General features: G+C 71.1%; 99 protein-coding genes (1 of these 99 cut by a window edge). 53 read left to right on the plus strand and 46 right to left on the minus strand.

All coding sequences use genetic code 11. The annotated features are described in order from the left end of the window. A protein-coding gene (locus tag ACFHPP_RS04100; protein ID WP_437161984.1) for a recombinase crosses the window boundary here: on the plus strand, positions 1 to 1,350 show its 3' portion. It extends 1,074 nt beyond the left edge of the window; the window shows 1,350 of its 2,424 coding nt (coding positions 1,075–2,424); its start codon lies beyond the left edge, outside the window; it ends in the stop codon at positions 1,348 to 1,350. Between the two features lie 4 nt (positions 1,351 to 1,354). On the opposite strand, the gene ACFHPP_RS04105 is transcribed toward ACFHPP_RS04100, so the two are convergent. The 5 genes from ACFHPP_RS04105 to ACFHPP_RS04125 all read right to left on the minus strand — a co-directional run bounded on the left by ACFHPP_RS04105 (position 1,355) and on the right by ACFHPP_RS04125 (position 5,046). Next, positions 1,355 to 1,606: a hypothetical protein gene (locus ACFHPP_RS04105; protein WP_437161985.1), complete on the minus strand. Its 252-nt coding sequence runs from the start codon at positions 1,604 to 1,606 to the stop codon at positions 1,355 to 1,357. 101 nt (positions 1,607 to 1,707) lie between these two features. Next, positions 1,708 to 2,676: a Bug family tripartite tricarboxylate transporter substrate binding protein gene (locus ACFHPP_RS04110; protein ID WP_437161986.1), complete on the minus strand. Its 969-nt coding sequence runs from the start codon at positions 2,674 to 2,676 to the stop codon at positions 1,708 to 1,710. 23 nt (positions 2,677 to 2,699) lie between these two features. Further along, entirely contained in the window at positions 2,700 to 3,737 is a 1,038-nt protein-coding gene (locus tag ACFHPP_RS04115) for an amidohydrolase family protein (RefSeq protein ID WP_437161987.1), read from the minus strand. Continuing rightward, positions 3,734 to 4,291 (minus strand): carboxymuconolactone decarboxylase family protein, encoded by a 558-nt coding sequence (locus ACFHPP_RS04120; RefSeq protein ID WP_437161988.1) that lies wholly within the window; start codon positions 4,289 to 4,291, stop codon positions 3,734 to 3,736. Before ACFHPP_RS04120 ends, ACFHPP_RS04115 begins: the two co-directional genes overlap by 4 nt. After that, positions 4,291 to 5,046, minus strand: coding sequence for an IclR family transcriptional regulator (locus ACFHPP_RS04125; protein ID WP_437161989.1), 756 nt, complete (start codon positions 5,044 to 5,046; stop codon positions 4,291 to 4,293). Before ACFHPP_RS04125 ends, ACFHPP_RS04120 begins: the two co-directional genes overlap by 1 nt. A gap of 85 nt (positions 5,047 to 5,131) precedes the next feature. On the opposite strand from ACFHPP_RS04125, the gene ACFHPP_RS04130 reads away from it, so the two are divergent. After that, complete coding sequence (locus tag ACFHPP_RS04130; protein ID WP_437161990.1) at positions 5,132 to 5,920, plus strand: SDR family NAD(P)-dependent oxidoreductase; 789 nt, start codon at positions 5,132 to 5,134, stop codon at positions 5,918 to 5,920. Here the strand turns inward: ACFHPP_RS04130 and ACFHPP_RS04135 are convergent. From ACFHPP_RS04135 to ACFHPP_RS04145, 3 genes are read right to left on the minus strand one after another with little or no spacing between them, the layout of a single operon-like run. After that, positions 5,917 to 6,387 carry a MaoC family dehydratase gene (locus ACFHPP_RS04135; RefSeq protein ID WP_437161991.1) on the minus strand — a complete coding sequence of 157 codons (471 nt, stop codon included), beginning with the start codon at positions 6,385 to 6,387 and terminating at the stop codon, positions 5,917 to 5,919. The two genes, ACFHPP_RS04130 and ACFHPP_RS04135, sit on opposite strands and share 4 nt — an antisense overlap. Then, positions 6,384 to 8,033, minus strand: a complete 1,650-nt coding sequence (locus ACFHPP_RS04140) for a hydantoinase B/oxoprolinase family protein (protein ID WP_437161992.1) — start codon at positions 8,031 to 8,033, stop codon at positions 6,384 to 6,386. Before ACFHPP_RS04140 ends, ACFHPP_RS04135 begins: the two co-directional genes overlap by 4 nt. Further along, complete coding sequence (locus ACFHPP_RS04145) at positions 8,030 to 10,081, minus strand: hydantoinase/oxoprolinase family protein (protein WP_437161993.1); 2,052 nt, start codon at positions 10,079 to 10,081, stop codon at positions 8,030 to 8,032. The genes ACFHPP_RS04140 and ACFHPP_RS04145 overlap by 4 nt, the downstream gene beginning before the upstream one ends. Before the next feature lie 106 nt (positions 10,082 to 10,187). Between ACFHPP_RS04145 and ACFHPP_RS04150 the strand changes: the two genes are divergently transcribed. From ACFHPP_RS04150 to ACFHPP_RS04195, 10 genes are all read left to right on the plus strand, one after another. Beyond that, a complete protein-coding gene (locus tag ACFHPP_RS04150; RefSeq protein ID WP_437161994.1) occupies positions 10,188 to 11,252 on the plus strand; it encodes a ketopantoate reductase family protein in 1,065 nt (354 codons plus the stop codon). Positions 11,253 to 11,302: 50 nt separating this feature from the next. Next, positions 11,303 to 11,485: a hypothetical protein gene (locus tag ACFHPP_RS04155; RefSeq protein ID WP_437161995.1), complete on the plus strand. Its 183-nt coding sequence runs from the start codon at positions 11,303 to 11,305 to the stop codon at positions 11,483 to 11,485. Between the two features lie 50 nt (positions 11,486 to 11,535). Beyond that, positions 11,536 to 12,453, plus strand: a complete 918-nt coding sequence (locus ACFHPP_RS04160; RefSeq protein WP_437161996.1) for a LysR family transcriptional regulator — start codon at positions 11,536 to 11,538, stop codon at positions 12,451 to 12,453. Between the two features lie 78 nt (positions 12,454 to 12,531). After that, complete coding sequence (locus tag ACFHPP_RS04165; RefSeq protein WP_437161997.1) at positions 12,532 to 13,248, plus strand: PIG-L deacetylase family protein; 717 nt, start codon at positions 12,532 to 12,534, stop codon at positions 13,246 to 13,248. Positions 13,249 to 13,270: 22 nt separating this feature from the next. After that, positions 13,271 to 14,119 carry an FAS1-like dehydratase domain-containing protein gene (locus tag ACFHPP_RS04170; protein WP_437161998.1) on the plus strand — a complete coding sequence of 283 codons (849 nt, stop codon included), beginning with the start codon at positions 13,271 to 13,273 and terminating at the stop codon, positions 14,117 to 14,119. Continuing rightward, positions 14,119 to 15,318, plus strand: coding sequence for a CaiB/BaiF CoA transferase family protein (locus tag ACFHPP_RS04175; protein WP_437161999.1), 1,200 nt, complete (start codon positions 14,119 to 14,121; stop codon positions 15,316 to 15,318). Before ACFHPP_RS04170 ends, ACFHPP_RS04175 begins: the two co-directional genes overlap by 1 nt. Then, complete coding sequence (locus ACFHPP_RS04180) at positions 15,315 to 16,304, plus strand: Bug family tripartite tricarboxylate transporter substrate binding protein (RefSeq protein WP_437162000.1); 990 nt, start codon at positions 15,315 to 15,317, stop codon at positions 16,302 to 16,304. Before ACFHPP_RS04175 ends, ACFHPP_RS04180 begins: the two co-directional genes overlap by 4 nt. Positions 16,305 to 16,320: 16 nt before the next feature. Next, complete coding sequence (locus ACFHPP_RS04185) at positions 16,321 to 17,298, plus strand: Bug family tripartite tricarboxylate transporter substrate binding protein (RefSeq protein ID WP_437162001.1); 978 nt, start codon at positions 16,321 to 16,323, stop codon at positions 17,296 to 17,298. Then, a complete protein-coding gene (locus ACFHPP_RS04190) occupies positions 17,295 to 18,164 on the plus strand; it encodes an amidohydrolase family protein (protein ID WP_437162002.1) in 870 nt (289 codons plus the stop codon). Before ACFHPP_RS04185 ends, ACFHPP_RS04190 begins: the two co-directional genes overlap by 4 nt. A 63-nt stretch (positions 18,165 to 18,227) precedes the next feature. Beyond that, positions 18,228 to 18,683 (plus strand): septal ring lytic transglycosylase RlpA family protein, encoded by a 456-nt coding sequence (locus ACFHPP_RS04195; RefSeq protein ID WP_437162003.1) that lies wholly within the window; start codon positions 18,228 to 18,230, stop codon positions 18,681 to 18,683. Between the two features lie 23 nt (positions 18,684 to 18,706). On the opposite strand, the gene ACFHPP_RS04200 is transcribed toward ACFHPP_RS04195, so the two are convergent. From ACFHPP_RS04200 to ACFHPP_RS04225, 6 genes are all read right to left on the minus strand, one after another. Then, positions 18,707 to 19,153, minus strand: a complete 447-nt coding sequence (locus tag ACFHPP_RS04200; protein ID WP_437162004.1) for a DUF805 domain-containing protein — start codon at positions 19,151 to 19,153, stop codon at positions 18,707 to 18,709. A 10-nt stretch (positions 19,154 to 19,163) separates the two neighbouring features. Beyond that, the gene (locus tag ACFHPP_RS04205; RefSeq protein ID WP_437162005.1) at positions 19,164 to 20,072 is read right to left on the minus strand and encodes an EamA family transporter; all 909 of its coding nucleotides are present in this window, start codon (positions 20,070 to 20,072) and stop codon (positions 19,164 to 19,166) included. 10 nt (positions 20,073 to 20,082) lie between these two features. Further along, positions 20,083 to 21,228, minus strand: a complete 1,146-nt coding sequence (locus ACFHPP_RS04210; protein WP_437162006.1) for a mandelate racemase/muconate lactonizing enzyme family protein — start codon at positions 21,226 to 21,228, stop codon at positions 20,083 to 20,085. Beyond that, a complete protein-coding gene (locus tag ACFHPP_RS04215) occupies positions 21,225 to 22,202 on the minus strand; it encodes a Bug family tripartite tricarboxylate transporter substrate binding protein (RefSeq protein ID WP_437162007.1) in 978 nt (325 codons plus the stop codon). The genes ACFHPP_RS04210 and ACFHPP_RS04215 overlap by 4 nt, the downstream gene beginning before the upstream one ends. Positions 22,203 to 22,283: 81 nt before the next feature. Beyond that, positions 22,284 to 23,699, minus strand: coding sequence for an amidohydrolase family protein (locus ACFHPP_RS04220; protein ID WP_437162008.1), 1,416 nt, complete (start codon positions 23,697 to 23,699; stop codon positions 22,284 to 22,286). Between the two features lie 129 nt (positions 23,700 to 23,828). Further along, positions 23,829 to 25,412 carry an ABC transporter substrate-binding protein gene (locus ACFHPP_RS04225; RefSeq protein WP_437162009.1) on the minus strand — a complete coding sequence of 528 codons (1,584 nt, stop codon included), beginning with the start codon at positions 25,410 to 25,412 and terminating at the stop codon, positions 23,829 to 23,831. A gap of 131 nt (positions 25,413 to 25,543) precedes the next feature. On the opposite strand from ACFHPP_RS04225, the gene ACFHPP_RS04230 reads away from it, so the two are divergent. The 3 genes from ACFHPP_RS04230 (at position 25,544) to ACFHPP_RS04240 (ending at position 27,597) form a co-directional block, all read left to right on the plus strand. Then, on the plus strand, positions 25,544 to 26,221 hold the full coding sequence (locus ACFHPP_RS04230) for an SIMPL domain-containing protein (RefSeq protein WP_437162010.1): 678 nt from the start codon (positions 25,544 to 25,546) through the stop codon (positions 26,219 to 26,221). Between the two features lie 255 nt (positions 26,222 to 26,476). Next, positions 26,477 to 26,788 (plus strand): hypothetical protein, encoded by a 312-nt coding sequence (locus tag ACFHPP_RS04235; protein WP_437162011.1) that lies wholly within the window; start codon positions 26,477 to 26,479, stop codon positions 26,786 to 26,788. A 56-nt stretch (positions 26,789 to 26,844) separates the two neighbouring features. Continuing rightward, positions 26,845 to 27,597, plus strand: coding sequence for a GntR family transcriptional regulator (locus tag ACFHPP_RS04240; protein ID WP_437162012.1), 753 nt, complete (start codon positions 26,845 to 26,847; stop codon positions 27,595 to 27,597). Between the two features lie 12 nt (positions 27,598 to 27,609). Here ACFHPP_RS04240 and ACFHPP_RS04245 read toward each other — a convergent pair whose 3' ends face one another. From ACFHPP_RS04245 to ACFHPP_RS04255, 3 genes are read right to left on the minus strand one after another with little or no spacing between them, the layout of a single operon-like run. After that, the gene (locus tag ACFHPP_RS04245; RefSeq protein ID WP_437162013.1) at positions 27,610 to 28,602 is read right to left on the minus strand and encodes an enoyl-CoA hydratase/isomerase family protein; all 993 of its coding nucleotides are present in this window, start codon (positions 28,600 to 28,602) and stop codon (positions 27,610 to 27,612) included. Further along, a complete protein-coding gene (locus tag ACFHPP_RS04250) occupies positions 28,602 to 29,231 on the minus strand; it encodes an MlaC/ttg2D family ABC transporter substrate-binding protein (protein ID WP_437162014.1) in 630 nt (209 codons plus the stop codon). Before ACFHPP_RS04250 ends, ACFHPP_RS04245 begins: the two co-directional genes overlap by 1 nt. A 28-nt stretch (positions 29,232 to 29,259) precedes the next feature. Further along, positions 29,260 to 30,114, minus strand: a complete 855-nt coding sequence (locus ACFHPP_RS04255; RefSeq protein WP_437162015.1) for an MlaA family lipoprotein — start codon at positions 30,112 to 30,114, stop codon at positions 29,260 to 29,262. Between the two features lie 209 nt (positions 30,115 to 30,323). On the opposite strand from ACFHPP_RS04255, the gene metF reads away from it, so the two are divergent. Then, positions 30,324 to 31,268 carry a methylenetetrahydrofolate reductase [NAD(P)H] gene (gene metF, locus ACFHPP_RS04260; protein ID WP_437162016.1) on the plus strand — a complete coding sequence of 315 codons (945 nt, stop codon included), beginning with the start codon at positions 30,324 to 30,326 and terminating at the stop codon, positions 31,266 to 31,268. A 63-nt stretch (positions 31,269 to 31,331) separates the two neighbouring features. Here metF and ACFHPP_RS04265 read toward each other — a convergent pair whose 3' ends face one another. From ACFHPP_RS04265 to ACFHPP_RS04275, 3 genes are all read right to left on the minus strand, one after another. After that, a complete protein-coding gene (locus ACFHPP_RS04265; RefSeq protein ID WP_437162017.1) occupies positions 31,332 to 31,763 on the minus strand; it encodes a hypothetical protein in 432 nt (143 codons plus the stop codon). A gap of 74 nt (positions 31,764 to 31,837) precedes the next feature. Then, positions 31,838 to 32,515 carry a hypothetical protein gene (locus tag ACFHPP_RS04270; protein ID WP_437162018.1) on the minus strand — a complete coding sequence of 226 codons (678 nt, stop codon included), beginning with the start codon at positions 32,513 to 32,515 and terminating at the stop codon, positions 31,838 to 31,840. Between the two features lie 61 nt (positions 32,516 to 32,576). After that, a complete protein-coding gene (locus ACFHPP_RS04275) occupies positions 32,577 to 33,515 on the minus strand; it encodes a bile acid:sodium symporter family protein (RefSeq protein WP_437162019.1) in 939 nt (312 codons plus the stop codon). 37 nt (positions 33,516 to 33,552) lie between these two features. On the opposite strand from ACFHPP_RS04275, the gene ACFHPP_RS04280 reads away from it, so the two are divergent. The 4 genes from ACFHPP_RS04280 to ACFHPP_RS04295 all read left to right on the plus strand — a co-directional run bounded on the left by ACFHPP_RS04280 (position 33,553) and on the right by ACFHPP_RS04295 (position 38,279). Beyond that, positions 33,553 to 34,083: a pentapeptide repeat-containing protein gene (locus ACFHPP_RS04280; RefSeq protein ID WP_437162020.1), complete on the plus strand. Its 531-nt coding sequence runs from the start codon at positions 33,553 to 33,555 to the stop codon at positions 34,081 to 34,083. Then, a complete protein-coding gene (locus ACFHPP_RS04285) occupies positions 34,080 to 36,314 on the plus strand; it encodes an ATP-dependent helicase (RefSeq protein ID WP_437162021.1) in 2,235 nt (744 codons plus the stop codon). Before ACFHPP_RS04280 ends, ACFHPP_RS04285 begins: the two co-directional genes overlap by 4 nt. Positions 36,315 to 36,398: 84 nt before the next feature. Next, positions 36,399 to 37,343, plus strand: coding sequence for a 50S ribosomal protein L11 methyltransferase (locus ACFHPP_RS04290; RefSeq protein ID WP_437162022.1), 945 nt, complete (start codon positions 36,399 to 36,401; stop codon positions 37,341 to 37,343). Between the two features lie 255 nt (positions 37,344 to 37,598). Then, the gene (locus ACFHPP_RS04295; protein WP_437162023.1) at positions 37,599 to 38,279 is read left to right on the plus strand and encodes a PEP-CTERM sorting domain-containing protein; all 681 of its coding nucleotides are present in this window, start codon (positions 37,599 to 37,601) and stop codon (positions 38,277 to 38,279) included. A gap of 238 nt (positions 38,280 to 38,517) precedes the next feature. On the opposite strand, the gene ACFHPP_RS04300 is transcribed toward ACFHPP_RS04295, so the two are convergent. After that, positions 38,518 to 39,273: an HpcH/HpaI aldolase family protein gene (locus tag ACFHPP_RS04300; protein WP_430670267.1), complete on the minus strand. Its 756-nt coding sequence runs from the start codon at positions 39,271 to 39,273 to the stop codon at positions 38,518 to 38,520. Positions 39,274 to 39,398: 125 nt separating this feature from the next. Here ACFHPP_RS04300 and ACFHPP_RS04305 point away from each other — a divergent pair, with 125 nt between their 5' ends. The 4 genes from ACFHPP_RS04305 (at position 39,399) to ACFHPP_RS04320 (ending at position 43,327) form a co-directional block, all read left to right on the plus strand. Then, positions 39,399 to 40,793, plus strand: coding sequence for an FAD-binding oxidoreductase (locus tag ACFHPP_RS04305; protein WP_437162024.1), 1,395 nt, complete (start codon positions 39,399 to 39,401; stop codon positions 40,791 to 40,793). 175 nt (positions 40,794 to 40,968) lie between these two features. After that, positions 40,969 to 42,198: an MFS transporter gene (locus ACFHPP_RS04310; RefSeq protein ID WP_437162025.1), complete on the plus strand. Its 1,230-nt coding sequence runs from the start codon at positions 40,969 to 40,971 to the stop codon at positions 42,196 to 42,198. A gap of 78 nt (positions 42,199 to 42,276) precedes the next feature. Continuing rightward, positions 42,277 to 42,411, plus strand: coding sequence for a hypothetical protein (locus tag ACFHPP_RS04315; protein WP_437162026.1), 135 nt, complete (start codon positions 42,277 to 42,279; stop codon positions 42,409 to 42,411). 67 nt (positions 42,412 to 42,478) lie between these two features. Next, positions 42,479 to 43,327 carry a universal stress protein gene (locus ACFHPP_RS04320; protein ID WP_437162027.1) on the plus strand — a complete coding sequence of 283 codons (849 nt, stop codon included), beginning with the start codon at positions 42,479 to 42,481 and terminating at the stop codon, positions 43,325 to 43,327. A gap of 27 nt (positions 43,328 to 43,354) precedes the next feature. Here ACFHPP_RS04320 and ACFHPP_RS04325 read toward each other — a convergent pair whose 3' ends face one another. The 7 genes from ACFHPP_RS04325 to ACFHPP_RS04355 all read right to left on the minus strand — a co-directional run bounded on the left by ACFHPP_RS04325 (position 43,355) and on the right by ACFHPP_RS04355 (position 51,371). After that, positions 43,355 to 44,107, minus strand: a complete 753-nt coding sequence (locus ACFHPP_RS04325) for a class I SAM-dependent methyltransferase (RefSeq protein ID WP_437162028.1) — start codon at positions 44,105 to 44,107, stop codon at positions 43,355 to 43,357. A gap of 451 nt (positions 44,108 to 44,558) precedes the next feature. Then, positions 44,559 to 46,922: a calcium-binding protein gene (locus ACFHPP_RS04330; RefSeq protein ID WP_437162029.1), complete on the minus strand. Its 2,364-nt coding sequence runs from the start codon at positions 46,920 to 46,922 to the stop codon at positions 44,559 to 44,561. A 99-nt stretch (positions 46,923 to 47,021) separates the two neighbouring features. Beyond that, a complete protein-coding gene (locus ACFHPP_RS04335; protein WP_437162030.1) occupies positions 47,022 to 48,206 on the minus strand; it encodes a CaiB/BaiF CoA transferase family protein in 1,185 nt (394 codons plus the stop codon). 20 nt (positions 48,207 to 48,226) lie between these two features. Beyond that, a complete protein-coding gene (locus ACFHPP_RS04340; protein WP_437162031.1) occupies positions 48,227 to 48,910 on the minus strand; it encodes an IclR family transcriptional regulator in 684 nt (227 codons plus the stop codon). Beyond that, a complete protein-coding gene (locus tag ACFHPP_RS04345; RefSeq protein ID WP_437162032.1) occupies positions 48,910 to 49,881 on the minus strand; it encodes a Bug family tripartite tricarboxylate transporter substrate binding protein in 972 nt (323 codons plus the stop codon). The genes ACFHPP_RS04340 and ACFHPP_RS04345 overlap by 1 nt, the downstream gene beginning before the upstream one ends. A gap of 81 nt (positions 49,882 to 49,962) precedes the next feature. Beyond that, the gene (locus tag ACFHPP_RS04350; RefSeq protein WP_437162033.1) at positions 49,963 to 50,487 is read right to left on the minus strand and encodes a dihydrofolate reductase family protein; all 525 of its coding nucleotides are present in this window, start codon (positions 50,485 to 50,487) and stop codon (positions 49,963 to 49,965) included. Continuing rightward, positions 50,484 to 51,371: an SMP-30/gluconolactonase/LRE family protein gene (locus ACFHPP_RS04355; RefSeq protein ID WP_437162034.1), complete on the minus strand. Its 888-nt coding sequence runs from the start codon at positions 51,369 to 51,371 to the stop codon at positions 50,484 to 50,486. The genes ACFHPP_RS04350 and ACFHPP_RS04355 overlap by 4 nt, the downstream gene beginning before the upstream one ends. Before the next feature lie 57 nt (positions 51,372 to 51,428). Between ACFHPP_RS04355 and leuC the strand changes: the two genes are divergently transcribed. From leuC to ACFHPP_RS04380, 5 genes are all read left to right on the plus strand, one after another. Further along, entirely contained in the window at positions 51,429 to 52,799 is a 1,371-nt protein-coding gene (leuC, locus tag ACFHPP_RS04360) for a 3-isopropylmalate dehydratase large subunit (protein WP_437162035.1), read from the plus strand. Next, positions 52,799 to 53,395, plus strand: coding sequence for a 3-isopropylmalate dehydratase small subunit (gene leuD / locus ACFHPP_RS04365; protein ID WP_437162036.1), 597 nt, complete (start codon positions 52,799 to 52,801; stop codon positions 53,393 to 53,395). Before leuC ends, leuD begins: the two co-directional genes overlap by 1 nt. A 127-nt stretch (positions 53,396 to 53,522) precedes the next feature. Then, positions 53,523 to 54,665 carry an efflux RND transporter periplasmic adaptor subunit gene (locus ACFHPP_RS04370; RefSeq protein WP_437162037.1) on the plus strand — a complete coding sequence of 381 codons (1,143 nt, stop codon included), beginning with the start codon at positions 53,523 to 53,525 and terminating at the stop codon, positions 54,663 to 54,665. A 6-nt stretch (positions 54,666 to 54,671) separates the two neighbouring features. After that, positions 54,672 to 57,836, plus strand: coding sequence for an efflux RND transporter permease subunit (locus ACFHPP_RS04375; protein ID WP_437162038.1), 3,165 nt, complete (start codon positions 54,672 to 54,674; stop codon positions 57,834 to 57,836). Between the two features lie 78 nt (positions 57,837 to 57,914). Continuing rightward, on the plus strand, positions 57,915 to 60,242 hold the full coding sequence (locus tag ACFHPP_RS04380; protein ID WP_437162039.1) for a xanthine dehydrogenase family protein molybdopterin-binding subunit: 2,328 nt from the start codon (positions 57,915 to 57,917) through the stop codon (positions 60,240 to 60,242). A 69-nt stretch (positions 60,243 to 60,311) separates the two neighbouring features. On the opposite strand, the gene ACFHPP_RS04385 is transcribed toward ACFHPP_RS04380, so the two are convergent. Then, positions 60,312 to 61,181 carry a branched-chain amino acid aminotransferase gene (locus tag ACFHPP_RS04385; RefSeq protein ID WP_437162040.1) on the minus strand — a complete coding sequence of 290 codons (870 nt, stop codon included), beginning with the start codon at positions 61,179 to 61,181 and terminating at the stop codon, positions 60,312 to 60,314. A gap of 111 nt (positions 61,182 to 61,292) precedes the next feature. Between ACFHPP_RS04385 and ACFHPP_RS04390 the strand changes: the two genes are divergently transcribed. Further along, positions 61,293 to 61,577, plus strand: a complete 285-nt coding sequence (locus ACFHPP_RS04390) for a UxaA family hydrolase (protein ID WP_437162041.1) — start codon at positions 61,293 to 61,295, stop codon at positions 61,575 to 61,577. 13 nt (positions 61,578 to 61,590) lie between these two features. Next, positions 61,591 to 62,766 (plus strand): UxaA family hydrolase, encoded by a 1,176-nt coding sequence (locus tag ACFHPP_RS04395; protein ID WP_437162042.1) that lies wholly within the window; start codon positions 61,591 to 61,593, stop codon positions 62,764 to 62,766. Here ACFHPP_RS04395 and ACFHPP_RS04400 read toward each other — a convergent pair. Beyond that, a complete protein-coding gene (locus tag ACFHPP_RS04400; RefSeq protein ID WP_437162043.1) occupies positions 62,751 to 64,664 on the minus strand; it encodes an AI-2E family transporter in 1,914 nt (637 codons plus the stop codon). The genes ACFHPP_RS04395 and ACFHPP_RS04400 overlap by 16 nt on opposite strands. 182 nt (positions 64,665 to 64,846) lie before the next feature. Here ACFHPP_RS04400 and ACFHPP_RS04405 point away from each other — a divergent pair, with 182 nt between their 5' ends. After that, positions 64,847 to 65,758, plus strand: a complete 912-nt coding sequence (locus tag ACFHPP_RS04405) for a class I SAM-dependent methyltransferase (protein WP_437162044.1) — start codon at positions 64,847 to 64,849, stop codon at positions 65,756 to 65,758. A gap of 25 nt (positions 65,759 to 65,783) precedes the next feature. Here the strand turns inward: ACFHPP_RS04405 and ACFHPP_RS04410 are convergent, their stop codons facing one another. The 3 genes from ACFHPP_RS04410 to ACFHPP_RS04420 form a co-directional block, all read right to left on the minus strand. After that, positions 65,784 to 66,500: a hypothetical protein gene (locus ACFHPP_RS04410; RefSeq protein ID WP_437162045.1), complete on the minus strand. Its 717-nt coding sequence runs from the start codon at positions 66,498 to 66,500 to the stop codon at positions 65,784 to 65,786. Between the two features lie 140 nt (positions 66,501 to 66,640). Next, a complete protein-coding gene (locus ACFHPP_RS04415) occupies positions 66,641 to 67,438 on the minus strand; it encodes a dienelactone hydrolase family protein (protein WP_437162046.1) in 798 nt (265 codons plus the stop codon). Positions 67,439 to 67,497: 59 nt separating this feature from the next. Then, on the minus strand, positions 67,498 to 67,797 hold the full coding sequence (locus tag ACFHPP_RS04420) for a hypothetical protein (protein ID WP_437162047.1): 300 nt from the start codon (positions 67,795 to 67,797) through the stop codon (positions 67,498 to 67,500). 794 nt (positions 67,798 to 68,591) lie between these two features. Here ACFHPP_RS04420 and ACFHPP_RS04425 point away from each other — a divergent pair. The 11 genes from ACFHPP_RS04425 to ACFHPP_RS04475 all read left to right on the plus strand — a co-directional run bounded on the left by ACFHPP_RS04425 (position 68,592) and on the right by ACFHPP_RS04475 (position 78,759). After that, positions 68,592 to 68,891: a helix-turn-helix transcriptional regulator gene (locus ACFHPP_RS04425; RefSeq protein WP_437162048.1), complete on the plus strand. Its 300-nt coding sequence runs from the start codon at positions 68,592 to 68,594 to the stop codon at positions 68,889 to 68,891. Positions 68,892 to 68,981: 90 nt separating this feature from the next. Next, the gene (locus ACFHPP_RS04430; protein ID WP_437162049.1) at positions 68,982 to 69,968 is read left to right on the plus strand and encodes a Bug family tripartite tricarboxylate transporter substrate binding protein; all 987 of its coding nucleotides are present in this window, start codon (positions 68,982 to 68,984) and stop codon (positions 69,966 to 69,968) included. Between the two features lie 20 nt (positions 69,969 to 69,988). Continuing rightward, positions 69,989 to 70,996 carry an Ldh family oxidoreductase gene (locus ACFHPP_RS04435; protein WP_437162050.1) on the plus strand — a complete coding sequence of 336 codons (1,008 nt, stop codon included), beginning with the start codon at positions 69,989 to 69,991 and terminating at the stop codon, positions 70,994 to 70,996. A 5-nt stretch (positions 70,997 to 71,001) separates the two neighbouring features. After that, a complete protein-coding gene (locus tag ACFHPP_RS04440; protein ID WP_437162051.1) occupies positions 71,002 to 72,165 on the plus strand; it encodes a 2OG-Fe(II) oxygenase in 1,164 nt (387 codons plus the stop codon). A 14-nt stretch (positions 72,166 to 72,179) separates the two neighbouring features. Then, positions 72,180 to 72,977 (plus strand): TrmH family RNA methyltransferase, encoded by a 798-nt coding sequence (locus tag ACFHPP_RS04445; RefSeq protein ID WP_437162052.1) that lies wholly within the window; start codon positions 72,180 to 72,182, stop codon positions 72,975 to 72,977. After that, positions 72,974 to 74,248, plus strand: a complete 1,275-nt coding sequence (locus tag ACFHPP_RS04450; RefSeq protein WP_437162053.1) for a flavin monoamine oxidase family protein — start codon at positions 72,974 to 72,976, stop codon at positions 74,246 to 74,248. The genes ACFHPP_RS04445 and ACFHPP_RS04450 overlap by 4 nt, the downstream gene beginning before the upstream one ends. Before the next feature lie 43 nt (positions 74,249 to 74,291). Beyond that, complete coding sequence (locus ACFHPP_RS04455) at positions 74,292 to 75,380, plus strand: ABC transporter permease (RefSeq protein WP_437162054.1); 1,089 nt, start codon at positions 74,292 to 74,294, stop codon at positions 75,378 to 75,380. Then, positions 75,377 to 76,150 (plus strand): ABC transporter ATP-binding protein, encoded by a 774-nt coding sequence (locus ACFHPP_RS04460; RefSeq protein ID WP_437162055.1) that lies wholly within the window; start codon positions 75,377 to 75,379, stop codon positions 76,148 to 76,150. The genes ACFHPP_RS04455 and ACFHPP_RS04460 overlap by 4 nt, the downstream gene beginning before the upstream one ends. Next, positions 76,150 to 77,166, plus strand: coding sequence for an MlaD family protein (locus tag ACFHPP_RS04465; RefSeq protein ID WP_437162056.1), 1,017 nt, complete (start codon positions 76,150 to 76,152; stop codon positions 77,164 to 77,166). Before ACFHPP_RS04460 ends, ACFHPP_RS04465 begins: the two co-directional genes overlap by 1 nt. A gap of 8 nt (positions 77,167 to 77,174) precedes the next feature. Then, complete coding sequence (locus ACFHPP_RS04470; RefSeq protein WP_437162057.1) at positions 77,175 to 77,771, plus strand: ABC-type transport auxiliary lipoprotein family protein; 597 nt, start codon at positions 77,175 to 77,177, stop codon at positions 77,769 to 77,771. A gap of 343 nt (positions 77,772 to 78,114) precedes the next feature. After that, positions 78,115 to 78,759 (plus strand): DUF2939 domain-containing protein, encoded by a 645-nt coding sequence (locus ACFHPP_RS04475; RefSeq protein WP_437162058.1) that lies wholly within the window; start codon positions 78,115 to 78,117, stop codon positions 78,757 to 78,759. A gap of 8 nt (positions 78,760 to 78,767) precedes the next feature. Here ACFHPP_RS04475 and ACFHPP_RS04480 read toward each other — a convergent pair whose 3' ends face one another. Genes ACFHPP_RS04480 through ACFHPP_RS04490 form a run of 3 tightly spaced genes read right to left on the minus strand, consistent with a single transcriptional unit; the run spans position 78,768 to position 81,569 of the window. Beyond that, complete coding sequence (locus tag ACFHPP_RS04480; RefSeq protein ID WP_437162059.1) at positions 78,768 to 78,959, minus strand: DUF2783 domain-containing protein; 192 nt, start codon at positions 78,957 to 78,959, stop codon at positions 78,768 to 78,770. Beyond that, on the minus strand, positions 78,956 to 80,560 hold the full coding sequence (locus ACFHPP_RS04485) for an FAD-dependent oxidoreductase (protein ID WP_437162060.1): 1,605 nt from the start codon (positions 80,558 to 80,560) through the stop codon (positions 78,956 to 78,958). The genes ACFHPP_RS04480 and ACFHPP_RS04485 overlap by 4 nt, the downstream gene beginning before the upstream one ends. A 4-nt stretch (positions 80,561 to 80,564) precedes the next feature. Further along, on the minus strand, positions 80,565 to 81,569 hold the full coding sequence (locus ACFHPP_RS04490; protein ID WP_437162061.1) for an MBL fold metallo-hydrolase: 1,005 nt from the start codon (positions 81,567 to 81,569) through the stop codon (positions 80,565 to 80,567). 204 nt (positions 81,570 to 81,773) lie between these two features. On the opposite strand from ACFHPP_RS04490, the gene ACFHPP_RS04495 reads away from it, so the two are divergent. The 3 genes from ACFHPP_RS04495 (at position 81,774) to ACFHPP_RS04505 (ending at position 83,997) form a co-directional block, all read left to right on the plus strand. Further along, a complete protein-coding gene (locus tag ACFHPP_RS04495; protein ID WP_437162062.1) occupies positions 81,774 to 82,511 on the plus strand; it encodes a Crp/Fnr family transcriptional regulator in 738 nt (245 codons plus the stop codon). A 77-nt stretch (positions 82,512 to 82,588) separates the two neighbouring features. Continuing rightward, complete coding sequence (locus ACFHPP_RS04500; protein ID WP_437162063.1) at positions 82,589 to 83,224, plus strand: hypothetical protein; 636 nt, start codon at positions 82,589 to 82,591, stop codon at positions 83,222 to 83,224. Then, positions 83,221 to 83,997, plus strand: coding sequence for an FkbM family methyltransferase (locus ACFHPP_RS04505; RefSeq protein ID WP_437162064.1), 777 nt, complete (start codon positions 83,221 to 83,223; stop codon positions 83,995 to 83,997). Before ACFHPP_RS04500 ends, ACFHPP_RS04505 begins: the two co-directional genes overlap by 4 nt. Positions 83,998 to 84,017: 20 nt before the next feature. On the opposite strand, the gene ACFHPP_RS04510 is transcribed toward ACFHPP_RS04505, so the two are convergent. After that, positions 84,018 to 85,376, minus strand: coding sequence for a sensor histidine kinase (locus ACFHPP_RS04510; RefSeq protein ID WP_437162065.1), 1,359 nt, complete (start codon positions 85,374 to 85,376; stop codon positions 84,018 to 84,020). Continuing rightward, positions 85,369 to 86,040 carry a winged helix-turn-helix domain-containing protein gene (locus ACFHPP_RS04515; RefSeq protein WP_437162066.1) on the minus strand — a complete coding sequence of 224 codons (672 nt, stop codon included), beginning with the start codon at positions 86,038 to 86,040 and terminating at the stop codon, positions 85,369 to 85,371. Before ACFHPP_RS04515 ends, ACFHPP_RS04510 begins: the two co-directional genes overlap by 8 nt. Before the next feature lie 117 nt (positions 86,041 to 86,157). On the opposite strand from ACFHPP_RS04515, the gene ACFHPP_RS04520 reads away from it, so the two are divergent. The 4 genes from ACFHPP_RS04520 to ACFHPP_RS04535 all read left to right on the plus strand — a co-directional run bounded on the left by ACFHPP_RS04520 (position 86,158) and on the right by ACFHPP_RS04535 (position 91,179). Then, complete coding sequence (locus ACFHPP_RS04520; protein ID WP_437162067.1) at positions 86,158 to 87,666, plus strand: Do family serine endopeptidase; 1,509 nt, start codon at positions 86,158 to 86,160, stop codon at positions 87,664 to 87,666. Positions 87,667 to 87,748: 82 nt separating this feature from the next. After that, positions 87,749 to 88,609, plus strand: a complete 861-nt coding sequence (locus ACFHPP_RS04525; protein WP_437162068.1) for an isocitrate lyase/PEP mutase family protein — start codon at positions 87,749 to 87,751, stop codon at positions 88,607 to 88,609. Between the two features lie 124 nt (positions 88,610 to 88,733). Continuing rightward, positions 88,734 to 90,011: an MFS transporter gene (locus ACFHPP_RS04530; RefSeq protein ID WP_437162069.1), complete on the plus strand. Its 1,278-nt coding sequence runs from the start codon at positions 88,734 to 88,736 to the stop codon at positions 90,009 to 90,011. A 52-nt stretch (positions 90,012 to 90,063) separates the two neighbouring features. After that, positions 90,064 to 91,179, plus strand: a complete 1,116-nt coding sequence (locus ACFHPP_RS04535; RefSeq protein WP_437162070.1) for an NAD(P)/FAD-dependent oxidoreductase — start codon at positions 90,064 to 90,066, stop codon at positions 91,177 to 91,179. Here ACFHPP_RS04535 and ACFHPP_RS04540 read toward each other — a convergent pair. The 4 genes from ACFHPP_RS04540 to ACFHPP_RS04555 are packed head-to-tail and all read right to left on the minus strand — an operon-like array spanning position 91,169 to position 92,940. Then, a complete protein-coding gene (locus ACFHPP_RS04540; RefSeq protein ID WP_437162071.1) occupies positions 91,169 to 91,879 on the minus strand; it encodes a metal-dependent hydrolase in 711 nt (236 codons plus the stop codon). The genes ACFHPP_RS04535 and ACFHPP_RS04540 overlap by 11 nt on opposite strands. A gap of 32 nt (positions 91,880 to 91,911) precedes the next feature. Further along, complete coding sequence (locus ACFHPP_RS04545) at positions 91,912 to 92,316, minus strand: PaaI family thioesterase (RefSeq protein ID WP_437162072.1); 405 nt, start codon at positions 92,314 to 92,316, stop codon at positions 91,912 to 91,914. Between the two features lie 57 nt (positions 92,317 to 92,373). Beyond that, complete coding sequence (locus ACFHPP_RS04550) at positions 92,374 to 92,751, minus strand: lipocalin-like domain-containing protein (RefSeq protein ID WP_437162073.1); 378 nt, start codon at positions 92,749 to 92,751, stop codon at positions 92,374 to 92,376. Positions 92,752 to 92,760: 9 nt separating this feature from the next. Continuing rightward, positions 92,761 to 92,940 (minus strand): DUF4169 family protein, encoded by a 180-nt coding sequence (locus ACFHPP_RS04555; RefSeq protein ID WP_437162074.1) that lies wholly within the window; start codon positions 92,938 to 92,940, stop codon positions 92,761 to 92,763. A gap of 39 nt (positions 92,941 to 92,979) precedes the next feature. Between ACFHPP_RS04555 and ACFHPP_RS04560 the strand changes: the two genes are divergently transcribed. Continuing rightward, positions 92,980 to 93,645 carry a dienelactone hydrolase family protein gene (locus ACFHPP_RS04560; RefSeq protein WP_437162075.1) on the plus strand — a complete coding sequence of 222 codons (666 nt, stop codon included), beginning with the start codon at positions 92,980 to 92,982 and terminating at the stop codon, positions 93,643 to 93,645. A gap of 4 nt (positions 93,646 to 93,649) precedes the next feature. Next, the gene (locus ACFHPP_RS04565; RefSeq protein WP_437162076.1) at positions 93,650 to 93,868 is read left to right on the plus strand and encodes a hypothetical protein; all 219 of its coding nucleotides are present in this window, start codon (positions 93,650 to 93,652) and stop codon (positions 93,866 to 93,868) included. Positions 93,869 to 93,875: 7 nt separating this feature from the next. Here the strand turns inward: ACFHPP_RS04565 and ACFHPP_RS04570 are convergent, their stop codons facing one another. From ACFHPP_RS04570 to petA, 4 genes are all read right to left on the minus strand, one after another. Beyond that, the gene (locus ACFHPP_RS04570) at positions 93,876 to 94,766 is read right to left on the minus strand and encodes an S-methyl-5'-thioadenosine phosphorylase (protein ID WP_437162077.1); all 891 of its coding nucleotides are present in this window, start codon (positions 94,764 to 94,766) and stop codon (positions 93,876 to 93,878) included. Positions 94,767 to 94,847: 81 nt separating this feature from the next. Next, positions 94,848 to 95,669, minus strand: a complete 822-nt coding sequence (locus ACFHPP_RS04575) for a cytochrome c1 (protein WP_437162078.1) — start codon at positions 95,667 to 95,669, stop codon at positions 94,848 to 94,850. Beyond that, complete coding sequence (locus ACFHPP_RS04580; protein ID WP_437162079.1) at positions 95,669 to 96,940, minus strand: cytochrome b; 1,272 nt, start codon at positions 96,938 to 96,940, stop codon at positions 95,669 to 95,671. Before ACFHPP_RS04580 ends, ACFHPP_RS04575 begins: the two co-directional genes overlap by 1 nt. Before the next feature lie 61 nt (positions 96,941 to 97,001). Further along, on the minus strand, positions 97,002 to 97,691 hold the full coding sequence (gene petA / locus ACFHPP_RS04585) for a ubiquinol-cytochrome c reductase iron-sulfur subunit (RefSeq protein ID WP_437162080.1): 690 nt from the start codon (positions 97,689 to 97,691) through the stop codon (positions 97,002 to 97,004). Between the two features lie 277 nt (positions 97,692 to 97,968). Here petA and hemF point away from each other — a divergent pair, with 277 nt between their 5' ends. Beyond that, the gene (hemF, locus tag ACFHPP_RS04590; RefSeq protein ID WP_437162081.1) at positions 97,969 to 98,862 is read left to right on the plus strand and encodes an oxygen-dependent coproporphyrinogen oxidase; all 894 of its coding nucleotides are present in this window, start codon (positions 97,969 to 97,971) and stop codon (positions 98,860 to 98,862) included. Positions 98,863 to 98,906 lie beyond the last annotated feature (44 nt).

A 98,906-nucleotide genomic window follows, 5' to 3' on the forward strand; every position in this document is an offset into this window, starting at 1 on the left:
ATGGCCGATGCGGAGTTCTGGCAGGGCGTTCGCGCCGCGCAGGCGGGCAGCGACGCGCCGCTGCACCGCCACGCCCTGACGGTGTTCGAGGAAGCCACGCGCTGCGGCTTCATCAACGGCGAGCCCGGCTTCATCAACGGCGACAAGCTGGAGGATCACCGCACCGGCAGCGCCTGGCGCAAGCCGGTGCACGCGGATGGCCGCGACGTGCGCTCCGCCCGCTACCAGGCGAACCATGCGGTGTCGCTGCTGGCCGAGATCTCGCGCCGCGCCAATGCCAGCAGCTTCCCCGTCACCACCAACCCGTGCGGCGAGATCACGCTGCACGTCACCGGCGGCTACTGCGTCATCGCCGATTTCGCGCCGCTGCTGGCCTGCCCGGTGGACCGCACGACGCTGACGCCCGGCGACCTGCCGGACGACCTGGCGCGCGAATGGGATGCGCGGGTGGAGGACAGCGTGCGGCTCGGCGTGCGCTTCCTGATGCGCGCCAACCTGATGGACGCGCTGTACGGCGAGGAAGTGCGCCGCACCAACCGCATCGGCATCGGCCCGACCGGGCTGCATGAATGGGCCTGGATGCGCTTCGGCCTCGGTTTCGATGACCTGCTCGAGGAACGCGACTCGGCCGGGTTCTGGGCGCTGCTTTCGCGGCTGTCCGCGGCCGCGCAGGATGAGGCGGTGGATTACGCGGCGGAGTTGGGCGTCGCCGTGCCGGTTACCGTCACCACGGTGAAGCCCGCCGGCACCACCAGCAAGCTGTTCGGGCTGACCGAGGGCGCGCATCTGCCGGCGCGGCGGCAATACCTGCGCTGGGTGCAGTTCAAGGGTTTCCGAAATGAGGCTGGCGGCTGGAGCGCCGAAAGCGACCGGCTGCTGGCCGACTACGAGGCGCGCGGCTACCCGGTGCGTGAATTGCAGTCCTTCCCCGGCATGGCGATCGTCGGCTTCCCGACGCTGTCGCTGATCCAGCGGCTGGGGCTGGGGGACCGGCTCGTGACGGCGTCCCAGGCCTCGCCGGAATCGCAGTATCGCTGGCTGTCGCTGCTGGAACGCCACTGGATCGGCGCCGAGCGCGGCAACCAGGTGTCCTACACGTTGAAGATCATGACCGACCGCCACGACCTGGCGGCGTTCCGCGAGATGGTGCTGGAACACCAGCCGCGCATCCGCTGCTGCGCCATCCTGCCGAGCCGGCCGGACCACGAGCTCGGCTATGAATACCTGCCGGAGGAGGAGGTCTCCTCCGACCGTTTCCTGGAACTGGTCGCCGGAATCAGCGACCCGGCGCTGCACGAGGCGGTGGACTATGCCCACCTGCAATGCGCATCGGGCGCGTGCCCGATCTGATCCGTCAGGCCGGGCAGCGCATCGTCACGCCGTAGGACACCCCACCGGGGGCGTTGACGCTGGTGTTTCGCTGGACCCCCGTGATCGGGCGAAGAACGTTGGCCGCCGTCACGCAGAACAGGCTTCCTTCGGAGTTCGGCAACACGCCGGCGATCGCCGAGTTCAGCATCGTGATGCGGGCCTGCGCGACGCCGCCGAGCACGATGCCGCCGGCGACGAAGCCGGCGACGAAGATCGCGATGGGAGAGGCCTTCATGGTGGGTTCTTTCCTTCTGCGAAAGCATATTGCGCTTCGCGTGCGGGAGCCGTCCATGGGGCGCTGCCTATCGGCCCGACAGGGAGATTGAATGGCAGGGTTCAGTCCGCGCGGATGTTGTTGGCGCGGATCACCTCGGCCCATTTCTCGTTCTCCCGCCGCAGGAAGGCGCCGAATTCCGCGCGGCTGTTGCCGCCGGGAATGGCGCCCTGCGCGTCCAGCAGGCGCCGCACCTCGGCATCCTGGAAGGCACCGGCGGCGGCGGCGTGCAGCCGCACCAGGATGGGCTCCGGCAATTGCGCCGCGGCGATCAGACCGTGCCAGTTGCTGGCATCGACGCTCGGCATGCCGACTTCCGTCATGGTCGGCACATCCGGAATCCAGGACAGGCGCTCCGGCGTGCCGACGGCCAGCGCGCGCATCGACCCGGCGCGGATGTGGGAGAGCAGCACCGGCAGGTCGGCAAAGCCCATCTGCACCTCGTTCGTCAGGATCGCCGTCGCGAGCGCGCCGCCGCTGCGGTAGGAGATGTGGACGATGTCGATGCCCGACGCCGCGCGCAGCTGTTCCGCCGCCAGATGCGGCATGCTGCCGGAGCCGGTGGAGCCGAAGTTCAGGCTGCCGGGCCGCGCGCGCGCCGCCGTCAGCAGATCCTGCATGGTCTGGAAGCCGGTCGCGGCCGGCACCACCAGCGGTTCCGCCACCAGCACGCCGAGGGTGATCGGCGCCAGGTCGCGCAACGGGTTGTAGGGCGTGCCGCGGTCCAGGTTCGGCGAGATCGCCAGCGCCCCGGCGCTGCCGATGCCGAAGGTGTAGCCATCCGGCGCCGCCTTCGCCACGACATCGACTCCGGTGACGCCACCGGCGCCGGCGCGGTTGTCCACCACGATGGGCTGGCCGAGCGTGGCCGACATCTTCGGCGCGACGATGCGGGCGACGATGTCGCTCGGCCCGCCGGCCGCGAAGGGCACGACGAAGCGGATCGGCCGGTTCGGCCAGTTGTCCTGCGCCAGCGCCGGCAGCACGGTGAGTGCTGCGAGCAGCGCTCCGAGGGTTGTCCTGCGGATCATGTTGTTCCTCCCTTTGATTTCGTTCAGCCGATGTCCGGCAGGCGGTAGAAGCGCGTCGCGCTGCGCCAGAACAGATCGGCCTTCTCCTCGGCCGAGGCCGACTGCGCCAGGCGCTTGAAGGCGTTCCAGCCGGCGGCGTAGCCGTAGCCGCCCTTGTCGACCGGGAAGTTGCTCTCGAACATGCAGCGGCTGGTGCCGAACATCTCGAGGCAGGGCTCCATCCAGGGCCGCCAGGCCTGCACCAGCATTTCGCTGGAGGGTGCAATGTCCGCTTCATCGAGCCCGAAGCCCGGCAGCCGCATGCCGAGCCCGCCGACCTTCACCATCACGTTCGGGCAGGTGGCCAATTCGCGCATCGATGCGGACCAGGCGGCAAACACCTCGTCGCGCCGGCCGGCGTAGCGGCCAATGCCCAGGATGCCGCCGCAATGGTCCAGCACGATCTGCGTATCCGGGAAGGCGCGGGCGAGGCGGATCAGGCGCGGGAGTTGATGAAAATACAGCCAGGCGTCGAAGCTGAGGCCGAGCGGCGCGAGCTGCGCGAAGCCCTCGTGGAAGGCCGGGCTGTCCAGCATGTCCTCGGCCGGGTTGTAGGCCGGGTTCAGCATCGCCGGATCGGGGTCCCAGGTGGCGCTGTGGCGGATGCCGCGGAAACGGTCGCCGCCCGCGCGGATATGCGCCTCCAGCACCGGGCGCACGGCGGCGCCCAAAGTCAGGTCGGCCATGCCGACGATGCCGGCGCAGACGCGCACATCACCATGGATGCCGCTGGCGCAGATGGCGGCGACGCCGTTGGCGAATTCGGTCTCGCCGACCGGCTTCATCGCCTCCGGCCCCGACGCGCGGTGCATGGCGCGGGCCTGCACCATCACGGTGGCGCGGACGTCGTGGCCGGCGCGGATATCGGCCAGCATCTCGTCCAGCAGGTAGCGCCAGTTTGGCCGGTCCCACAGGTGGTGGTGCGGGTCGACGATGAGCTGGCCGGGGTCGAGAATTGCCTCCTGCCTTGCGGCAAGCCAGGCCTCGCGAACCGGCAGGTAGTGCTGGATGGTGCCGCTCATGACTCGTCTCCCAGTTCCGGCGCGCGGGCATCGGGCAGCCCGATCTCGAACGCGTTCAGCGTCAGCGCCACCATGCTGTAGTAGCCAACGAGGGCCACCAGCTCGACCATGCCGCGCTCGCCGAGCGCCGCGGTGCCGGTGGCGTGCAGGGCTTCCGGCAGGCGCGCGGTGCCGACCAGGGTGCGGGCGACGTCGTACACCGCCTGTTCGCGCGCATCGCGCAGCGTGGGCTCCGCGCGCGCCGCGATGGCGGCCACCACTTCCGGGTCCATGCCGGCCTTCAGGCCCTCCCGCTTGTGCACCGTCCACTCATAGTGCGAGGTCCAGTGCCGCGCGGTGACCAGGATGGCGAGTTCTGACAGCCGCGGCTCCAGGCTGGTCTGGTAGCGCAGCAGCTCGCCCAGCTTCTGCGCGCGGCTGGCGAGTTCCGGGTTGCGCAGCCAGGCGATCATCGGCGCGGGGACGCGGCCGCGGATGCCGGCCGTGACCTCCGCAATGGCCGCCTGCTGTTCCGGCGTTCGCTCGGCTTCGGGGGGCAGGTCGAGGCGGGCCATCAGCGTTCTCCGTTCAAGGGCGTGGGGTCGCCGCCGAGGGCCGTGGTCACCGCCACCGCCTCCCGCATCACCAGCGCCACGCAGAGGCACTCCGCGGCGGCGTCGAAGCGGTACAGCGGCATGGTGATGCCGATGGAGCCCGCCAGCACGCCACCGGCGCCCAGCACTGGCGCGGCGATGGCGGCGACATCGGCCAGGCGTTCGCCGCGGCTGATGATGGGCAGGCGCGGCCGCAGTTCCGGCACCGGATCCAGCGCCAGAAGCGCACGGCCATGCGCGCCGATGCCGAGCGGCTGCACTTCGCCGACCCGCGCGTGGTGGCGCACCGGATGCGGGCTGTCGAGGCGGAACAGGCAGCGGCGGCGATCGGCCTCGCGCACGAAGAAGGTGGCGCTTTCCCGGCTTTCCAGCCGCAGCCGTTCCAGCGCCGGCCGCACATGGTCATCGAGTCGCAGCGTGCGCCGGAAGCGTTCGCCCAGCAGCAGCAGCGTGGCGCCGAGCACGTAGCCGCCGCCGGGCAGGCGCTTGACGAAGCCGTGGCTTTCCAGCGTGCCGAGCAGGCGCAGCGCCGTGGTCAGGTGCAGCCCGCTGCGGCGCGCGAGATCCGCCAGCGCCAGCGGCCCGTCTTCCTCCCCGAACACGTCGAGCAGCGCCAGCGCACGGTCCACGGCGCGGACGTTGCCGTCCAGGCCAGGCTCGCTGGCGGGCACATCGGGCAGGGCTGCCGGTGCCGTTCTGGCCTTGGGGTTCCTCACGCCGTGACGCTAGACGAGGTTTCCGCAGGATGGAAGGGGCGTTCATCCTGTGGTAGCGGTGCGGCGTCATCCAGGAGCCAGCCTCATGTCCACGCGCTTCGCCGGCAAATGCGTCCTCGTCACCGGCGCCGGGTCGGTCGGCCCCGGCTGGGGCAATGGCCGCGCCATCGCGGTGGGTTTCGCGCGGGAGGGTGCGCGGGTGGTGGGCGCGGACCGCGAGATGGCGGCGATGGCGGAGACGGCGGAGCGCATCGCGGAATTCGGCGGCAGCTTCGAGGCTGTGGAGTGCGACGTCACCGATGGCGCCGCCATTGCGGCGATGGTGGCGCGCATCGGCCGCATCGACGTGCTGGTGAACAATGTCGGCGGATCCGCCGCCGGCGGGCCGGTGGAGATGGCGGAGGAGGTCTGGGACGCGCAGATCGACCGCAACCTGAAAAGCGTTTTCCTGACCTGCAAGCATGTGATCCCGGTGATGGAAGCGGCCGGTGGCGGCGCCATCGTGAACCTGGCCTCGACCAGCGGCATCCGCTGGACCGGCGCGGCGCAGGTCGCCTATGCGGCGTCGAAGGCGGGTGTCATCCAGTTCTCCCGCGTCGTCGCCGTGCAGTACGCGCCGAAGGGAATCCGCGTGAACACCGTGGTGCCGGGGCAGATGCACACGCCGATGGTGGAGGTGCGGCTCGCCGGCCAGCGCGCCGGCGGTGACGTGGACGCGCTGCTGCGCCAGCGCCTGGCGCGCATCCCGCTGGGCTTTGCGGGCGATGGGCGCGACACCGCGAATGCCGTGCTGTTCCTGGCCTCGGAGGAAGCGCGCTTCATCACCGGCACGGAGCTGGTGGTGGATGGCGGCATGTCCGTCCGCTGCGGCTAGGCTCGCTTGCGCAGCAGGTAGCGCTGCTTGCCCTCCATCACCAGCACGCCGTCCTGGTTGTGGACGGTGCTGTCCATGCCGAGGATGCCGGTGCTGCGCTGCGGCTCCAGCGTGGCGACGCGCAGCGACGGGTACAGCGTGTCGCCGGCGAAGACCGGTGCCAGGAACCGGCTGGACTGGTCGAGGAACGCCTTCAGGCTGTCCTCCACCATGAAGGGAAACAGCCCGGCGCCGGCGGCAGTCTGGATCGCCACCTGGTAGCCATGCGCCAGCATCTGCGGCATGCCGCGGGCGCGGCAGAATTCGACGTCGTAGTGGATCGGGTGGTTGTCGCCCGACGCCGCCTGGAAGGCGAGGAAGATCGCCTCCGTCATGGTGCGGCTGGGCAGGTTGAAGACCTCGCCGAGCGCGAAATCCTCGAACCAGCGTTGTGGCGCCAGGCGGTGCGCGCGCGGGTCGAAGCTCACGGCGCGTAGCCCAGGCGGCGGTCATCCTCCCGCCTCGCCGCTGGCCGCTGCGCAGCCGGCCCGAAGCCGCCGCCGCCGGAGGTCTCCAGCCGCACGATATCGCCCGCCACCAGCGGAACGTTGTCGGATTTCGGCGGGATCGGCGTGGTGATGCCGCCCCTGAAAAACTCCAGCCGGCCGACGCTGGCAGGCGCGCCGCCGGCCAGGCCGTAGGGCTGGCTGAAGAAGCGGTCCATGTTGGCGGTGAAGAAGCAGCGCTCCGAATCGATCCGCCATTCCCGCACCAGGCCGAGCCCGCCGCGCTGCATGCCGCCGCCACCCGTACCCGGCAGCAGCGCATAGCGCAGGATGGTCAGCGGCATCTGCGCCTCGATCATCTCGACCGGGATGTTGCTGTTGTTGTGCATGCCGCTGGAATAGGCGTTGACGCCATCCTTGCCCGGCGTGGCGCCGGACCCGCCGATCTCGATCTCCACCAGCACGTCGCGCTTCGCATCAAGGCCAATTGTCTGGAAAGTGGTGACGTAGGAACAGCCGTAATAGGCGGCGGGAATGCGGTCCGGCACCGCCTGGTGCAGCGCGCCGAACATCGCGTTCAGCAGGCGGTGCGTCACCGCGATACGATGCGCGACCGGCGCTGGCGCGCGCGCATTCACCACCAGCCCCTCCGGCGCGATCACCGTGATGGGGCGGTAGCAGCCGGCATTCATCGCGAAGCTGCCGCCGCGCTGGCCGCCCAGCGCCGCGCTCATCAGCGCGAACATCACGGCAGAGTTGCTGCTGGCCAGCGTCGCATTGGTCGGCCCCTGCACCTGCGGCGAACAGCCGGACAGGTCCACGATGGCCGCGTCTCCGGCGATCTCCAGCTTCACATGCAGGATGATCGGCGTGCCGATGTCGATGCCGTCATCATCGAGCTGGTCGGTGAATTCATAAATGCCATCCGGCATGTCGTGCAGCGCCGCGCGCATCGCCGCCTCGCTCATGTCGAGGATACGGCGCCCGGCCTCCAGCATCGCCGCCGCGCCGAAGCGCGCGGCCAGCCGGGCCAGCGCCAGGCGGCCGACTTCCAGCGAGGCGACCTGGCTTTGCAGATCGCCCAGCAGCAAATCCGGCTTGCGGATGTTCTGCCGGATGATCGCCCACACCGCCTCGTTGCGCACGCCCTTGTCGATCAGCTTGACGGGCGGGATTCGCAGGCCTTCCTGGAAGATCTCGGTCGCCTTTGAAGGATAGCTGCCGGCGACCAGCCCGCCGACATCGATGTGGTGGCACAGCGTGCCGACATAGGCGATGCGCGTGCCCTCATGGAACACCGGGCGGAAGGCGATGATGTCGGGCAAATGCTGGCCGCCGCAATACGGGTCGTTGGTGATGACGACGTCGTCCGGCCCCCAATCCTCCGCCCGCACGAAGTCGCTGAGCAGGGTGCGCAGCGCGGCGCTCATGCTGTTCAGGTGGCTCGGGATGCGGGCGGATTGCGCCAGGTTCCAGCCTTCCGCGTCGAACACGGCGGTGGAATAGTCCAGCAGCTCCCGCACGATGGTGCTGCGGCTGGTGCGCCAGACCGTCACATCCATCTCCGCCGCGGCGGCGGTCAGCGCGTTGCGGATGACCTCGATGTCGATCGGGTTGAGCAGGGTCATGCCGCCGCATCCTTCGTCGCGATGATGGCGCCGGCCGCGCCGGGCCGCGCGGTCCAGCCGCGCGCGAGATAATGCGTGGCGAAGGCTTCCTCGATGATGGCGGGGCCTTCGAGGATATCGTCCGGCCGCAACGCCTCACGGTCCCACACCACCGCCTGGTGCCAGCCGCCATGTGCGAAGATGCGCCGCGTGCCCTTCACCGATGGCCGGTCCACCGGCTGCGGCACCGCCGGCCTCGGGCGCGGCAGGCGACCGGTCGCGGTGACGCGCAACGTGACGATTTCCACCGCCTCGGCTTCCGAGGCATAGGAGAAGCGCTGGCGATGCGTCGCGTGGAAGCGTGCCGCGAGCCCGGCCAGGCTTTCGGCATCGGGTTGCGTGACGTCGCCCCAGGGCACCAGCAATTCGAAGGCTTGCCCGTGGTAGCGCATGTCGGCCGCGACATGCAGGGCGCGATCCGCCGCCGCCACGCCATCCCGCGCCAGCCGCGCATCGGCCTCCGCCCGCAATTCCTCGATCAGCGCGCCGAGGCCGGGCAGTGCATCCGCACCCAGCGTGAACAGGCGCGACCGTGCAAGGTCCTGCACCAGGTCGGAGAACAGGATGCCGTAGGCGGACAGCGTGCCGGGGTCGCGCGGGAAGATCACCTCCGTCATGCCCATCTCCTCCGCCACCTCCGTCGCGTGCAGCCCGCCGGCGCCGCCGAAGCTGAGCAGCGCGAAGTCGCGCGGGTGCAGGCCCTTCTCGAACAGCGACAGCCGCACCGCGGCGGCGAGCGAGGCGTTGGTCAGCGCCATGATCCCCTCCGCCGTCGCTTCCTCCCCGAGGCCAAGCGTCGCGCCGAGCCGCGCGAGTGCCGCATGCGCCGCCGGCATGTCCAGCGTCATCGTGCCGCCGAGAAAGAAATCCGCATCCAGCCTGCCGAGTGCCAGGTTCGCATCCGTCACCGTGGGCTCCGTGCCGCCGCGGCCATAGGCCACCGGACCCGGCCGCGCCCCGGCGCTGCGCGGCCCGACGGTAAGGCGGCCGCCGGCTTCCACCGTGGCGATGGAGCCGCCGCCGGCGCCGATCGTACGCATCTCCACCATCGGCAGCCGCACCGGCAGGCCATCGACCTCGCCCTGCGTCACCAGCGAGACGCGGCCCTGCTGCACGACGGAGACATCGTAGCTGGTGCCGCCCATGTCGACCGCGACCAGGTTCGGTCGCGCCAGTTCCTGCGCGATGCGGGACGCCGCCAGCGCGCCGCCGGAGGGGCCGCTGAGCAGCAGCCGCGCCGGCTGTTCGGCCGCCGTCTCCAGGCTGAACACGCCGCCATTCGACTGCACCAGGAAGATGCGCGGCGCGAAGCCATCCTGCCCCAGCCGCGCCGCGAGCCGCCGCAGGTAGTCCCGCACCACCGGCACCAGCAGCGCGTTCAGCACCGTGGTGCTGCTGCGCTCATATTCGCGGATTTCCGGCGAGATGTCGGAGGAGATCGAGACCGGCAGGCCGGGATGCGCGGCCAGGATGGCATCGCGCAACGCGCGTTCGTGCATCGGGTTGGCGTAGGCGTGCAGCAGGCACACCGCCACCGCCTCGGGTTGCAGCGCCGCCAGCCGCGCCGGCAGGTCGCCCAGCGCCAGTGGCGTCTCCACGCTGCCATCCGCGCGCAGGCGCTCCGCCACGCCCAGGCGCCGGTCGCGCGGGATCAGGCAGGGGAAGGGGTCCGGCGCCAGGCCGTAGATGTCGCGGCGGACGTGGCGGGTGATCTCCAGCACATCCTCGAACCCCGCCGTGGTCAGCAGCACACCGCGCGCCAGCCGGCGCTCCAGCACCGCATTGGTGGCGATGGTGGTGCCGTGCAGCAGCAGGCCCACATCCGCCAGCGCGAAGCCGAAGCGCGTGGCGGCCTCCCGCACCCCGAGCAGCAGGCCCTCCGACGGGTCCTGCGGCGTGGTCGGCGTCTTCCAGGCCCGGATTTGGCCGTGCCGCGCATCGAGGATCTGGAGGTCGGTGAAGGTGCCGCCGATATCGACGGCGATCCGGACGGGACGGTCTTGCTGCATGGCCGCGACCATAGCAGCGGCCAAGGTCGCGTGAAGGGCAGGGCGGCGCGTCTGGTGCGCCCGGCCCCGCCGCGTTAGCCTCGGGCCAACATCGAGGGGACGAACCATGGGCCATCGCATCGCCATCATCGGCGCCGGCGCCGTCGGCGGCTACGCCGGCGCACACATGGCGCAGGCCGGGGAGGATGTGACCTTCGTCGACATGTGGCCCGAGAATGTCGAGGCGATGCGGGCCCGCGGCCTGCGCATCAGCCACCTCAAGGACGTGCCGGAATTCACCGTGCCGGTCCGCGCGCTGCACCTGACCGAACTGCAATCGGTGGCGCGGGAGAAGCCCTTCGACATCGCCTTCGTCTGCGTGAAGTCCTACGACACGGCCTGGGCCACCATGATGATCCGGCAGTATCTGGCGCCGGAGGGTTTCGTCGTCAGCCTGCAGAACTGCATGAACGAGGAGACCATCGCCGGCATCGTCGGCTGGGGCCGCACCCTGGGTGCCATCGCCTCCTCCATCACCGTGGATCTGTGCGAGCCCGGCCATGTCCGCCGCGCCTCCGGCAAGGGTGGCGCCGCGCACACCGTGTACCGGGTGGGGGAGGTGCATGGCCGCATCACCGACCGGGCGCGGGAGGTCGGGCGGCTGACCGCGCTGTCCGACAGCACCACCGTCACCAGCAATCTGTGGGGTGAGCGCTGGTCCAAGCTGGTCGCCAATGTCATGGGCAACGGGCTCTGCGCCTGCACCGGCCTGATCAGCCGCGACACGCTGCTGGACGACCGGCTGCGCGATTTCGGCGCCCGGCTGGGCAGCGAGGCGATCCGCCTCGGCCAGGCGCTCGGCTATGCGCTGGAGGAGATCCACCATCTGGACCCGGAGGTGATCGCCCGCGCCGGGGAGGGCGATGCCGCGGCCCGTGCGCAGTACGACGCGCATCGGCTGGCGGAAGCGAGGAAGCCCGGCGGCGGCGCGCACCGGCCCTCCATGGGGCAGGACATGGTGAAGGGGCGGCGGACGGAGATCGGCTTCCTCAACGGCTTCATCGTGGACCAGGCACAGCCGCTCGGCCTGCCGACGCCGGCCAATGCTGCGCTGACCAGCCTGGTGCAGCGCGTGGAGCGCGGCGAGATCACGGCCGACCCGCGCCACATCCACGACCTGCGGCTGAACTGAGCGGGAACCCGCCCCGACCTGCGGCGTTGCGCGGGCCGGAGGAGACCGCCATGCAGACCGACCTCGAACGCCGCATCATCTGGGCGCGCCGCGGGGCGCCGACGCGCGAAAGCCTCGCCGCCCTGTGGCGCCGGCAGCAGCCACCCGCCAACACCGCGGCAGATTGCCTGAAGGTGGGCCAGGAACCGCTGCGGCGGCTGGAGCCGTTGCGCCGCCGCACCGCCAAAGCTTGACGCCAGCCCGCCCGTAGCGTTCACGCAACGCAGGGGCGGGAGGTGCAGGCATGGCGGTGGATTTCCTCGGCCTGGAAGCCTTCCTGTCGATCGCGGAGCGCGGGTCGTTCCGCAAGGCGGCGGCGCACCTCAACCTGTCGCAGACCGGCCTGTCGCACCGCATCCGCAAGTTCGAGGACGCGCTGGGCGCGAAGCTGCTGGCGCGCACCACCCGGCAGGTGACGCTGACCCCGGCCGGGCTGGAACTCGCCGGCCGGGCGCGCGGGCCGGTGGAGGCGCTGGTCGCCGTGCTGGCGGAGCTGCGCGCGGGGGCCAGCCAGGGCGGCCAGACGGTGGCCATCGGCTGCCTGCCGACCATCGCCGTGCACCACATCCCGCGCCTGCTGGTGGAATTCGCCGGCACCCATCCGGGCGTCACCGTGAAGGTCTTCGACAATTCGGCCAGCGAGATCGCGGAGCGCGTGGCGCGCGGGGAGGCCGAGTTCGGCATCACCATCGTCTCCGCCAACCGCTGGGACCTGGATATCGTCCCGCTGCTGACGGAGGTGTTCGTCGTCGCCTGCCCCGCCGCGCACGCCTTCGCCACGCGCCCGCATCTGTCCTGGGCCGATCTGGAGGGCCACCCGCTGGTCCGCGTGGCGCCGCACACCGGCAACCGGGCCCTGCTGGACGAGGCATTGGGCGCGCGGCGCGATGCGATGGACTGGCGGTATGAGGTGCAGCACCTGGCGACGGCCATCAGCATGGTCGAATCCGGCCTGGCGCTGGCGGTGGTGCCACGGCTGGCGGTGGAGGCGGCGGGCTCGGCCGGGGTGGTGGCGGTGGCGCTGCGCGACCCGGGGGTGCTGCGGCGGCTCGGCGTGGTGTCCCGGCGCGGGGTGCCGCTGAGCCCGGCGGCGGAGGCGCTGCTCGGCCTGCTGCGACGGCGCTTCCGGCCCCAGGGCAGGAAGATGCAGAAAACGGCATAGTCTCGCCGTTCTTTCCATTTGTGACGGAGGCGCGCCACCGGCATAGCTGCTTGGTACCGGCTATCCAGGGGGAATCGCATGTCCAAGACGGGTCTCGTCGTCACCGCCCATCCCGGCGACTTCGTCTGGCGTGCGGGTGGCGCCATCGCCCTGCATGCGAAGCGCGGCTATCGCATGAAGATCCTCTGCCTGTCCTATGGCGAGCGCGGCGAGAGCCAGTTCGCCTGGAAGGAGAAGGGCGCGACCCTGGAAGGCGTGAAGGAAGGCCGCCGCGCGGAGGCCGAGGCGGCGGCCGCGGTGCTCGGCGCCGAGATCGAGTTCTTGGATGCCGGCGACTACCCGCTGGTGACGACGGAGGCGATGCTGGACCGCGCCATCGACATCTTCCGCGACCTGAACCCCAGCTTCGTGCTCAGCCACGCGCTGCACGACCCCTACAATTTCGACCATCCCGAGGCCGCGCATTTCGCCCAGAAGGCGCGCGTCATCGCCCAGGCGATGGGCCACAAGCCGCAGGCGGACTACACCTACAGCGCGCCGGCGATGTTCCTGTTCGAGCCGCACCAGCCCGAGCAATGCGGCTTCAAGCCGGACGTGCTGCTGAACATCTCCGAGGTGTGGGAGACGAAGTTCAAGGCGTTCCAGTGCCTGCCGGCGCAGAAGCACCTGTGGGCGTATTACGAGCGCGTGGCGCTGAACCGCGGCATGCAGGGCGGCCGCAATTCCGGCAAGCCGATGGTGCATGGCGAGGCGTATCAGCGGCTGTTCCCGCAGGCGCTGGAAGAACTTGCTTGAGACCGCGCGGCGGACCCGAAGCGTGAACGACAACCTCGCCGACTGGGTAGGCCGCTGGCGCGAGGTCGAGGACCAGATGACGGCGCCGGCCGCCCGCCGCCTGGCCGCGATGCTGGACCGTGCGCCGCCGCCGCTCGCCATCGGCGCGTCGGTGCCGCCGCACTGGCTCGCCATCCTGTTCGACGACGCCCAGCCGCAATCGCAGCTCGGCCCGGACGGGCATCCGGCGAAGGGCGATTTCCTGCCGCCGGTGGACCTGCCGCGCCGCATGCTGGCCGGCCGCCGTACCACCTATAGCGCCGCGCTGCGCATCGGCGATGCGGTGGTGCGGCGTTCGGAAATCGCGGCGATCACGCCGAAGCAGGGCCGCAGCGGCCGCCTGGTCTTCGTGACGGTCCGCCACACCGTGACGGGCCCGGCCGGGATGGTGGCGGTGGAGGAACAGGACATCGCCTACCGGGAAGCCGCCTCCGGATCGCCCGACGCGGCGCCACCTGCCGATCCGCTGCCGGAAGCGGCGTGGCGGGAGCCGTTCCAGCCCGACACGGTGCTGCTGTTCCGCTACTCCGCCCTGACCTTCAACGGCCACCGTATCCACTACGACGCCGACTATGCGCGGGATGAGGAAGGCTATCCCGGCCTGGTGGTGAATGGCGGGCTCACCACCATGATGCTGCTGGAGGCCGCGCTGCGCCACGCCGACCCGGACGCGACAATCCGCGCCACGGACACCCGCACGCTGCGCCCGCTGACCGTGGGCCGCCCGGCCTTCCTCGCGGGCACCGCGCCGGACGAGGAAGGAAGGCAATGGCTGTGGGCCGAGGACGAGGCGGGCCGGATGGCCTTGCGCATCCAGGCGAGGATCGGCTGATGCCGGGACCCTTGGATGGGCTGCGCGTCCTCGACCTGTCCTCCGTCGTCGTCGGCCCGGTCTGCACCGGCGTGCTGGCGGAACAGGGGGCGGAGGTCATCAAGCTGGAAAGCCCGGAGGGCGACCTGCTGCGCAAGCTCGGCGGCAAGGGCCGCTCGCCGGGCATGGCGGGGAAGTTCCTGAACTTCAACCGCGGCAAGCGCTCCCTCTGCCTGGACCTGAAGCACCCGCGCGCCAAGGCCGTGCTGGCGCGCATCGCCGCGCGCTGCGACATCCTGGTGACCAATATCCGTCCCGACGCGCAGAAGCGCCTCGGCGTCGATGCCGCGACCATGGCCGAGACACTGCCGCGGCTGATCCATTGTTCGATCGTCGGCTTCGGCACCACCGGCCCCTATGCCGGCAAGCCGGCCTACGACACGGTGATCCAGGGCGTCTCCGGCGTCGCCGGCTGCTTCGAGGCCTCGACCGGCGAGCCGCGCTACGTGCCGATGCTGATCGCGGACCATGTCTGCGGCCTGATCGCCGCCCAGCAGATCGGCTTCGCGCTCTATCGGCGGGAGAAGACCGGGCGCGGCGAAAGCCTCGAAATCCCGATGTTCGAGAACATGGCGGCCTTCGTGCTGCAGGAACATCTGGGCCCGATGTCCTTCCGCCCCGCTCTCGGCCCGCCAGGCGACCAGCGCGTGCTGAGCCCGGAGGCGCGGCCGCTGAAGACCGCCGATGGCTTCATCGCCGTCTCCGCCAACACCGACGCGCAGGCGCATGGCTTCTTCCGCGCCATCGGCCGACCGGAGCTGGTCGAGGATCCGCGTTTTTCCCGCGTTGCCGCGCGCACCCAGCACACGAAGGACTACTTCGCGATCCGCGCCACCGCGCTGGTCGGTCGCCCCACCGCGGAGTGGCTGGAGATCTTCGGCCAGCACGACGTGCCGGCGATGCCCTACAACACCATCGAGAGCCTGCTGACCGACCCGCACCTGCTTGCCACAGGCCTGGTGCGGGAGGAGGAGCACCCGACCGAGGGCCCCACCTTCGCCATCGCCGCGCCGAACCGCCTCTCGGGCGGCATGGCGCCTGCCCTGCCGGCGGCGCAGCGCCTCGGCGCCAATGGCCGCGACGTGCTGGCGGAGGCCGGGCTCGACCCGGACGAGATCGAAGAACTGGCGCGAACCGGCGCCTTGGGAGAAACGACATGAATGATTTCCGCACCCCCCGCCGCGCCCTGCTCGGTGCCGGCGCGGCCCTGCTGGCAACGCCTGGCCTGCTGCGCGCCCAAGGGACATGGCCCACGCGCCCGGTGCGCCTGGTGGTGCCCTTCACCCCCGGCGGCAGCACGGACATCCTGGCCCGCGCGCTCGGTGCCGAATTGCAGGAAGCCCTGGGCCAGCCCTTTGTGGTGGAGAACCGCCCGGGCGCCGGCGGCACGTTGGGCAGCGAGTTGGTCGCGCGCGCCGCGCCGGATGGCTACACGCTGATGATGGGCCATATCGGCACGCTGGCGGTGAACCCCTCGCTCTACCGCAACCTCAGCTTCGACACGGTGACCAGCTTCGAGCCGATCGTGCTGGTGGCGAACGTCGCCAACATCCTGGTGGTGAACCCGCGCAAGCTGCCGATCACCACGGCGCAGGAGCTGATCGCCCGCGCCAAGGCGAACCCCGGCGCCATCACCTACGGCTCCGGCGGCAACGGCTCCGCCGCGCATACCGCCGTGGTGGCCTTCTGCCTGGCGACGGGGATCGAGCTGCTGCACGTGCCCTATCGCGGTACCGGCCCGATGATGAACGACCTGGTCGGCGGCCAGCTCGACATGACGATGACGGGCGGCCCGCCGATCCTGCCGCCGGTGCGGGCCGGGCTGCTGCGCGCCATCGGTGTGTCCTCGCTGACCCGGCTGTCCAGCGAGCCCACCATTCCGACGCTGGACGAACAGGGCGTGAAGGGCTTCGACGCGGTGCAATGGTACGGGCTGGTGGCGCCTGCCGGCACGCCGCGCGCCATCATCGACCGCGTCAACGCCGCCAGCGCCACCGCGCTGCGTGGCGACAAGCTGAAGCCGCGGCTCGAGGCCGAGGGCGCCGACGCCGCGCCCGGCACGCCGGAGCAGTTTCGCGAGATGATCATCTCGGAGCGCACCCGCTGGGGCGAGGTGATCCGGCGCGCCAACGTGACGAACGATTGAGCGGGAGCTTGCAGCCATGAACCCGACAACACGCCGCGCCGTCCTCGGCGCCGGCCTCGCCCTGCCGTTCCTGTCCACGGCCCGCGCGCAATCCGGCTGGCAGCCGTCCCGCCCGATCCGCATCGTCGTGCCCTTCGGGCCGGGCGGCGTCGCGGACCTCACGGCCCGCGCGGTGGCGCAGCGCATCTCCGAACGGCTCGGCCAGCCGGCGGTGATCGACAACCGCCCCGGCGCCGGCGGCATCGTCGCCGGGCAGCAATTGATGGCGGCGCCGGCGGATGGGCACACGCTGCTCGTCGCCTCCAACGGCACCGCGATCAGCAAGGCGCTGTTCCGGCAGCTGCCCTTCGATCCGCTGACGGATTTCGCCCCCGTGGTGACGATGGGCGCCTTCCCGATCGCGGTGGTGGTGGCGCCCAATTCGCCGGATCGCGACATCGCCGGGCTGCTGGCGCGACTGCGGGAGAACCCGGGCAAGCTCAACATCGGCAGCATCACCGCCGGCAGCACGCAGAACCTCTCGGCGGAGCTGTTCAAGATCCGCTCCGCCACGCGGTTCGAGACCATCGCCTTCCCGGCGACCCCGGCGCTGACCACGGCGCTGATCCGCGGCGACGTGGATGCGGCCTTCGAGATCACCGGCCCGATCTGGGGCCAGATCCAGTCCGGCGCGCTGCGCGTCCTGGCCGTGACCTCCGCCACGCGGGCGCAGAACCTGCCCGACGTGCCGACGCTGGCGGAGGCCGGGGTCGCCGATTACGACGTCGCCTCCTGGAACGCGCTGGTCGCCCGCGCCGGCACGCCGCCGGAGGCCATCGCGGCCTATAATGCCGCGGTGAACGAGGCGCTCCGCACGCCGGAACTGCGCGCCACGCTGACCCAGGTCGGCGTCGAGCCGCGCGGCGGCACGGCGGCCGAGATGGGCCGGTTGCTGGCCGCCGATACGGCGCGCTGGACCGAAGTGATCGAGAAGGCAGGAATCCCGCGCCAATGATCCCGACCTGCAAGGGACCCGACCCCGACACCCGCAAGCCGCGCCTGGTGCTGCCGGAAGGCGCCTGCGACGCGCATTGCCACGTCTTCGGCCCCGGCGACGTGTTCCCCTATGCCGAGGACCGCGCCTACACGCCGCCCGACAGCCCCTATGAGGGGCTGGTGAAGCTGCACGGCATCCTCGGCATTTCGCGCGCCGTCATCGTGCATGCCTCCTGCCACGGCAGCGACATGACGGTGACGCTGGACGGTATCGCCCGCAGCGAGGGCCGCATGCGCGGCGTCGCCGTGGTGGAACAGGGCGTCACCGATGCCGGACTGGCGCGGCTGCATGCGGGCGGCATCCGCGGCGTGCGCTTCAACTTCGTGAAGCACCTGGGCGGCATGCCGGACATGGCGCATTTCCGCCGCGTGCTGGCGCAGGCGGAGGCGCTGGGCTGGCACGTGGTGCTGCACCTGGATGCGCAGGACATCGTGCCATTGGCGGACACCATCTCCGCCATCCGCATCCCCTTCATCATCGACCACATGGCCCGCGTGAAGGCCAAGGACGGCACCGGCCAGCCGGCCTTCCGGCAGTTGCAGGAGCTGATGCGCAACCCGCTGGCCTGGGTGAAGATCTCGGGGCCGGAGCGCGTCTCCTCGGCGGGTGCGCCGTTCCGGGACGCCGTGCCCTTTGCCCAGGCGCTGCTGGCGGCGGCGCCGGATCGCTGCCTGTGGGGCACGGACTGGCCGCACCCCAACATCGCCGGCGACATGCCGAACGATGGCGACCTGGTGGACCTGCTGGGCGAGATGGTCCAGGGCGACGAGGCCCTGCTTCGCCAGGTGGTGGTGGCGAACCCGGACCGGCTCTACTGGCCCTGACGGGAGGGAACCCTCGGGCCCGCCGCGCGTCTCATGCCGCGAAACAACGGGCGGGAGGGCGAGATGGCCCGGTATCGGATGATGGTGGTGGCGCTGGCCTCCCTGGCGCTCAGCGGCCAGGTCCTGGCGCAGGACCGCAATGCGCGGGAGGAACGGGCAAGGCCGGGCGATGACACCAGCGGCCGGGTGCAGCGGGGCGAGGCCTCCTTCTACCACCCCCGCCTGCACGGCCGGCCGATGGCGAATGGCGAGCCCTTCGATGCGCAGTCGGATTCCGCCGCCAGCCGCACCCTGCCGCTCGGCACCACCGCGCGCGTGACCAACACGGAAACCGGCCGCACCGCCACCGTCGAGATCGAGGATCGCGGCCCCTATGCCCGCGGCCGCATCCTGGATGTCAGCCCGCGCACGGCGGATCGCCTCGGGATGCGGGAGGATGGCACGGCGCCGGTGGTGATCGAGCCGATCGAGGTGCCGCAGCGCGACGGCAGCACCCGCCCCGGCGCCGGCGGGCGCTGAACCCAGGCGGGCGGGCGCTGACCTCAGCCGGTCGGCGGCACGCTGCCGCCATCGCGCCTTGGCGCGGCTTCCGTGCCGCGCCGTAGCGGGACAGAGGGCGGCCCCCAGGGCGGCGCGATGCCGCCGGTCTCGCGCGGGTCCGGCCCGAAGCGGTTTGGGCCGGTGTTGCCGGGCATCGCCCCCACCGCGATCAGGTTCCACAGCCAGCCGACCAGCGGGATCAGCACCACCAACTGCCACCAGCCGCTGCAATCCCGGTCGTGCCAGCGCTTCGCGCCGCCGCAGATCGCCGCCGGGACCAGCAGCAGCGACACCAGCCCGAGCAGCGCCTCCAGCAGCGACGGCATGCCGTGCCCGCGCTGCACCAGGCCGTTCAGCAGGCCGAAGCCCAGGAAGACGAAGCCGTACCAGCGCCACCAGATGGTCCGCGTGATGCGCCCGCGCGCGCTCAGCCATTGTGAAAAATTCATCGCCCACCCCTCAGCTTCCGGCCAGCACCAGCACCACGCCCGCCACCACGACCAGCGCGCCGATGATGTCGGACGGGGTCGCCTTCTCGCGCAGGTAGAAGCGGCTGAAGCCCAGGGTGAACAGGATCTCCACCTGCCCCACCGCGCGCACCAGCGCCACCGGCGCCAGCGCGAAGGCAGTGAACCAGCAGGCCGAGCCCATGGCCGACAGCGCCCCCACCTTCGCGCTGTCGCGCCATGTGGTGAAGACGGCGCGGAACTGCGAGGGCTCCTTCCAGGCCAGGTAGGCGCCCTGCATCAGCGTCTGCAGGCTGTTGGTGATGACCAGGATCAGCAGCGCCTTGAACACCACGTCAGGCCCCGGCATCGCCTGGTTCGCCGCCTTGATCAGCACGCCGGTGATGCCGAAGCACAGCCCCGCGCCGATGCCGCACAGCGCCGCCGGCTGCGTCACGCCGCGCAGCAATTCGGCCGGCGAGGTGCCGCGCCCGGCCAGCGACAGGTACAGCACGCCGCCGACCCCGACCGCGATGCCGACCCAGGACAGCAGCGAGAGATGTTCGTTCAGCAGCAGCGTGGCGACGAAGGCCGCCTGCATCGCCTCGGTCTTGGCGTATGCGGTGCCGACCGCGAAGTTGCGGTAGCCGAAGGCCATGATCAGCAGGTTGGTGCCGAGGATCTGCAGGAACCCACCCAGCGCACACAGCGCCAGCACGGCGAGACCCAGCGGCGGCAGGCTGCCGCCGAACGCCGCGACATACAGCCCCAGCAGCAGCAGGCCCACGGGCACGCCGTACAGGTAGCGCACCACGCCCGCGCCATTCACCGAAAGCTGCCCACGTAGCCGCTGCTGCATGGCGGTGCGCCAGCACTGGAACAGTGCCGCGGTGACGGTAACGCCGATCCAGCCGGAAATCATCCGGTGCTTATCAGCCCAGCCGCGGGTCCAGCCAAGGGCGGTCCATGCGTTTCCAGGCCGGCGTGTCGCCCGGCGCCAGGCTGATCCCGAGGCCCGGTGACTGCGGCAGCCGCGCCGTGCCGCGCTCGAAGCGCAGGCTTTCGCCCTGCACGATGTCGAAGAACGCCTCCGTCTCCCCGTACTGGACTTCCAGCACCAGGAAATTCGGGATGGCGGCACACAGGTGGACGGAATGCGCGTGGCACACCGGGCCCGTCGGGTTGTGCGGCGCGATCTCAATCCCCGCGGTCTGCGCCAGGGCTGCGATGCGCAGGATTTCCTGCAACCCGCCGGCATGCTTGGCATCGGGCATCAGCACGTCGTAGCAGCCGGCCTCGACCAGCGGCCGATAGGCGGCAAGGCCGGACAGGCTCTCGGCCCCGGCCAGCCGCATGCCGCGCGCGTTGCACAGGCCGCGCAGCCGGGCGATCTCCCGGTGGTTCGCCTCCGCCACCGGGCATTCCAGCCAGAACAGGTTTTCCTGGGATACATCGCGGATCAGCGCCGCTGCGGAGCCGGGGGAGAAGCGCCAATGCGCGTCCACCATCAGGTCGATCTCCGGGCCGATGGCCTCACGCACGGCGGCAACTCGGGAAAGCCCCTCCGCATAGGCGGCGCGGTTCTCCGGCGTCGCGCCATCCTCCCACATCAGCGGCTCGAACGGCGCCAGCTTGATGCCCGTGAAACCATCGGCCAGCGCGCGCCGTGCTGCGGCGGCGAAGCCCTCCGGCGTGCGCGGGTTGGCGCCGCGGTTGATGTTGGCATAGAGCCGCACGCTGTCGCGGAACGCGCCGCCCAGCAGGCGAAAGATCGGCTCCCCGTTCCACTGCGCCGCGAGGTCGCACAGCGCCTGGTCCAGCGCCGACAAAGCGGTGGCCGCCACCAGCCCGCCCGGTGCGTGCGGCAGGAAGCGGGCGATGCGGTTGCGGTCACGCGCATCCTGGCCGACCAGGTTCGCCGCCAGCCTGTCCACCTCCGCCGCTATCAGCGGCTCCTGGTTCCCCAGCGTGCATTCGCCGAGCCCGGTGCGACCATCCTCCGTCCGCACCTCCACGAAGCCCCAATTGGTCTTCGGCGTGACGTTCAGGCCGCGATAGGCAATGGCGGAAATCTTCATGACAGGCGGATGTTGGCGCTCTCGGCCAGCGCCTTCCACTTGGCGATGTCAGCGCGCACACGGGCGATCAGCACATCCGGGTCGCTGGTGACGATGCGGCCGCCGAGCAGGTTGATGCGGTCGATCACCTCCGGCAGGCGGCCGATGCGGCGCAATTCCGGCACCAGGCGCGTGACGACCTCCTGCGGCAGGCCAGGCGGGCCGAACAAGCCGTTCCAGGCGATGGTCTCGAAGCCCGGCAGGCCGCTTTCGTGCAGGGTCGGGATGTCCGGCGCGTCCGGCCAGCGCTCCAGGCTGGTGACGGCCAGCATCTTCACCTCGCCGCGCCGTGCGAAGGGCATCACGTTGACCATGTTGGCGATCAGGAAGGGCGCGTCGCCCGCGATCACCGCCTGCACCATGCCGGCCGCGCCGCGATACGGCACATGCACCATGTCCGTGCCGGTCATGGACTTGAACAGCTCGCAGGAAAAATGCGCCGAGGACCCGGCGCCGGCCGTCGCGTAGTTGTAGTGCCCGGGCGGCTTGGCGCGGATCATCGCCAGCAGCTCCGCCACCGTGTTCACCGGAAACACGCGGCTGTTTACAACCAGCGCGTTCGGCCCGGTCACCAGCAGGGAGATCGGCACGAAGCTGGTCTCGAGGTCGTAGGGCAGGTCGCGGTACAGCGCCGCGTTGATGCCGTTCGACCCGGCATTGCCGAGCAGCAGCGTGGTGCCGTCGCCCGGGGAGCGGAAGGCGTGCTCCACGCCGATGCGCCCACCGGCGCCGGCGCGGTTCTCGACCGGCACCGGCTGGCCGAGGGCCGCTTCCAGGTGATGCGCGAAGACCCGCGCGGTGCTGTCGTTGCCGCCGCCTGGCGCATCCGGCACCACCAGCCGCACCGGGCGGGTGGGCCAGCCTTGCCCGAAGGCAAGGCGGGGGGCGGCCAGCCCCGCAATAGCGGCGGCCATCAGCGTGCGACGTTGCGGCATGTGCCGTTCTCCCGGGCGTTTCCCGGCCGCATCATGACGCGGCCGGTATCGCGCATCAACGCCGCGCCGGAGGCGCGCCGTTCAGCGACGCGTCAGGCCCCACCCCGGGTCCTCGACCGCCATGTGCGACAGGCCGGACCGCTGCAGCATCGCCGCGGTCTCCCGGTTCGCCGCCTCGGCGATCTCCGCCGCGTCGAGATGCCCGCAGGCGCGATCCCGCATCAGCACCTTTCCGTCCACCACCACGTCCAGCACGTCCTGGCCGTTCGCGAAATACACCACGCGCGCCACCGGCATGTTCGCCGGCACCATGTGCGGCGCGGTCAGGTCCACGGTAATGACATCCGCCTTCTTGCCGACCTCCAGGCTGCCGATCTCATCGGCCAGGCCGAGGCCACGCGCGGCGTCGATGGTCACCATCTCCAGCGCCTTGCCGGGCGGCATCATGGTCTCGTCACGGAAATGCCGCTGGTGGTAGCGGATGCACTGGAACATGTGGCGGAACATGTCGCCGGAGCGGTCGGGCGCGGTGGCATCCGAGCCGATCATAACCGTGACGCCGGCGTCCATCATCCGCGGCGCCGGGCAGTAGCCGCGCACGGCGGCGATGGCGGAGGGGTTGTGCACCACGCTGGTGCCGGTGCGGACCAGCGTCTCGATGTCGCCATCGGTCAGCTCGGTGCAGTGGCTGAGCCAGGCATCGGGGCCGAGCAGGCCGAACATGCGGTCCGCCATCTCGATGCTGCCGTCGCGGTGGCCATCCTGGTGGAACGTCGCGCCGCGTGATTGGCCGGCCTCGCGGATGAGGCGTCCCTGGCGCTCGATTTCCTTCACCTTGGCCGGGTCGTGCGTCGCCTCGCGGTACACCGGCATCAGCGTCGCGACCTTCACGCGGCCGCGGCCGTGCCATTTTTCGACGCCGGCGGTGATGACCTCCAGCTGCTGTTCGAAGCTCACCGGCCGCTCCACGCCGTCCGGCCCGACATAGGGGCGCGGGAAGGGCGGCCGCGTCGGGCCGAGCACCAGCACGCTGCGGATGCCCACTTCCTCCGTCGCCTCGGCATGCGCATCGGTGAAGGCCGTGTCGTCTACGCGCCCGATGCTGTCGCCGCCGCCCAGTAGCGAGACGCCGGTGGTGACGCCGAAGCGCAGCCGCTCATGCGCCGCCAGCTTCGCCTCGGCGCGCCAGAAGGCGGGCGGGGAGGCGAGGGTGTAGATGATGCGGCAGGCCTCCATCCAGGCCTTGCTGTCGTTGTTGCCGAGCGTCTTCACCAGCCCATGCCCGGCATGCGCGTGGCCGTCGATCAGCCCCGGCAGGATGGCGCGACCCTTGGCCTCGATCGTCTGCGCGGCCTGCGGATGCGCGGCCTCGACTTCGGCGGTGGTGCCCACGGCCTGGATGCGGCCATCCTTGATGGCGAGGGCGCCATCCGGAATCACGCGGCGCGTGGCGTCCATGGTGATGACGACGCCGCCGCGGATGAGAAGATCGGTCATGGAAATCCTTCAGTCAGAAAGCCCTCTCCCCCGCTTGGGGGGGAGGGTTGGGTGGGGGGACGTGGAGGACCGGGACCGCCGATGCCCCCACCCCGACCCTCCCCCGCAGGGCGGGGGAGGGAGAAATCGTCAGTCCACCTTCACCAGCCACAGCCGCAGCCGGTTGTCCGGTGCCTGCCGCAGGTCGATCCCGCGCCGCGAGGCCCAGGCGATCGGCTGCTGGAACAGCGGGATATGCGCGATCTCGGCCCGCTCGATCTCCAGCGCCTGGCGGATCAGCCCGCGCCGCGTCGGCTCATCCGCCGCCTCCGCCACCTGCGCCACCAGCGCGTCGAACTGTGCGTTGGACCAGCGGCCATAGTTCAGCCCGCCCGTCGTCGGCCCGTTGGTGCGCAGCACCTCGTTCAGCGTCGAATAGGCATCCGCCAGCGGCAGCCCGGCATGGCCCAGCATGTACAGCGAGAAATCGCGCGTCGCCGTGCGGCGCGACCAGATGTTGGTCGGCTCCGACTGCAACTGCAGCCGGATGCCAACCCGGGAGAACATCGCGGCGACGGCCTGGCAGATGCGCTCGTCATTCACGTAGCGGTCGTTCGGGCAGACGATGCCGACGGAGAACCCGTTCGGGTAGCCGGCCTCCGCCAGCAGCCGGCGGGACGCCTCCGGGTCGTAGGACAGGCGGTCGTTCAGGTCCTGCGGCGCGCCGGTCAGGAAGGGGCTGACCATCATGCCGGCGATCCACGCCTTGTCGCGCATCACGGTGCGGCGCAGGGCGGCGACGTCGATGGCGCGGTACATCGCCTCCCGCACCCGGCGGTCCTTCAGCGGGTTGGCGCCGCGCACGTCGGAGTACAGCAGCTCGTCGCGCTCATGGTCGAAGCCGAGGTAGATGGTGCGCAGCTCCGGCCCCTCCACCATCTTCACGCGCTGGTCCTGCAGCAGGCGGGGCACGTCCTGCAACGGCACCTCGACGCTGGCGTCGATGGCGCCCGAGAGCAGGCTCGCCGTGCGGGTCGCCGCACTGCGGATCGGCTGGAAGTTCACCCGCGTCAGGTTGTGCACCGGGCGGTCCCACCAGCCGGCATGCGGCTCCAGCACGGTGCGCTCATCCGGGCGGCGTTCCGTGATGCGGAAGGGCCCGGTGCCGTTGGCGGTGCGCGTCGCCCCCGATTCCACCTGCTGCGACAAATTCGCCGCCTGCTGCGCGTTGTTCGCCCGCGACCAGCCCTCATCCATCATGAAGAACTGCGTGATGGAGGCGAGCAGGATCGGGAAGGGACGGTGCGTCTCGATCTCGATCGTGTGGCTGTCGAGCTTGCGGATCTCCTTGATCGCGCCGAGCAGCCCGCGCGCCAGGGAGCCCGGGCCGTTGACGCGCCCCCAGGTGAACAGCACGTCGTCGGCATCGAAGGTCTCACCGCCATGGAACACCACGCCGCGGCGCAGGTTGAAGCGCCACACGGTCGGCGAGGTGCGTTCCCAGCTTTCCGCCAGCGCCGGCTCCAGCTCGATCCGGTCGTTGTGACGCACCAGGGATTCGTAGACGTTCCCCAGGAAGGTGTTGGTGAAGGTGTTGTTGGAGGAATGCGGGTCCAGCGTCAGCACATCCGCGTTGTAGGACCAGGTGAAGGTCTTGGCGGCGGCCGGCTGCGCGGCGGCCAGTCCCGCGGCAAGCAGGGCGGCGCACAGGGCCAGGGGGGCGAGGGGACGCATGGGGAGGTCTCCGGGTTCGGCGAGAGGCCAGCGTCGATCCACCCCGCCGGCGCGTCAATCGTCTTGCGATCGCGTATCGGACATCGCGGGCGTCCTGGTAAGCTGCGGCGACACCCGAGGAGACCCCGCGCATGACCCGCCGCGCCCTGGCCCTGCTGGCTGGCCTCATCCTGGCCCACCCGGCCATGGCCCAACCCGCCGGCCTGTCCGAGACCATCCTGCGCCTGTCGGAAACCGCCGAGGTCACCCGCCCGCCCGACGAGGTCGTCGCCACCCTGCGCGCGGAGGCCCGCGCCGGCACCGCCGCCGCGGCGCAGGAGGCGGTGAACCGCAGCATCGCCGCCGCCGTCGCGCTGGCCCAGGCGACGCCCGGCATCCAGGTCTCGACCGGCGGCTACTGGACCGCGCGGGTGGATGAGGCACGCGCCTGGCAGGCCAGCCAGTCCCTCACGCTGCGCGCCGCCGCCGGCCCGGCCCTGCTGGAACTCGCCGGGACGCTGCAGGGCCAGGGCCTCGCCATGGCCTCGCTCGACTGGACCCTGCGGCGGGAGACGACGCGGGTGGCACGCCAGGACGCCGCCCGCCTGGCGATCGAGGCCGTGCAGGCCCGCGCCGCGGAGATCGCCGGCCAGCTCGGCCTCCAGGTCGCCGGGCTGCGGGAGGTGACGGTCCATGCCGGCGAGGCGACGCCGCGCCCGATGGCCATGGCCGCGCGCAGCGCCGCATCCGGCAGCCCGCCGGTGGCCGTCGCGCAGGATGCGGTGGTCTCGGCGACGGTGGAGGCGGTGGCGGTCCTGCGTCCGCGCTGACCCCTTGCCGAAAGTTGCCGGATGGCCGGTGCTCCCTGACGTTTAAGTATACGTAACAACCGCCGGGTCGCACAAAACGCAGGGCGGCCCTGCCCAACGAATGGCTGCACACCGGCTGCTTATGCGCTAGACCACACCGAAGGTGGCAACTCCATGACGGAAACTATTCGAATGGGCGTGGTAATCGGGGAGGTGGCACGTAAGCTGGGCTACCGCCCGGGTATGGCGTGCGCGGTATTGGGCAATCCTCCGGGGATGACGTTCGGGCTGCCGAATGGCGCGACCGCGGCGGCCGACCTCATCCTCGCCTTCGCGGCGGACAAGATCGCGCTGCGCAGCGTCGCACCGCGGGCGCTGAACCTCTACGGCATCGGCGCCCGGCTGTGGTTCGCCTATCCCAAGAAAACCGGCCCGGTGCGCTCCGACCTCGACCGCGACCATGGCTGGGACCCGCTGACCACGGAGGGCCTGCTGCCGGTCACCCAGGTGGCGCTGGACGACACCTGGTCCGCGTTGCGCTTCCGCTTCCGCGAGGAAATCCCGAAGGTCATGCGCGCCGGCGCTTGATGCTGGCGTGCGGCGTGGCGGGGCCTTAACCTCCGCCACCCACAGCGGAAGCCCGCATGACCCATAGCCGCCGCCCGGCTGGCCCGACGCCCGACCTGAACCGAAGCGCCGTCGCGCGGTACCTGCAGCTGGCCACGCTGTTCCGCCACCGCGTCGAATCCGGCGTCTGGGCGCCCGGCACCCGCATCCCGACCGTCGATGAACTCGCCGCCGAATGCGGCGTCGCCCGCGCCACCATCCGCCAGGCGCTGGACCAATTGGCAGAGGACGGGCTGATTGCGCGTTTTCGCGCCCGCGGCACCTTCGTCTCCACCACCCCGCCGCCGCGCCTGTGGTGCGATGTGGAAACCGACTGGAACGGCCTGCTGCGATCCCGTGAGGGCGCCCGCATCGAGATCCTGTCGGATACGCCGGACCAGGATGGCGAAGCGATTCCCGCCAGCCCGGGCCGCCGCGCGCCGGCCTACCGCCACCTGCGCCGCCGCCACTGGCGCGACGAGAAGCCATTCCTGCTGGCCGATGTCTGGCTCGACCAGCGGCTGTCGCCCCTGGTCACGCCGGAGGACCTGCTGACCAAGACGGCGCTGCGCCTGGTCGCCAGCCTGCCCGGCATCCGCATCGCCGCCGCACACCAGACCCTGACCATCGGCGCGGCCGATGTGGAAACCGCGGCCGCGCTGCACCTGCCGCTGAATGCCCCCGTCGCGCATGTCTACCGCACCGCGATCGACCCTGGCGGCACGCTGCTGCTGGCGGCCAAGGGCATCTACCGCGGCGATACCGTCCGCATCGACGTGAAGCTGCGGTAGCGGCGTCCCGCGCTACCCCGCGAAAAAAGCCCCGACGTCGGCGGGCGGCGGCGCCCAGCGGGGCTGGTTGTCCTTGTCGACCAATACGGCGCGGACGCCCTCGGCGAAGTCCGGGTGGCGGGTGACGTGGCGGGTCAGGGCGAGCTCCATCGCCAGGCAGTCGCCGAGCGAAAGCTCCGCGCCGCGTCGCAGCAACTCCAGCGTCACCGCCAGGCTGGTGGGCGACATCCGGGCCAGGATGGCCGCCTGGGCCTGCGCCCATTGGGTCCCCTCGGCGGCCAGCGCCGCCTGGATGGCGGGCAGCGTGTCGGCGGCGAAGCAGCGGTCGATGGCCGGGCGCTGCGCCGCGATGGCACCGGGCGGCACGGCCTCCGCGAAGTCCGCCAGGGCCGAGGTCTCGCCGGCAAGCAGCGCCTGGCGCAGGGCGGGCAGCCTTTCGCGCGGCACGAAATGCGTGGCCAGCCCGGCCTCCACCGCCTCCGCCCCACGCAGCCGGGCCCCGGTCAGCGCCAGGAACCTGCCCATCGCGCCGGGCAGCCGCGGCAGGACGTAGGATGTGCCGACATCCGGGAACAGCGCGATCGCGGTCTCCGGCATTGCCAGCATCGCATGCTCCGTCACCACGCGGATGTCGCCGTGGACGGACAGGCCGATGCCGCCGCCCATGCAGACGCCGTCGATCAGGCTGATCCAGGGCTTCGGGAAGCCGGCGATCGCGGCGTTGACGGCGTATTCCCCGGCGAAGAACGCCTCGACGCCCGCCGCGTCGCCGGCCAGCGCCAAGTCGCGGATGCGCCGCACGTCGCCGCCGGCGCAGAAGGCGCGGCCGCCGGCGCCTTCCAGGATCACCAGCTTCACCGCCGGGTCGTCACGCAGCGCGACGATGGCGGCATCGAGCGCCGCGATCATGCCCTGGTCGAGGGCGTTCAAGGCTCGCGGCCGGTTCAGCAGCAGGGTGCCGGCGGCACCCGCCCGCCCCTGGACGACGGTCGGTTCCTCGGACATCAGCCGCCTTCGCGCGAAGCCATCTGGGAGATCTGGCGCCGCATCGCCGTCAGCAGCGCGCCCACGTCGCTGCCGCCGCGGGAGACGACGCTGCTGTATTCGCTGCGGGTGGTCAGCCGCAGGCTGGTGCCCTCGGCGATCACGTCCACCACCTTCGGCTGGCCGCCCACCTCGGCCACGCGCCAGTCCAGCCCGAAGGCAGGGGTGTTGGCACGCTCGATGATGGTGCTGACCAGCACGTCCTCCTCGGTCCGCGCCTGGCTGCGGCCCATGGTGAAGGTCAGGCCCTGGTACTCGCCGAAGCGGGAGGACAGGTTGCGGATCAGCACCTCCTCGAACAGCTGCAGGTATTCCGCCTGCTGCGCCGGGGTCGCGGTGCGCCACCAGCGGCCGAGGATGAAGCGACCAACCCCTTCCACATCCACGGCACGGCGCAGGATGGCACCGACGCGGTCGCGCCGCTGCGGCACCGGGCCGTCGGCATTGATGGCGGCGACCAGGTCCTGGCCGGTGGCCTGGATGAAGCTGGTGGCGCGGGCTGGGTCGATCTGCTGCGCGGCGGCGGGGCGGGCCAGGCCGGCCAGCCCGAGGGCGGCCAGCAGCAGGGGGCGGCGGGTCGGGTTTGTCATGCGGTGATGTCCTTTGGCAGGCCGCGCGTCAGCGCCGCAGGCCCTGGAAGCCGAGCCCGAGGCCGGGGTCGGAGGTCGCCGGCCGGGCGCTGGCTTCGTTGCGGATCTCCGTCACGCGGCGCTGCCGGTAGGCGCTGCGCAGCGTGGCGTAGGGGTCGAGCGAGGTGGCCCGGACCTGGTCCAGGGTGTCGATCAGGCCTTCCCGCGTGTCCAGCGCGCCCGTGGCCGTGCGCGTGACCGTGATGGCATCCATCGTCTCGCCGCCGCCGACATAGGTCAGCGGGTTCATGGCGATGTCGCCGGCGAAGCCGGTCACGTCACGCGGGCTGGAGGGGCCGAGGACGGGGATGAACAGGTAGGGCCCTTCCGGCGCGCCCCAGACGGCGAGGGTCTGGCCGAAATCCTCGGTATGGCCGATCAGGCCGAAATCCGTCGCGCGGTCGAAGATGCCACCGATGCCAACCGTGGTGTTCACCACGAAGCGGCCCGCGGTGGTGGCGGCGCGCTGGGTCTCGCCCTGCAGCACGTCGTTCACCAGGATCACCGGCGTGCGCAGGTTGGCGAGGACGTTGCGGATGGCGGTGCGGACCTCCGGCGGCAGGAAGATGCGGTAGATCTCGGCTGCCGGGCGCAGCACCAGCGTGTCGATGCCGTCATGCACGAAGTAGGCACCGCGGTTCAGCGGCTCCAGCGGGTCGTTGTTCGCGCGGAATTCCGCCACCGCGGCGGCATCCGCCGGGTCCGGCCGCGCGGCGCAGGCGCCGAGGCCGAGCACCACCGCGAGGGCCAGGGCCGGCCGCAGCGCGGCGAAGCGTCCGGGAAGCCGGGACACGATGCGACGTGCCTGGTTGTCGGCGGGCGTCGAGGGGGCGCGGATCAACATGCGATCTCCGGGTTCAGGCGGCCGGGCGCGAAGGGCCCTTCGCGGCCCAGGCCTTCCTGGGACGCGCAGATACACTTATATGCACTGCAAGGCAGCCCTGAAACGGTGGTGCCGCCGACGTTACGACCGATGTTACGATACGAGACATCCTCCGCCACTTCCTGCCCAATCCTGGCGTGCAGGCCGCCACACCCGCGAGGGAACCGCCCATGGATATCGCTCCCCCCCCTGGCGTCGGCACGCTGCAGCGCTGGCTGACCGGCCCCCGGATCGCCGGCCTGCCGGTGCCCACCGAAATGCCGCCGCCGCAACTGTCCTTCGAGTTCTTCCCGCCGAAGAACGAGGCGCTGGAGCAATCCCTGTGGGCCGCGATCCGGCGGCTGGAGCCGCTCGGGCCGCGCTTCGTCTCCGTGACCTACGGCGCCGGCGGCACCACCCGCACCCGCACGCATGAGACGGTGGCCCGCCTGGCGCGGGAGACCAGCCTGACCCCCGCCGCGCACCTGACCTGCGTGGGTGCGACGCGCGGGGAGGTGGACGAGGTGGCCCGTGGCTACCTGGAGGCCGGGGTCCGCCACATCGTGGCACTCCGCGGCGACCCGCCGGCGGGCGCCAGCCAGTACACCCCGCATGAGGGCGGCTACGCCCAGGCCGAGGACCTGGTGCGCGGCCTGCGCCGCATCGGTGACTTCGAGGTCAGCGTCGGCGCCTATCCGGAGGGCCATCCGGCCGCGACTTCGCAATCCGCCGACCTGGACTTCCTGAAGCGCAAGATCGATGCCGGGGCGACGCGGGCGATCACGCAGTACTTCTTCGATACCGATGTCTACCTCCGCTTCCTCGACCGTTGCGGCGCGGCCGGCATCACCGTGCCGATCGTCCCCGGCATCCTGCCGGTCTCGAACTTCGCGCAGGTGAAGAAATTCTCCGCCATGTGCGGGACCTCGGTGCCGGCCTGGATGGGCCGGCTGTTCGAGGGGCTGGACGAGGATGCCGACAGCCGCCGCATGGTCGCCGCCGTGGTGGCGGCCGAACAGGCCCGGCTGCTGCAGGCGAACGGGGTGGATGAACTGCACTTCTACACCCTGAACCGCGCCGACCTGACCTACGCCATCGCCCACCTGCTCGGCGCCCGGCCGAAGGCAGCCGCCTGAAACCCGCTCCCCCACTTCGGGGGGGTCAACGCATGCGTTGAACGGTTGGGTGAGGGGACCGCCTCACCAGCGCACGATCTTCTCCGCCAGGAACAGCGTCCCGAACAGCGTCCCCGCGAAGATCAGGACGTGGTTCCGGATGGCGTCCTTGCGGAACACCATGGCCGGCGGCGGCGGCGGGGTGGCGGAAGCCGCCAGCGCCGCAAGTCCCCGCGGCTCCTCGGGTTCGGAGGGTGCCGGCGGCGGCGCGGCGCGTGCCTTGGCCAGTGCCGCCTCGGCCTCCGCCGGTGTCAGGCACGGGCCGAGATAGGTGAAGCGCCGCGCCGCCTCCGGCGCCGTCACCGCGCTGCCATCCCAGACCATCCATTGCCGCAGCGCGCCGTTCCAGCCGATCGGCAGCGGGGCGCGGCTGGTGTCCTCGCTGCGCGCCACCCAATGCCAGGGGCGGGATGCGTCGGCGGGTTCGCCTGGGCGGGCGGGGTCGGGCCATGCCATGGCGGGGTCCTTCTGGCGGGTTGCGCAGGCACCATACCAAGGCCGGAGTGCCGCCGCCGCAAGGGGGCGGGTGTTCAGATGCCGTCCGGGCCAGGGCGCAGGGATTCCGTGATGGGCGCCTGCCGGGTGCCCTGCGGCCGACGGTCGAAGGCGATGATGCTGTCATAGGCCGACATGGCGAAGGTGGCTGCGGTGAAGGGCGTGACGGCCACGGCGCCCCGGCTGTGCACGGCGTTCAACTCGTCCAGCAACCCCTTGGCGTATTCCATGAAGGTCCCGGGCCGCCGCAACCCACCGCCATACTCATTCCAGTAGCAGGTGTGCAGATCCTCGACCATGTAGACGCCATGCGCGCTGATGCGGTGATACAGCAGCTCGAAGCTCGCGATCTGGTGGTGCATCATGTGGCTGCCATCGTCGAGCACGATGTCGATGTCGGGGTAGGCCGCGAGGATCCTCGACATCAGCGCCGGGTCGTCCTGGCTGCCGATGAAGACCTCGATCCCGTCCGCCTCATGCGCCTTGCAGTCCGGGTTGATGTCGACGCCGATCAGGCGTGATCCGGGACCGAGGTAGTCCTTCCACATGGCGAGCGACCCGCCGCCGAAGACGCCGATCTCCAGCATGGTGGCCTGCCTGTTGCGGAAGCGGGCGAAGTGGCGTTCGTAGATGTCGAAGTAGTGCATCCATTTGTGCAGCCGCTTGTGCCCGTTGTTCAGGAAGTAGCGGTGCAGGAACCCGTCGCTGTCCATCGGCCTCGATTCTCCCTCAATGGGCCTCTCCGCGGCGGAGCCGCCGGCCCGTGGCGGCCGCTCAGGTGACGCCGCGCGATCGCAGCCGGTCATAGACCGGGCGCAGCAGCACCGGGGACAGGAACAGCGGGAACTGGCAAAGCGCGAAGAAGATCAGGATTCGCGGGTCGGTCGCCGCCGGCAGCACCGCCAGGTACAGCGCCATGTTGCGGTTGCCGGACAGCAGCCCGCCGGACAACGCGATGCGCGCGCCCGCCACCCGCAGGAAGACCAGCGCCGTCAGGATGTTCAGCCCGAAATTGCCGGCGAATGCCAGCGCCACGCCACCCGCGACCCACAGCGGCTCCGCCAGGATCTTCGCCTGCAGCCCATCCATCACGCCAAACCCGTAAAGCACCACCAGCAGCACCACGGCGCCATCGACGCTGCGCCCGTAGCGTTCCAGCCGCACCGGCCCGGCCAGCCGCCGGATCACCAGCGAGACGACCAGCGGCAGCCCCACCACCAGCGCCAGCCGCCCCATCAGCCCCGTCAGCGAGATCGCCAGGTCGATCCCCAGCAGGCCGAGCGCCAGCGGCGGCGCCGTGAAGGGGATCAGCAGCGTCGACAGCACGGCCACCACCAGCGAGATCTCGCCGTCCAGCCCCACCATCCGCGCAAAGGCCGGGGAGGAGGTGGCGGCGCAGCCGGTCGCCATGATGACCACCGCAGCCCCCAGCGGACCATCCAGCCCGAGCAGCCGGACGATGGCGAAGACCACCAGCGGGCAGGCCAGCAGCACCCAGCCCAGCAGCGCCGCCACCAGCAGCGGCCGTCGCAGATAGCCAAGCACCTGGATGAAATCCACCCGCAACAACACAAGTGTCATCAGGCAGGCGACGACGGGCGTCACCACATCCCGCGTTGCGGCCGCCAGCGGCGGAATGAGGACACCCGCGAAGACGCCGAAGCCGAGCAGGGCTCCGCCGCGGCGGGCCGACCATTCGAGGAATTGGACCAAGGGGGACCAGATGGCTGAGGTTGGAGTTGTTCGACCTGTGTTCTATATCTTCCGCGTGCCCAGACGTCATCTCACCCTGCTTTCGCTCGCCCTGGTTGCGTTGATGGCCGCCTTCGGCGCCTCATCCGCCCATGCCGCCTGCACCGATCCGCCAGGACCCGGGGTGGATTGGCGCCGGTGCAGCCTGGATGGCCAGGACCTGACCGGCGCCAACCTGTCCGGCATGCATCTGCGCGACGCCTCGCTGCAGCGGGCCCGGCTGGCGAATGCGCAGCTGGTCGGGGCGGAGGCCGACCGGGCGCGATTCGTCTCCGCACAGGTCGATGGCGCCGACTTCACCGAGGCCCGGCTGCGGGAGGCCGATTTCACCCGCGCCTCCCTGCGCGGCGCCAAGTTCCTGCGCGCCGACCTGCGCCGCGCCAGGCTGTTCGGCGCCGACATGACGGATGCGGACCTGACCGGCGCCATGCTGCTCGGCACCGACTTCACCAACGTGATCCTGGCCGGTGTCACCTGGACCGATGGCGCGCGAATCTGTGCCGCCGGTTCCGTCGGGTCCTGCCAATGAATGTGCCGCTCCCCCAGCCGGACTACCTTGCCCGGCTGAACCCGGAGCAGCGCCAGGCGGTGGAGACGCTGGAGGGGCCGCTGCTGGTCCTCGCCGGCGCCGGCACCGGCAAGACCAGCGTGCTGACCACCCGCTTCGCCCACCTGCTGATGACCGGCCGCGCCAAGCCCTGGCAGGTGCTGGCGGTGACCTTCACCAACAAGGCGGCGCGGGAGATGCGGGAACGCGTCGCCGCCATCCTCGGCCAGCCGGCGGAGGGGCTCTGGCTCGGCACCTTCCATGCGCTGTGCGCCCGCATGCTGCGCCGGCACGCGGAGGTGGTCGGGCTGAAATCCAACTTCACCATCCTCGACGCGGATGACCAGCTCCGCCTGCTGAAGCAGATCATGGAGGCCGCCGGCGGCATCGACACCAAGCGATGGCCGGCGCCGGGGCTGATGGCGGTGATCCAGCGCTGGAAGGATCGCGGCCTGACGCCGCCGCGCATCACGCCCTCCGAGGATTCGGACTACGCCAACAATCGCGCGCGCAGCCTGTACGAGGCCTACCAGCGCCGCCTCGTGGAACTGAACGCCGCCGATTTTGGCGACCTGCTGATGCACGTCACGGAAATCCTGCGCACCCGGCCGGACATCCTGGCGGACTACCACCGCAGCTTCCGCTACATCCTGGTCGACGAATACCAGGACACCAACACGGTGCAGTACCTGTGGCTGCGGCTGCTGGCGCAGCGGGAAGACCCGGCGCAACGGAACATCTGCTGCGTCGGCGACGATGACCAGTCGATCTATTCCTGGCGCGGCGCCGAGATCGAGAACATTTTACGATTTGAGAAGGACTTTCCGGGCGCCCGCACCGTTCGCCTGGAATCCAACTACCGTTCGACGAAACCCATCCTTGCCGCCGCCGCCGGCCTGATCGCGAAGAACGCCGGCCGCCTCGGCAAGACGCTGCGCGCCGGCCGCAAGGACGCGGAGGGCGAGAAGGTCCGCGTCGTCTCGCTGTGGGACAGCGAGGAGGAGGCGCGCATGGTGGGGGAGCGCATCGAGGCCGCGCGGCGATCCGGACACCCGCTGTCCGAATTCGCCATCCTGGTGCGCGCCGGCTTCCAGACCCGCAGCTTCGAGGAACGCCTCATCACCCTCGGCCTGCCCTACCGCGTCGTCGGCGGCCTGAAATTCTACGAGCGCGCGGAAATCCGCGACGCCATGGCCTATCTCCGCATCCTGCACCAGCCGGCCGACGACCTCGCCTTCGAGCGTATCGTCAACACGCCGAAGCGCGGCCTCGGCGACCAGGGCCTGCGCGCGCTGCACATGGCCGCCCGCGCCGAACAGGTGCCGCTGGCCCTCGCCGCGGAGCGTATCGCGGAGACCGAGACGCTGAAGCCGAAGCCGCGCGGTGCGCTGCGCGAGTTGATGCGTGGCTTCGTGCGCTGGCGCGGCATCAACGAGAAGGAAGGCCACGTCGTCGCCGCCGCGACGCTGCTGGAGGAATCCGGCTACGTCGAGATGTGGAAGCAGGATCGCAGCCCGGAGGCGCCGGGGCGGCTCGAGAACCTGAAGGAACTGCTGCGCGCGCTGGGCGACTACCAGACGCTGGCCGGCTTCCTCGACCACGTCGCGCTGGTGATGGAGACGGATGAGAACGCGGAGGCCGAGCGCGTCCAGCTGATGACGTTGCACGCCGCCAAGGGCCTCGAATTCGACACGGTGTTCCTGCCCGGCTGGGAGGAGGGGCTGTTCCCCTCGCAGCGCAGCCTGGACGAGGGCGGCGACAAGGCGCTGGAGGAGGAGCGCCGGCTGGCCTACGTCGGCATCACCCGCGCGCGCCGGGCCGCCATCATCAGCCACGCCGCCAACCGACGCATCTACGGCAACTGGACCTCCTCCCTGCCGTCCCGCTTCCTCGACGAATTGCCGGAGGAGGCGGTGCTGCGCGAAGGACAGGCCGCGATCCGCGCCAACCGCATGGCCGACGCGCCCAGCGTTTTTCTCGGACAGCAGGGCCTGATGGCGCGCCGCCCGCGGATGCTGGAAGCCAATCCCTGGGACGTGCGCGAACGCCCGGCGCGCGAGAGCGCCATGGCGATCGGCGACCGCGTCTTCCACCAGAAATTCGGCACCGGCACGATCACCGACATCGAGGAAGACCGCCTCGACATCACCTTCGACCATGCGGGGGAAAAGCGCGTGCTGGACCGCTTCGTGCAGAAGGCCGGCGAGGGCTGAAGGCCGGACCTTCCCTGCCGAGACGGCTGGCCGTGCCGCGCCGGACCTGCCACATGCACCGACCTGAGACCGAAGGCCCCGCCCATGCCGCGTGACACCTATGCCCAGCGCCAGGCGCGGCGGGCCGACCCGCTGGAGACCATCTGGCTCGACGCCCTGCCGGAGGAGGCGGTGCCGGCCTTCGAGGCGGCGCTGCAACGCGTCTGCCCCTCCGTCGCGATCTTCCGGGACGAGGCGACGGACACCTGGCGGGTGGAAGGCGTGCGGCCCTGCGGCCAGGGTGACGAGGAACTGGCCGGCGCGCTGGCCATCGCCGCCCTGGTCTCCGGCATCGCACCGCCCGAATTGCAGGCGGCGCCGGTGGAATCCGATGGCTGGCTGGCCCGCACGGTGGAGGCCTTCGGCGAACAGGAAATCGGCGCCGGCTTCCTGGTGCGCCCGACCCATGTGCCGGACCGCCGCGAATACGGCCGCATGGTGCTGAAGCTGGATGCTGGCATCGCCTTCGGCTCCGGCGAGCATGGCTCCACGCGCGGCTGCCTGCTGGCCTTCCACCGCGTGGCGCAGGACCGCCGGCCGTTGCGCCGGGTGCTGGACCTCGGCACCGGGTCGGGCATCCTGGCCATGGCCGCGGCCAAGCGGCTGCACCGCCCGGTGCTGGCGACGGACATCGAGCCCTGGAGCGTCCGCGTCGCCGCCGACAATGCGAAGATGAACGGCGTCGGCCGGCTGTTCCGGGCGCGGCTGGCGGATGGCTGGCGCGACCGGCATGTGAGGGCCGGGCGGCCCTACGACCTGGTCTTCGCCAACATCCTGGCCCGGCCCTTGTGCGCCATGGCGCGCGACCTGGCGGTCGGGCTGGCGCCCGGCGGCACGGCGATCCTGGCCGGGCTGCTGGGCACCCAGGTCCGGATGGTGCTGGCGGCGCATCGCCGGCACGGCCTGGTGCTGGAACGCCGCCTGCCGCAGGGCGCCTGGGCGACGTTGGTGCTGCGGCGACGGAATGATGCCGGCGCCCGAAAAGACTGACCTGCGGCTGCTGAAAGCACCCGGAGGCCGCGCCTGGCGCATGAGAGCATGAACAGCCTGCCAACGGTCGATGAACCGGGCGTTTGGTGTGGCTGCCGGTCGCCTCAACCCGGCTGTCAGATTCTCTTACATGCGATGACGGCGACTTGAATCGTCCCTTGAAACTGTTCGGTTTTCGAAGTGGCATTGATTTTGCCAACTCTCGTGGCGGGAGCGTTATTGATCCCGGACCGTCGGAACCCAGGAGGATTGGACATGTCGTTCAGGACAAAGCTCGCCGTCGCGGGCATGATCTCGTGCATTGCCGTGTCAGCGCACGCGGCGCCAATTACCTATCTGGCGGCCGACGACGGTGTCAGTTCGCTGGCTCAGATGGTGAACTCGACCGCAGCCAACGCAAGCTTCCTGGCTGCCGCCGGCAACTTGAACACCGTCGATTTCGAATCGGCCCTACCCGCCAATCTGACCATCACGGGTGGCACCACGACAAACAATTCGGGGTGCGGCGCCCTGTGCGGGTTCAACACCACGCCGGGCGGCGGATTTTTCCGCAACGTGTCCGGCGGCTCGGTGACCTTCAGCTTCACCACCCTGGTCGATGCGTTCGGGTTCTACGTCAATGGGCTCCAGACGAATCTCGTCCCCCAGCAGACCATCGTCTACCAGGACGGCTCGTCGGTGACCCAGACGATCAATTTCCCCTCGGCGATCAACGGGGGCGGGGCGTTCGTCGGCTTCATCGACTTCGGACAGCTGATTTCCAGTGTGACGTTCAACGCGACGAATGACATCCTTGGATTTGACGACCTGCGCTTCGGCCGGTCGGCAACCAACCCCGGCGATCCGACGCCGGTTCCGGAACCCGCCTCGCTTGCACTCTTCGGCCTCGGCCTGTTCGGCCTCGCGGCCGCGCGCCGGCGCAAGCGGCTCGCGTAGGTCTGATCGCGGCTGCCGCCGGGCGGGGCCCTCGACACGTGCAACGGCGTTCGGCCCGCGGTCGTCGGGCCGGCGCCTGCCTCACGAACCTAGGGCCGTTTCACCTGCGCCATGCACAGGTGAAACGGCCCTAGCTGTTGATTTGGCGCATTTTCCGAGCCGTCAGGCGTATCCGCCTGACTTGAAAATGCTCGAGCGTCCGCTGGGACGGGGCTCGAACCCCGTCCCCTCGGGAAACTCAGCCCCTGGCGATGGCGACCTGGGCCTTCGCCGCCGTCAGCATCAACCCGCTGTCGTTCATGATGGTCGCCAGGTTGAAGCCGCGCTCGAACATCTGCTTGGTGTAGGCGCCGGTCATGGTGTGGATGCCGACCTTCACGCCCGCCGCCTGGGCGGTGTTGCGGATGCGGTCCAGCACGGCCAGGAACTCCGGCTCCTGCCGGTCCTGCAGCGGCGCCATGCCGAGCGACAGGCTGAGGTCGGACGGGCCGATATAGATCGCGTCCACGCCGGGCACCGCGACGATGGCTTCCAGATTGTCGAGCGCCGTCTTGGTCTCGATCATCGGGATGACCAGGATGTCGTCATTCGCCGCGTTGGTGTCGGCGGCGGCGCCGTAGATGCCGGACCGGATCGGGCCGAAGCTGCGCGTGCCCTTCGGCGGGTAGCGGCAGTAGGACACCAGGGCGCGGGCCTCGGATTCGGTGTTCACCATCGGGCAGATCACGCCCTTGGCCCCGCCATCCAGCACCTTGCCGATGATGCCCGGCTCGTTCCACGGCACGCGGACCATCGGCGTGACGCCGTGCGGCTGCATGCCCTGGAAGCAGGCGACCATGGACATGTAGTCCTGCACGCCATGCTGGATGTCGACCGTCAGGCTGTCCCAGCCGGCCTGGGCCATCACCTCGGCCGTGAAGCCGTGCGGGATGGCAAGCCATCCGTTGACCACCGGCTTGCCTGCCGCCCAGGCTGCCTTGACGCCGTTTGCCATCTTCGTCCGTCCCCAGTTGTACGATGACCGGACGCTAGGCCGGGGGGCGAGGGGCGTCAATTCGCCGCCCCCGGCTTTGCCCGGGCCGCCCGCGCATGGCATCCTGCCGGCACCAGGAGCGCCGCATGAACACGATCTCCCCCCGCCCGGTCGACGCCGTCATCGCCGCCGCCAGCGCCTTCCTCGGCGAGCGCATCACCACCAATGCGGCGCTGCGCGAACAGCACAGCCATGGCGAGGACAGCTCCACCCCGACGCTGCCGGACGCCGTCGCCTTCGTGCAGACGACGGAGGAAGTCAGCCGCCTGCTTGCCCTGTGCCATCAGCATGCGGTGCCCGTGGTGCCCTTCGGCGCCGGCACCAGCCTGGAGGGGCATGTGAACCCGGTCCGCGCCGGCATCAGCCTCGACCTGTCGCGGATGACCGCGGTGCTGGAGGTCAACGAGGCCGACATGGACTGCCTGGTGGAACCCGGCGTCACCCGCCAGCAACTGAACGAGCATCTGCGCGACAAGGGCATGTTCTTCCCGGTCGACCCCGGCAGCCACTGCACGCTCGGCGGCATGGTCGCGACCCGGGCTTCCGGCACCAACGCCGTGCGCTACGGCACGATGCGGGAGAACACGCTGGGGCTGGAGGTGGTGCTGGCCGATGGCCGCGTGATCACCACCGGCGGCCGCACCCGCAAGGCCGCCAACGGCTACGACCTGACGCGGCTGTTCATCGGCAGCGAGGGCACGCTCGGCGTGGTCACGAAGATCCGCCTGCGCCTGACCGGCATCCCGGAGGCGATGAGCAGCGCCGTGGTGCAGTTCCCGACCCTGGCCGCGGCGGTCGAGAGCACCATCCAGGTCATGCAGCTCGGCATCCCGGTGGCGAGGATCGAGCTGCTGGACGACGACATGATGGCCGCCGCCATCGCCTTCTCGAAGCTCGATGGCTTCCAGCCGGTCACCACGCTGTTCCTGGAATTCCACGGCACCGAGGCCGGCGTTGCCGAACAGGCGGCGCTGGTCGAGGCGATCACGACCGAGAACGGCGGCTCCGGCTTCCGCTGGGAAACCGACCCCGCCGCGCGCGCGAAACTGTGGAAGGCGCGGCATGACAGCTACTGGGCCGGCGTCGCCTGGATCCCCGGCCGCCGCGCGCTGACCACCGATGTCTGCGTGCCGATCTCCCGCCTGGCGGAGGCGCTGGTCGGCGCCAAGGAGGAAGCCAGGTCGCTCGGCCACACCACCTGCATCGTAGGCCACGTCGGCGACGGCAACTTCCACCAGATGATACTGTACGACCCGGCCGACCCGAAGGGCCTGGAAGGCGCCTGGGACATGGACCAGCGCGTGGTGGCGCGCGGCCTGTCGCTCGGCGGCACCTGTTCCGGCGAACACGGCATCGGCCTTGGCAAGCGCGACTTCCTGGAAGCCGAGCACGGCGCCGGCGCGCTCGACGTGATGCGCAGCCTGAAAGTGGCGCTCGATCCGCACGGCATCATGAATCCGGGGAAGATGTTCCGGAACTGACGGGCTGCGGAAGAAGTCCTCTCCCCCTCTTATGGGGGAGAGGGTTGGGTGAGGGGGACGTGCAGGTGGCGGTCGGTTTGATGCATCTTGCTGTGCCCCCCTCACCCACCGTCGGACGCATGCCTCCAACCCCCCCAAAAGGGGAGAGGGCTCTTTCGGCGATCTAATGAACGAGATGTCCGCCCCCACGCGCATCGGCGCCGTGACCCCCGTGGCGATCCTGGTGCTGTGCCTCGGCCACATCTTCTCCAACGCGGTCCGCACCATCCCGGCGGTCGCGGTGGATGTGCTGACGCGCGACCTCGGCATCTCGGCGGAGGCGCTGGCGCAGATCACCGGCGCCTTCCCGCTGGCCTTCGCCATGGTGATGATCCCGGTCGGCATCGCGCTGGACCGCCACGGCGTGAAGCGGGTGGCGCTTGGACTTCTTTCGGTCGCCGGCGTCGGCGCGGTGCTGGGCGCGCTGGCGACAGGGCCGTGGTCCATGCTGGCGGCGCAGGTGGTGCTGGGGGCCGGCTGTTCCGGCATGTTGATGTGCCCGATCACCTTCGCCGCCCGCGGCCTGTCCACCGCCCGTTTCGCCGTCTGGTCCGGCCTGATCCAGGCCGTGGGCAACACCGGCATGCTGCTGTCCGCCAGCCCGCTGGCGCTGCTGGTGGAGGCGGTGGACTGGCGCGCCGGCTTCTGGGCCTGTTCCGGCATCGCGCTGCTGGCGATCCCGATGGTGGCGCTGCTGGTGCCGTCGGATCGGCCCGCCGCCACCGCGCCGCGCAGCCTCGGCACCGATGTGCGGGAGGTGGCGCGGATGGCGGCCCAGCCCGCCCTTCGCGGTGTCATGGTGTTCACCTTCGCCTCCTTCGCCGCCGTGCTCGGCCTGCGCGGGTTGTGGGGCGGGCCGTGGCTGATGGATGTGAAGGGGCTCGACCGGGTGGCCGCCGGCAACGTGCTGCTGGCCTGCACCGTGGCGCTGACGGCCGGGCCGCTGCTGGCCGGCCTGGTGCTGCGCCGCATCGGCCGCGCGCCCGCGCTGCTGGCCGGCAGCCACCTGGCTTGCGCCGGGATGATCCTGCTGCTGGTCGCCGGCAGGCCGGGCGGCTGGTTGTCCGAAGCAGCGGGCCTGCCGATGCTGCCGGTATCCTGGGACCTGGCGCTGCTGGTGCTGTTCGGCCTGGTGATCTCGTTCCAGGTGCTGGCGTTCTCCATCGTGCGCTCGGCGGTGCCGCCGGACCAGGCGGGGCGGGCGCTGTCGGCCGCCAACCTGTTCTTCTTTGCGGGGGCCGCGGTGCTGCAAGGCGCCTCGGGCGCCATGGCCGGCTGGGGCGGCCCGGCGGCGGCGCTGTCCACCTTCGCGGTGGCGCTGGTGGTGTGCTCGCTCGGCTTCCTGGCGCTGCGGCCGCGCCGCTGAGACCGATCCGGCTTCCCGTTGTTGCAACTGTCGCTTCGGGAAGGCGCGCTGCTACCGTCCGGGCGGGAGGATGGCTGCATGCTCAGGCTCATCGGGTTGCTGGTGGTGCTGGCGGGGCTGGCCCTTGGCGGGCATTGGGTGCTGGTGCGGGGCGCGACCGCGCAGGGCGAGATCGGGCGGATCGCCGCAGGCACCTGCGCCGCCTGCCACTGAACCGCGACAGGGGTGGGTGCCGCGCCGGCTGGTCCTGCGGTATCCTCCGGCTTCAGGAGGATCGCCCATGCTGCGCAGCATTCTGGTCGCCTTGGACGACACGCCCGGCGCGAAGGCCGCACGCGACGCCGCCTTTGCCCTGTCCCGCCGCAGTGGCGCCGTGCTGACCGCGGCGGTGGTGCTGGACCGCCCGCATACCCAAAGCGAGCATGAGTTCGTCCCGATCGGTGGCGCCGCCTTCAAGGCGCGCCGCGACGCCGCCCTGGCGAAGCGCGCGGCGGAGGATGCGACGGTGGCGCTGGCCGAATGCGCGCAGGCCGCAGCCGGGCACCCCTATACGGAACTGCAACTGGACGACGCGCCGGAGCCCGCCTTGCTGCGCGCCGGCGCCACGCACGACCTGCTGGTGATCGGCCGCGACAGCACGCTGGGCCTGGAGGCGACCGAGGATGGCGTCGCCCCGGTGATCGAGCGGCTGCTGATGGACGGCGCCCGCCCGCTGCTGGTCATTCCACCCGGCAGCGTGCCGGTGGACAGTGTGCCGGCGGAGGGCCCGGTGCTGGTGGGCTATGACGCCTCGATTCCCGCCATGGCCGCCCTGCAACTGTTCGCCCTGCTCGGGATGGGGGAGGGCGCGCCGGTCCGCGTCGCTTCCGCGGCGGAGACGCGGGAGGCGGCGCTCGCCATGGCCGAGGAGGCCTGCACCTACCTGCGTCGCCACGGGCTGGATGCGACGCCGATGGCGCTGGTCGGCGACCGCCCTGCGGACCTGCTGCTGGCCGAGGCGGAGGGCCTGCGCGCCCGACTTCTGGTGGTGGGATCGTACGAGGAGAGCGGCCTGCGCCGGCTGTTCACCGGCAGCGCCACCCACGTCTTGCTGCAACGCGCCACCTGCCCCGTCTTCATCCACCACTGACGCAATCGGCACGCGAGCGGGTTCGGTTCAGCCCGGCGCCCTGTCGAAGCGGATCAGCACCGGGTTGCCGACGACCTGCGTGGCGCCGATCGCCCGCAGCATCCGTTCGGTCCAGCGCAGCACGCCGAGCCGCCCGAGCACCCGGTGCGCCACCATGGGCAGCACGAACTGCTTGTAGGTCGCCACCACTGCGAAGCCGTTCGCCGCGAAAGCCTCCCGCACCTCGGAATCGCGGAAGGTCCGGTAGGTGCGGGTGTGGTGTTCGACCGCCCGCTTCAGCGGGAAAGCCACGAGGGACAGCGCGTTGAGGCTGGCGAAGGTGGGGTAGTCGATCACCACGCTCTGCCGCGCCACCCGGCACATCTCCCGCACCAGGCCACGCCAATCCTGCATGTGCGCCATCAGGCGGATGCTGACCACCGCGTCGAAGTGCCCGTCGCCGAAGGGCATCTCCAGCAGGTCGCCGGCTTCGAAGCGCACCTGGTTGGCCAGGGGGCCGGCGTTCCAGCGCTCGCCACAGCGCGTGTCGCTGCCGAAGATCGTCACCTCGCAGCCGTGCCGCGCCAAGGGCGCCACCGTCTGCAGGTGGCCACCGCCCACATCCAGCACGGTGCGGCCCAGTGCCGAGGGCGCGTGGCCCAGCAGGCTGACGACCCCATCCTCCTGCACGCCGAGCATGTAGTGGCCGGCCGGTCCTGCGAAGCGCAGGGCGTAGCGTTCGGAGGAGGTCTCGAGGTCCGGCGTCTCGCGGACCCTGGACATGGCGGTGGCGGAACACATTGCGGCGGCATCTCCAGGCCAGGGCAACGGTGCAATTTGCCTTGATGTCGCCTTCTTTCACACCACAAGCCTACGTTATACCTTACTGATTCATTATCAACTGCTTCACGATTGGCGTGACCGGCGGCACGGCGCCTGCCGACCACGCGGGCACGCCTGCCCCGACGGGACCTGCGCCAACTCAATTGTTGGCTGCGATGACCCGAAACGACCGGATCGTGGCCGGTCACGCCGGGTCCTGCCTTGCAGGATCTTCATGTGGATCTGCGGCGCGAAGGCCCGCTTGTCCCGGCAGCCCCGAGGCGATGAAGGTCCGGGACCGGAGCAACCGATCCACAGGTCCCGCCATCTCGATGAGCTGGATCGCGATGCAGGACGTAACAAATATTGTTACGTAATTTGGGCGATGCCAGCCTGGTCGGCCGTCAATCCGCGCGCCGCGTGACGCGGCTCAGGTAAACCAGAGCAGGCCGTCGAACTGCAACGGCGTGGGCAGGTCCGCCTGCGTCCTGCCGGCCCAGGTCACGCTGGTGTCGATGGTGCCATCGCCGTTCAGGTCGGCATGCAGGGTAATGCCGCGATAACCCGCCGTGCCGTCCTCGGCCGCCCAGTTCAGCACGCTGAGACCGGGCCGGAAGCCCCAGATGGAGAGCTGCTCGCGCTCCTGCATCCAGAAGGGCTGCTGCCAGTCGGTGATGGTGGACCAGGTGGTGGTGCCGCCACGGCCATCCAGGAAGAAGACGTCGCGGCCCTGGTTGCCGGTCAGGAAGTTGGACCCGGTGCCGCCATCGATCACGTCGTGGCCGCCGCCGCCATCCACGGCATCGTCACCGCCCAGCGCATTGATGAAGTCATGGCCATCGGTGCCGCCGAAGATCTCGTCGGCGCCGCTGCCGAGCAACTGCCAGTCGAGGCCGTCGACCGGGCCGGCATAGGCCTGCCCGATCCTGAGCATGCTGGCGCCGTCCTGCCGGCTCGTGGCGGCGAACAGCCCGTCGAATCCTGTCCCGAGGTCAAGCAGCCTGTCGCGGGTCTCGATGCGTTCGATGCCGATCAGCGTGTCCGCGCCCAGGACGCTTCCCCCCGGGCTGTCGAGGCGCGTCACGATCAGGCCCGCACGGCTGCCATAGCTATCGAGATAGGGTGCCAGGACAAGTTGGTCGAAGGAGAAGCCGCGGTAGGCGGCGATGTCGAAATAGTCGATCCGGTACTGGTCGCCCCGTCCATAGGTCTGGGCGCCGCCGCCATCCAGCAGGTTGTTGCCGTCACCGCCATCCAGCGTATCGTGGCCCCACCCGCCAATCAGCGTGTCGTTTCCGGCCTGACCGTTCAGCCAGTCACTGCCGGCATTGCCGTAGCCTCCGATGCTGTCGTCGCCGGCGCCGCCGAAGACGGAGTTCTGGCCGGACCCGAGATCGATGGTGTCGGCGCCCGCGCCACCGAAGATGACGCTGTAGGCGTCCCAATGGCCGACGATCCGGCGGCCCTCTGCGGCTGGTGGAGAGAAGACGAACTGGTCCGGACCCAGCCCGGCCAGCGCCGTGTGGCGCAGGACCAGACCCGTATCGCCGAGGTCGATCACGACATCCGCCCCGTCCTGCCGCGCGAACAGCAGCAGGCTTGCCAGGTCCGGAACCAGGGTACCCGACAGATCGACCACGTCGCCCGGTGACAAATCCCAGATGTCGGCGAAGCCGGCGTAGCCCGTGAACCGGACCTCACCCTCCTCCGTCAGATGGCTGCTGCCCGGAAAGAGGATGAACAGGTCGTCGCCTGGCCCGCCTCCCATGACAGGGGTGCCGCCCGATGCAATGAGCGTGTCGGCCCCGGCGCCGCCGAGCATCAGGTCGTTTCCCCAGCCTCCGACCAGACGGTCATCGCCACCGCCACCGACCAAGGTGTCCAAGTTGCCGCCGCCTTTCAGCGTGTCGTTGCCGGCACCGCCGAACAGCACATCCACCTGGGCGGTGCCCGTCAGGTCGCGCGGTGCAGGATCGGTCGCGAAGACGAAGCTGGCGTCCGTCAACGCAGCCATCGGCGTCGCCTGGACCACCACCCGCACGCTGGCGCCCTGGACGGTGAGATGGATGCCGACATCGGTGCCGCCCGGGCCGGAGCCGGATTGCACCTGCATCACCGTGGCCAGATCCTCCAGCCCGGTCACGCCGAAGGCGGACAGGTCGATGAGGTCGCCGGCGGTGAAGTCCGTGATGGTGTGGGTCCTGCTGGCGCCGGCCAGCGCCTCGATGATGAAGCGGTCGTCGCCGGCGCCGCCCGTCAGCGTGGCATTGCCGGCGCCGCCGGCCAGCGTGTCCGCGCCGGCGCCGCCGAACAGCGTGTCCGCGCCCCCGCTGCCGGACAGGCGGTCATCCCCCAGCCCGCCGAACAGCACGTCCGCGGCGGCCGTGCCGCCGACCTCCCGTCCCGCCAGGCTGGTATCGAGCAGGAAGGCGGACGCGGTGAGATCGGCGGGCCCGAAGTCCAGGATCGTCAACCGGTCCGTCAACCCGCCAAAGGTCAGGCTGAGCGTCGCGTCGCCGAACACTGATCGCCCGAGGAAAGGCGCCAGATGGGCGAGATCGGAAATGCCGAGCCTTGAAAGGTCGATGACGTCGCCGCCGCCGAAATCCTGGATGACATCGCTGCCGAAGCCGCGGCCATGCAGGACGAAACGGTCATCACCGGCGCCGCCGACCAGCACGTCGTTGCCGGCGCCGCCGTCCAACGTGTCATTGCCGCCGAGCCCCTCCAGCGTATCGGCGCCTGCCGTTCCCTCCAGGACCTCCGCATCGGAGGTTCCCGCCAACTTCGGCATGTACCGACTCCAAAATCTCTCGCGTATATTCCTTAAACCGATGATGGTCGCGACGAGACTCTTTCGGGAGCATTTCGTCTTGGTGGCGTTGCGCCAGGGCTATCCGGCGAGGATGCCGGTGGCGCGCAGCGCGGCAATCTCCGCCGCCGAGTAGCCGAGTTCCGCCGCGATCTCCGGCCCATCCTCCCCCGGCCGCCGCAAATCGCCGGTGCCGCCGGGGCGGGCGCCGTCGATGGAAACCGGCAGCGCCGGCAGGTCGATGGGGCTGCCATCCGGCAGGGTCAGCGGCACCAGGCCGCCGGAGCCGAGCAGATGCGGGTCCTCGAACAGGTCGGCCGGCTTGCCGATCGGCGCGAAGGGCAGGCCGAGCGCCTCGCACTTCGCCATGAGTTCGGGCTTGGTGTAGGCGGCGAGCGCGGCGGCGATGCGGGGGATGGTCCGATCCCGCTCCCCCACGCGCTGCTGCTTGGTGGCCAGGCTCGGGTCGGCGCCCAGATCCTCAAGGCCGAAGGCGGCGCAGAAGGCCGGCCATTGCGTGTCCGTCACCACGCCGACGAAGACCTGCCCGCCATCGGACGTCGCGAAGATGTCGTAGACCGGCCAGGCCGGGCGGCGGACCGACATCGGCGGCGGGGCGCTGCCGGTGATCTTTGTCTGCGCCATGTGCTGCGCCATCAGCAGCGCCACCGTCTCGAACAGCCCGGCCTGGATCTCGCCGCCCTGGCCGGTGCGCTGGCGTTCCGACAGCGCGGCCAGGATGCCGACGACGGCGGAAAGCCCGCCCATGATGTCGATGACGGAGGATCCGGCGCGCAGCGGGCGGCCCTCCAGCCCGGTCATGTAGGCGAGCCCGCCCATCATCTGCACCACCTCGTCCAGCGCCGTGCGGTGCTCATAGGGGCCGGGCAGGAAGCCCTTGCAGGAACAATAGACGAGGCCCGGGTTCAGCGCCGACAGCTCGGCGAAGCCCAGGCCGAGCTTCGCCATGGCGCCGGGGCGGAAATTCTCCACCAGCACGTCGGTCTTCACAGCCAGCCGGCGGACCAGCGCCAGCCCTTCCGGCGCCTTGATGTCGATGCACAGGCTGCGGCGGCTGCGCTGGAAGGCGGCGTAGAAGCCGGTGCCGGACCCGGTCAGGCGCCGCGTCGAATCCCCCTCCGGCGCCGGTTCCACCTTGATGACCTCCGCACCCAGATCGGCCAGCGTCATCCCGGCGGTCGGGCCCATCACCATGTGGGTGAATTCAAGGACGCGGATCCCCTTCAGCGGGGTCGGGCTGGTCATGCGTGTCGCTCCGGTCGCGGCTACAGGTCGCCGCCGAGTCTTCGGCTGAGATCGGACGCGGCTTCCGCCACCGCCGCAAGATGCGCCTCCGCCCTTTCCTGCATCCGCGCCTTGGGGCCGGACAGGCCGAGCGCCCCGGCCAGCCCGCCACCCGGCCCGAAGACGGCGGCGGCGATGGCGGCGGTGTCCGGGTTGCGCTCGCCGAAGGTGGCGACGGCGCCGAGGCTGCGCGGGTCGGCCGCCGCCAGCACCCGGCCGCCGGCACCGGCCGGCAACGGCACCAGGTCGCCCACCGAAAGGTCGTCGCGGATGCGGTTGGGGCTGCGCACGCGCGCCAGGCAGAGCCGGTGCCCGGCATGGCGCACCCAGAAGGAGGCGGTCTCGCCGGAGCGTTCCGCCAGCGCCGCCAGCAGGGTCGGCAGATGCCGTTCCACCGGCTGCGCACGGGCATACAGCGTGCCCCAGCGGAACAGCATCGGCCCCAGCGCCCAGCGCCCGTCCGGCAGCCGCGCGGCGCAGCGGCCACGCTCCAGCGAGGCGAGCAGCCGCAGGATGGTGCTTTTGTACAACCCGGTGCGGGCGGCGAGTTCCGCCAGCGTCAGCGCCGCATCGCCATCCCGGAAGGCGCCGAGGATGGCCAACGCGCGATCGACGGCGGCGACGCCGTCTTTCTCCTCGGCCGCTGGGCTGGGCAACGCGTCCATCAGCCGGCCCGCACGCCGGCCTCGCGCAGGATGACGGCCCATTTGGCCATCTCCGCCGTGACGAAGGCCTGTGCCTCTGCCGGGCTGTTGCCGACAAGGCGCTCCGCGCCGAGTTCGGACAGGCGGGTACGGGTGGCGGGCTCCGCCAGTACGGCGGCGACCTCCTGCTGCAGGCGGTCGATGATGGGGGCGGGGGTGGTGGCCGGGGCGAAGACCGCCTGCCAGACCATGAAGGTGGCGTCCCGAAAACCGGATTCCGCCATGGTCGGCACTTCCGGCATCACCGGGCTGCGGCTGGGGCCGGAGATGGCGAGCGCGCGGGCGCGGCCGCCCTGCGCCAGCCCGAAGGCGGTCAGCCCGGCGTCGTACAGCATGTCCAGCGTGCCGGAGGCGAGGTCGAGCGCCGCCGGGGCGCCGCCGCGATAGGGCACCTCCGTCATGCGGATGCCGGCGGCGCGCAGGAACAGCAGGCTGACCAATTGCAGGGCGCCACCACCGCCGGTGCTGCCATAGGACAGCTTCTCCGGATTGGCGCGCGCGAAGGCGACGAAATCCGCCAGCGTCCGGTGCGGCGAATTGGGCGGCACCAGCAGCACCATCGGGCTTTCCGCCACGATGGTGACGGGCTTGAGGTCGGCGGCCGGGTCATAGTCCAGCTGCGGGTACAGCGCCCTGGTCACGGCGTGGCCTATGTTGTGGAACAGCAGCGTGTGGCCATCGGCGGGCGCCTTGGCGACGAAGGAACTGCCGATGGCGCCGCCCGCGCCCGTGCGGTTTTCCATCACCACGCGCTGCGGCAGGCGCTGCGACAGCCGGTCCGCCACCAGGCGCCCGATGACATCCGTGGCGCCGCCGGCGGCATAGGGCAGCACCATGCGGATCGGCCGGCTCGGCCAGGGTTCCTGCGCGTGGGCGGGCAGGCCAACGAGAAGGGCGGGTGCGGCGAGCAGCGCGCGGCGATGGATGGTCATGGACGGTGCCTCCCTTGTGTTCTGTCCAGCAGAACATCGTTCTATTCTCCAGGAATGATTGCGCCGTGGCCGCCCGAGCGGTCAAGCATTTCGTTGGTAGACCAGGTGCAGCGACCCGCCCGCCACCGTCGCGCAATGCACGAGTTTCAGCCGCAATTCGGGCGTGCCGGGCGGGAACAGTGGGATGCCGTCGCCCAGGATGATGGGCAGCACCGCCATCTCCAGCCGGTCCAGCCGGCCGATCTCCATCATGCCGCGGATCAACTCCCCGCCGCCTACAACCCAGACCCGCGCGCAGCTTTCCAGTTCCGCCGCGATCGCCGGCAGGTCGCCTTGCCGTGCCTCGACGCCGGGCGGTGCATCCGGCAGCGCCCGGCTGGTGACGACCAGCACCCGCTTGCCGGGGTAGGGCCATTCGCCCATGCCGCGCACCGCCTCGTAGGTGCCGCGACCCATCAGGATGGCGTCCACGGACTCGTAGAAGGCGTCGAAGCCACCGGCCTCCGGCGGCGGCCCACCCTCCACCAGCCAATCCTGTACCGAGCCATCCGGGCGGGCGATGCGGCCATCGAGCGACGTGGCGATGTGGCAGTGGAACAGCGTCACGGCGCCGGGATCTCCGCCGCCAGCAGGCTGCCGGACTGGCTTTCGGTGATGACCAGGGTGCGGCCATCCGGCGCGAAGGCGCAGTTGGTCGGCATGCGGCCGAAGCCGGTGCAATCCACCCGGTGCGTCGCCACGCCATGCGGGTCCACCACCCAGACCTGGCCATGCCCGGGATTCGCCACGAACAGCCGCCCCGCCGCATCCACCGCCAGGCCATCGGGGCCCGATGTGCCGGCCGGCACGCGGAAGAACAGGTTCGCCTTCGCCACCACCGCATCCGGCCGCAGCGCGAAGCGCCAGACCTCGCAGGATCGGGTCATGGCGACCAGTAGGTGCGTGCCCTCGCGGTTCAGCACCAGGCCGTTCGGGCTCGGGCCGTTGCCGATCAGCTTGTCGAGCCGCCCATCCGGGTGCCGCCGCCAGACCCGGCCCGTCGGGTCCTGCAAGCCGGTCTGGCCCTGGTCGGTGAACAGGATGCTGCCATCGGGGTGCAGGATCAGGTCGTTGATGCCGCGCAGACCCTCGCTGAGGATCGTCTCCAGCAGCGGCGCCATGGCGCCCGTGCGGGGGTCCAGGCTCAGCACGCCGTGGCGGTAATCCGCGACCAGCAGATCCTCCTCCCGCGCCGCCAGGCCGTTCGGCCAACCCTCATACTCCGCCACCACATGCCAATGGCTGCCGGAGACCTGGAAGATGCGGCCATGCGGGATGTCGGTGCAGAACAGGTTGCCGCCGCCGTCGAAGCAGGGGCCTTCCAGGAAGCTGTCCACCGCGGCGCCAGCGCGGTTCGCCTCCGCCCAGGCGCTGGGCCGCATCCGGCGCAGCGCCTCCGGCAGGCGAGAGAGCAGGGTGGGGGCGATGACGGCCGGCGCGGTGTTCCACATTTTCACGAGATTGCCCGGCCCTTGCCGCTGCGGCTAGGCAGGGCCAATCTGCCGCGCATGGGAAGAACGCTGTTTCAGAAGATCTGGGACCGGCATGTCGTGCAGGCGCGCGACGATGGCCTGGCGCTGCTGTATGTCGACCGCCACTATTTCCACGAGGGCAGTTTCCACGCCTTCAACATCCTGCGCGCGCGCGGCCTGAAGGTGCGCCGGCCGGACCTCAGCTTCGGCTTCGGCGACCACTACGCGCCCACCACTGGCCGCAGCACCGAGGCCATCGCCGATCCCGAGATTCGCGGCATCATCGAGACCTTCGAGCAGAATGCCCGCGCGCATGGCATCCGCGCCTTCGAACTGGCGGACCCGGACCAGGGCATCGTGCATGTCGCCGGGCCGGAACAGGGGCTGACCCTGCCGGGCATGACGGTGGTGTGCGGCGACAGCCACACCTCCACCCATGGCGCGCTCGGCGCCCTGGCCTTCGGCATCGGCGCCTCCGAGGTCGCGCATGTGCTGGCGACGCAGACCATCTGGCAGTCGGCGCCGAAGCAGATCCGCTGCAACTTCGAGGGCACCCTGCCCGCCGGCAGCACGTCGAAGGACATGGCGCTGGCATTGATCGCCCGCATCGGCACCGGCGGCGGGCTGGGTGGGGCGATCGAATTCGCCGGTGCCGCGGTGCGGAGGCTGTCCATCGAATCACGCCTGACGCTCTGCAACATGGCGATCGAGGCCGGCGCCCGCACCGGCATGGTGGCCCCCGACGCCACCACCGCCGCCTGGCTTGCCGGCCGCCCCTTCGCCCCGCCGCGGCCGAACCCGGCCTGGGACGCACTGTTCAGCGACGAGGATGCCGCCTTCGACGCGGAGGTGACGCTGGACGCCGGCGCCATCGCGCCCATGGCCACCTGGGGCACCAGCCCGGAGGAAGCCGTGCCCCTCTCCGGCCGCGTGCCCCGCCTGGAGGAGGCACCGGACGAGGCCCGGAAGAAGGCCTGGGCGCGCAGCCTGGACTACATGGGCCTGCAGGGTGGGGAGGCGATGGAGCAGGTGAAGCTGGACCGCGTCTTCCTCGGCTCCTGCACCAACGCAAGGCTGGACGACCTGCGCGAAGCCGCCGCCGTGCTGCGCGGCCGCCACATCGCCGTGCCCATGCTGGTCTCGCCCGGCTCCTCCCGCGTCAAGCGCGCGGCGGAGGCGGAGGGGCTGGACCGCATCTTCCGGGAGGCCGGGGCGCGGTGGGAGGAAAGCTCCTGCGCGCTGTGCGTCTCCATGCATGGCGAGACGGTGGGGGAGGGGGAGCGCTGCGCCTCCACCTCCAACCGTAACTTCGCCGGTCGCCAGGGACGGGGGGCGCGGACGCACCTGGTCTCGCCCGCCTCCGCCGCGGCCTCCGCGCTGACGGGCCGGCTGGTGGCAGCATCCTGATGGAGCCGTTCCGCACGCTGACGGCCATCGCCGCGCCGCTCGACCTGGCGAATGTCGACACCGACCAGATCATGCCGGCGCGCTTCATGCGGCGGCCGCGCGACGAGCGCTACGTGGCCTACGGCTTCCACGACCTGCGCTTCGAGCCGGACGGCGTGACGCGGAAGGATTTCATCCTGAACCGCGCGCCCTTCGACCAGGCCGGCATCCTGGTGGCCGGGCGCAATTTCGGCGTCGGCTCGTCGCGGGAGGCGGCGGTGTATGCGCTGCTCGCCATGGGCATCCGCAGCGTCGTCGCCGAGTCCTTCGGCGACATCTTCTTCTCCAACGCCCTGAAGAACGGCCTGGTGCCGGTTCGGCTGCCGGAGACCACCGTCGCCGGCCTGCGCAGCACCCTCGTGGCGCATCCCGGCACCACACTTTCCGTTGATCTGGAGACTCAGATACTGACCGCACCGGGTGGTGCGGCGCATCAATTCGTCATTCCCGGGTTCGCGCGCGATTGCCTTCTTCGCGGGCTGGATGAAATCGGTCTGACATTGACGTTGGAAGCCGAGATAGCGGCCTACGAAGCCCAGCACGCCCCAAGTCTGTAACACTCAGGAAACTTGACGCGGCAAGTCGGCATAGGTTTGGCTGCCTCCAAATCTTGGATGCCTTCCCATGCTGTCTCGGGTCCCGGCCGCGCTTCGTGCGGCCATTTGCGGTTGTATGGCCTTGGTCATGGCGCCACCGGCGCAGGCGCAGTTCGGCCCGCAGGGGCCGCCCGCCGTCGGCGTGCTGTCGGTGGAACGCCGGCCGGTGACGGAACGCACTGAATTCGTCGGGCGGGTGGAAGCGCAGGACCGCGTGGACCTGCGCGCCCGCGTCACCGGCTTCCTGCAGGAACGCCCGTTCCGGGAGGGCCAGGAGGTGACCGAGGGCCAGGTGCTGTTCCGCCTGGAACGCGCGCCCTTCGAGGCCGAGGTCGCCCGCGCCCGCGCCACCGTCGCCTCCGCCGAGGCGGAATTGCAGAACGCCAACAGCGCCCTCGCCCGCGCGCGCGACTTGGTGCGCAGCCAGGCCGGCACGCAGGTGCGGGTGGAGGAAGCCACGGCGGCGCAGCGCACCGCGCAGGCCAACCTGCTCGGCGCCCAGGCGCAGCTTCGCGTGGCGGAGATCAGCCTCGGCTATACCGAGATCACGGCGCCCTTCGCCGGCAAGGTCGGCCGTTCCACCTTCTCCGTCGGCGCCGTGGTCGGCCCGACCAGCGAGAAGCTGGCGACCGTGGTCAGCCAGGACCCGATGCGCGTGTCCTTCCCCGTGAACCTGCGCACCGGCAGCGAGTTGCGCGACCGCTACGCGACCCGCGGCGGCGCCGATGCCACCCGCGTGCGCATCCGGCTGGTGACGGGCGAGCTTTACGGCCAGACCGGCCGCATCGACTTCATCGACCCGCAGGTGGACCGCAACACCGACACGGTCCTGGTCCGCGCGCTGATCCCGAACCCGCCGCGCGCCACCAACGGTGCCGGCAACAGCGATGGCAGCATCGACCGCGAATTGATCGACGGCATGTTCGTCAACGTCTTCGTCGAGGGCGCCGAGCCGGTGCAGGCCGTGGTGATCCCGCGCAGTGCCGTGCTGCAGGACCAGCAGGGTAACTACGTCTGGGTGCTCGACGCCGAGAACAGGCCGCAGCGCCGCCCGCTGACGCTGGGCCGCAGCATCGAGGACCAGGTGGTGGTGGAGACCGGGCTCGAGACCGGGGAGACCGTGGTGGTGGAGGGCGTGCAGCGCGTCCGCCCCGGCCAGGCAGTGCAGCCCGGCCCGGCCACCGCACCCATGCGCGCCCCCGCGGGTGCCGCGGCCGGCCGGCAGGGCTGACCGCGCATGATCTCCGCCGTCTTCGTCGATCGCCCGCGGCTGGCGATCGTGCTCTCCATCCTGCTGACGCTGGCCGGCGGCCTGGCGATGCTGCGCATTCCCGTGGCGCAGTTCCCGGACATCGTGCCGCCGCAGGTTTCCGTCACCACCAGCTATGGCGGCGCCTCCGCCGCCGTGGTCGAATCGACCGTGGCGCAGGTGATCGAAAGCGCCGTCAACGGCGTGGAAGGCATGATCTACATGTCCTCCAACAGCGCCAATGACGGCAGCTACAACCTGTCCGTCTCCTTCGCGCTCGGCACCAACCCGGACATCGCCACCGTCAACGTCAACAACCGCGTGCAATCCGCACTCGCGCGACTGCCGCAGGAGGTGCAGCGCGCCGGCGTGACGGTGCGCAAGCAATCCTCCGCCGTGCTGCAGTTCATCGCCGTGACCTCGACCAACCCCGAGCACGACGCGCTGTTCATCTCCAACTATGTCACCATCAACATGCTGGACCGGCTGGCGCGCACGCCCGGCATCGGCCAGGCGCAGATTTTTGGCGCGCGCGACTATTCCATGCGAATCTGGTTCGAGCTGGACCGGCTGATCAGCCTGAACCTGACCCCCGCCGACGTCATCGCCGCCATCCAGTCGCAGAACGTGCAGGCGGCGGTGGGCCGCATCGGCGCGCAGCCGATCTCGGACGACCAGCAGTACCAGATCAACATCCAGACCCAGGGTCGCCTGACGACGCCGGAGGAATTCGGCGACATCGTCATCCGCGCGAACCCCGAAGGCTCCCTCCTGCGGCTGCGCGACGTGGCGCGGGTGGAGCTGGGTGCGGCGCGCATCGACCAGGAAAGCCGGCTGAACGGCCGCCCGGCGGTGACCATCGCCACCTACCTCTCGCCCGGCGCCAACGCGGTCTCCGCCGCCGCCAACCTGGCCGGCGTGCTGTCCGACATGTCGCGGCGCTTCCCGGAGGGGATGCAGACCCAGGTGTTCTACGACACCTCCACCTTCGTCGTGGACACCATCTACGAGGTCATCGTCACCCTGATCGAGGCCTTCATCCTGGTGGTGGTGGTGGTGCTGCTGTTCCTCGGCAGCTTCCGGGCCACGATCATCCCGGTGATCGCCGTGCCGGTCAGCCTGATCGGCACCTTCGCCGCGCTGCTGCTGCTGGGCTTCTCCGCCAACACAGTCACGCTTCTCGCCATGGTGCTCGCCATCGGCATCGTCGTCGACGACGCCATCGTGGTGGTGGAAAACGTCGAGCGGGTGATGTCGGAAGAACCGCACCTGACGCCGGCCGAGGCGACCAAGAAGGCGATGCGGGAAATCACCGCGCCGATCATCGCCATCACCCTGGTGCTGCTGTCCGTCTTCGTGCCGGTCGGCTTCATCCCGGGCCTGTCGGGCGTGCTGTTCAGCCAGTTCGCGGTGACCGTCTCGGTCGCGATGATCATCTCGGCGTTCAACGCGCTGACCCTGTCCCCCGCGCTCTGCGCCATGTTCCTGCGGCCGCATCCACCCGGCCACGGGCCGCGGAAGGGCATCCTGGCGCGGGTGATGCGCGCCATCGACTGGGTGCGCGACCGCTACGGCAACATCGTCGCCCGCCTGGTGCGGTTTTCCATCCTGTCGCTGCTGCTGGTCGCGGTCTCCGCCGGCGGCATCCTGTTCCTGGCGAACCGCACGCCGCAGGGCTTCCTGCCGGCCGAGGACCAGGGCGCCTTCTTCGTGCAGATGCAGTTGCCGGCCGGCGCCAGCCTGTCCCGCACCCGCGCCGCGGTGGAACAGGCGGAGGCGATCATCGCCCCGGTGCCCGGCGTGGACCGCGTTCTGGCCATCGTCGGCTTCAGCCTGATCGATGGCGGCTCGCAGTCCAACGCCGCCTTCATCGTGGTGCGGATGAAGCCGTTCGAGGACCGGACGACGGTGCAGGAAAGCGTGTTCTCCGCCATCGGCACGGTGTTCGGCGCGACGCAGCAGATCCGGGCCGCCAACACCTTCGCCTTCAACATCCCGCCGATCATCGGATTGGGCACCGGCGGCGGCTTCGAGTACCAGATGCAGAACCTGGAAGGTCGCCCGCCGGAGGAAATGGCGAGCGCCATGCAGGGCCTGGCGGCGGCGGCGAACCAGGATCCGCGGCTGACGGCGGTGTTCTCCACATTCACCGCCAACACGCCGTCGCTGTTCCTCGATGTGGACCGCGACAAGGCGCAGGCGCTGGGCATCCGCATCAGCGACATCTTCAACGCGCTGCAGACCACGCTGGGCGGCTTCTACGTCAACGACTTCAACATCTACGGCCGGTCCTGGCAGGTGAACATCCAGGGCGAGGCGACGGACCGCGACGACATTCCCGACCTGTGGCGCATCCATGTGCGCAACAGTGCCGGGGAGATGGTGCCGCTGCGCTCCGTCGCCGATGTGCGCATCGTGCTCGGCCCGCAGACCATCAACCGCTACAACAACGTGCGTTCGGTGCGCATCGGCGGCTCGCCCGCCCCGGGCGTTTCCTCGGGCGATGCGCTGGCGGCGATGGAGGCGTTGTCGGACACCGCGCTGCCGCAGGGCTACGGCTATGAATGGACCGGCACCGCGTTCCAGGAAAAGCAGGCGAGCGGCCAGACCGGCATCATCATGGCGCTGGCGCTGCTGTTCGCTTATTTGTTCCTGGTTGCGCTGTACGAAAGCTGGGTGATCCCGATCCCGGTGCTGCTGTCGATCTCGGTCGGCGCGCTGGGATCCTTCGCGGCGATCAGCCTCGCGGGCATGTCGCTCGATGTCTATGCCCAGGTCGGGCTGGTGGTGCTGATCGCGCTGGCCGCCAAGAACGGCATCCTGATCGTCGAATTCGCCAAGGAGAAGCGGGAAGCCGGGCTGCCGATCCGGGAGGCGGCGATCATGGGCGCGCGGCTGCGCTTCCGCGCCGTCATCATGACCTCCTTCGCCTTCATCCTGGGGCTGGTGCCGCTGGTGATCGCCTCCGGCGCCGCCAGTGCCTCCCGCCGCGCCGTCGGCACGCCGGTGTTCGGCGGGATGATTGCGGCCTCCCTGGTCGGCATCTTCATCATCCCGATGCTGTATGTCGTGTTCCAGACGATGCGGGAGGGGGTGAAGGCCCGCTTCGGCCGCAAGGCGGTGGCGCCGCCACCGCCGGCGGCGGCCGAGTAGGGCTTTGTCCCGAACCCCCCTTCACGCGGGGCGGTTCGGCAGCAGATACTAGGCCAAACCAGTGGAGGGTCTGACGCCATGGCGAAGTTCGGAGTGAGCCAATCGGTGCGGCGGGTCGAGGACCCCCGCCTGCTGACCGGCCGGGGCCAGTACACGGACGACATTGCGATGCCGGGCCAGGCCTACGGCATCGTGCTGCGCAGCCCGCAGGCGCATGCCCGCATCGCCAGCCTGGACACCAGCGCCGCCAAGGCCGTGCCCGGCGTGCTGGCCGTGGTCACCGCCGCGGACCTGAAGGCCGCCGGCATCGGCGACCTGCCCTGCCTGATCCCGCTGAAGAACCGCGATGGCTCGCCCCGCGCCAACACCCCCCGCCCGGCGCTGGCCGATGGGGTGGTGCGCCATGTCGGCGACCCGGTCGCCTTCATCGTCGCCGAGACCGCCCAGGCCGCCCGCGACGGCGCCGAGGCGGTGATGGTGGACTACGAGGAACTGCCGGCCGTCACCGACCTGGCCGTGGCCTTCCAGCCGGGCCAGCCGCTGGTCTGGCCGGATACCGCCAACAACATCTGCTTCGACTGGGAAGCCGGCGACAAGGCGAAGGCAGACGCCGCCTTCGCCCGTGCCGCCCATGTCACCCGCCTGACCGTGGTGAACAACCGCGTCGTCGTGAACAGCATGGAAGCCCGCGCCGCCGTCGCCGGCTGGGTCGGCGGCAAGCTGACGCTGCACACCAACACCCAGGGCTCCTGGCTGCTGAAGGGCCTGCTGGCCGACCCGATCTTCAAGATCGCGCCCGAGGATGTCCGCGTGGTGACGCCGGATGTCGGCGGCGGCTTCGGCATGAAGCTGTTCCTGTACCCGGAACACGTGCTGGTGTGCTTCGCCGCCCGCCAGGTCGGCCGCCCGGTGCGCTGGGCCAGCGACCGCAGCGAGGCCTTCCTTTCGGATACGCACGGCCGCGACAACATCACGCTCGGCGAGCTCGCCACCGATGCGGACGGCAAGTTCCTGGCGCTGCGGACGCGCAACTATGCCGGCATGGGCGCCTATCTCTCGACCTTCGCGCCCTTCATCCCGACCGGCGCCGGCACCAAGGTCCTGGCCAGCGTCTATGGGTTCGAGGCGATCCACGCCAACGTCATCGGCGTGCTGACCAACACCGTGCCCGTCGATGCCTATCGCGGCGCCGGCCGGCCCGAGAGCAACTACCTGGTCGAACGCCTGATCGACGCCGCCGCGCGGGAGTTGAAGATCGACCGCATCGAGCTGCGCCGCCGCAACATGGTCAGCAAGACGGCGATGCCCTTCACCACCGCCATGGGCCAGCGCTACGACAGCGGCGACTTCTCCCAGCTCATGGACGCAGCCCTGGCGAAGATCGACTGGGACGGCTTCCCCACCCGCCGCGCCGAGGCCGCGCGCCGCGGCAAGCAGCGTGGCATCGGCCTGGCCTACTACCTGGAGGCCACCGGCGGCGCGGCGACGGAGAACGCCAAGGTCGTCTTCGCCGATGACGGTTTCGTCGATGTCTATGTCGGCACCCAATCCACCGGCCAGGGCCACGAGACTGCCTATTCCATGATGACCAGCCATGAGCTGGGCATCCCCATCGAGAAGATCCGCGTGAAGCAGGGCGACAGCGAAACCCTGCCCTCCGGCGGCGGCACCGGCGGCGCGCGCAGCCTGTATTCCGAAGGCCAGGCCATCCTGGTGACCACCGCCAGCGTCATCGAGAAGGGCAAGCAGGCCGCAGCCGAGCAGCTCGAGACCTCCGCCGCGGACATCGAGTTCGTCCCGGCGGCCGGGCGCTTCGAGGTGGCCGGCACGGACCGCGGCGTCGGCATCCTGGAACTTGCCGCGGAACAGCGCCGCCGCGTCGCCTCCGGCGCCTCCGCCATCCTGCTGGACACGATGGAGACGGCGAACATCGAGTTCCACACCTTCCCCAATGGCTGCCACGTGGCGGAGGTCGAGGTCGACCCCGAGACCGGCATCGTCACCGTGCCGCGCTACATCGTGGTGGACGATGTCGGCCACGCGCTGAACCCGCTGATCGTGCGCGGCCAGGTGCATGGCGGCGTGGCGCAGGGCATCGGCCAGGCACTGCATGAGCGCACCGCCTATGACAACGGCTCCGGCCAGCTGCTGTCCGCGTCCTTCATGGACTACTGCCTGCCGCGCGCCGAGGACCTGCCGGACATCGACGTCGACCTGATCGAGGTGACCTGCGAGACCAACCCGATGGGCGTGAAGGGCGCCGGCGAGGCCGGGGCCGTGGGCTCCCCGCCCGCCGCGATCAACGCGCTGGTCGATGCGCTGTCGGGTGCGGGCGTGACGCATATCGACATGCCGGCGACGCCGGAGATCGTCTGGAAGGCGCTCGCCACCGCCAAGGCGGCCTGACCGAGAGGCCCTCTCCCCCTGCTCGAGGGGAGAGGGTGGGGTGAGGGGGCAGCGCCCCCTACGAAGGCTTCAGGCCGCGACCTTCGGCAGGATGCGCCAAGTCTCGGCCGCCCAGTCGAAGTACAGCGTGCGCGCCTTCTGCGCCAAGGGCCCGGGCTGCATGTCGCGGCCCTGCCAGTTGGAGCAGGGCAGAACCTTGCCGTAGTTGCCGGTCGAGAAGATCTCGTCCGCCGTGTCCAGCTCCTCCGGCTTCACGGCGCGTTCCTCCACCGTCACGCCGGCCTCGCGCAGCAGGGTGATGACGCGGTGGCGGGTGATGCCGGCCAGGAAGGTGCCGTTCTGTGCCGGGGTCACCACGCGGCCGTCCTTGGCGAACATCAGGTTGGCGTGGGCGAATTCCGCGACATTGCCGATCGGGTCGCACACCACCGCCGCCTCGAAGCCTTTTTCATTCGCGAAGGATGCGGCGCGGGAGCCGTTGGGATACAGCGCGGCCGCCTTGGCATCGGTCGGCGCCTGGTCCGGCGCCGGGCGGCGCTGTGGCGCGAGGCAGGCCGAGAATCCCTTGTAGGGCGGCAGCGGCGCGTCATAGATCGCGAGGATGAAATCCGTGCTGTCCGGGTCCGGCCGCGCCGCGCCCAGGCCGCGGCGGACGAAGAACATCGGGCGGATATACAGCTCCGCCTCCGGCCCCATGCGGCGGATGCCTTCCCGGCACAGCTCCTCGATCTCGGCCGGCGTGCGGGTCGGCTTCATCAGCATGTTGCGGGCGGATTGCACGGCCCGCGCGCAGTGCAGGTCGAGGTCCGGCGCGATGCCCTGGAAGGAACGGCCGCCGTCGAAGATCACGCTGCCGAGCCAGAAGCAGTGGTCCATCGGCCCGATGATCTTCGGCTCCTCGGTCGACCAGGTGCCGGCATACCAGTAGACGCCCGCCATGATGGCTGTCCCTTTTCGTGTGGCGGCAGCAATGCCACGTCCGGGGGCATGGTTGAAGGGGGCGCCGCGCGCGCCTAGGCTGCCGCCGGTTAGCGAATTCCGGGGGGACCGATGCAAATCCATTTCGTCGTCCATGACGAGGGCGACAGCGTGGGCGTGGTGGTGGTGGAAGGCCTGAAGGCCGGCACCAGGCTGAATGGCTGGATCATGGACCAGGACAAGATGATGGAGTTCGACTCGAAGTCGGACATCCCGATCGGCCACAAGCTGGCGATCCGCCCCATCGCCAAGGGCGACACCATCATGAAGTACGGCACGGATATCGGCCGCGCGGTCGCCGATATCGGTGCCGGCGAGCATCTGCACGTGCACAACGTCAAGACGAAGCGCTGGTAAGGGAACGCGACCGATGGGCCTGAACCTGAGAGATGCCAGCTTCGAAGGCTGGCGGCGCGAGAACGGCCGCATGGGCGTGCGCAACCACGTCATCATCCTGCCGGTGGACGACCTGTCCAACGCCGCGGCGGAAGCCGTCGCCAACAACATCAAGGGCGCGCTGGCCATTCCGCACGCCTATGGCCGCCTGCAATTCGGCGCCGACCTCGACCTGCATTTTCGCACATTGATCGGCACCGGCACCAACCCGAACGTCGCCGGCGTCATCGTCATCGGCATCGAGCCGGGCTGGACCGGCAAGATCGTGGAGGGCATCGCCAGGTCCGGCAAGCCGGTCGAGGGTTTCGCCATCGAGCAGAATGGCGACATCAACACCATTGCCAGCGCCTCCCGCGCCGCCTACCGGCTGGTGAAGCACGCCTCGAAGCTGAAGAAGTCCAAGGCGCCGCTGGTGGAGCTGTGGGTCTCGACCAAGTGCGGCGAAAGCGACACCACCTCCGGCCTCGCCTCCTGCCCCACCGTCGGCAATTCCTATGACAAGCTTTGGGCCAACGGAAATACACTCGTTTTCGGCGAGACCACCGAACTGACCGGCGGCGAACACCTGGTGCTCGCTCGCTGCAAGACGCCCGAAATCGGGAAACAGTTCCAGGCGATGTTCGACCGCTACCAGCGCGTGGTGGAGGTGAACAAGACCAGCGACCTGTCGGACAGCCAGCCCACCAAGGGCAACATCGAGGGGGGGCTTACCACCATCGAGGAAAAGGCGCTCGGCAACATCACCAAGATCGGCAAGAAGTGCACGGTCGACGGCGTGCTGGACAAGGCCGAGGTGCCGACCCATTCGGGCCTGTGGTTCATGGACAGCTCCTCCGCCGCGGCGGAGATGGTGACGCTGTGCGCCGCCTCCGGCTTCGCGGTGCACACCTTCCCGACCGGCCAGGGCAACGTCATCGGCAACCCGATCCTGCCGGTCATCAAGCTGACGGCGAACCCGCGCACCCAGCGCACCATGTCCGAGCACATCGACGTCGACGTGACCGGCCTGCTGCAGAAGCAGATGAACATGGACGAGGCCGGCGAGGCGCTGCTGGATTGCATCCTGCGCACCGCGGACGGCGAACTCACGGCGGCCGAACTGCTCGGCCACCGTGAGTTCAGCCTGACGCGGCTTTACGAAAGCGCCTGACCGGGCGCCGGCACCCCTTGCTGGGTGCCGGCCTCTGCCGGAAGCAGCCGCAGCGCGGTGCGCGCCGCGCCGCCCACTTCCAGCTCCACCGCGGCGGCGCCTTCGGCCCGCAGCGCCTCCGTCAGGCGGTTTTCCGGCGCGCCGATCACCAGCGCGGCCGTCACCGAATCCGGGAAGCGGCGCTTGAGCCGGCGCAGCAGGTAGCGCGCGGCGGCCGCCGAGGCGCCGCCCTCCACCGTGCACAGCCAGGCCTGGCGCACGCCGGAGGGCTCGAAGCCGGTCAGGTCGCCGCCGCGCAGCAGCTCGGCCGGCGCCGCCACGGCGCCGAAGCCGCGCTTGCGCAGCACCTGCGCCAGCATCGCCGCCACGGCCTCGTCGAAGGGACCGCGACCAGCCAGGCAGATCACCGCGCCGGGCTGGGCCAGTGCCTCGGGTGCGGGCGGCGGATCGGGCGGCGGAGGCGGCGGTGCGTCGTCGCCATCCGGCTCGGCCAGGGGCTTCTGCGGCGCCTGGTCGTCCTCGACCTCCTCCTCCAGATCCTCGACCAGCGAGGCGACGCGGGCCCGCACCGCCACCAGACGTTCCTCGGCGAAGCTGCCGCGCAGCGCATCGGCCTGCGCCAGGGCCAGGGCCGGCAGCGCCACCTCGTCGTAGTAGGCGGACAGGCGGTGGTCGCGCAGCATCGTCTCCGCCTGCTCGCCCAGCGCATCGGCATCGCCGGCCAAAGCGCGCTGGTAGAAGGTTTCGGGCGGGTCGAGCGGTGGTCGGTCGCCGAGGGCCACCTCCAGGAACTCGAACCGCTCCACATGCCGCCCGAGCACCACAAGGCACACGGTCAGCGGCACCGCCAGGATCAGGCCGATCGGGCCCCACAGCCAGGTCCAGAAGGTGGCGGCGGCGATCACGGCGATGGGCGACAGGCCGGTGGAATGGCCGAAGACCAGCGGCTCGAAAACCTGGCCCATCAGGCCCTCGCCGATGGCGAACAGGATCAGCACCAGCAGCGGCATGGTCCAGCCCGGCTCCACCGCCAGCGCCAGCAGCAGCGGGAAGGCGACGGCGACGATGGTGCCGACGAAAGGCACGAAGCGCATCAGCCCGGCCAGGATGCCCCACAGCACCGGCTGCGGCACGCCGATCAGCAGCAGCGCCAGGGTGATGACCACGCCATAGGCGGCGTTCATCGCGGTCTGCGCCAGGAAGAAGCGGGACAGGCGATAGGCCGCATCGTCCATCGCCGCCATGGTGCGGTGCAGGTCGTCGGCGCCGACCAGGCGGATCACGCGGTCGCGCAGATCCTCCCGGTACAGCAGCACGAAGACCACCAGCACGACGACGATGCCGAAGGTGGCCAGCGGCAGCAGCAGCGGCTCGATGATGTTCTGCAGCAGCTCGAACGGCCGCGGCGCGGGGGCCTGCACCTCGACCAGCAGCGGCGGCACGGCATTGGCGGCCGCCGGTTCCGGCCGCTGTGCCGCGGCCTGCTCGGCCCCATCGGCCAGGCCGCGCAGCATCTCCTGCGCCCGTTCCAGCATGCCGCCGCTGGCGTTGACCGAGGCCAGCTTGCGGTTGAGCTCCCATTGGTAGATCGGGATGTCGGTGGCCAGTTCGCTGAGCTGGCGCCCCATCACCAGCCCCAGCATGCCGATGACGGCGACCGCCGCCAGCACCGCCGCCAGCACGCCGACGACGCGCGGGATGCCGATGCGGCGCAGCGCGCGGGCGATCGGCGCCAGCACGAAGGACAGCAGGACGGCCAGCGCCAGCGGCACCAGCAATTCGCGCGCGAAGTACAGCACGGCGACCACCACCAGCGCGGCCTGCGCAATGGCGCCGCCATCCTTGGGGACGCCAGCCGGGCGGACGCGCCGGTCCGCGATGGGCGGTAGCTTGGGCATTGAAGTTCGGATCCTTGGGTCGCGCGGGGCAGCTGTGCTGGAACCGGAACGCCGCCGCACCGGTCCGGGTTCACGCATGGCAGCCCGGTGCCGACGTTTCTTCACGTATTTTCATCCGGGCCGGCGGGTTTCTGCCGGCGATGGGGAGGACAAGGACCGCGCACGGTGCCAGATGCCAGGGCATGCAAGCCTCAGCGCCCCCCGTCGAGCATCCGGCTCCACCCGCCTATGCCGCCGGAGCGCCGGTGCCGTGGTGGCTGAAGCTCGGGGTGAAGCTGGTGCTCGGGGCGCTGCCGGTGCCGGCGGGCGCCTGGCGCGCGCTCGGGCTGCGCCGGCATTCCTTCTTCGCCGCCGATCCGGCGCGGCTGGTGGCGCCACTGGCCGGCCGCGCCCAGCGTTTCGCCGAACTGGCCGGCCGGCCCCCGCGCGGGGTGCTGGAGGTCGGGCCGGGGGCGATGGTGCTGCGCGCGCCGGTGGCGGCGGCGCTGGGCTTCGGGCCGGTGTGGTACCTGGATGTCGAGGATTCCGCGCCGCGCGACCTGGCGCCGTATCGTGCCGCGGCCGAGGCGGCGCGGGCGGCGGGGCTGGTGCCGCCCGACCTGTCCGGCTGCGCCAGCCGGGCCGAAATCCTGGCAGCCTGCGGCGCCCGCCTGCTGGTCGGCGAGACGGGGGCGCTGGCCGCGGTGCCGGACGCCTCGGTGGACCTGGTCTTCTCGGAAGTGGCGCTGGAGCATGTGCGCCGCGACGACCTGGCGCCGCTGCTGGGCGCACTGCGGCGCGTCACGGCGCCGGGCGGGCTGGGCCAGCACGCGGTGGATTTCCACGACCACCTGGGCGGCCGGCTTCGCCACCTGGCCTTCACGCCGGAGTTCTGGGAGGGGAGGGCGGTGGCGCGCGCCGGGCTGTACTGCAACCGGCTCGGCCTGTCGCAGATGCTGGCGGCCTTTGCCGCCGCAGGTTTCAGGGCCGAGGCGGACAGCCAGCTGGTCTGGCGCCTGCCGCCGCTGCCCAAGGGCGGCGCGCATCCCGCGCTCGGCCGCGCGCCGGAGGATGACCGCATCTGCCACGCGACGATCGAGACCCGGGCGGGCTGATCACCCGCCCCGGCCCCGCGGCGCCTCAGGGGCGCGTCGTGGCGGCCCGCGCGGCCTTGCCGGGCGCTGTCCCGTCGGCACCAACCGCGCCACAAGCCTCGGCGGCAACGCCAGGTGCCGCACGCTCCGGCGTCGTGCCCATGCCCCCGACCAGGGCGGCCAGCGCGCGGCACAGCAAGGCGATGCGCGACGGCGCCTGTTCCTGCGCCGGCAGGGGATGTCCGAGCGCGAAGACCGGCGGGCCGCCGCCCAGCGCAACCGCGGCGACGTAGCGCGGCCGGTCCGGGTCCGGCAGGCCGGCCTCCGGCCGGTGGAGCACGTCCAGTACCGCCGCGCCGCCAGTGCCGTAGCCGATGGCCACCACCAGCCCGGCGCCCAGCGTCTGCGCCATGGCCTCCAGCGCGCCGCGCGCACTTTCCACAGCGCTGGCATGCTCGCCATGCGATGCGTCGCAGCGCAGCGGCACGAGTTCGAGCACCGCCGCGTGTTCGGACAGCAGTGCCGACACCAGCAGGTCGTACGCCGCATCGCGCAGCGGTCGCATCGTCAGCAGGACAATGGCGCCATCGCCCACCTGCCAGGATGGCGGCAGGTTGAGCAGCATGCCCGTGCGGCAATCCGGGCTGGCCGCCGATGTCACCTCGAGATGGTGGAAGGTGGTGTACTCATCGGCGAGGACCGGCGCCGCGGCGAGGCCGGCGGCGAAGGCCAGGGCCAAGGCGGAAAGACGAGATGGCGTCATGGGCTTCCTCCTGTCACGGCGCGGGCGCCAAGGGTCGGCAGACCCTCGATCGGCTGCAGGAAGGCTGAGGCACGGAGCGGGCAGGGACCCGGGGCTGTCGAGGCCGCCTCGGCCCGACCGGATTCTAGCAGCGTTGGATTTCACGGCCGTTGCACCGCCAGGGTCGCGGCGAAGAAGCTCGCGGCATGGGCCGAGGACAGTTCCGCGGCCTCGTGCCAGTAGCCGACGGATACCAGGAAGCCGGGCCTGCCGGGCCAGGGCAGCTTCAGGGCTTCATGCGGGCCGAGAGGCGGCAGGTCCCAGGCATATCCGGCACCCTCGTACTGCCGGCGGCGCACCGGCGCCGTGCGGGCGAGGTGGGCCGTGGCGCCGATGCAGTCGGCGGGCGGATTGGTCGGATCCGCATCGCCGTGCAGCAGCAGGATCGGCATAAGCAGCCGCGCGCTGGTGGCAGCCAGGCTCGCGGCGAGATCGCCGCAGCCGGGATAGAGCAGCGCCAGGGCCGCAACGCGCTGGCCGTGGGTGGAACTCGCGGCGACCAGGGCTGCAACCCGGCCGGCGGAACCGAAGGCGAGGAGGCCGACCGCCGCGTCGGCGAAGTGCGGATCCTCGGCGAGAAGGTCGATGATCGTGGTCAGGCGATCGATTGCGGCAGCCGTTTCGTCGAGCGCCACCGCGGGCGAGGCCCCGTCCGCGGAGATCGACTGCATCTCCACGTGCAGCACCGGGATTCCGGCCGCGGTGATCTGATCGCCGTAGCGCCAGCCGCGATGATCGATGCCGGAGGAGTCATGGATCGCGATGACCACCGCCGGCGGCGCTGCCGGCGCAGCACGATCGGACGACCACAGGATTCCCACGGCGCCCACATTGATCTTCGTGCCGGCCGAAGCACGCCCGGCGCTGACAAGTGTGCAGCCGAGAGCGACGCCGATCATCAGGCAAAGGGCAACCCGGGCGCCATCCCGGCAGCGCGGCGGGACCTTGCGCCGAGGCGTCATGAATCGAGCCGCATCGTATGGACGGCCCCGGCAGGAGGACCGTGAATGCGTCGCCAGAGGACGGACGCCAGCGTCACGACGACGTTCCACGCCCGGGCGAGCGTCACGCGGAGGAGGGTGCCGCCATAGGCACGGGCGGCGGCCTCGACATCGATGGGGTCGGCATGCCGGACCGCGGCGCAGACGCGCATCCGTGCCGCCTCGACCACCTCTGCGCGATGGGCTGCATGCAGCGGGTCATCACTGTGGAGGCCTTTCGTTACCTTGACGGAAAAAATCTTCTCGGCTGCGCGCATGACGACATGCTCCAAAGCTCGAAGCAGGTTCCCACACCAAAATGTCCTGCGGTTGGGCTATCGTCGGCAGCCGCGTGCATTCCTGCCGGATCTGTCCGGGCGCTGCGCTTTCTGTCGGTTTCCTCGCAACCGAATGGTCATGGCCAGCTCAGGCGGAACACGCGGCTCGAAAGGGGCGACCCATGGTAGTCACCTGGCTCTGGCTCGACACCGGGCGGCTGGCGCATCTCGACATCTTCCGCGCCAGCAGTTCGGCGGAACTCGACGGCGGATTGGGCACAAGCGTACGTCTCCCGCCGTCGAGCCCTGTCCATCGCCACACGCTGCGGGACCGTGCGCTGTGGCGCACGCAGTTCGAGGCCCTGGTCTCCGGCATGGCGACCCGTGGGGCCGGCGCCATCCTGGCGAGCCATGGGGATAGTCGCTTCGCGACCGGCGTCTCGATCGGCGGCGAGCGGGGCGATTCCCATTGCTGCACGACGCTGCTGCACGGCCACCTGGCGCTGGACGGCATGGGCAGTCCCGTGACGGGCACGGTGGCGAAGGGTCTGGTCCTCCGCCCCGACGCACGGGTCCGGCCCATGACCAGCGATGCCTGCGCGCGCACCAACGTCTTCATCAGGGCTTCGGATGCGGGACTTCGAGCGGCTGGAAGGCAACGCCGTCGCACTGGCCTCCGTCACCGACCCGCTGGTGGCGCTGGTCCTGCAGGCCGTGCCGCACAACTAGACGGATCAGCTGCAGAGAGGCCCTCCAGTACGACACCGGCCCATGTCCGGCGTGCGGAGGATTTCATGCCCGCGCCGTGCACGAAGCCGCTCCGCATCGCCGAGGTCGCCGCCGCAGCCGGATGCAGCGTCCGGACGCCGGAGATCGTGTTCCGGCAGTTCCGCGGCACGACGCCGCTGGCGGCGCTGCACATGCTGCGGCCGGAGCAGGCGCGTGCCGCATTGAAGCGCGGTGCGGCAGGTGCCTCCACCGGGATTGTCACGGCCCGGTACGGCTTCACCAACCCGTCGCGATTCAGCGCCGCCTTCCGCCGACGCTTCGGCGAGACGCCATCCGAGACCGCCCGGTCCGCGGCGCGATCCTGAAGCCGGGGTCGCCCATCGGCAGATTTCCGTGGATGGCGCCGCGCGCGGCTGCCACTCTCGGCGGAACAGGACGCTGCCATGGGAGGCTTCATGATCCGCCAAATTGTCCGGCGCCGCACCACGCTTGGCCTTGCCGCGATGCCCTTCCTGTCCCGCACGGGGCAGGCGCAGCAGCCCTTCCCGGAGCGCAACCCGCGCTACATCGTGCCCTTCCCGCCCGGCGGGCTGACCGACATCATGGCCCGCCTGGTGGCGCAGAAGCTGGGCGAGATCTGGAACCGGCCCGTCGTGATCGACAACCGCGCCGGCGGCAACGCGCTGATCGGCGCCGACGCCGCGGCGAAGTCGCCGGCCGATGGCCACACGCTTCTGGCCATCACCCTGACCCATGCGGTGAACGCCACGCTGTTCCCCAACGCCCCCTATGATTTCCGGCACGACTTTTCCGTCATCTCCCTGCTCGGCTCGCTGCCCTTGGCGGTGGTGGTGAATGCGGAGAAGAACCCGCGCGACGACCTGCCGGCGCTGGTGGCGCGCAGCCGGCGCGATCGGCTCAATGTCGGATCCTCCGGCACCGGCTCGCCACCGCATCTGGGGCTGGAGCTGTTCCGGCGCGTGGCCCGCGCGGGCGAGAACATCGTCCACGTGCCGTATCGCGGCGGCGCACCTTCCGTCACCGACCTCGCCGGCGGGACGCTGGACATGATGGTCTCGAACCTTCCCGAATGCCTGGCGCAGATCCGCGGCGGCCGCTTGCGGGCCCTGGCGGTGACCAGCGCGGAACGCCACCCGCTGGTGCCGGAGGTGCCGACAGTGCGGGAGATGGGCCTGCCGGAACTCGAGATCACCAACTGGACGGCGGTGCTGACCAACGCCGCGGTGCCGCCCGCCATCCTGGCCCGGCTGGAACGCGACGTGATGGCGGCGATCGGCGATGCCACCGTCAGCCAGCGGGCGCGCGACGGCGGCTTCCAGGTGCTCGGCTGGGACAGCGTGCGGTCCACGCAATTCGTCCGCGCGGAGACGGAGCGCTGGGCCACCCTTGTCACGGAGGCCGGGATCAAGCCGGATGCGTGAAACCGTCCGGGACTGACCCGATGCCGCGCCTGACCCTCGCCGAAGCCGAAGCCCTCGCCACCGCAGCCCTTGCCGCCGCCGGCGCCAATCCGGCGATGGCCGCGCCCACCGCCCGTGCCCTGGTGGCGGCGGAGGCGGAAGGGCAGGGCGGCCATGGCCTGTCCCGCGTGCCGCAATATGCCGGCTTCCTGGCCAATGGCCGGGCCGATGGCGCAGCGGTGCCGGCGGTGGTGGCGGAACGCGGCGGCGCGGCGCTGGTCGATGCCCGGCACGGCCTGGCCTATGCGGCGCTGGATTTGGCGGTGGCGGAGGCGGCGCGGCGCGCCCGCAGCCACGGCGTCGCCTTCATCGGCATCGCCAACAGCCACCACGCCGGCGCCATGGGCCTGCCGGTGGCGGCGCTGGCGCGGCAGGGGCTGGTGGCGCTGGCCTTCACCAACTCCCCGGCCGCCATGCCGGTGCCCGGCGGCCGCCGGCCGCTGATGGGCACCAATCCCATCGCCGCCGCCTTCCCGCGCCGGGACGCGGCGCCGCTCATCATTGACATGGCCCTGTCCGAGGTGGCGCGCGGCAAGATCATGGTGGCGGCGAAGGCGGGGAAGAAGATCCCGCTCGGCTGGGCGCTGGATGCCGAGGGCAACCCGACCACGGATCCGAACGCCGCGCTGTCGGGCGCCATGCTGGCGATGGGCGGCACCAAGGGGGCGCTGCTGGCGCTGGTGGTGGAGTTGCTGTGCTGCGCCCTGACCGGCAGCGCCTTCGGCTTCGAGGCCGATGGCTTCTTCACCGAGGAAGGCAACCGCCCGCGCCTCGGCCAGGCGCTGCTGGCCATCGACCCGGGCGCGCTGGGCGGGCAGGACAGCTTCGCCGAGCGGATCGAGTTCCTGCTGGCCGCCATGCAGGGCGACCCCGGCGTGCGCCTGCCCGGCAGCCGCCGCGCCGCCCTGGCCGCCCGCGCGGCGGCGGAGGGGCTGGAGGTGCCCGAAGCCCTGCTGGCACAACTGCGCGACCTGGCCGGAAAGACCTGAGACCCATGCAGACACCTGCCTTCACCGTGGGCGAACCCGTGGCGTCCTTCCATGCCCGGTCCAGCACCAACCCGCGCTTCGCCTTCGACACCACGGCCGGTCGCTGGATCATGGTGCTGATCCCCGGCTCCCTCGCCACGCCCGGACTTTCGGAGCGGCTGGCCGCCATGGTCGGGCCGCATGCGGCGCGGCTGGATACGCTGCACGCCTACATGCTGGTGATCGGCACCGACCCGGCGGACGACCAGGCCCGCCGGCTGGTGGATGGCCCCGGCCGCCGCGTGTTGTGGGACGATGACGGCAGCGCCCGCCGCGCGCTGCGGGCGGTGGAGGGCGATGGCACGCTGCGCACCGGCTGGCTGCTGCTCGACCCGATGCTGCGCGTGTTCCGCGTCTGGCCGCTGGACCGGGGGGCCGAGGCGATGGAAACCCTCGCCGCGCTGCCACCGCCGGCCGAGCACGCCGGGGTGCCCGTCGTGGCGCCCGTGCTGGTGCTGCCGCGCGTCTTCGAGCCCGCCTTCTGCCAGCGCCTGATCGCCGAGTATGAGCGCATCGGCGGCGGCGAAAGCGGCTTCATGCGGGATGAGGGCGGCCGCACCGTCGGCGTCATGGATGCCAGCCACAAGCGCCGCCGCGACGCCTTCCTCGAGGACGAGACGCTGCGGACGCAGATCCGCGCCCGGCTGAACGCCCGCCTGGTGCCGGAGATCCGCCGCGCCTTCCAGTACGAGGTGACGCGGCTCGAGCGCTACGTCGTCGCGTGCTACGATGCGGCCGACAGCGGCTTCTTCCGGGCACACCGGGACAACACCACCAAGGCCACCGCGCATCGCCGCTTCGCCGTCACCATCAACCTCAACACCGGCGAGTATGAGGGCGGCGAGCTGAATTTTCCGGAGTTCGGCCCGCGGACCTATGTGGCGCCGGCGGGCGGCGCTGTGGTGTTTTCCTGCTCACTGCTGCATGAGGCCCGGCCGGTGGCGAAAGGGCGGCGATACGCCTTCCTGCCGTTCCTGTATGATGAGGCCGCCGCGGCGGTGCGCGAGGAGGGTGCGAGATTTCTGGGTTCGAACGACGCTTTACCCCAAAGGGTGACCGAGGCCAGGGAGACCGGGTCCAGGGAGACCGGGTCCAGGGAGACCGGGGCCGGGGCGAGGGCGGAGGCCTAGGCCGCGACGCCGAATTGCGGCCGGAGCTGCAGAACACCCCCCGCCCGCCGGTGGAACCCGGCCAGGTGCCGGTGCGCGGCTGGCGGGATTCGGATCTCGACCGGCTCTGCGGCCCCGCCGCCGCGGCGGCCGCCTTCGCCGTGCGGCCGGATTCCGTGCTGCGGCTGTTCTATGCGGCGACCCGGCGGCGGGAAGTCGGGCCGCTCTGCGCCATCATGGCCCGCACGCGCCGCCCGTACCGGGAGGTAACGCCGGAGGAACTGGTCCGCATCGCCGGTACGGAACACCATGGCGGCGTCGTCGCCGTGGCGGTGCCGCGGGAAGTGCCGGCGCTGGGCGCCGGGCCGTTCCCGCCCGCGCTGCTGGCGGCACGCGTGCTGCCGCTGCTGGACGGCATCGGCAACCCGCATAATTTCGGCGCCATCGCGCGCTCCGCCGCCTTCTTCGGCTGCGCCGGGGTGATGCTGTCCGACGATCCGCGGCAGTGCCTGCCTTCCGATGCCGCCTACCGCATCGCGGAGGGGGGGCTGGAACATCTGGCCCTGTTGCGCCTGGCCAATCCGGCGGTGGCGCTGCGGGCGCTGGCGCCGCGCTTCACCACCGTCGCCGCCGTCGCCGCCGGCGGCGTCGCGCCCGAAGCCCTGCCGCGCGGAAAACCCTTCGTGCTGGCCCTGGGCAACGAGGAGCTGGGCCTGCCCGGCCTGACGGCGGCCGCCTGCGCGCATCGCGTCACCCTGCCGGGCAGCGGCCGGGTGGAAAGCCTGAACGTCTCCGTGGCGGCGGCGGTGCTGATCCACGCCCTGTCGGCTTGACCACGGAGGTCGATGTCCTCGTCATCGGCGCCGGTGCCGCCGGCATCGCCGCGGCGCGCGCGGTGCGGGCGGCCGGCCGCAGCGTGGTGGTGCTGGAGGCGCGGGGGCGGGTCGGTGGCCGCGTGGTGACGGACCACCGCCTCGGCGTGCCCTTCGACCTCGGCGCCGCCTGGCTGCACAATGCCGGGGACAACCCGCTGGTCCCCCTGGCGGACCAGCTTGGCGCCAGGCTGGTGGATTCGGACGCGCTGCGGCAGGAACGCACCCTGGTCGGCAACCGCCCCGCGACCGAGGCCGAGCGCGCCGCCTACGACGCCGCCTGGGATGATTTCGCCACCCGCACCGAGGCCCGCGCCGCCGCCGGTGGCCCGGATTGCAGCGTGGCGGAGGCCGCGCCGCGCGGCGGGCCCTGGGATGCGACGGTTTCCGCCTGGCAGGGCGACATCATCGCCGCCGCGCCGCTCGACCGCATCAGCCTGCGCGACTTCGCGGACACCGCCCTGAATGGCGGCAACCGCCTGCCGGAACAGGGTTTCGGCACGCTGCTCGCCCGGCTGGCGGAGGGGCTGCCCATCCGCCTGTCCGCCCCCGTCACCCGGCTGTCCTGGGGCGGGTCGGTGGCGGTGGCGGAGGGCGCCTTCGGCACGCTCCGCGCCCGCGCCGTCATCGCCACCCTGCCCACCGCCGTCCTGGCCGCGGAGGCGCTGCGCTTCGACCCGCCGCTGCCGCCGGAGGTGATGCAGGCGGCGCACGACCTGCCGCTCGGCACCGTCGCCAAGGTCGGCTTCCGCGGTGCGGATGGCCTGGGGCTGCCAGCCTTCACCTCGGTGGATCGCCAAATCCGGCCCGGCGAGCCGCTGGTGGCGATGAGCGCCCGGCCCTTCGGCCGCGACATCCTGGCCTGCCATGTCGGCGGCGACGCCGCGGCGGCGCTGGAGGCGGAGGGCGACGCGGCGCTGGAGGCGTTCATGCGGGCCGAGGTCACCCGTCGCTTCGGCGCCGAGGCCGCGAGGACGTTGCGGGATGGCACGATCGTGACCGACTGGCTGCGCGACCCATTCGCGCGCGGCGTGTACAGCCATGCCCGCGTCGGGCGGGCCTCGGCCCGTGGCATTCTCGCGCAACCCCTGGCCGGCGGCCGGCTTTGCCTCGCCGGCGAGGCCTGCCACGCGCGGCTGGCGGGAACCGTCGGGGGCGCCTGGTGGTCCGGCGAGGCGGCGGCGCGCGCCGCGCTCGCTGCATTGCGGCAGCGCTCCGAAGCGACCACTTGATGCTGTGGCAGTCACAGGGGCTCGGGCGCTGGCGGATGGTCTGATGGTGCGGGAGGCGGCGGGCGAGCGCGTTTTGGCGCTGTCCGGCCGCGTCGATACGCCGGCCGCCGCCGCGATGTGGACCGGGCTGATGGCGGAGGCGCGCAAGCCCGGCGGCCCGCTGGTGCTCGACCTGTCGGCGGTGGAGGCGGTGGATACCACGGGCGCCACGATGCTGCTGACTGCCGAATCCACCAGCCCCGAGGGCCGCATCGAGGGGGCCAGCCCCGGCGTCGCCGCGGTGCTGGACCGGGTGCGGGTGGCGCTGGCGGCGCCGCGGCCGAAACTGGTGCCGTATCGCTTCTCGCCGCTGTCCGGCGTCGGCCGCCGCGCCGTCGGCGCGCTGCGCAACGCCGTGGATGCGGTGGCCTTCGTCGGCGAGGGGCTGGTGGTGCTGCTCGGCACGCTGATCCGCCCCGGCCGGCTGCGCTGGCGCGAATTGCTGCGCCACCTGGACGAGGCCGGCACCAAGGCCTTCGGGCTGGCGGTGCTGCTGGGCTCGCTGCTCGGCGTCATCCTGGCCTTCCAGTCGGCCATCCCGCTGCGCCAGTTCGGCGCCGAGGTCTTCGTGCCGAACCTGGTCGGCATCTCCCTGCTGCGCGAGCTTGGACCGCTGATGGCCGGCGTCGTGCTCGCCGGGCGCACCGGCTCGGCCTACGCCGCCGAGCTCGGCACCATGACGGTGAACGAGGAGGTGGCGGCCTTGCGCATCATGGGCATCGACCCGATGGCCCTGCTGGTGCTGCCACGCGTGCTGGCCGGGATGCTGGTGATGCCGGTGCTGTCGCTGCTGCTGACCCTGGCGGGGCTCGCCGGCATGGCGATGATCATGGGGCTGCTCGGCTTCCAGTTGACCACCGTGGGCCAGCAGCTCGCCGGCGCGCTGTCGCTGACGGACCTTCTGGGCGGGCTGTTCAAGGCGGCCGCCTTCGGGCTCGCCATCGCCATCATCGGCTGCCGCGCGGGCCTCGGCGCCGGGCGCGGGCCGCGCGCGGTGGGCGATGCGGCGACGTCGGCCGTGGTCGGCGGCATCGTCGCCATCGTGCTGCTCGATGGCGCCTTCGCGGTGCTCTACGAAAGGCTGGGCATTTGAGCGAGGACGCACCCCCGACCAGTGTGCCGGCCGTCATCGAGGCGCGCGACCTGACCGCGCGCTTCGGCAGCAACACCCTGTTCGAGCATGTGAGCTTCGACGTGCAGCGTGGCGAGGTCTTCGTCATCCTCGGCGGCTCCGGCTGCGGCAAGTCCACGCTGCTGAAGCTGATGATCGGCCTGGTGCCGCCCGCCGCGGGCCGTGTCGGCATCCTCGGCACCGATGTCTGGTCGACCGAGGGCGAGGGGCGGCTCGACCTGCTGAAGCGCATCGGCGTCATGTGGCAGCAGGGCGCCCTGTTCGGCTCTCAGACCCTGCTGGAGAATGTCGAGATGCCGCTGGCCGAGCACACCACCCTGCCGCCGGACGCACGGGGGGAGGTGGCGCGCGCCAAGCTTGGCCTGGTGGGGCTGTCGGAAGCCGCGGCGCGGCTGCCCTCGGAGGTCTCGGGCGGCATGCTGAAGCGCGCCGGCATCGCCCGCGCGCTGGCGCTGGACCCCGCCATCCTGTTCCTGGACGAGCCCTCCGCCGGGCTGGACCCGATCACCTCCGCCGGGCTCGACGAGCTGATCCGGGACCTGTCGCGTTCGCTCGGCACGACCTTCGTGGTGGTGACGCACGAACTGGCCTCGATCCTCGCCATCGGCGACCGCTGCATCATGCTGGACAAGGAGGCCAAGGGGATGATCGCGGAAGGCGACCCGCGCGAGCTGCGCGACCACGGCACCCACCCCACGGTGCGCGCCTTCTTCCGGCGGGAGGCCGCGTAATGGGCGGCGGGCGCATGCTCTATGCGCGGGTCGGCGCGCTGGTGCTGGTCGGCATCGTGCTGGCGGTGGCCTTCGTGCTGTTCCTGGCCGGCGGGCGCGGCCTGCAGGCGACGGAGGTGTTCGAGACCTATTTCGAGGAATCGGTCCAGGGCCTCGATGTCGGCGCGCCGGTGCGCTACCGCGGGGTCGCGATCGGCCGGGTGACGCAGATCGGCCTGGTCGCGGCGGAATACCCACGGCAGGCGGGCACCAGCTACAGCGCCGGCTTCCAGCGGGTGTTCCTGCGCTTCGCCGTCGACCTCGCCCAGGTCGGCGAGACGCCGGACCTGGCGGAGGCCGTGCGGCTCGGCCTGCGGTCGCGCATCACGGCGCAGGGCATCACCGGCGTGAACTACCTCGAGCTGGACTTCGTCAATCCGGACCGCTTCCCCGTGCCCAACCTGCCCTGGACCCCGCGCAACCCGGTGATTCCCGGCGTGCCCTCCACCGTGGCGCAGGTGACGAATGCGGCGGAGCTGCTGATCTCGCGCCTGGCCGACCTGCCGGTGGACGAGATCACCCGCGACATCGCCGGCCTGCTGTCCAACCTCAACAGGCAGACCGGGGATGGCGACCTGGCGCAGGTGCTGCGGGAGGCGGCGCTGACCATGACCCTGCTGCGCAGCACGGTGCAGGACAGCGACCTGGCCGGGGCGGTGGCCGAACTGCGCGCCGTGGCCACCGATGCCCGCGCCCTGGTCGGCAGCCCCGAGATCCGCGCCGCGCTGCGCAGCGCATCCGGCGCCGCGGCCGAATTGAACCGTGCCGCGCAGCGCATGCCGCAGGCGGTGGACGGCTTCGAGCGCACCATGCGCTCGGCGCGGGAGACCACCGTGGACATCCAGGCGGAGCTGATCCCCATCCTCATCGACCTGCGGGCCACCACCGCCAACCTGCGCGCCACCGCCGAACAGCTGCGCCGGGCGCCGTCCCAGCTTCTGTTCGGCGCGCCGCCGACCCCGGATCGCCGCCGATGAACCGCCGCATGCTTCTGTTGTCCGGGCTCGCGCCGCTGGCGCTGTCCGGCTGCTCGATCCTGCCGGACCGGCCGGACGTGCCGGTGCGGCGCTTCCCGCTGAACCCACGCCGGCCGAGCACAGCTTCGCCGCCTGCGCGTGGCCGCGTGCTGCTGGTGCGGCGGGTGCGGGCGGTGCCCGGCCTGCAGGATTTCGGCCTGCGCCGGATGCGGCCGGACGGCGCCTACGAGATCCTGCCCTATGAGGAGTGGCTCGCCCCGCCCGGCGACCTGGTGGATGCGGCGCTGCGTGGCTGGCTGCAGGATTCGGGGCTGTTCTCGGCCGTGGTGGGGCAGGGAAGCCGGGCCGAGGCCGACCTGGTGCTGGAAATGCAGCTGACGGTGCTGGAGGCGGCCCCGGCCGCCGGGCAGGCTCGTGCCGGGCTGGCCGGGGTGCTGCTGCGGGAAGGCCGCGCCGGCACCGGAATCATCGGCACGCTGGAAGCGCAGGCGGAGGCGCCATTGGCCGCCGATGCCCGGGCGCCGGAGATGGCGGCCGCAATGTCGGCGGCGCTGGCCCTCGCGATGGGCCGGCTGGAGGCTGATCTGGCGCGGCTCGCGCGCTGACCAGGCCAGGCTTCACGCGCGTTTGACCGCGGCTCGCAGGGGCCGCGGTTTTTTCATGCCACGGGAGCATGATCGAATACCAAGGACATTCCCGGAAATAAGACGGCGTAGGCTGTCTCGTTCATCCTTTTCCCATCTCTGGACGTCATTTTCCGAAACCTGAGAACCAGAGCGTTGTGTCTCCCGCCAGGGGACGTCCCGGCCCGCCGATGCCACCCAGGCACGACGACACAGCCAGGACGTTTCCTGACAAGATACGCAACTTAAGGTTGTCTTACAGTCTGGAAAATCCGGTGTCGCAACTTTAACTTGTGGTCAGTCCATGCGCACACGGAGTGCCCTCGTGGCTTCGGATTGGAACGACGTCTGGGCGGAGTATGATGCGCGCCATCCGGCCTGTCCGGCCGTGCCGGCGCCGGCGGCCTATCCGCCTCGCCCCACCCTGGAGGTTCCGGATGCCCCGGTGGCGCGCCGGCGCCGGACCCGGCCGCTGCTGGCCCTGCTGGTGCCGATCCTCGGCCTGGCCTGGGTCAGCGCGCCCTACGCCACGGCCTGGCAGGTCGGCCACGCCATTGATGCGCTCGACCCCGCGCGGATGTCGCGCCACCTGGACCTGCCGGCCCTGCAATCGGCGGTGCGGGAGGGGCTCGACCTCGGCCCGGTGGCGACCGAGACCGGCCAGGCGGCCGCCTTCCTCCACGGCATGGCGCAGGACATCACCGCGGCCTGGGCCGAACCCGCCGCGCTGGCGCAGGTGGCGCTGGCGCGCGGCGTGACGCCCGGCGCGGCGACCGAGGCGCTGCGCCGCACCGTGCCGATCGGCCTGACCCGGTTCGAGATGCCGCTGCGCGGCCACGTCGCGCCGGTGACCCTGCATCTGGAACTGGCAGGCGATGCTTTGGCGCCGCGCTGGCTGGTCACCGGCGTGAAGCTCGACCGCATGCCGCCGCTGGCACCCGCGGCCCAGCGCTTCAGCGCGTTGAGGTAGCCAGCGCTTCAGCGCGTTGAGGTAGCCAGGGCCAGCGCCTGTTCCAGCACGCGGGCGTCGCCGATGTGGTTGGCCAGGATCAGCACCAGCTTGGCATCCAGCCGGCGCGACGCCGCCTCGTCCAGGTCGCGATGCGCCGCGACCAGCATGGCATAGGCGGCATCCGGATCGGCCAGCCGCGGCGTGGTGTCGAGGCTCATGTCACGGTCTCCCGCATGAAGGCCGCCAGCGCGGCGCGCACCGCATCCGGCCGTGGGGCGGCAAATCGGGCGGCGATGTGCTGGTCCGGCCGGATCAGCACCGCGCCGCCGGGTGGGGCGCCGTAGCGCGCGGCGGCCAGCCCGGCATGGTCCCACAGCGCGCCGGGCGTGTCCTCCGCCGTGACGAACACCGCCCGCAGCCCCGGCACCGGCGTCCAGACCGCGTCGAAGACGAGGAGCGAAAAGTCGCCACCCAGGTGGCGCAGCAGCCAGTCCGGCCGGCCGTCCCGCAGCACCGGCGCATCCGGCGCCGGCGTGCCGGGCACGGCGCCGCCGGGCCAGGGGCCGTCATCCGGGGCGTTCAACGGGCTGTCCGCCAGCAGGGCGGGGCGCGACAGGCGGCCGGAATTGACCATGGCGCGGGCGAAGGCGTGCCCCTCCGCCAAATCCAGCACGGCGTCGCGGTAGGCCCGCGCGGCCGGCGTCTTGGGCGTGATGAAGTCCGTCGCACGGGTCGAATGCAGGATGTTCTCCTCCGCCGCCGCGATGCGCTCCGCGTCGTAGCTGGCGAGCAGGGTCGGCGTGGCCTCCCCGCGCAGGGTGGCGGCCAGTTTCCAGGCCACATTGTCGGCGTCCTGCACGCCGCCATTGCCGCCGCGGGCGCCGAAGGGGCTGACCTGGTGGGCGCTGTCGCCGGCGAAGATGACGCGGTCGTGCACGAAGCGGTCCAGCCGCCGGCAGCGGAAGGTGTAGAGGCTGACCCACTCCAGCTCGAACGGCACCAGCGGGCCGAGCATCTCGGCGACCCGCGCCCGCACCCGTGCCGGCTGCGTCTCCACCTCCGGGTCGGCATCCCAGCCGAGCTGGAAATCGATGCGCCAGATGTCGTCGGGTTGCTTGTGCAGCAGCACGGACTGGCCGGGGTGGAAGGGCGGGTCGAACCAGAACCAGCGCTCGGCGGGAAAGGCGACATCGCCGGTGATGACGACGTCGGCGATCAGGAAGCGGTCGCGGAACACCTGGCCCTGGAAGGCGAGGCCCAGGCTGCGACGGATGAAGCTGCGGGCGCCGTCGCAGGCCAGCAGCCAGTCCGCCCGCAGCGTGTAGGCGCCGCCGGGTGTCGCCACGGCCAGCGTCGCGCCCGTCGCATCCGGGGCCACGGCGGTGACGGCGTGGCGCCAGCGCAGGTCCACGCCGGCGGCGACGCAGGCGTCCACCAGCCATTCCTCGACGTAGTATTGCTGCAGGTTGACGAAGGCCGGGTATTCGTGCCCGGCCTCCGGCAGCAGGTCGAATTCATAGGCCTGCCGGTCGCCGTGGAAGACGCGGCCGGTCTTCCACGTGACCCCCTTCTCCAGCATGCGCGCGCCGAGGCCGAGCCGGCCGTAGATCTCCAGCGTGCGCTTGGCGAAGCAGATGGCGCGGCTGCCGGAGGAGACGCTGTCCTCCTCGTCCAGCACCGTCACCGCCACGCCCTGCCGCGCCAGGTCCAGCGCCAGGGTCAGCCCGACCAGCCCGCCGCCCACCACCACGACGCGGCGATGGTCCTGGCCGGAGGCCGGCGGCGGCGGCGCGGCGTAGGTCGGGTTGGCGCGCGGCATGGGGCTACGGGTGGACCTCGGCGGATTTCATCGCCGTGCCGTGTTCCAGCGCCTGCCACATCGCCACGTCGCGCTCCGCGGTCCAGATCCGCGGGTGGTCGAGGCCCTTGGCCTCGTCGAAGGCGCGGGTGACGTTGAAGGGCATGCAGTGCTCGAAGATCACCCAGGCCCCGTATTTCGGGCGCAGGAAGCCCATGGTGTCGTCATAGACCGCCTTCAGGTCCCAGCCCTTCGCCACGCCCTGCTGCACCCGGGCGAACAGGTCGGAGGTGAAGGACCGCGTGCCTTCGATCGCCTCGGCGCAATCCGCCTTGGTCAGCAGCGCGCGGCCGCGGCCGGGCACCAGCTTTTCGGCGCCCAGCGCCGCCACGGCATCCAGCGTCGCCGACCAGTCGGCGAAATGCGCGTCGCCGCAATAGGGGGTGGCGCCGAATTCCACCGTGTCGCCGGCGAACAGCACCTTTTCCTTTGGCAGCCACACCACGGTGTCGCCCGCGGTGTGGCTGCGGCCGACGTGGATGATCTGCGCCTCCCGCTCGCCGAGCCAGATCGTCATCCGCTTCTCGAAGGTATGGGTCGGCCAGGTCAGGCCGGGGATGCTCTCCTTGCCGCGGAACAGGCGCGGGAAGCGGCCGATCTCGCTGTCCATGTCCTGCTGGCCACGCTCGACGATCAGGTCCCGCGTCACCCGGCTGGCCAGGATGGTGGGATCGCCCCCTGGTGATTCCCCTGCGGGGAAATACCCGCTCGCGCCGAGCACCCGCACCGCGTGGTAGTGCGTCAGCACCACCTGCGTGACCTTGCGCGGCGTCACCTGGGCGATGCGCGCCATCACGTCCCGCGCCATGGCCGGCGTCGCCTGCGCATCCACCACCACCACGCCATCCGGCCCGATGACGATGCCGGAATTCGGATCGCCCTCCGCCGTGTAGGCGTAGAGCCCCGGGCCAAGTTCGTCGAAGGACACCGTCTTGTCGGCCAGGTCCTGGGCCGAGGCGAAACCGGACATGCGCAGGGTCTCCGTCGTTTCGCCTAAACTCGGCCCGCCCGTATCGGCCTGCAAGTCCCGGCCGGCATGCCAGCCGCCGCAACCCGGTGCGCGCGGGGAAGGAGGCTGCGATGCCGTCTTTGTAGGTTCCCATCACGGGTAGGGGAGCCTAGGGTTGCAATCGTGGGACGGCACCCAATCCGCCGGCCCGGATGGCAGGACACCATGAGCCGCAATCCGAACCTGACCCCGCTGCCCGGCAGTTGCGCCGCCTGCACGGTACGCCCCTTCGCCCTGTTCCGCGTGGTCCCGCAGGCCCGCGTGGGGGAGATCGCCAAGGTCCGCACCGGGGTACGCCTGGTGCGGGCGGGGGATGCGATCCTCGACAGCGTCTTCACCCTGTATGCCGGCTGGGCCTTCACCTGGACCGCGACGCCGGATGGCCGCCGCCAGGTGCTGGATTTCCACCTGCCCGGCGACCTGGTGGAACGCACGGAGGATGTGGCGGAGGTCGAGGCGCTGACCGACGCCTCCTTCTGCATCCTGTCGCGGGAGAAGCTCTGCGCCTTCATGGGGGATGATCCGGGCCTCGCCCTGTCCTACGTCGAGGGGCTGACCCGTGACCGCGCCCGCATGCGCGAACGCCTGACCAGTCTCGGCCGGCGCGATGCCGCCGGGCGGGTGGCGCATCTGCTGCTGGAACTGCATGGCCGCCTGCTGCGCCGCGGCGGCGCGGACCAGCGCGGCGCGGCGGTGCCGCTGAAGCAGGCGCATCTGGCGGATGCGCTGGGCCTGTCCGTGGAACACGCCAACCGGGCGCTGGCGGCGATGCGCCGGGATGGCGTGGCGACCCTGGCCAAGGGCCGGCTCGCGATCCTGGACCGGGCGGCGCTGGAGGATCTGGCCGGCTGGGCCACGCCCACGCCGCCGGCCTCCATGGCGTTGCGGAGCCGGGCCGGCTGAACCAGGCGCGGGACGCGGTGGTTGAGGCGCCGGGGCGGCGCCGCTACCTTTCGGGGACGCAACCGGAAACCCGCCCCATGCCGCACCGGACCATCCTGCGCCGATTGTTGGGCCTGCTGCTGCTGCTGGCTTGCCTTGTTCAAGGCCGGCCGGCCCTGGCGCAGGGCGACCCCTCCTTCAACCTGGTCAACCGCAGCGGCCAGGTGATCCGGGAGATCTATGTCTCCCCGACCGATGAGCGCTACTGGGGCGCGGACCTGTTGCAGGCCCAGGTGCTGCCCAATGGCCGCAGCTTCGCGGTGCGCCTGCCACCCGCATCCGGGTGCCGGCAGGATGTGCGGGTGGTCTATGCCGATGGGCGGCCGGAGGAACGGCGGGCGCAGGACACCTGCCGCATCGCGCAGATGGTGTTCGGCGCGGCCGCGAATGCGGCACCCCAACCGGGATCGGCCGGCACGGAAAATCCCTCCTTCAACCTGGTCAACCATGGGGCGCTGAACATCACCGCGGTCCATGTCTCCCCGGTCGAGATGGATTCCTGGGGCAACAACCGGCTGGGCGACCAGTTGCTGACCCCCGGCCGGCACCTGCGGGTCCGGCTGCGCAGCGGTGAATGCGAGAACGACATCCGCATCGTCTGGGCCGATGGCCGGTCCGAGGAACGCCGCCGCATCGATACCTGCCGCATCGTCAACATGGTGTTCGGCCAGTGATCACCCTCGCCGGGCAGTACGGCGCGCTGCGCGCCCGCCGGAAGGCCGGGGCACCGCTGGATTTCGAGGCGCTGCTGCGCGGCTTCTATGCCGGCCTGCTGCGGCCGGGCGACATCGCGGTGGATATCGGCGCCTTCAAGGGCACCCACACCATGCCGATGGCGGAGGCCGTCCGCGGCGACGGCGGCGCGCTGCACGCCTTCGAGGGCAATCCCGAGACCGCCGCGGCGCTGAAGCCCTTCCTGGCGCGGCCGGGACGGGACCACGTGATCCTGCACGAATGCGCGGTGGGAACCCAGGATGGCAAGACCAGCTACGTCATGGCGCTGGACAGCCCGGGCTACAGCGGCCTGCAGCGGCGCGAATACGACCAGCCGAACATGCGCACCCGGCAGGTCACGGTGCGGACCGTGCGGCTGGACACGCAGCTCGGCCACCTGCCGCGGCTGCGCTTCATCAAGATCGACATCGAGGGCGGCGAATTCGATGCGCTGCGCGGCGCGGAGCGGCTGGTGGACCGCCACCGCCCTGCCATCAGCTTCGAGTTCGGCCAGCGCTCCTACAAGGCCTACGGCGTCGAGCCCGCCGCGGTCTACGACTGGTTCACGGCGCGGCGCTACATCCTGTTCGACATCATCGGCAACCCTCTGCTGACCCGCGAACGCTTCCTGCACGCCGATGCCACCCCCGGCCTCTGGGATTTCCTGGCGGTGCCGGAGGAGGTGCCGGAGATGCGCCGCCAGGCCCGCGCACAGCAGCAGCGGGCGGGCTGAAGCGCGCTCAGCCACCCGGGTCAGCCGCCTTGGGGGACGCCCAGCCGCACCCGCAGGCCGGGCGACGCATCCTCGAGCGTGAGGACCATCCCGTGCAGCTCCGCCACCGCCGCCACCAGCGCCAGGCCGAGCCCTGAGCCGGGCGTGGTGCGCGCCGCATCCAGCCGGTGGAAGCGCCGCAGCACGAGGGGCTTCTCGGCGTCGGGGATGCCGGGGCCGTCATCCGTCACCGTGATCTCCGCCCCGCCGCCAGGTGCGCGCCGCAGCGCCAGCGCCACATGCCCGCCGGCGCGGCCATGCAGGATGGCGTTCCCGACCAGGTTGGAGACCATCTGCGCCAGCAGGTCGCGGTCGCCCTGCATCCGGATGCCGGGGGCGAGGTCGGTGGCCAGCGTCTGGCCGCGTTCCGCCGTCGCGCTGGCGTGCAGCTCCGCCACCGTCTCCAGCACCGCCGTCAGGTCCACCGCGGCGAAGGCGGCGCGGCGGGCACCGCTTTCGACCTGGGCGATGCGCAGCAGGGCGGCGAAGACATCCAGGATGCGGTCGCACTCCGCCACTGCCGCCTCCAGCCCCGCAGCCGCCGCGGGCGTGGCGGCGGACAGCGATTCCAGGCGCTGGCGCAGCCGGGTCAGCGGCGTGCGCAGGTCATGCGCGATGTCGTCCGTCACCTGGCGCAGCGCCGCCATCGTGCCCTGCAGGCGGTCCAGCGTCGCGTTCAGGCGCCGCGCCAGCCGGTCGAACTCGTCGCCGCCGGGCCGCGCCGGCAGGCGGGTGCCGAGCCGCCCGGCCTCGACGTCCGCCAGCGCGCGTTCCATCTGCGCCGCGCGCCGCACCACGCCGCGGCCGACCAGCAGCCCGCCGGCCAGCGCCAGCAGCAGCGCGGCCCCGCCGACCCAGCCGGCGGCGCCGAGCAGTTGCGATTGCAGCCCCCGCACCGGCGCCAGGTCGCGCCCGACCAGCAGGAAATGCCCGGCCGGCAGCGGCGCGCCGAAGGCCAGCAGCACGCTCTCGGTGGTGCCGCCATCCAGGTCCAGCGCCGTCCAGCCGGCCTGTCGCGGCGCCGCCGCCAGGTTGCCGGCGATGCGCCCGCCATCCGGCGCGGACAGGAGAAAATACTGGGTGCCGCTGCGATCGGCGGCAATCCGCGCCTCGATCGACAGCGCGATGGAGGCCGGGCCGCCGAGGGCGCCCGCATTCAGCAGCACCCGTACGTCGCGCTCCACCTCCGCCCGGATCTGGCCCTCGGCGAAGCGGGAGGTGGCCCAGAAGGCGATGCCGGCCAGCAGTACGGTGCCAAGCAGCGTCAGCACCAGGTGCAGCAGGGTGATGCGGAAGCCGGTGGTGGCGTACCAGCGGGCGGGTTTTTCGCCCTCAGCCATCGGGTGGCCGGATGACGTAGCCGCTGCCGCGCAGCGTGTGGATCAGGCTGGGCTCGCCGAGCTTGGCGCGCAGCCGGCTGACATGCGTCTCCACCACGCTGGTGCGCGGGTCGAAATGGATGTCCCAGACCTGCTCCAGCAGCATGGTCCGCGTCACCACCCGGCCGGCGTGGCGCAGCAGCACCTCCAGCAGGCGGAACTCGCGCGGTTGCAGGTCGATGCGCTGGCCGCCGCGGGTCACGCTGCGCCGCAGCAGGTCCATCTCCAGGTCGGCGACGCGCAGCAGGCTCGGCTCCGTGCTGAGGGCCGGGCGCCGGCCCAGCGCATGCACCCGCGCCAGCAATTCGGCGAAGGCGAAGGGCTTGGCCAGGTAGTCGTCGGCACCCGAATCCAGCCCCTCCACCCGGTCGCCCAGCCCGGCGCGGGCGGTCAGCATCAGCGCGGGCGTCGCCACCCCGGCGGCGCGCAGCGCGCGGACCAGGCCCAGGCCATCGAGTGCCGGCAGCATCCGGTCCACCACCAGCAGGTCGTAGCCGCCGCCGATCGCCTCCATCAGCCCGGTCCTTCCATCGGCGACGTGGTTCACCAGGTGCCCGGCTCCGGTCAGGCCCCGCGCCACCTCCGCCGCCGTGCCGGCATCGTCCTCCACCAGCAGGATGCGCAAGCGAGGCTCCTCCAACCTTACGAAACCGTATGCCGGCCGCGAGCCGGGCGTGAACCGCGCCCACCAGATGCCGAGAACGGGCCATCCGGATATGGCACCCAGCAGAAGGACCACGCCATGAGCAACGTTTCCACCCCCACGCCCGCGCCCAAGCCGGGCCGCAAGAAGATGTTGGTCGGCGGCCTGCTGGCCCTGGCGCTCGGCACCAGCGCGCTGACCACGCTGCCCTTCGCGGGCAATGCGCAGCCGACGCCCGAGGCTCCGGGCAGCGCCATCACCCTGCCGCGCCAGGTCGGCCCGCAGGGCTTCGGCGACCTCGCCGCCCGCGTCGCGCCGGCCGTGGTGCGCGTCACCGTCACCGGCCAGCAGGCGGCCGCCACCACGGCGGAGATCCCGCCCGAGCTGCGCGGCACGCCCTTCGAGCAGTTTTTCCGCCGCTTCGAGGGCCAGATGCCCCGCGGCCAGCAGCGCGCGCCGCAAGGCCGCCCGCGCATGGGCCAGGGCAGCGGCTTCATCATCGACGCGGCCGGCTACATCGTCACCAACAACCATGTGGTGGGGGAGGCCGATGCGGTGCAGGTGGAGCTGGCCGATGGCCGCGAACTCGCCGCCCGCGTGGTCGGCCGCGACCAGCAGACCGACCTCGCCGTGCTGAAGGTCGACGCCGGCAGCCCGCTGCCCACGCTGGAATGGGGCGACAGCGACCAGCTTCGCGTCGGCGACTGGGTGGTGGCCATGGGCAACCCCTTCGGCCTCGGCGGATCGGTGACGGCGGGCATCGTCTCGGCGCGTGGCCGGCAGATCGGCGCCGGGCCGTATGACGACTTCATCCAGACCGATGCACCGATCAACCCCGGCAATTCCGGCGGCCCGCTGTTCAACGGCAATGGCGAGGTGGTCGGCATCAACACCGCCATCTACGCGCCGGGTGGGGCCGGCAATGTCGGGATCGGCTTCGCGGTGCCGTCCCGCATGGCGCGCAACGTGATCGCCGACCTGCAACGCGATGGCGTGGTGGATCGCGGCTGGCTCGGCGTTTCCATGCAGCCGGTCGATGCCGATCTCGCGGCCGCGCTGCGCCTGCCGAACCAGCGCGGCGCGCTGGTGGCGGGGGTGGAGCCCGGCAGCCCGGCGGCCCGTGCCGGCCTCCGCGCCGGCGATGTCGTGGTCGGCGTCGCGGGGCGGGAGGTGGCGACGCCGCGCGACCTGGCCGTGGCGGTGGCGGAGATCGAGCCGGACAGCGAGACCACGCTGGCCCTGCTGCGCGACGGGGAGCGTGTGGAACAGGCGGTGACGCTGGGCCGTCGCGAGGCGCCGCGGCAGCAGGCCCGCGCCGGTGGCCCGGCGGAGGCCGAGCGCCCGGCCGCCCTCGGCCTGCGCCTGGCGCCGAGCAAGGCGCAGGGCAGCGGCGTGCAGGTGGCCGGCGTCGAGCCCGGCAGCATCGCCGCCGCCCGCGGCATGCGCACGGGCGACGTGATCCTCCGCGCCGGAGACCGGGAGGTCGCCTCGCCGCAGGACCTGGCGGAGGCGGTGCAGGCGGCGCGGCGGGATGGAAGGCCGGCCATCGCCTTGCAGATCGACCGCGAGGGCGGCCGCGCCTTCGTGGCGCTGCCCCTGGCCGGGTGACGACCCGCGCCGTCGGGTGGGCTGTCAGCCCCCCGGCGGCGCGCTACCCTGCCGGCGGAAACGTCGACAGGACCGAAGCCGGATGACCGCCACCGAGCGCCGAAACGCCTTCCGCGCCGTATTGGCCGGCCAGGCCTGCGTGCATCCCGCCAGCGTCTTCGATGCGGTGTCCGGCCGCATCGCCGCCGATCTCGGCTTCGAGACGGCGATCCTCGGCGGCTCCGTCGCCTCGCTCGCCGTGCTCGGCGCGCCGGACCACATCATCCTGACGCTGACCGAATTCGCCGACCTCATCCGCCGCATCACCCGCGGCGGCGCGCCGCCCCTGCTGGTCGATGCCGACCACGGCTACGGCAACGCCCTGTCCGTGATGCGGACGGTGGAGGAGTTGGAAACCGCCGGCGTCGCCGCCCTGACCATCGAGGACACGCTGCTGCCGCGCCCCTACGGCCCGGACAGGCCGGCGCTGCTGCCGCTGGCGGAAGGCCTCGGCAAGATCCGCGCCGCGCTGGCCGCCCGCAGCGACCCGTCCCTGGTCATCGTCGCCCGCACCGCCGCCCTGTCCGTCACCGGGCCGGAGGATGCCGTGGCCCGCGCCCGCGCCTATGCCGAGGCCGGCGCCGACGGCATCTTCGTCACCGGCGTCACGGCGCTGGACCAGCTTGAGACCCTGCACGCCGCGACCGGCCTGCCGATCCTGGTCGGCAATGCCAAGGCCGGGCTCGGCGGGGCAGAGTCCTTCGCGCGCCACGGCGGCCGCATCGCCCTGCAGGGCCACGCCACCTTCCCGGCGGCGATGCAGGCAGTGCACGACACGCTGAAGGCGCTGCGCGACGGCACCCCGCCGAAGGATTTGCGCGGGCTACCGGATGCCGCGACGACGCGGCGCTGGCAGCGCGAGGAGCACTGGGACGGCGCGATCCGCAATTTCCTGGGCGGCTGACCCGGCCCCGGCGAGCGGGGACCCGGCTTCGACATCTCGCTGGAGTTCCGGCATGGTTGGCCCCGGCGCCGCGATCGGACGCGCCGGGGGAAACGAACTGAACCATGCGGGACGCACACGCGGCGTGAGCTCCTGGCCGCGCCCTGCCAGCCTCGGCCCGTTCCGCCAGCCCGGCTTCCGCCGGCAATGGCCGGCCGACCTCGCGACCTCCTGGGCCTTCGAGATCGAGACGCTGGTGCTCGGCTGGTACATCCTGGTCGAGACCGGCTCCGTGGTCTGGCTGACCGCCTTCGCCTCCGTGCAGTTCCTCGGCACGCTGGTGGCGCCGATGTTCGGCGTGGTGGGGGACCGCATCGGCCCGCGCCGGCTGCTGGCCAGCATGCGCGGCTTCTACGCGGTGCAGGCCGCCGCCATCGCGGCCATGGCGCTGACCGGCACGCTGGGGCCGGTGCAGGTGCTGGTGGTGGCGGCGTTGATGGGGCTGGTGCGGCCGTCGGACCTCGGCCTGCGCAGCACGCTGATCGCGGTGTCCATGCCGCCTGGGATGATGACCCAGGCCATGGGCATCTCCCGCTGCAGTGCCGATTCGGCGCGCATCGTCGGCGCGCTGGCAGGCGCCGGGCTGGCGGCGGCACTCGGCATCGGGCCGGCCTACCTGGTGGTGACGGGGCTGTACCTGTTCGGGCTGGCCGGCACCCTGCTGGTGCCGGTGCCGCCCCGCGTGGCGCTGGCGCCGGCCTCGCCCTGGCGGGAATTGCGGGATGGCTTCGCGCATGTCCGCGGCAGTCCGCCGCTGCTGGCCACCATGCTGCTGGCCTTCCTGGTGAACCTGGCCGCCTTCCCCACCACCGGCGGACTGCTGCCCTATGTGGCGCGGGAGGTCTATGGGCTGGACCGCGGTGGTCTCGGCACCCTGGTCGCCTGCTTCGCGGGCGGCGCGCTGGTGGGGTCGCTGGTGGTGATCTCCCGTGGTGGCGCGCTGGCGGCGGGGCGCAGCATGGTGCTGTCCTGCCTGGTCTGGTTCCCGCTGCTGCTGGTCTTCGCGCAGGTGCGGGATGCCACGGCCGGGATGGCGCTGATGGTGCTGATCGGCTTCACGCAGAGCTTCGCGATGGTGCCGATGACGGTGATCCTGCTGCGCTGCGCGGAGGATCGCTATCGCGGCCGGGTCATGGGGCTGCGCATGCTGGCGGTCTACGGCCTGCCGATCGGGCTGCTGCTGTCCGGCCCGCTGATCGACCGGCTGGGCTTCGCCGGTGCCACCACCCTGTATGCCGGCTTCGGCCTGCTGTGTTCGGCACTCATCGGCCTGGTCTGGCGCCGGCACCTGTGGCCGGCCGGGGCCCCCGCCAACGCCGCATTCGGGGCGCCCGCGAATCTTTCGGGCCGGGACGGCTGCTGAACCCTCCCCTTGCGGCTGGTTTTGCCATACCCATCCCTGGCAAAGGGACGGGATGCCGATGGACCAGGTGGATTGCGTGGTGGTGGGTGCGGGCGTCGTCGGCCTCGCCGTGGCGCGGGCGCTGGCGCAGTCGGGGCGCGAGGTGCTGGTGCTGGACGCGGCGGAGGGCATCGGCACCGAGACCTCCTCGCGCAATTCGGAGGTGATCCACGCCGGCATCTACTACCGCGCCGGCAGCCTGATGGCGCGGACCTGCGTCGCCGGGAAGTGGAAGCTGTACGAGTATTGCGCCAGCCACGGCGTGCCCACCCGGAACTGCGGCAAGCTGATCGTGGCCACCAGCGACGCCGAGGCCGAGCAGCTCGAGGGCATCCGCCAGCGCGCGGCGGCCAACGGCGTCGACGATCTGCGCTTCATCACCGGCGCGGAGGCCCGCGGCATCGAGCCGACGCTGTCCTGCACCGCGGCGCTGGTCTCGCCTTCCACCGGCATCATCGACAGCCACGCCTACATGCTGGCGCTGCAGGGCGATGCCGAGGATGCCGGCGCCATGTTCGCCTTCCACGCCCCGGTGCTGCGCGGCGCGGTGCGCGGCGAGGCCGTGGAGATCGAGGTGGGTGGCGCGGAGCCGATGGCGCTGTCCTGCAACCTGCTGGTCAATTCCGCCGGGCTGCATGCGCCGTCCCTGGCACGGCGGATCGAGGGGATGCCCGCCGGGCACATCCCCGGCGACTACTACGCCAAGGGCAATTATTTCAGCCTGACCATCCGGTCCCCGTTCAGCCGGCTGATCTACCCGGTGCCGGTGCCCGGCGGCCTCGGCACCCACCTGACCATCGACCTGGCGGGCCAGGCGCGGTTCGGGCCGGATGTCGAATGGATCGACCGCATCGACTACAACGTGGATCCGCGCCGCGGCGACAGCTTCTACGAATCCATTCGCCGCTGGTGGCCGACGCTGCCGGGTGGCGTGCTGGCGCCGGGCTATTCCGGCATCCGGCCGAAGACCGTGCCGAAGGGCGCGCCGGGCCAGGATTTCGTCATCCAGGGCCCGGCGACGCATGGGGTCGCCGGGCTGGTGAATCTGTTCGGCATCGAGAGCCCGGGGCTGACCGCCTCGCTCGCGCTGGCGGAGGAGGTGATGGGGGTGGTCGCGCCTACAGCGTGAAGGCCACGCCGATCTCCGGCACCAGGATCTTCGCCTTCGCCTCCTGCATCTCGGCCACGAACAGGTCGGCGTTGGGCGCGATCATCGGGAAGGTGCCGAAGTGGCAGGGGATGGCGGTCTTCACGCTGGGCAGGAAGCGCTTCACGGCCAGCGCGCCGCGGCGGCCATCCATGGTGAAGCGGTCGCCGACCGGCACGATGGCGACATCCGGCCCGTGCATCTCGTCGATCAGCGCCATGTCGGAGAACACCTCCGTGTCACCCATGTGGTAGACCACCGGCTCCCCGGCCAGCTTCGGCGTCACCACCAGCCCGCCCGGCAGGCCGAGGTCCTGCGTCACGCCGTTCTCGTCCATCACCGCGGAGGAATGGAAGGCGATGGTCAGGGTCACCGCGAACTCATCCTGGTGGGTGGTGCCGCCGGTGTTCATCGGGTCCATGGCCTTGAGCCCCTGCCGGGCGAGCCACATGCAGATCTCGAAATTCGCCACCACCTTGGCGCCGGTGCGCTGGTGGATCGCCAGCGTGTCGCCGACATGGTCGCTGTGGCCATGCGTCAGCAGGATGTGGGTGGCCCCCGCGGTGGCGGCCTCGGCATCGCCCTTGAAGACCGGGTTGCCGGTCAGGAACGGGTCGATCAGCACGACGGACTTGCCGAAATCCAGGCGATAGGCCGAATGGCCGAACCAGGTGATCTGCATGGGCTGCGGTCTCCGTTGATGACGGCGCCTTCCTAGCGCGGCGGCGCCAGCAGCTTCCAGATGCCGGTCGCGGCCAGCACGGCGGTGTCGCCGTGCCGCAGCGTGCCGCGCACGAAGACCACGCTGCGGGTCTGGCGCGTGATCTCCCCGCTGCCGACCAGGAACTGCCCCGGCATGGCGGCGGCAAGGTAGTGCAGGTCGAGCTGGATGGTGGCCAGGTTCATGCCACCGCCGGTCGCCGCCCGCACCATCAGCCCCAGGCTGTGGTCCATGAAGGTGGCGAGGATGCCGCCATGGATTACGCCGCGGCCATTGGCGTGTTCGGTACGCGCCTGGAAGCCGTATTCGGTGCCGCGCTGCCACAGCGGGTTGGCGGTCTCGGGCAGGCCGGAGGGGACGACCTGGCGCCAGCCCTCGGTGGTCGGATCATGGGACATGCGCGGCAGATCACCCGACCCGGCGGCCTTCGTCCAGGGGGGGGGGCGTCCAGGTGGCTACCGGCCGGTGCGCTGCCAGGTGTGCTTCAGGCCGGAGCCGATGCCGAAGAACGGCGTCAGCGGCACCGCCACGTAGCGGTCCGGCGTCTCGAAGATCAGCCGCCGGACCTGCTTCGTCATCGACTCCGGGCTGGACGCCGAATCGACATGGATCACCAGCGTCTCGCCATCGAAGTCGTAGCGGCCGGCATAGGCGTTGAAGGCGCGCGGCGCCGGCGCATCCCGCCGCCCGTCGCCCAGCGTCACCATGATGCGCTCCGGCCCGTACAGGATCACGCCCATCGGCTCCGGTCCCAGCGGCGGCGGCAGGTCCGTGCCGTCCACGTCGTAGGCGCGGGCCTCCAGCAGCTTCCAGGTGCCGATCAGGTCCGGCATGGCGATCTCCTACGATTCATCGCGCTTCGCCCCATCCAGCACCGCCTGGCGCCGCGCTTCCGCCTGCCGGTCGGCCTGCTTCTGCGCACCCGTCCGGCCATGCTTCACCCGGTTCGCCGCGGCCTGCGCCGCGGCCTCGCGCTTCGCTGCCGCCTTCCGCGCGTGGTTGAGGTTGACGAGCTTGCCCATGCAGGGACACTAACGCCGCAAACCTGCGCGGGATACGCCATGTTGATCGAACTGACCGCCGCCGACGGCCACCGCCTGTCCGCCTACCGTGCCGGCCCGGCCGATGCGAAGCGGGCGCTGGTGGTGGTGCAGGAGATCTTCGGCGTGAACCGCCACATGCGCCATGTCTGCGACACCCTCGCCGCCGAGGGCTACCAGGTGATCGCGCCGGCCCTGTTCGACCGCGTCGAGCGCCATGTCGAACTCGGCTACGAACCGGCCGACGTGGCCCGTGGCCGCGACCTGCGCGCCAAGGTCGACGCCGCGCACACCATGGCCGATGTCGAGGCCGCCGCCGCGGCACTGCCCGCCGGCGCGGCGCGCGGCATCGTCGGCTATTGCTGGGGCGGCACCGTGGCCTGGTGGGGCGCGACCCGCAGCACCAGCTTCAAGGCCGCCTGCGGCTGGTATGGCGGCGGCATCGCCGGCACGCGGGAGGAAGTGCCGAACTGCCCCGTGCAGCTGCATTTCGGCGAGGTCGATGCCTCCATCCCGCTTGCAGATGTGGAGCTGATCCGGGCGGCGCAGCCGGGCGTCGAGATCTTCGTCTACAAGGGCGCCGGCCACGGCTTCGGCTGCGAGGAGCGCGGCTCCTACAAGCCGGTGGATGCGGACCTGGCGCAGGCCCGCACGCTGGCCTTCTTCGCCAAGCACCTGGGGGGCTGAGACGATGCTCGGCTACTACATCACCGCCGGCATCAGCCTGGCCCTGCTGGTCATGATCCCGATCTGGAGCCCGAACGGCGCGCAGCCGACCTACCCGATCTGGGTGATCATGCTGCTCGCCATCGTCGTTTTCGTGGTGCCGCTGGTGCTGAAGCGCCGCCGCCGGGAAGGCGCGGCGCAGACCGGCGAACTGGCCGTGCGGGTCGAGGAAGTGAAGGACTGATACAGCCTCAGCCGCGCGGGTTCAGCACCCGCCCGGCCACCACGTCCAGCTTCGCCAGCAGCGCCGGGTCGCGCATCTCCGGTGCCGTGATCAGGGCATGCTCCAGCGCGCGGTCGCAGCCGGCCGGGCAGGGGCCGCGCGGGGCGCCGAGGCCGGGCACCACGTCGGCCACCAGCGCCCGCGCCTTGTCGGCATTGCCGAACAGCACCTTCACCACCTGGTCCACCGTCACCGCCTCATGGTCCGGGTGCCAGCAGTCGAAATCGGTCACCATTGCGACGGTCGCGTAGCAAAGCTCCGCCTCCCGGGCCAGTTTCGCCTCCGGCATGTTGGTCATGCCGATCACCGAACAGCCCCATTGCCGGTACAGCAGCGATTCCGCCTTGGTGGAGAATTGCGGCCCCTCCATCACCAGGTAGGTGCCGCCGCGCGTCACCGGCAGGCCCAGCTTGCGGGCCGACGCCTCCAGCGCATCGCCGAGCCGCGGGCAGACCGGATGGGCGACGGAGACATGGCCGACGCAACCCGTCTCGAAGAAGGATTTGTCGCGCGCGAAGGTGCGGTCGATGAACTGGTCGACGATGACGAAGTGGCCCGGCGGCAACTCCTCCTTCAGCGAACCGACGGCGGACAGGGAAATGATCTCGGTGCAGCCGGCGCGCTTCATGGCGTCGATGTTGGCGCGGTAGTTCAGGCGGGAGGGTGGCGTCGGGTGGCCGCGCCCGTGCCGCGGCAGGAAGCGGACCGCCACGCCGGCCAGGGTGCCGTGCAGGATCTCGTCCGAGGCCGCGCCCCAGGGGCTTTCGACGCGGCGCCATTCGCGGTCGGCGAGGCCCGGGATGTCGTACAGGCCGGAGCCGCCGATCAGGCCGATGACGGGGGTGATCTGGTCGGGCATGCCCGGACTCCCTGCATGGAAACCACATGAAAAAGGGGCCGCCCCCTGCGGGACGGCCCCCTTCGTCGTTCAGATCGGCGCTCAGTGCTTCACGTCGGCCCAGACCTTGCGCTTCACCGCATAGGTCAGGCCGCCCAGGACGACCAGGAACAGGATCATCTTGATGCCCATGGCGCGGCGCTGTTCCGTCTCCGGCTCCGCCGCCCAGGCGAGGAAGGTGGTGACGTCGCGCGACATCTGCTCCACCTTCGCCGCGGTGCCGTCGGCATATTCCACCTGGTCCGGGTTCAGGATCGGCGGCATCGCGATCTGATGGCCCGGGTAGAAGGCGTTGTAGTACATGCCCTCGCCCAGGTTGAAGCCGGGCGGCGGGTCGACATAGCCCGTCAGCAGCGCGTGCAGGTAGTTGGCACCGTTGGCGCGCGCCTTGGTGATGATGGACAGGTCCGGCGGATAGGCGCCGTTGTTCGCCGCGCGGGCCGCGAGTTCGTTCGCGAAGGGCCGGCGGAAGCGGTCGGACAGGCGCGCCGGGCGCTCCACCCGCTCACCCTGGTCGTTCAGCTCGCCCATCACCATCACGGCGCCGGCGATGGCGCGCACCTGTTCCTCGCTGAGCCCGATCTCGGTCAGGTTGCGGTAGGACAGCTGGTACATGCCGTGGCAGGCGGAGCAGACCTCGTTGTAGACCTGCAGGCCGCGCTGGGCGGCGCCGCGATCAAAGGTGCCGAAGAACCCTGCGAAGCCGAAGCCGGCGTTCGGGATGGCGATCGCCTCCCCGGCCGCGCGGGCCGGGGTTGCGGAGACCGCCGCCGCGGCGCCCAGGACCAGGGCGCCGAGGATGTTGCGGAAGCCCTTGGCAGAAAGACCCTTGGCAGAAAGACCCTTGGCAGAAAGACGGGGCATCAGGCCTTCTCCATCGGCTTCGCCGCGGCACCCGCCAGCATCGGTCCGCCGCCGCGCAGGACGGGCATCGCGATGCTCTCGGGCAGCGACAGGGGCCGTTCGAGACGGCCGAGCAGGGGCAGGATCACCAGGAAGTAGGCGAAGTAGTAGGCGGTGGCGATGCGGGAGATGGTGACATACGGCTCCTCGGCCGGCTTGGCGCCCGCCCACATCAGCACGAAGAACGAGATCAGCCAGGCGAACAGCGCCCACTTGGCGATCGGGCGGAACCGCATGGACCGCACCGGGGAGGTGTCGAGCCACGGCAGGATGAACAGCACCGCGATGGAGCCGAACATCAGCAGCACGCCGCCGAGCTTATCCGGTACCGCGCGCAGGATGGCGTAGAAGGGCAGGAAGTACCATTCCGGCACGATATGCGCGGGCGTCACCAGCGGGTTCGCCGGGATGTAGTTGTCCGCATGGCCCAGGTAGTTCGGCGCGAAGAACACCAGCGCGGCGAAGACGATGAAGTAGACGATCAGGCCGACGCTGTCCTTCGCCGTGTAATACGGGTGGAAGGGCAGGGTGTCCTGCGGGCCCTTCGGGTCGATGCCCAGCGGGTTGTTGGACCCGGTGATGTGCAGCGCGGCGACATGCAGGAAGACCACGCCCGCGATCAGGAACGGCAGCAGGTAGTGCAGGCTGAAGAAGCGGTTCAGCGTCGGGTTGTCGACGGAGAAGCCGCCCCACAGCCAGACCACGATGCTTTCGCCGACGATCGGGATGGCGCTGAACAGGTTGGTGATGACGGTGGCGCCCCAGAAGGACATCTGGCCCCACGGCAGCACGTAGCCCATGAAGGCGGTGGCCATCATCAGCAGGAAGATGACGACGCCCAGGATCCACAGCAATTCGCGCGGCGCCTTGTAGGAGCCGTAGTACATGCCGCGCCAGATGTGGATGAACACCACGATGAAGAACATCGAGGCGCCGTTCATGTGCACGTAGCGGATCAGCCAGCCGTAGTTCACGTCCCGCATGATCCGCTCGACGCTGTCGAAGGCGTAGGCGGTGTGCGGCGTGTAGTTCATCGCGAGGAAGATGCCGGTCGCGATCATGATCATCAGCGTGACCATGGCGAGGGCGCCGAAATTCCAGAAGTAGTTGAAATTCCGGGGAGTCGGGAAGGTCCCGTACTCCTTCTGCATCATGGTGAAGACCGGCAGGCGCTGGTCGACCCAGCGCAGGACCGGGTTCTGGATGGTGCTGTCGTGAAGGCCGATGGCCATCGTTGCCTGGCTCCTCAGTGGAGGCCGGGGGCGGGCGCGGAGGATACCGCGCGCCGGCGCCTCAGCCGATCCGGATTTGGGTGTCGGAGGTGAAGGTATAATCGGGAACGGGAAGGTTCAGCGGTGCCGGGCCGAGGCGGATACGCCCGGAGGTATCGTAGTGGCTGCCGTGGCAGGGGCAGAACCAGCCGTTGAACTCGCCCTTCGCATCGGTCGGCCGCTGCCCCAGCGGCACGCAGCCGAGGTGGGTGCAGACGCCGACCACGATCAGCCAGGCCGGCTGGATGACGCGGGAGGCGTCCGTCGCCGGGTCCTTCAGCTGCGACAGCGGCGTCTCCCGCGCCAGGCGGATGTCATCCGCGGTGCGGTGGCGCACGAACACCGGCTTGCCGCGCCACACCACCGTCACCGCCTGGCCCTCGGCGATCGGGGCCAGGTCGACTTCGGTGGAGGCCAGCGCCAGCACGTCGCGGGCCGGGTTCATGGAGCTGATGAACGGCCAGACCACCGCGCCCACGCCGACGGCCGCGAAGGCGGCGGTGCTCAGGGTCAGGAAGTCGCGGCGCGTCTCGCCCGGCTGCCCGCTTGCATGCGGGGGCTGATGTTCGGCGCCATGCGGTGCCCCTGCGGGCACCATTGTCTCGGCCATCTCGTCGTCCTTTTCCGCCTGCCGCCCCGCGGTCTCGCCACCGGCCAGGCCCGTTTCCGGGTCGCTGATCGGCCCAAGGCTGGACCCACGCGCGACCCGCATCGCCGCGAAACATGCTGGCCAGCCCGTTCGGAGGAGGTTTCGAAAGCCCCTGCGGACGGAATGGCGCTGCGGCGCATATAAAGGGTGGGTTGCGGCGGTGTCCATCCGCTCCGTCGGCTGAAATTCCAGCCATCCGGCGCCTGGGCTTTGCCATGGTGGCAAGGGTCGCCTTCGCGGTCATGCCCTGGCAATCTCCGGTGGCGCCGATGGCGCCCTATCCCCGCACCGATGGCGCCCTATCCCCGCGCCAAAGGCGCTTCATCAAGGATTTGCGTGGATGTCCGAGACGCCGACCGATCTGCTGGACCACCCCATGGTCGCCCCCGCCCGCGCCTGGTTCGAGAGCCTGCGCGACCGGATCTGCACCGAGTTCGAGGCCTGCGAGGACGAGCTTGCCAGCGGCCCGCATGCCGGCTTGCCGGCCGGCCGCTTCGTCCGCACGCCCTGGGACCGGCCGGAGGGCGGCGGCGGCGTGATGGGCGTGATGAAGGGCCGCGTGTTCGAGAAGGTCGGCGTCAACGTCTCCACCGTCTTCGGCGAGTTCTCCCCCGAATTCCGCAAGCAGATCCCGGGTGCGGAGCAGGACCCGCGCTTCCTCGCCACCGGCATCTCGCTGGTCGCGCACATGCGCAGCCCGCGCGTGCCGGCGGTGCACATGAACACCCGCTTCATCCTGACCACCAAGGGCTGGTTCGGCGGCGGCGGCGACCTGACGCCGATGGACCACAAGGCGCCGCACAGCCTGGAGGATGCCGAGGGCTTCCACGCCGCCTACAAGGCCGCCTGCGACCGCCACGACCCGACCTACTACCCGCGCTTCAAGCAGTGGTGCGACGAGTACTTCTTCCTGCCGCACCGCAACGAACCCCGCGGCCTGGGCGGCATCTTCTACGACTGGCTCGGCGACCGCACCCCCGGCCAGGGCATCGACCGGGACTTCGCCTTCACCCGCGACGTCGGCGAGGCCTTCCTCGCGGCCTACCCGCCCATCGTCCGCCGCCGCATGCACGAGCCCTGGACCGCGGCCGAGCGCGCGCACCAGCTGATGCGCCGCGGCCGCTACGTGGAGTTCAACCTGCTGTACGACCGCGGCACGATCTTCGGCCTGAAGACCGGCGGCAATGTGGATGCCATCCTGATGTCCCTGCCGCCGGAAACCGGCTGGCCCTGAGCCTTTAGCAGGCTGCGGAAATTCGCCGCTTTTTCCGCAGCCTG

The organism is Falsiroseomonas sp. E2-1-a20 (genome assembly GCF_051433195.1).
Taxonomy (GTDB): Bacteria; Pseudomonadota; Alphaproteobacteria; order Acetobacterales; family Acetobacteraceae; genus Falsiroseomonas.

Excerpts from the sequence above, each read along its gene's own strand:
- ACFHPP_RS04115 (WP_437161987.1), bottom strand. The coding sequence starts at position 3,737 with ATGAGCGGCACCATCCAGCACTACCTGCCGGTTCGCGAGGCCTGGCTT.
- ACFHPP_RS04155 (WP_437161995.1), top strand. The coding sequence starts at position 11,303 with ATGCAGACCGACCTCGAACGCCGCATCATCTGGGCGCGCCGCGGGGCG.
- ACFHPP_RS04355 (WP_437162034.1), bottom strand. The coding sequence starts at position 51,371 with ATGTGGAACACCGCGCCGGCCGTCATCGCCCCCACCCTGCTCTCTCGC.
- ACFHPP_RS04540 (WP_437162071.1), bottom strand. The coding sequence starts at position 91,879 with ATGCAGATCACCTGGTTCGGCCATTCGGCCTATCGCCTGGATTTCGGC.
- ACFHPP_RS04295 (WP_437162023.1), top strand. The coding sequence starts at position 37,599 with ATGTCGTTCAGGACAAAGCTCGCCGTCGCGGGCATGATCTCGTGCATT.
- ACFHPP_RS04240 (WP_437162012.1), top strand. The coding sequence starts at position 26,845 with ATGACCCATAGCCGCCGCCCGGCTGGCCCGACGCCCGACCTGAACCGA.
- ACFHPP_RS04400 (WP_437162043.1), bottom strand. The coding sequence starts at position 64,664 with ATGCCCAAGCTACCGCCCATCGCGGACCGGCGCGTCCGCCCGGCTGGC.
- ACFHPP_RS04525 (WP_437162068.1), top strand. The coding sequence starts at position 87,749 with ATGACCGCCACCGAGCGCCGAAACGCCTTCCGCGCCGTATTGGCCGGC.
- ACFHPP_RS04415 (WP_437162046.1), bottom strand. The coding sequence starts at position 67,438 with ATGATCGGCGTCGCTCTCGGCTGCACACTTGTCAGCGCCGGGCGTGCT.
- ACFHPP_RS04320 (WP_437162027.1), top strand. The coding sequence starts at position 42,479 with ATGCTGCGCAGCATTCTGGTCGCCTTGGACGACACGCCCGGCGCGAAG.
- ACFHPP_RS04425 (WP_437162048.1), top strand. The coding sequence starts at position 68,592 with ATGCCCGCGCCGTGCACGAAGCCGCTCCGCATCGCCGAGGTCGCCGCC.
- ACFHPP_RS04205 (WP_437162005.1), bottom strand. The coding sequence starts at position 20,072 with ATGATTTCCGGCTGGATCGGCGTTACCGTCACCGCGGCACTGTTCCAG.
- ACFHPP_RS04410 (WP_437162045.1), bottom strand. The coding sequence starts at position 66,500 with ATGACGCCATCTCGTCTTTCCGCCTTGGCCCTGGCCTTCGCCGCCGGC.
- ACFHPP_RS04345 (WP_437162032.1), bottom strand. The coding sequence starts at position 49,881 with ATGACCATCCATCGCCGCGCGCTGCTCGCCGCACCCGCCCTTCTCGTT.
- ACFHPP_RS04495 (WP_437162062.1), top strand. The coding sequence starts at position 81,774 with ATGAGCCGCAATCCGAACCTGACCCCGCTGCCCGGCAGTTGCGCCGCC.
- ACFHPP_RS04150 (WP_437161994.1), top strand. The coding sequence starts at position 10,188 with ATGGGCCATCGCATCGCCATCATCGGCGCCGGCGCCGTCGGCGGCTAC.
- ACFHPP_RS04335 (WP_437162030.1), bottom strand. The coding sequence starts at position 48,206 with ATGACCAGCCCGACCCCGCTGAAGGGGATCCGCGTCCTTGAATTCACC.
- ACFHPP_RS04500 (WP_437162063.1), top strand. The coding sequence starts at position 82,589 with ATGCCGCACCGGACCATCCTGCGCCGATTGTTGGGCCTGCTGCTGCTG.
- ACFHPP_RS04545 (WP_437162072.1), bottom strand. The coding sequence starts at position 92,316 with ATGTCCCATGATCCGACCACCGAGGGCTGGCGCCAGGTCGTCCCCTCC.
- ACFHPP_RS04270 (WP_437162018.1), bottom strand. The coding sequence starts at position 32,515 with ATGGACAGCGACGGGTTCCTGCACCGCTACTTCCTGAACAACGGGCAC.
- ACFHPP_RS04165 (WP_437161997.1), top strand. The coding sequence starts at position 12,532 with ATGTCCAAGACGGGTCTCGTCGTCACCGCCCATCCCGGCGACTTCGTC.
- ACFHPP_RS04565 (WP_437162076.1), top strand. The coding sequence starts at position 93,650 with ATGCTCGGCTACTACATCACCGCCGGCATCAGCCTGGCCCTGCTGGTC.
- ACFHPP_RS04180 (WP_437162000.1), top strand. The coding sequence starts at position 15,315 with ATGAATGATTTCCGCACCCCCCGCCGCGCCCTGCTCGGTGCCGGCGCG.
- ACFHPP_RS04310 (WP_437162025.1), top strand. The coding sequence starts at position 40,969 with ATGTCCGCCCCCACGCGCATCGGCGCCGTGACCCCCGTGGCGATCCTG.
- ACFHPP_RS04470 (WP_437162057.1), top strand. The coding sequence starts at position 77,175 with ATGCTTCTGTTGTCCGGGCTCGCGCCGCTGGCGCTGTCCGGCTGCTCG.
- ACFHPP_RS04175 (WP_437161999.1), top strand. The coding sequence starts at position 14,119 with ATGCCGGGACCCTTGGATGGGCTGCGCGTCCTCGACCTGTCCTCCGTC.
- ACFHPP_RS04430 (WP_437162049.1), top strand. The coding sequence starts at position 68,982 with ATGATCCGCCAAATTGTCCGGCGCCGCACCACGCTTGGCCTTGCCGCG.
- ACFHPP_RS04535 (WP_437162070.1), top strand. The coding sequence starts at position 90,064 with ATGCCGATGGACCAGGTGGATTGCGTGGTGGTGGGTGCGGGCGTCGTC.
- ACFHPP_RS04305 (WP_437162024.1), top strand. The coding sequence starts at position 39,399 with ATGAACACGATCTCCCCCCGCCCGGTCGACGCCGTCATCGCCGCCGCC.
- leuD (WP_437162036.1), top strand. The coding sequence starts at position 52,799 with ATGGAGCCGTTCCGCACGCTGACGGCCATCGCCGCGCCGCTCGACCTG.
- ACFHPP_RS04575 (WP_437162078.1), bottom strand. The coding sequence starts at position 95,669 with ATGCCCCGTCTTTCTGCCAAGGGTCTTTCTGCCAAGGGTCTTTCTGCC.
- ACFHPP_RS04300 (WP_430670267.1), bottom strand. The coding sequence starts at position 39,273 with ATGGCAAACGGCGTCAAGGCAGCCTGGGCGGCAGGCAAGCCGGTGGTC.
- ACFHPP_RS04480 (WP_437162059.1), bottom strand. The coding sequence starts at position 78,959 with ATGAGCCTCGACACCACGCCGCGGCTGGCCGATCCGGATGCCGCCTAT.
- ACFHPP_RS04465 (WP_437162056.1), top strand. The coding sequence starts at position 76,150 with ATGGGCGGCGGGCGCATGCTCTATGCGCGGGTCGGCGCGCTGGTGCTG.
- ACFHPP_RS04250 (WP_437162014.1), bottom strand. The coding sequence starts at position 29,231 with ATGACAAACCCGACCCGCCGCCCCCTGCTGCTGGCCGCCCTCGGGCTG.
- ACFHPP_RS04485 (WP_437162060.1), bottom strand. The coding sequence starts at position 80,560 with ATGCCGCGCGCCAACCCGACCTACGCCGCGCCGCCGCCGCCGGCCTCC.
- ACFHPP_RS04385 (WP_437162040.1), bottom strand. The coding sequence starts at position 61,181 with ATGGCGGGCGTCTACTGGTATGCCGGCACCTGGTCGACCGAGGAGCCG.
- ACFHPP_RS04455 (WP_437162054.1), top strand. The coding sequence starts at position 74,292 with ATGGTGCGGGAGGCGGCGGGCGAGCGCGTTTTGGCGCTGTCCGGCCGC.
- ACFHPP_RS04560 (WP_437162075.1), top strand. The coding sequence starts at position 92,980 with ATGTTGATCGAACTGACCGCCGCCGACGGCCACCGCCTGTCCGCCTAC.
- ACFHPP_RS04580 (WP_437162079.1), bottom strand. The coding sequence starts at position 96,940 with ATGGCCATCGGCCTTCACGACAGCACCATCCAGAACCCGGTCCTGCGC.
- ACFHPP_RS04120 (WP_437161988.1), bottom strand. The coding sequence starts at position 4,291 with ATGGCCCGCCTCGACCTGCCCCCCGAAGCCGAGCGAACGCCGGAACAG.
- ACFHPP_RS04110 (WP_437161986.1), bottom strand. The coding sequence starts at position 2,676 with ATGATCCGCAGGACAACCCTCGGAGCGCTGCTCGCAGCACTCACCGTG.
- petA (WP_437162080.1), bottom strand. The coding sequence starts at position 97,691 with ATGCGGGTCGCGCGTGGGTCCAGCCTTGGGCCGATCAGCGACCCGGAA.
- ACFHPP_RS04550 (WP_437162073.1), bottom strand. The coding sequence starts at position 92,751 with ATGCCGGACCTGATCGGCACCTGGAAGCTGCTGGAGGCCCGCGCCTAC.
- ACFHPP_RS04220 (WP_437162008.1), bottom strand. The coding sequence starts at position 23,699 with ATGACCGATCTTCTCATCCGCGGCGGCGTCGTCATCACCATGGACGCC.
- ACFHPP_RS04440 (WP_437162051.1), top strand. The coding sequence starts at position 71,002 with ATGCAGACACCTGCCTTCACCGTGGGCGAACCCGTGGCGTCCTTCCAT.
- ACFHPP_RS04520 (WP_437162067.1), top strand. The coding sequence starts at position 86,158 with ATGAGCAACGTTTCCACCCCCACGCCCGCGCCCAAGCCGGGCCGCAAG.
- ACFHPP_RS04380 (WP_437162039.1), top strand. The coding sequence starts at position 57,915 with ATGGCGAAGTTCGGAGTGAGCCAATCGGTGCGGCGGGTCGAGGACCCC.
- ACFHPP_RS04235 (WP_437162011.1), top strand. The coding sequence starts at position 26,477 with ATGACGTTCGGGCTGCCGAATGGCGCGACCGCGGCGGCCGACCTCATC.
- ACFHPP_RS04160 (WP_437161996.1), top strand. The coding sequence starts at position 11,536 with ATGGCGGTGGATTTCCTCGGCCTGGAAGCCTTCCTGTCGATCGCGGAG.
- ACFHPP_RS04420 (WP_437162047.1), bottom strand. The coding sequence starts at position 67,797 with ATGCGCGCAGCCGAGAAGATTTTTTCCGTCAAGGTAACGAAAGGCCTC.
- ACFHPP_RS04510 (WP_437162065.1), bottom strand. The coding sequence starts at position 85,376 with ATGGCTGAGGGCGAAAAACCCGCCCGCTGGTACGCCACCACCGGCTTC.
- ACFHPP_RS04145 (WP_437161993.1), bottom strand. The coding sequence starts at position 10,081 with ATGCAGCAAGACCGTCCCGTCCGGATCGCCGTCGATATCGGCGGCACC.
- ACFHPP_RS04185 (WP_437162001.1), top strand. The coding sequence starts at position 16,321 with ATGAACCCGACAACACGCCGCGCCGTCCTCGGCGCCGGCCTCGCCCTG.
- ACFHPP_RS04570 (WP_437162077.1), bottom strand. The coding sequence starts at position 94,766 with ATGCCCGACCAGATCACCCCCGTCATCGGCCTGATCGGCGGCTCCGGC.
- ACFHPP_RS04555 (WP_437162074.1), bottom strand. The coding sequence starts at position 92,940 with ATGGGCAAGCTCGTCAACCTCAACCACGCGCGGAAGGCGGCAGCGAAG.
- ACFHPP_RS04490 (WP_437162061.1), bottom strand. The coding sequence starts at position 81,569 with ATGTCCGGTTTCGCCTCGGCCCAGGACCTGGCCGACAAGACGGTGTCC.
- ACFHPP_RS04435 (WP_437162050.1), top strand. The coding sequence starts at position 69,989 with ATGCCGCGCCTGACCCTCGCCGAAGCCGAAGCCCTCGCCACCGCAGCC.
- ACFHPP_RS04405 (WP_437162044.1), top strand. The coding sequence starts at position 64,847 with ATGCAAGCCTCAGCGCCCCCCGTCGAGCATCCGGCTCCACCCGCCTAT.
- ACFHPP_RS04105 (WP_437161985.1), bottom strand. The coding sequence starts at position 1,606 with ATGAAGGCCTCTCCCATCGCGATCTTCGTCGCCGGCTTCGTCGCCGGC.
- hemF (WP_437162081.1), top strand. The coding sequence starts at position 97,969 with ATGTCCGAGACGCCGACCGATCTGCTGGACCACCCCATGGTCGCCCCC.
- ACFHPP_RS04290 (WP_437162022.1), top strand. The coding sequence starts at position 36,399 with ATGCCGCGTGACACCTATGCCCAGCGCCAGGCGCGGCGGGCCGACCCG.
- metF (WP_437162016.1), top strand. The coding sequence starts at position 30,324 with ATGGATATCGCTCCCCCCCCTGGCGTCGGCACGCTGCAGCGCTGGCTG.
- ACFHPP_RS04195 (WP_437162003.1), top strand. The coding sequence starts at position 18,228 with ATGGCCCGGTATCGGATGATGGTGGTGGCGCTGGCCTCCCTGGCGCTC.
- ACFHPP_RS04215 (WP_437162007.1), bottom strand. The coding sequence starts at position 22,202 with ATGCCGCAACGTCGCACGCTGATGGCCGCCGCTATTGCGGGGCTGGCC.
- ACFHPP_RS04200 (WP_437162004.1), bottom strand. The coding sequence starts at position 19,153 with ATGAATTTTTCACAATGGCTGAGCGCGCGCGGGCGCATCACGCGGACC.
- ACFHPP_RS04245 (WP_437162013.1), bottom strand. The coding sequence starts at position 28,602 with ATGTCCGAGGAACCGACCGTCGTCCAGGGGCGGGCGGGTGCCGCCGGC.
- ACFHPP_RS04340 (WP_437162031.1), bottom strand. The coding sequence starts at position 48,910 with ATGGACGCGTTGCCCAGCCCAGCGGCCGAGGAGAAAGACGGCGTCGCC.
- ACFHPP_RS04390 (WP_437162041.1), top strand. The coding sequence starts at position 61,293 with ATGCAAATCCATTTCGTCGTCCATGACGAGGGCGACAGCGTGGGCGTG.
- ACFHPP_RS04325 (WP_437162028.1), bottom strand. The coding sequence starts at position 44,107 with ATGTGTTCCGCCACCGCCATGTCCAGGGTCCGCGAGACGCCGGACCTC.
- ACFHPP_RS04230 (WP_437162010.1), top strand. The coding sequence starts at position 25,544 with ATGACCCGCCGCGCCCTGGCCCTGCTGGCTGGCCTCATCCTGGCCCAC.
- ACFHPP_RS04225 (WP_437162009.1), bottom strand. The coding sequence starts at position 25,412 with ATGCGTCCCCTCGCCCCCCTGGCCCTGTGCGCCGCCCTGCTTGCCGCG.
- ACFHPP_RS04265 (WP_437162017.1), bottom strand. The coding sequence starts at position 31,763 with ATGGCATGGCCCGACCCCGCCCGCCCAGGCGAACCCGCCGACGCATCC.
- ACFHPP_RS04285 (WP_437162021.1), top strand. The coding sequence starts at position 34,080 with ATGAATGTGCCGCTCCCCCAGCCGGACTACCTTGCCCGGCTGAACCCG.
- ACFHPP_RS04315 (WP_437162026.1), top strand. The coding sequence starts at position 42,277 with ATGCTCAGGCTCATCGGGTTGCTGGTGGTGCTGGCGGGGCTGGCCCTT.
- ACFHPP_RS04375 (WP_437162038.1), top strand. The coding sequence starts at position 54,672 with ATGATCTCCGCCGTCTTCGTCGATCGCCCGCGGCTGGCGATCGTGCTC.
- ACFHPP_RS04255 (WP_437162015.1), bottom strand. The coding sequence starts at position 30,114 with ATGTTGATCCGCGCCCCCTCGACGCCCGCCGACAACCAGGCACGTCGC.
- ACFHPP_RS04190 (WP_437162002.1), top strand. The coding sequence starts at position 17,295 with ATGATCCCGACCTGCAAGGGACCCGACCCCGACACCCGCAAGCCGCGC.
- ACFHPP_RS04130 (WP_437161990.1), top strand. The coding sequence starts at position 5,132 with ATGTCCACGCGCTTCGCCGGCAAATGCGTCCTCGTCACCGGCGCCGGG.
- ACFHPP_RS04140 (WP_437161992.1), bottom strand. The coding sequence starts at position 8,033 with ATGACCCTGCTCAACCCGATCGACATCGAGGTCATCCGCAACGCGCTG.
- ACFHPP_RS04370 (WP_437162037.1), top strand. The coding sequence starts at position 53,523 with ATGGCGCCACCGGCGCAGGCGCAGTTCGGCCCGCAGGGGCCGCCCGCC.
- leuC (WP_437162035.1), top strand. The coding sequence starts at position 51,429 with ATGGGAAGAACGCTGTTTCAGAAGATCTGGGACCGGCATGTCGTGCAG.
- ACFHPP_RS04210 (WP_437162006.1), bottom strand. The coding sequence starts at position 21,228 with ATGAAGATTTCCGCCATTGCCTATCGCGGCCTGAACGTCACGCCGAAG.
- ACFHPP_RS04330 (WP_437162029.1), bottom strand. The coding sequence starts at position 46,922 with ATGCCGAAGTTGGCGGGAACCTCCGATGCGGAGGTCCTGGAGGGAACG.
- ACFHPP_RS04395 (WP_437162042.1), top strand. The coding sequence starts at position 61,591 with ATGGGCCTGAACCTGAGAGATGCCAGCTTCGAAGGCTGGCGGCGCGAG.